Source organism: Acidobacteriota bacterium (assembly GCA_022340665.1).
In the GTDB taxonomy this organism is placed as follows: Bacteria; Acidobacteriota; Thermoanaerobaculia; order Thermoanaerobaculales; family Sulfomarinibacteraceae; genus Sulfomarinibacter.
The window spans coordinates 1-83,540 of the sequence record JAJDNM010000072.1 but is presented as its reverse complement, the minus strand read 5'-3'; the positions used below and the strand labels follow the sequence as shown (position 1 = coordinate 83,540).

Here is an 83,540-nt window from a genome sequence, read left to right as displayed (position 1 = left end):
TTCCGATACTTGGTCCTGTGCTGTGCTCACTCTTCTTCGACAAAGCCTGGCGTCGCATTCTCGAAAATTCTCTGAACAATTTGAAGGCTCATTTCGAATGCTGATTCGACCTGCCGTTCCAGTCCCCCGGCGTAATACGCTGCAAGCGGAGTGTTCGGCCGCTGAACTCGGTTTCGCAGACAGAGATCAGAGAGGTTTACCGAGGAAGACCGTGGCGGGAATCAGGAACCCCGGGGTTGACCCTTTGCTGGCACTGGAGCCGAGGCCGGTGAGAGCGTTCTGACTCGATCGGTATGGTTAGGATGAACGATACCGCATGTGTCGAGGTCACAGGCGTAGTGTCAGACGTGAAGTCACGGAGGTGATCAGAGATGAGCGAGAAACCACTCGCGATCGTCAAACGGGAGGATCTTACGCCCGTGTGCCCTCACTGTGAGGAGGAACTGAGCGAGGTCTACACCAAGGCAAAAGGAGTCCCCTTCGCCGCGGGGACGAATGTCGTGTACTTTTGCCCTCATTGCCGAAAGGTTCTCGGCTTCGGCCATGGCCGGATGATTTAGTTCGCAAAGGCTCGACGAAGGAGGTGAGCACCGTGGACGACTCAATGGCAACGACGAGCTTCGAACTCGACGGATACCGCGTGATCAGGAATCTGAGCGTGGTTCGGGGGATCACGGTTCGTTCACGTTCGATCTTCGGGACCATCGGTGCGACCCTTGAAACCCTTGTCGGCGGCAACATCACGCTGTTTACCGAGCTTTGCGAGAAGACAAGGGCAGAGGCCTTCATGATGATGGTTCGACACGCGGAAGAGGCCGGCGCCAACGCGGTCATCGGTGTTAGATATGACGCCACCGAGGTCATGAGTGGCGTGAACGAGGTGCTCTGCTACGGCACGGCCGTGGTGGTCGAACCGGTTCGTTCCTGAGCTATCCTCAAATCCGCGTGGACCACGGATCTCGGCCAGCCTAACGAGAAGACCGATGCGTAAGCACGTTCCGCCGTATATGAGAGGCCTGCTCCTCCCATTCAACTGGGACGTACGGCGGGTGTGGGAGCTCGGTGCCCCCCGGGGAACAATTCCGATCGGTGCACTGGAGTTCCTCCTCACCAATCCGTTCTGGTCGAGAAACCCCGATCGATTCGTCGACTTCGATCTGCGCCCAACAGACGTTGTGTGGGGTTGCTTCGAGTCCCGGTACCATCGGGAGAGGATTCGGAAAGCAGACACGTCCTTCCCGCTGGACTTCATCGAGGACGACGGCACCCTCTGGATCGTCGACGGGATTCACCGTCTGGCGAAGCTTCATGAAAGAGGAGTCCCGGAGGTCTGGATTCGAAAGCACCCCATGTCGATCCGTCACCACATCGAGTTAAGTGACTGAAGGAGCGGTGCGGCGAAGATCATCGCGCGTTACAGCGGAAGGGTCATGAAAAATGCGGATTAAGATGAGCCATGGCCGAGGTCATTTACTACGTAGCGTGCAGCATCGACGGATTCATCGCGGATGAGCAGGGCGGCGTGGACTGGCTCGGCTCGGAGCAGTCCGAGGCCGACGACTACGGCTACGCGAGCTTCTTCGACTCGATCGATGCGTTGGTGATGGGCAGTCGAACCTACGAGCAGGTCGTCGGCTTCGGCGAGTGGCCATACGCCACGAAGCCGTGCTGGGTTCTTTCCCAGCGTCCTCTCGCTCCGGCAGCACCGGCGGTTCGGATCACATCTGGTGAGCCGAACGAAGTCCTTGCCGAGATCGACCGCGCGGGCCATTCGAGGGTGTGGATGGTCGGCGGCGCGCAGGCGGCCGGAGCGTTTCTCGAACGCAGCCTGATGACGCAGTTGGTGATTTCGGTCATCCCGGTTGTGCTGGGCCGCGGCATTCCTCTTTTTCAGGGGGTCGGCTCGATTCGCGAGTTCGCCCTGGAGAGAACCGATCGATTCCAATCTGGCGTCGTTCAGTGCCGGTACTCGGCAAAAATGCATCGAACGCAGGCGGCATCGTGAAGGATCGACGTCCGACCGGCTGTTGGACTGAGTAGAATCCACCCATGGATGTTCGGATCCGGGCTGTTGAAGATATTGACTGGGAATCGATTACTTCGATATTCAATCACTTCGTCACCGAATCGTACGCGGCGTATCCCGAACAGGCCGTCGATCGGGCGTTCTTCAAGCACCGGCGGGCTGCTCACCCGGAGTACCCGTTCGTCGTGGCCGAGAGCCAGGGAGAGGTGGTCGGCTTCGCCTATCTGAGCCCGTTTCATCCCGTGCCGACCATGCGGCACACCGCGAGCCTGACCTATTTCATCCACCCGGTACACACCGGACAAGGCCTCGGTACGACCTTTCTCGAGCATCTGCTGGAGGCGGGGAAGGCGATCGGCATCACGAACTTCATGGCCCACATCTCATCCGAGAATGAGGGCAGCATCCGCTTCCACCTGCGCCACGGCTTCACCGAGTGCGGCCGCTTCGCGAACGTCGGCGTCAAGAAAGGGCGACCGTTCGACATGGTCTGGATGCAGAAGGACCTGACCTGAACGAGAGGAGAGTCCATGGGTGACGAGTATTCGATGCGGCCAGCCACCCTCTCCGACCTTGGGACGATCGTCGCCTTCACCCTCGACGAGGCCAGCGAGGCGGAAGGACTGGAGCTGGAACCCGATCGGGTGCGGCAAGGGGTTCTCGCCGGCCTGGAGGACCCCGCCGTCGCGAGTTACTGGGTTGCCGAGGCACCGGACGGCGAGGGTGTCGCCAGTACCTCCGCGGTGAGGGAGTGGAGCAACTTCAACGGCGGTTACTACTGGTGGGTCCAAAGTCTATTCATCATGCCCCGGCACAGGGGGAGCGGTCTGGTGGATCTCCTTATGGACAAGGTGGCAGAGGAGGCGCGCATAGTAGGTGCCATTGACCTCAGACTCCAGGTCAACGGCGAGAATATCCGGGCATGTGAGGCCTACCGAAGGTGCCGGTTCGAAGAGACCCCCTACGTCATCATGCGCCGACCGCTGGATCGTGGCTGAGGAGAATTTTCTGCCCGTGACCGCTACACTGCCCCGATGGCGCGATCTCGTCCTCGCTACCCGTGGCTGATCTTCGATGCCGACGGCACCCTGTTCGATTTTCACCTCGGCGAGACGACCGCGCTTCGGATGACGACCCGTACGCACGGAATCGAGTACAGCCCGCACCTGCACGATGTCTATGCGGCGATCAGCGCTGACCTCTGGGGGAGCTTCGAGCGCGGAGAGGTCGACCTGAATCGCCTTCGGGTCGAACGATTCGAACGGCTCTTCGGTGAGCTCGGGATTGACAGCGATCCCGAGGCCTTCAACGACGAATTCATGCACGATCTCGGGCAGCAGACGCAGCTGCTGCCGGGCGCCGAGGACCTCGTCAGACGCATGTCTTCGCGCTGCCGCCTCGTGCTGGCGACCAACGGCATTGCGATCGTCCAGCGGTCGCGCTTCGCCCGGTCGTCCATTCGTGAGTACTTCGAGGATGTTGTGATCTCGGACGAGATCGGTGTCGCCAAACCGCAGCCAGAGTACATGCGAGAGGTGTTTTCGAGGATGGGCCACCCGTTGAAATCAGAGGTCCTGATGATCGGGGACAGTCTGAGCTCCGATATTGCGGCAGGTTCCGGGTTCGGAGTCGATACCTGCTGGGTCAATCCGAATGGGAATTCTCTCGACGGTGGCCCGCAGCCGACATTCACGGTTGCAGGCCTTGGCGAAATCGATGCCATCGTTTCGGATGGCAATTCAGCTGGAGGATGTGATGGTTGATATTCAGGTTGGTGACGAGGCCTCTCGCACTCTCGTAATCTCAGACGACACCATCCGCGGATTCGCCGAGGTCACGGGGGACACCAACCCGGTCCACCTTGACGACGAGTACGCGGCCGGCACCAGGTTCGGGCGGCGCATCGCGCACGGGATGATAGCTGCTGGCGTGGTATCCGCGACCCTCGCGAACGATCTGCCAGGCCCTGGCACGCTATATCTGAACCAGACGCTAACCTTCACGCTGCCGGTCTTTCCGGGCGACACGATCACTGCCACCGTCAAGGTCATCTCGGTGCGCCCCGACAAGCCGATCGTCACCCTGTCCACCGTCTGCACCAATCAAGACGGCGAGGTCGTGCTCGAAGGGGAAGCAATCGTCATGGTGGAAGGGTGAGGGCAGACCATGCGGGTCATCAGGGGATCCTGTCACTGCGGCAACATCCGGTACGTGTTGAGATGGCCGCTGCACGGAAACGAGATACCGGTTCGTGCATGTAGCTGCGGTTTCTGCACCAAGCACCGCGGCACATACACCTCCCATCCAGATGCAGAGCTCGACGTGATGGTGGCGGGCGAGGCTCCCGTATCGCGGTACGCTTTCGCCACCGGAACCGCCGAGTTCTTCGTCTGCTGCCGCTGCGGCGTCGTACCGTTCGCCACAAGCGAGATCGACAATCGGCTCTTCGCGGTGGTGAACGTCAACTCCTTCGAGCCTGACGACCCCCTGATCTTCATCCAGGAGGTGACGAATTTCGACGGCGAATCCACCGAGAAGAGAGTCGCCCGGAGAAAGAGGAACTGGATCCCGACCGTTTCGATCGAGGAGCCTGAAGAGGCTCCTGATGTGCCCTTGTAGATGCGCATATTTATCGCCCTCTTCCGAGGCATCAACGTCGGTGGCCGCAACATCCTGCCGATGAAGGACCTCCGCGCGGTCCTCGAGGAACTCGGGTTTGAGGGCGTTCGCACGTACATCCAGAGCGGCAACGCGGTGTGCAGGCATGCGGAGGGTAGGGCGTCACGCCTGGCCGAGAGGATAAGCGCGGCGATCGAATCGAGCCACGGCTTCGGGCCGGAGGTCCTGCTGCTGACGGCGGATGAGCTGGAACGGGCGATGAATGCCAACCCCTTCTCCGAAGGGATGGCAGAGCCGTCGAAGCTCCACCTGTTCTTTCTCTCCGCGGTTCCGGCCGACCCGAACCTCGATGCTCTCGAAGAGGCGAGGGCGGCAAGCGAGCGCTTCGAGCTCGACGCTGATGTCGCCTACCTTCACGCGCCGGACGGCATCGGCCGGTCAAAGCTCGCGGCGCGCCTGGAGAGCGCGCTGGGAGTGACGGGGACCGGTCGCAATTGGCGAACCCTCTGCAAGATCATGGAGCTGGCAAGAACGGCCTAGCCTGCATATCTCACCAGCTGTACCCGTTATCCGGTTTTGTGACCATCGAGAATGTTGAAACCGCCAAGACCGCAAAGGACACAAAGGCCGCGCGAAGTAGTTTTTGACCTGGTCAATATCGGATCTTTGCGATCTTCGCGTCTTTTCGGTTCAGACGGGGACGGTCGGCGGTGTCAGTCGCTCTCGCAGCAGGAGCCGTCCACATCTGCTGCTGCAGGAACCTCGGGGTGCCGCTTCCCCTCGTGCTTGTGAATCGCGGCGTCGACCGAGGAGGGGCGGCCGAGGATGGCGTAAAGGCCGAGCGAGACCAGGAGGATGGCAGTAACCACCGGCACGTGCCTCCGCAAAGGACCGCTCACCAGTTGGGCGCCGAGGCCAACCGCGAGGAGAGCGGGCACGGTTCCCGCCCAGAAGGCGGCCATGACTGCGACTCCCTTGGGAGCGCTGCCGGTTCCGGCGGCTGTGACGACGAAGGCCCACAGCCAGCCGCAGGGCAGGAAGCCCGACAAAACGCCGACCACGCCCGCCCGGACCACCGGAGGCTTGTCGCTGACCAGGGAGAAGCCACGGCGCAAGAGGCTCGAGACGCGGCCGCCGCTGGAGAAGTGCTTGAAAAGGCGAACCCCGCGGATTTGGAGCAGCGCGAGGATGCCCCACAGGATCATGGTCACGCCGGCGAGCACGGCAGCGACACGCTGGAAGCCGGCCAGTGATCCGGCGACGTCGAGGGCGGCGCCGACCGAGCCGGCAGCCAGCCCGAACACCGCGTAGGTCAGCAGCCGTCCTCCGGAATAGGCCGTGTGGCTGAGCAGACGGCGCGCTCCGCCCGATCCATCAGCGCCGGAGTAGAAGGCGACGAACGGCCCGCACATGCCGACGCAGTGGAGGCTTCCTACCAGACTCGCGACGATGACAGTCAGCAGCAATCCGACCACGATGCCGCTCCGCAGATGCATTTCGAATTTTGAATTTCGAATTGCGAATTTGCCCCCACCCTCCCGTGCTCCGTGGGGCGGGCGGGCGGAAATTCGAAATCCGAAATCCGAAATCCGAAAATCATTCCCATTTTCCTTCCACAAACAGGTGCCGTGTCTCGTTGTGCGTGAACGTATCCGCGCCTTTCGTGACGGTAAATCGCAGCTCCCAAAGGCCGTTGTGCCGCATGGCGGGGGAGGCGACGTACAGGCCGGGTTCTTCGGTGGCTGCGACCGCGAGGCGCAGGACATCCTCGCTGCGGGCCTTGTGGAATGCCTCGAGAGCAATCGAAGCGTCCGCAATGGGGTCACCCGGACGGTCAGTCAGGCGGACTTCCAGCGCGGGCGACTCGCCGGGCTGCTGCGGTGGCGTGGCATTAAACTCGAGCGACCATCCGAGCTCCTCGTTCGTCCGATCCTGGTCGCGTTTCTGGTCCCAGTTGATGGCCTTCTGGTAATAGTCCTCTTCGACCGCGTAGGAGGCATCGGAAGTAGCGATTGCGACCACTACCAGGGAAGCTATGACGTGCAGCGCGAGGGCGCCTCCGATCACCCACGGCCAGGCACCGCCCTTCTTCATCGTGATCCCCCACCGTCGGCCGGACCCAGGATCCGATAGTTCATTTCTTTCGAAAAATCGACCCCATCACTCACGGTTAGCGTAATACTCGCCTCACCGCCGCTGAAGGCTAAAGTCGGAGCGGTTATGAAGGCAGCGGTCATCAGGGTTTCGCCCGCAGCCACCACCAACGGATTCTCCGGTGCAATCAATGTCAGATCGCCGGGTGAATCGAGTTCGATCAGATAGGAGCGCTCCTCCGGTGACCTGTTGGAGATCTTGATGCGGATCTGATTTGAGACGTCGCCATTTGGCAATACAGTGAATGGCGCGCCAAGACCCCGTAGGAGCGTGATGTCGGCGGTCTGCCTTCCGGCGAGGGAAAAGGCGAAGGTCCCGAACATCACGAGCAAGATGACCGAATAGACTGCCGTCCTTGGGCGGAGGAGTGAGCGTTTGCCGCTCTCCAGCTCCGCCTCTGAGGTGTATCGAACGAGGCCGCGGTCGAAGCCGATGCGGTCCATGACCTCGTCACAGGCGTCGATGCATTGGGTGCAGGCAATACACTCCATCTGCAGCCCGTCTCGGATATCGATGCCGGTCGGACAGGTGCTCACGCAGAGCCCGCAATCGATACAGTCGCCCGCCTTCCGCTGCTCGTTCTTCCTCAACTTCGCGCGCGGCTCGCCGCGACCGGCATCGTAGCCAACGATCAGCGACTGGCGATCGAGCAGGACCGACTGGAAACGACCGTAAGGGCAGGCGACGATGCACGTCTGTTCTCTGAACCAGGCGAAGTCAAAAAACATCAGCAAAGTCGTACCGAGCATCACCGAAAAGGCCGCGGGATGTTGGGTTGGCGAACTCCTGGCCCAACGGAGAAGCTGATCCCAGCCGACGAAGTATGCGAGGAATGTGTTGGCGAGGAAGGCGGAAACACCGAAGAAGACGATGAACTTGAGTATCCGCCGGCCGTCGGGCCCGGTGCGGTCGAGCAAGAGTTGACGGTTCCGTCCCCCCTCGATGAGGGTCTCGAGCGGCCGGTATAGGAACTCCATGTACACCGTCTGTGGGCAGGCCCAACCGCACCAGACACGGCCGAGGACCGCGGTGATTAGGAAAATCCCGATAAAAATGCTGAAGAGCAGCAACATCAGGAGGAATGTGTCGGTGGGCAGGAAGGTCGAGCCGAAGAAGGTGAATTCTCGCTTGGGAATGTCGAATAGCATCAACGGCTTGTCGTTCAGCTTGAGGATCGGGATGAGGGTGAACGTTGTGATCAACGTCCAGGCGGTGATGAGCCGGCGTCGGTGGTAGCCGCCGCGCGACACCTTCGGACGAATCCATCGGCGAGTACCGTCCCGGTTGAGGGTCGAGAGTACCCTCTCCCCGGCTTCCGGAGCGTTCGACGTTCTAGCCTGCATATCTCACCGGGTTTCGCAAGGAGGCCGTTGAGACGCTGTGACCAGCTGGGTTTTCGATCGAGAGGTCCGGCCGGGTTCCCCAGTGCCGCCCGCCGATGGGGCTCGTGAGCCGAGATCAAGGCGCGAGGAGGAAGTCGATGCCAGTGCATCTTCGACGACGAGCAACGCAGAGATCGGCCACGACCCCCATCGGCCCGAAGGGTTGCGGCGGCATGGTCCCGCCTTCTTCGTTTCCACTCCTCGGCGATGGAGGACATCGCCGTCGTCGCGGGGCCTTGAATCCGGGACCATGGCGCACGCAACGGATGAAACTGGGGAGCCCGGCTGGACCTCACGGGGCGCGTAGGCGTACTTGACGGTACGTCGAGCACCCGGAGATGAGGAAGCACGGCTGGGTGCGCCGGCTCGCCGACCGCAATAGACAGTTGGTGAGATTTGCAGGCTAGACACGATGACTCAGGACGTGGCGGGCCCGACCTCGGTCTCTAACGCCTCCGGGTCGCTCGCCACCTCGGTTTCCATTGTTTCGGGCGCTCGACGAACCTGTCGATCGCCCTGCGGCTGCTTGGCGTTTGGCGGATCAGTGCCGAGCAACGTACCGACGAATGAGGTCACCGCCATCAGCTCGGCCGGCCGAAGTTGGCGTTCCCAGGCCAGCATGCCCTTGGACGGCACGCCCTCCCTCACCGTCTTGTAGATGTCCATCAGCTGTCCGCCGTGGAGCCAGAATTCGTCGGTGAGGTTGGGACCGATGCCGCCCTCGCCGAATAGCCCATGGCATGTGGCGCATTTCGACTGGAAGATCTTCTTGCCACCGTTCATCATGCTCGCGTCGTCCATCAGACCGGTGAGCGTACCCTCGCTGATCTCGCCGAGCGCCAACAGTTGCTCCGCCTGTTTGTCGTAAAAGGCGATCATCTCCTGATCGTATCGCTCGGTGCCGAGCATGCCGCCGCCGAAGTGAAAGTAGAGAATATAGAGCGGGGCAAAGAAAATTGTCGCCCAGAAGATGGCTAGCCACCATCGCGGCAGAGGATTGTCGTACTCCTGGATGCCGTCGTAGCTGTGTTCCAGTAGATAGTCCTGGTCCTCGGACGCGAACTGCTGATCGAGGTGCTCGCTGCTCACTGGAGATCGCCTCCTTTCGCGGTGGCGTGTCCTTCACAGCTTCCGTCGTCTTCGAGTGGCAGATTCCGCTGGTGTTCCCACGAAGGTTTGCTCCTGATCGCGAAGACCCAGACGACGATCGCTGTGAAGGTCAGGAAACAGAGGATCAGCGCCACCTCTGTCCACGACGTGAGACCGGAAGCGCTCATGATATCGGTGAGGCTCACGATACCTCCCCGGTTGCAGCCGACGCCGCTTTGGTGGCAGCAGTGTCCGCCGCACCCTCCGGTCCGATCTCCTCTTCGACGGCCACCGGCTCCGGCTTGGTGATGTCCGTTCCGAGGCGCTGGAGATAGGCGATGAGGGCCACTATCTGTTTCTCAGCGAGGCCGTCGGGTCCTCCCTGGACGACGATCTCGTCGGCAATCGCCCTCGCCTGCTCGCGGGCAGCGGCCTCTCCGTCGGCAATTTCCTCATCGCTGTAGGGAACGCCGAGGTTGCGGTGGGCGCTCATGACCCGCTCGATGGAGCCGAAATCGATATCCTTCGTAAGCATCCACGGGTAGGCCGGCATGATCGAACCTGCTGTGATTGCCCGTGGGTCGTCCATGTGACGGACGTGCCACAGGTGGGGGTACTTACCACCGACCCTCTGCAGGTCCGGCCCGATGCGGCGCGAGCCCCACTGGAAGGGGTGATCCCACACGAACTCACCCGGCTTGGAATACTCGCCGTAACGTTCGGTCTCGGCTCGAATCGGCCGAATCATCTGTGAGTGGCAGTTGTAGCAGCCCTCGCCGAGGTAGAGATCGCGGCCCGCGAGCTCAAGTGGCGTGTAAGGCATCACGGTCGCGATCGTCGGGACATTGGACTTGATGAGAAACGTCGGGATGATCTCGAAGAGCGACGCGACGATCACCGTGATCGTCACCGCGACGGTAAACTTGAGCGGCAGCCGTTCCCACCGGCGGTGCCATGTTGTCGAGAAAAACCGGTCCAGCTTGTACGCCACATCGGCGACATGAGCACCACTCGTCTTGAGCGCAGTCGCCGGCTCCGGGTGATCGACGAAGTCCCTCGACAATGCCGGGGCTTCGTGCACCGGCACTTCGTAGGTCGAAGGTCTCCGCTTCCAGGTCATGAAGAAGTTGACTCCGAGCAGGAGGACGCCACTCAGATAGGCGAAGCCGCCGATGACCCTTACCCAGTACATCGGGATGAGACGCACGGTGGTCTCCACGAAATCGCCGTACTTGAGGTAGCCTTCTTCGTCGAAGGCGAGCCACATCAGGCCCTGGGTGAGGCCGGCGGCATAGATCGCGACGATGTAGAGAAGAATGCCGATGGTGCCGATCCAGAAGTGCGCCTCGGCGAGCTTGCGGCTCCAGAGCTCGGTCTGGAAGAGGCGCGGCAGCAGCCAGTAGATCATGCCGAAGGTCAGGAAGCCGACCCAGCCGAGGGCGCCCGAATGAACGTGGGCGATCGTCCAGTCGGTGTAGTGCGAGAGCAGGTTGACCGATTTGACTGACAAAAGCGGGCCCTCGAAGGTGGACATCCCGTAAAAGGTGACGGCGACCACGAAGAACTTCAGCACAGGGTCGGTCGCGACCTTGTCCCACGCTCCGCGCAGTGTCAGCAGGCCGTTGAGCATGCCGCCCCAGGACGGCATCCAGAGCATGAGCGAGAAGAGCATTCCAAGAGTCGAGGCCCACGCCGGCAGGGCGGTGTAATGGAGGTGATGGGGCCCAGCCCAGATGTAGATGAAGACCAGCGACCAGAAATGGATGATCGACAGGCGGTAGGAGAAGACGGGGCGGTTGGCGGCCTTCGGCAAGAAGTAGTACATGATGCCCAGGAAGGGTGTGGTCAGCAGGAATCCGACCGCGTTGTGGCCGTACCACCACTGCATGAAGGCGTCCTGGACCCCGGCGTAGATGGGGTAGCTACGCCACAGTCCGGCCGGCACCACCAGATTGTTGAAGATGTGGAGCAGAGCAATGGTGATGATAGTTGCGATGTAGAACCAGATCGCTACGTAAATGTGCCGCTCACGACGGATTGCGAGGGTTCCGAATGCGTTGATCGCGAAGACCACCCAGATCACCGCGATGGCGACGTCGATTGGCCACTGCAGCTCGGCGTACTCCTTGCCTTGGGTGATGCCGAGGGGGAGGGTGACTGCGGCGGCGACGATGATCGCCTGCCAACCCCAGAAGTGAATGGCACTCAGCGCTTTGGAGAACATGGCCGTCTTCAGCAGGCGTTGCATCGAGTAGTAGACGCCAGCGAAGATCGCATTGCCCGCGAAGGCGAAGATGACGGCATTTGTGTGAAGCGGCCGCAGCCGGCCGAAGGAGATCCACGGCAGCTCGAAGTTGAACAACGGTGCGGCGAGCTCCAAAGCGACGATCACGCCGACAAGCATCCCGACCACGCCCCAGATGAAAGTCATTAGGGTGAACTTGCGGACGATAGCGTCGTCGTAAGAGAACTGTTCGATCTGGACGGTCATCGAGCTCCTCCCGGAGAGCTGACTGTAACGGGTTTATTCTGGGTGTCCTGACTCCGGAACTGTTTCGGTATCAGGAATCATTCCTCGCGCAGCGTACCATGCAAACCAGAAACTGTGGCGAGTTGCCGACAGACGGTACGGCTCGGCCAGCGCTTCGACTGTTGCGGTGCCTGCGGGGACATCGAAAGAGATGCGGAGCGGCAGGCCGCGAGAGTCGACCTCCAGCGCTCCTTGCAGGGCTCCTGCGGCGGAAGCCAGATCCTGCAGCGCGAATGCCTCGTGTCGTCGATCGACCGTCACGATGACCACCCGATCCTTGAGATGGAGCGGTCCGGGTTGGGGCAGCGGCCGGACCGGGAAGTGCAGGAGATCGGAGCCGAAATAGGAGTGGTAGGGGTCGCGCCTGTAAAGCTTCTTGAGTTCCGGCACGGGTGAGAGGACACGTGTTTTCGGGTGCCTGTCGCGCCATTTGCCCCAGGTGGTGAGGGACTCGGATCTGAATGTCAGTGGCGAGGAGGTGCCGTCCGTCCGTTCAGCGACCACCGAGCCGTTGAGCTGCAACCAGAGTGGTGAGTCTTCGGGAGACAGACGGCGGTCATAGAGCAGCGTGTTCGAGTTGTAGAGATAGCCGGAAACCCCGAGCTCGACGACCCCGCCGCCGACCTCTCGATTGAACACGACCACGCTGTCGCAGAGCGGGCTGTAGGTGATGGCGATCGGCACACCGCCAACGACATCATTCACGACCTCGTGCCAGCGCATCAGCCTGAGCGGGTAGGCCCGCACCTCATCGCCGATGGTCACGCCGATGACCCGGTCGCCGGGAACCAGGAACTTACCCCGCTGCTCGTCGTTAATGCGGTCCACCTCGGCGGCAGGCATCGTCGACGGTTCGGAAAGGACCTCGACCCCGTCCTTTGCCATTGCCCGAACGACGAGATCGTTTGGCACCACGGCATTGTCGATGACGAATTCCGATTCCGTCCGCTCAAGCTCGGGTCGGCGATCGAGTGGTCCGATTACGATCCATACAGTCAAAAGGCTGACGACGAGAGCCGCCGCTCCCACCCACCATCCGCTTCTGATGATGGCCGGGGTCTGCATCGGATCAGAGCCCTTCGCGAAACGGCATCGCGGCGACCTCGATCTCGTCCACCGTGTGGGCTGCGGATTTGGCAGCGACATTTCCGCCGCGCACGGCGCGGTCGTCGACGTCAACGACCATCAAACCGAGCAGCACCGTGAGGTAGAGAATACTGGCGAGGAAGAGATTTTTCGCGGTCGACTGGCTGCGAGCTCGGAGAAACAGCCAACCGAGGCCGACAAAAGCGATCCCGATCACCTGTGAGGCGATGAGAAAGGCCCCACCGGTGATTCCGAAGGCAGTCAGCGCGGCAGTGATCGGAAGCAGGGACACGGCGTACAGGAAGGAAAGGCGCCCCGTGAGACTCCCCTCCTCGTCCACCGCGGGCAACATCTGGAAGCCTCCGCGAGCGTAGTCATCTCGATAGAGCCAAGCCAAGGACAGGAAGTGCGGAATCTGCCAGGCGAAGAGGATGCCGCCGAGGATCCACGCTCCGGCGTCGAGGCGTCCGGTAGCTGCGGTCCAGCCCATCATCGGTGGTACGCCGCCGCACACTGCGCCGACCACGGTGTTGAGCGGCGTGCGGACCTTGAGGGGGGTATATATCAGCACATAGACGAGGATGACGAAGAGGGAGAGAAAGGTGGTCAGCCAGTTCGTCGCGACGGCGAGAATCGCGAGACCGATCGAAGCGGTGACGACTCCGAGAACCGCCGCCGTACGTCGATCGAGGCGTCCCGCCGGCAACGGGCGTTCGCGGGTGCGCAGCATCAGGCTGTCCCGCTCCGATTCGTACCACTGGTTGAGGATATTGGCGCCGAACGAGCTGAGGGCTGTGCCAACGACCACCGCCGCGAGACCCGACAGCGACCCCCCGTCACGTGCTCCCAACACGTAACCGACAAAGGCCGTGAGGACGACAAGCGCACCGAGTCGTGCCTTGGCAAGCTCCATATAGTCGGTCAGAAGGGAGCGAACGGAGCGCCCGTCTGCTTCCGAGTGGGAGAAGACGCGAGCTGAGATCTCATCCTCCATTTTCCAATGTTCCCTGCGACGACAACCGGATCAGGTGTATATTTCGACTCGAAATCAATTGGCGACGACGATCGCCGCGCATTATAACCGACGAAGTTCTGATTGTATTCGCGCATCGGAGGTGAGGCATGACTATCAACGGAGCCAAACTCAGCTACGCTGTGCCGCTCGCGTTCGCGATGACTGTTTCGATGTGGGCGGCCGCCTACATATGCCGGCTCCCGCTGGTCATGGCTCCGAACTGGCTGGTGCTGGGCATGATGCTGTTGATGGTAGCGGCTTGGGGATGGATCACCGGCTCGTATTCCGGAAGTGGCTGGCTTGGGGGCGTCCTGGTGGGTGCACTGGCGGCGGTTCTCAACCTGCTGATTCTGGGGAGCCTCCTGACACCAGCAGAGGGTGGCGGTGTGCTCCCCTCGGCCATCTGGTGGATACCAGGTTCGATTCTCGCGGTGGCTCTGCTTTCCGGAGGATTCGCGGCAGCCTCCGGCAGGGCAGGCAGCCATGCCACGGCCTCCGACTGGACAGCTTTGTTTTCAAAGGTCGCGGTAGTGGCGACCTTCCTCTTGGTGGTTGCCGGCGGGCTGGTCACCAGCAACGAGGCTGGCCTCGCGGTCGTCGACTGGCCGAACAGCTTCGGCTCGAACATGTTCCTTTTTCCGCTTTCCCGAATGACTGGTGGAATTTACTACGAGCACGCGCACCGGTTATTCGGTGCACTGGTCGGACTGACGACAGTCGGCCTCGCGATTCGTTTGTGGCGATTCGATGATCGGGCCAGGCTCAAGTGGCTCGGCGTGGCCGCGATCGTGCTGGTGGTCCTGCAGGGGGTTCTCGGCGGCCTCAGGGTCACTGGCGGCTTCACCTTCAGCACGGCGCCGGAGGACATGGCACCAAGCCTCACACTCGCGATGATTCACGGCGTCCTGGGTCAGGTGTTCCTGACAGTGGTCGTGAGCATTGCGGTAGTTACCAGCCGCCTCTGGCTGACTGCCCCCGAGGCGGTGCCGCGCCCCCATTTCAAGGACGATCGCGTGTTCCAGAGGTGGCTCGTCGTCATCATGTTCCTGCAGCTCATGCTCGGTGCCGCCCAGCGGCACATGGCGGCACTGCTGATCGTCCACATTTGCCTGGCCACGATCGTGATCCTGCTGGCGGTGATGGTCGGTGGCCGCGCCTGGGGACTCTACCGCGGCTCGTGGCCGGTGGAGTTTCTCGGGAAGGCCCTGATCAGCCTGGCATCGATCCAGGTCTTCCTCGGTATCGCGGCTCTCGCGGTCACTCAGGGCAAGGCGACGGTCGGCTCGCCGACCACGATCGAGGTAACGATCACGACCGCGCACCAGGCGACTGGCGCCGCGCTCCTCGCTCTCGCCGTCGCACTGCATCTGTGGACCCAGCGGCTCTTCTGTCCAGCAGAGACCGAAAGCCAAGTTAAGAGTTGAGAGTCAAGAGTTGAGAGTTGAGAATTACGAGTTGAGGCCCTCTTGAGGGTAGGGCGGGAACTCTCATCTCTCAGTTCTCAACTTTCAACTCAGAGACACCGGTTCCTCGGGGAATTCACCAGTCGCGTAGTAGTGGTCGAAGAGCGTGTTCTTTTCTTCCCACCGGGCGAGCAGCCACTCTCTCAGGTCGTCGGCGGAATGCGGCAGGTCTTCGATCGGGAAGCGTCGAACGTGGACGTGGATGCGCGTGACCAGGCCCTCGATGTACTGCCACAGGCTCGGCACACCGTTCTCATAGCCGATGGTGAGATCGTAGACCGTGGTGATATGGCTGCGGAGCCCCTCGATCGACGCAGCGAACCCCTTGCTGCGCGGGACCAGCGTATGACGGGGGACGGGCAGCCCGTGTGTGCGCGCGTAGGCCTGGGCGTCACGCAGCTTGGCGAGTGAGAAACGGGTGCCTTCGACGAAGGAAACGAGGTGCACGGGCACCTCTCCGCTCACCAGGCGATCGAAGGTACGCCGGATCTTCTCCTGGTCCGAGGTCCAGTCCCGATCGATGAACAGGCAGTCGAGGAACTGCATACCCCAGCCAAGACCGGGCACCCACTTGAGCTGCTTCTTGACGAAGTACTTCATGTCACCGAGACGGTCCTTTGTTTTGCAGAACTTCATGATCGCCGTGATGTCGGGCATCTGCTGGTGGTTTGCGATCAGCATTGCGTCCTCGCGCATCGGCACTTCGTCGCCGGTGAAGATCACGCGGGTGCCGTTGATCCACTCGGCCCCAGTCACGCACCAGCCCCACCAGGTGTCGGCACACCACCGGTTGAACGCCCGAAACGCATCGCGGGAAAAGGGCAGTAATACCAGGCTCAGAAGCTGGAGCAGGTTGAAGGGCAGCAGGGTCCCGAAACCGACCGCAAGCATGGCGGTTGCCTTCAGCTTGGCTACAACACCGGCATCGTCCTTCAGCGGAGGGAGAGGCACGTGAAGCCCTCCTTCAACAGCTCACGACACCGGTCGACGTCAGCCTCGGCGGTGCCGAGGTTGCCGATGGCGACCCGAAGGGCGATCCCGTCGTCGAGTTTGGTGTGAGACAGAAAGATTTCGCCCGAAGCGTTGACCTCCTCGAGGAGCGCCATATTGAATTCGTCGAGCGACTCACCTTCGAGCCCTTCGGGTCGGGCGCGAAAGCACACCACGGAGAACGGACTGGGCGCCATGCGCTCGAACGAGGGCTCGGCGTCGATCCAGGCGGCGAAATCGGCCGCCATGGCAACGTGACGGGAGTGACGCTCGCGAATCCCTTCAAGACCGAAACAGCGCAGAACCCACCACAGCTTGAGCGCCCGGAAACGCCGGCCGAGTTGAACGCCGTAGTCCATCAGATCCACGACCTGGCCGGTCAGCGGGGTGGTGAGATACTCGGGCACCAGCGAGAACGCGCGGCGGAATACGTCGGGGTGTCGCGTGTAAAGGGCTGATGCGTCAATTGGTACAAAAAGCCACTTGTGCGGGTTGAAAACGAATGAATCTGCGCGTTCACATCCACTTATACACCACTTATATTTGTCATTTAGGGCGATAGATCCTGCATATGCCGCATCCACGTGCATCCAAATGCCCTCTCGAGTGCAAATCTCTACGATCTCATTGCACGGATCGACCGAGGTTGTCGAGGTCGTGCCGACCGTCGCCACGACCGCTATCGGACGGTAACCAGTGGCACGGTCCTCGGCGACCATACGAGCGAGGGCCTCGGTATCCATGCGGTATTCCGCATCATGCGGCACGGCACGGAAGCCCTCGAGCCCGAGGCCGAGGGTCAGGCACGCCTTGGCAATCGACGAGTGGGCCTGATCGGAGGCATAGACCCGCATAGCCGGCTGGACTCCGCGTCCGGTCATTCCATGATGGCGGATCTCCGGATCGGCCGCCTCACGCGCAGCCGCGAGGGCAAGGAGCGACGAGATGGAGGCGGTGTCGGTGAGAAAACCGAAGAAATCTTCCGGAAGGCCGAGGCCGCGGCGCAGCCAATCGAGGACCTTGAGCTCGAGCTCGGTAGCAGAGGGACAGGTCCGCCACAGCATGCCGTTGACGTCGAGTGCCGCGGACAGCATCTCACCGAGCACGCCGGGCCCTGAGCCGGTAATTCCGAAATAGGCCATGAACCCGGGGTGGTTCCAGTGGGTCACACCGGGCAGGACGATTTCGAGAAAATCCTGCCAGACATCTTCGGGGTCCTCGGCGCTGACCGGCATTTCGTTCGGGAGCTTGCCGGCCACTTCTCCCGGCTGGACCTTCGACAGCACCGGGTGCTCGCGACTGTCGCCATCGAGGTAACCAGCGATCCAGTCGACCATGCGATGTCCTTCGCGGCGGAAAAGATCTGCGTCCCAATGCCCGGATCGGTCGTTCATTTCTTCCTCCGGCGCCTACAATACGCGGCCGACCTGGCGGTGTCACCCGACAATTCCGCTACGGCGCACACGGCTACGGCGCACACGAACGTGAGCCTTTCTGTGGCAGAGCGGATCGGACCGGCGGAACCGGTCGGCGTCGTGCTCCCCGCAGCGACATCAACCGGGCGTTGGGTCGGCCTGCAGCGAGAGAGCGCAGTATGCGGTGATGACGATGAGGCCCGCCAACATAGTCAAGCCCAGAATGTCGTGCGCCTCGCCGATGCCAAGGACGGCCGAGAACACGAGAAAAACGGCAGACGTCCCCAGGAAAGCGAACACCGCGCGATCCTTCAATCCGGGCCACAAGCCAACGACGGCGAAGAGGGGCGGAACGAGCAGAAGCGATTGATGGACGTGGGCGTGCCACGAGAAAGCGCAGGTGGAGGCGGCGAGCCCGAGCCACGCGAGACGCTGTCGCCCCAGGGCTCTTGAACGTAAACCCGATGAACATGAGAGCCCGGCGACGGCGGTGGCGAGCATCGCCGCTGCAGCGGCTGGCCAGACGATTTTCGGAGGAAAATAGTGGCTCGCGTTGAGTGCGAAGGCTCGCCAGTTGGTCATGGAAGAAGGGAAGATGTTCATCACCGTCCCGCTCGAGCCGGCCGCATCATAGATCCCGCCCAGGAAGTCGGCGAACCATCCCGGGGAAAGGAGAAAGGTCGGCGCGATCAGTGCAGCAGTCGCCATGATCATGCCAAGAAGAACGTGCCACTGGCGAGCGAGCAGAAGCGCGGGGAGAATCAGGACGAGAACTTGCGGCTTGCAGATCAGGAACGACAGCCAGATGCCGCACTTCACGTGCCTGCGTTTTTCGAAGGCGACAAGAGATTCGCCGAAAAACACCACCAGCCAGACACTCAGCTGGCCCATGATGAGGTGGATGAACGCAGGTCCAGAGAGCAAGACGGCGGCGATGAGTAAGCCGGGTCGCGTGACGGCGAAGCATCTTGCCAGGCGTAGCTGATAGAGCGCGAGAATAACGGCATGAAAAAGCGTCCAGGCGATGAAACCCGGAATCGGCGGCAGCACGGTCGAGGGCACGAAAGCGAGCGTAAATGGGGGAGGGTAGGGAGCAGGTATCACGTAGAACGGGAGTCCGTGCAGCTTCGACTGGCGAACGAATTTTTCGTAGAGCTCGTGTTGAGGTCCCTCCAACAGGGAGGAATCGTAAGCTGCTCCGAGGCCGTGCTCGACGATGACTTGGCCGGCGGTGCGGGAGCCTCGGTAGTCGAGACCGATGTACTCGAAGACGCCCCGTTCTATGACGACCAAGATCAGAAACGCCGCCTCCGCCAGAAGAACCACCACGAACGCACCGAGCACCCAGGTTCTTCGTGAAGCGGTCGAAGGACGTGACGGAGTGATCATGACTCTTAGCTCGGCCCATGGCTCGAGAGACATGAGGGTACCTCAACAGGGTCGCCGTGCCTCTCCGTCGATCGACCAGTACGTTCCCTGACGACTGCCTCGCATTCGAATTACCGTGACTGGAAGCAGTTGGGGTGTTGACACGGCGGCCGGAAAGCGCGAGGCTTCGCGCATGGAGAACACAATCGACACTGGAGTTCCCAAGTTCGACCCGGATACCTTCGGCTCCGAGCACCAGATCATGCGCCTCGGGAAGGGGAGTATCGGGGGCAAAGCGGTTGGCCTCAAGCAGATTCAGGACGAAATTTTGCCGCGGTTCGATGCTGCACGATTTGACGGCGTCACCGTCGAAGTGCCGCGGGCGATCGTGGTCGCGACCGATGTCTTTACCGAGTTCATGGACCGCAACCGTCTCTGGCAGGTGGTTCAGGAGGACCTCCCGGACAGTGAGATTGCGGATGCCTTTCAACGCGCCGAGCTGTCGGAGGAGCTGAGAGCCGAGCTGCGTGCCGTGCTCGACATCCTTCGTGTACCGCTCGCAATCCGGCCCTCGAGCTTTCTCGAAGATGCGAGCCATCGCCCCTTTGCCGGAATTTTCGCCTCGAAGATGATCCCCAACACAGAGCCCTCCGACCAAGCGCGATACCAGCGTCTCTCGAGCGCCCTTAAGCTCGCCTGGGCATCGACCTTCTTCGAAAGCGCCGTCTTCTCTCGCCGCGCTGCCGGGTTGGCAGACGACGCCGAAAAGATGGCGGTGGTCATTCAGGAGGTGACCGGAAGGAGGTACGACGGCCGGTTCTATCCCACCTTGTCGGCCCTCGCCAGGTCGTACAACCACTACCCGGTCCCGGGCAACAGCCGTGAGGATGGTGTGGTGTCGCTGGCCCTCGGTCTCGGCAAGTCGATCTCGGACGGCGACCACGTATGGAGCTACTGCCCCCACCGCCCTCTGGCGCCTCCGCCGTTCAAGAGCACACGCGACCTCCTCGAATTCACGCAGAACAGCTTCTGGGCCGTCAACGTCGGAGATCCGCCGCCACCGGATCCGGTGCGTGAGGCCGCCTGTCTCGTGCGGGCCGGGCTGGCCGACGCCGAGGCCGACGGCACCCTGACCTACCTCGCCTCCACCTATGACCCCGCATCGGATCAGTTGAGGTCCGGCATCAGTGGTGCCGGACCGCGGGCGCTCACCTTTGCACCTATCCTCGAGTCGAAGACGATCCCGTTTACACCGATGATGGAGAATCTCCTCGAGTTGGCGTGCAACGCCGTCAACGGAGAGGCCGAGATCGAGGTCGCCGTCAACCTCGACGCTGACCGAGCCATGCCGATGGAGGTCGCTTTCCTGCAGGTGCGTCCGATGCTGACTCCGGGCGAACGGTCGAAGGTGACAGAGGTCGATCTGGATGCGGCAGAAATCGTCGTCGCTTCAGACAATTGCCTTGGCCACGGCGCCCGCAAGGATCTCACCGATGTCGTGTATCTCCGTCCGCAGAACTTTGACCGTGGTGCAACGAGGATGATGGCCTCAGAGCTGGACGCCGTGAACAGAGGCCTGGTGGAGGAAGGCCGGCACGCGATCTACATCGGCCTCGGACGGTGGGGGACCACCGACGACCGATTTGGCGTGCCCGTCGCCTGGGGCCAAATCTCGGCAGCGCGCGTGATCGTCGAAGCCACGTTGCCAGACGCACCGACCAGCCTCAGCCACGGTACCCACTTCTTCCACCGGCTGCTCAGCAACCAGGTGCTTTACATGTCGGTCGAGCACGATGGCAATGGCCGTATCGATTGGGACTGGCTTGACGAGCAGGAGTCCGTCTGGGAGAGCCGCAACGTTCGCCATGTGCGAGTCGGAGAGCCGCTCGAGGTCAGCATCGACTGCGCGACCCGCCTCGGCATGATCCGGCGCCACCCGGGTAGCTGATCACCGCATCCGGGAGGTTGGCGTGAGGACCTCAAAGGCGACTGTTGTTGGGTTCGCGCTGGTCGTTATCGCGGGATGCGGCGCGCAGGTTCCAGATGTGCCGGTCGGCACGCCGGTCTCGTATGCGGAGCACCTCGAGCCACTGGTGCTCGCCCATTGCCTGAGCTGTCATCAGACTGGTGAAGCCAAGGCCGACCTCGTGCTGGACCAGGGAACCGGATACGGCCGATTGGTCGGTCCGCGATCGGTCCAGGAGCCGGATGTTGCCCTGGTGACGCCGGGAGATCCCGAGAGCTCCTATCTGTGGATGAAATTGGAACATGCTACGGAGAAGGGGAAGGGCATGCCTCGGACGCTGACCGGCTCGAAGAAGCTTCGGGAGCCCGAGCTCGATCTCTATCGCCGCTGGATCGAAGACGGTGCGAACCCGTAGCGGGTTTCGAATTCGGAATGAGGAATACCACCGACCCTTGGGTTCTCCGAGGGGTGGGGCGGGAAATCCGAATTCCGAAATTCCAAATCCGAAATCGACGTCCGTGTAAACTTACCCCATCATGATCAAAACTCTGTCTGAACTCTCGTCTCGCGGAACGTCCGGGGCATGAAAGCGGTTGTCGTCGGGGGGGGGCTCGTCGGATCGACTCTGGCGGAGAAGTTGTCGCGTGACGGCCATGACGTTGTGGTTGTCGAGCAGGACCAGGAGTTGATCGCCGATCTCAACGAAAAACTGGACGTCCAGACGATCAACGGCAACGGTGCGACGATCCCGGTTCTCATGAACGCGGGAATCGAAAGTGCGGATCTCCTGCTGGCGACAACCGATTCGGATGAAGCCAACATGGTGGTCGCGTTGGTCGGCTCGGTGATCTTCAAGGTGCCCAGGGTGGCCGCGAGGCTGCGGGATCCCGGGCACGAGGAGGGCTTTCGTCGCATCGCCCGCGAACCGGGCGAGGAGAGGGTCGCCATCAATCCGGACCAGGCGTCGGTGGAGAAGATCCTCTCCTTGCTGCCGGTACCGGGTGCGGTCGACGTCGTTTCGTTCTCCGAAGGAAAGCTGCTGGTAGCCGGTTTCCATATCAAGCCGGACAGCGAGTTCTCGGGTCTGCTTCTGTCGCACCTCAGACTCCTGTTCCCTGCGACGCCGATGTTGGTGGTCGCAATCCGCCGCGATGGTCGGTGGCGGGTGCCCTATGGGGACGACGAGATCCGGGCGGGGGACCTGGTCTATTTCGCGTTGGATCCATCCGAGCTGGACAACGTGCTGGTGCTGCTCGGCCAACCGAAGGGTGCGGAAAAACGGGTGATGATTGCCGGTGCCACGCGGATTGGAATTGCCCTCGCCAAACGGCTGGAAGGAGACGGGGTTCCTGTGACGCTGATCGACGATCGTCGTCCCGCCTGCGACCGGGCGGCGGCGGAGCTCTCCGATACTCTGGTGGTTCACGGCAGCCCTACAGACCGCGAGCTTCTACGCGAGGAAGGCGCGGATCGGGTCGCTGGTTTCGTCGCGTGCACGGACAGCCATGAAGAAAACGTGGTGGCCTGTCTGTTGGCCGGAAAGATGGGCGCCGCCCACACCTTCGCACTGGTCGACAATTCGGCCCTGTCCGGACTGGTGGGTGACCTCGGCATCGATGCAATCATCTCGCCTCGGCTGTTGTCGGTGAGCCACGCCCTCCAGTTTGCGCGCAAAGGCCGGATCAAGGCGGTGGCCGCGTTGCTCGAGGACTCGGTGGAGGTTTTCGAGCTCGAGGCCGTCGCGGGGAGTCGCCTGGTATCTTCGCCGCTGTCCGAGCTCGGTCTGCCGCGTGGCATTCTGATCGTGGCCGTGCAACACGGAGACGATATTTTCATTCCCGGTGGCGACCACCGCATCGAGCCAGGTGATCACGTGATTGTCGCGGCCGAGACCGATATGGCTTCGAGTCTCGACAGAGTCGTCGTGGCATGACGCGGGAGCAGGGGACACGCCCCGGATGAACCGCCGCTTCGTCACCTACCTGCTCGGTTGGCTGCTGCTGCTCGACTGCGCCTTCCTCTGCCTTCCGCTTCTGGCGAGCCTCTTCTATCGCGAGTCTCTCGAGCCGTGGGTAGCGGCGATTGCGATCGGCGGCATTATCGGCCTCCTGTTGGTGCGCGTCCGTCCACCGATCGACCGGCACATCCGTCCCAGGGACGGTTTCCTGGTGGTCTCCGGGGCCTGGATCGCGGTCTCACTGGTAGGTTCGGTGCCCTATCTCGTGACCGGCAGCCTGGGACCGGTGGACGCGTTCTTCGAGTCGGTGTCGGGATTCACGACGACCGGTTCGACCGTGATCACGGATACTACCCTGATTCCGCGAGCGCTGCTCTTGTGGCGCGCGATGAGCCAATGGCTGGGCGGCATGGGGATCATTCTATTCACCATCGCTATTCTGCCCCTGCTCGGCATCGGAGGCATGCAGCTTTTCAAGGCCGAAGTGCCGGGCCCGGTGGCGGACAAGGTCAAGCCGCGTCTTGCGACGACGGCCCGCACCTTGTGGCTGGTCTACGTGGGGTTCACCGGCGCGGAGTGCGTGGCGCTTCGTCTGGCAGGTCTGAGCTGGTTCGATGCACTGTGCCACTCGTTCACGACGCTCGCGACCGGAGGTTTCTCCACCAAGAACACGTCGGTCGGGGAGTTTGGTTCGGCCACCGTCGAGTGGATCGTGATCTTCTTCATGCTGTTGGCCGGCATCAACTTCGTGCTCCATTTCAAGTTCCTGACGGGCCGCGTTGTCGAGGTGTGGCGGGATAGCGAATTGCGCTACTTCCTCGGCGTGATTGCGGTTTCAACCCTGGTGCTCTTCGTGACGGTACATGAGGATGGAAATCGGCTCGGAGACAGCCTCCGCCACGCAGCGTTTCAAACCGTCAGCATTCTGACCACCACCGGGTACTGCACCACGGACTTCGAAACATGGACAACCTTGCCGTTATTGGTACTGCTGTGCCTGATGGTTCTCGGCGGCATGTCGGGCTCGACCGGCGGCGGCATCAAGAGCCTGCGCGCTCTTCTCGCACTGACCTCGCTGCGCACGACCCTCCTGCGGCTCATCCATCCGCACGCGGTGCGGCCCGTCAAGTACGGCGGGGTCGTGGTGCGAGAGTCGGTGTTGTCAGGAATCTGGGCGTTTCTCACTGCCTACCTGATGATAGCCCTGGTTGGCACAGCTGTGGTCGCGGCCAGCGGCTACGATTTGCTGACGGCGATATCGGCCGGACTCACTTCGATCGGCAACGTTGGTCCGGGTTTGGGAGAGATCGGGGCTTATGACAACTTCGCCCATTTCCCTGGGCAGGTGAAGGTGGTGCTGGCCGCCTGCATGCTCTTCGGACGCCTCGAGGTCTTCACCCTGCTCGCGCTCTTCTCGCGCGAATTCTGGCGTCGCTGACCGCCCTCCCACCCTCCCGATACTGGATACTCGATATTAGATACTCGATCCGTCGGCCCACCCCTTGACAATTCAGCGAGACGACTTATTGATTCGATGCATCCAGCATCCAGCATCCAGCATCCAGCATCCAGCATCCAGCATCCAGCATCCAGCATCCAGCATCCAGCATCCAGCATCCAGCATCCAGCATCCAGCATCCAGCATCGAACACCTCCCCGAGGGCGGATGACGATAGAATCCCCTCGGCCAACGCGAAGGGGCATCTGGTTGAAAGAGCATCGTGCAAAGATCGGCATCGTCTTCCTGATCGTCTTCATCGATCTGGTGGGTTTCGGCATCGTGATTCCGATATTGCCGCTGTATGCGGAGGAATACGGGCCGTCGCCGGCCGTCTTCGGGCTGTTGATGGCCTCGTTCTCGATCATGCAGTTTATTGCGGCGCCCATTCTCGGTCGTCTCTCGGACCGGGTGGGGCGGAGACCGGTCTTGCTGGTATCGCTGTTCGGCTCGGCGGTGGGTTACGTGCTCTTCGGCATCGCAGGATCTCTCGGCATGCTCTTCGCTTCTCGTATCATCGACGGGATCTCAGGCGGCAACATTTCGACCGCGCTGGCGGTGATCGCGGACATCACGGGACCCGAGGAGCGGGCGAAGGGCATGGGGATCATTGGCGCGGCCTTCGGCCTCGGCTTCATTCTCGGCCCGGCTCTCGGTGCCCTGCTGGTGACGGTTGCACCGTGGCTCCCCGGCATCGGTGCGGCCGTGACGTCGATGACCGCTTTCGTTCTCGTCCTGACCCGTCTTCCGGAAACCCTCGACAAGGACGCCAGACGGAAGGCACGGCGAAATCCACTCAGCCTCGGCAGCCTCACTGATGCCCTGTCCCATCCTCTCGTCGGCCTCTGCCTGCTGATGGTCTTCTGCACCATCTTTGCTTTCGCGAATTTCGAAACTACCTTCGCCCAGTTCGCGAAGCTTCGTTTCGGCTATGCGACCTCGACCATCGCGTGGCTCTTCGTCTACGCCGGGGTGCTGGGAGCGATCGTGCAGGGAGGACTGGTCGGTCGGTTGGCGAAAAGGTTCGGCGAGGTCCGGTTGATCGTTGCCGGCGCCCTTCTCAGTTGTTTGGCGCTGGGCTTCATACCCAATACAACGGAGCGCGGGCCGTTGTTGATGGCTCTTGCGGTGCTCGCCCTCGGTCAGGGCATCGCCCACCCGTCGCTCTCAGCCTTCACCTCGAAGCTCGTCGATCCGGACGAGGTCGGTGGAGTGATGGGCGTTTATCAGGGCGTGTCGAGCCTCGCCCGAATCATCGGTCCCTTCTGGGGCGAGGTTGTCTACGGTGCGCTCGGTTTTGCCTGGCCGTTCCGCACGGGTTCGATCTTCATGCTAATGGCGTGTGTGGTGGCCACGGTGGCCCTGATTCGGGTGCGTCGTTTGTCCAGCTCAGAATCGTAGCGGGTTGTCCCGACTCACCCGCCGTGTCGTTTCGACCCACCGCGAGACGACGAAGAGCGTGCGCCCGAGCTTCCCGAACCGGATCCGGCGCTGCCCATCCCAGGGGACTGCTGAGGACCTCCCATGGACGGTGTCGACCGTCGGCCCCGGTCCCAATCGTTGGACCCGATTCCGTGCGCCTTCGGAGTCGAAGGAGCACGGCCCTTGCGAATTCTCGAAGTCTCGCCCGCCTGCAGCCGGACCCTTTCGCCGGCACCACCCCTCTCCCAGGCCTCGACGGTTCCCTCGAAGACGAAGATCGAGGTTTCACCGTTTTTCGCCACGTCGACGCCGTACTCCGTGCCCCGAACCGCGAGGATCGCGGAGGGTGTCGCTACCAGGCGTTCCCTGGTGTCGCCGTCCGGGAGCTTTCCGAAGATAGCGCGCAGGCTGCCCCGATCCACTTCGATGAGAACTCCCGGCGTGTCATGAGAGAGGCGAAAGCTGGTTTTGGCCGAGATCGCGAATCTGGCCACATAATCGGAGACAGCGAGCTCTGCGTGTGATCTCGAACCGGTTCGGAGAGTGTCCCCCGACCTGGCGTGGTCGCCGACCTGCAGCGCCCGTTCTCCGTCTTCGGTTTTCAGCAGCAGACTGCGCTTGACCGAAACGACCTCGTAATCCAGCACCGCCGGGGATTCGGACGCGACGGTGGCCGCCAGCGCAGCCAGCGAGACAACAACCAATGTGATGGGCCACTTCATGGGTCGACCTCCTGAGGGTCAAGCGCAATGCCGAGACGATCGGCCTTGCGGTACAGGGACTTTCGTTCGATTCCGAGGATTTCCGCCGCCCGGGTGCGGTTCCCCTCACAGCGCTCCAGCACCGCCTCGATGTGGAGCTTTTCGAGCTCCCTGAGGGTGAGGTCGTCGCCAATCCCGGGAGGGGTGATGCGGTTTTCCGTCTGGTCCTCATCCGATCTGAGTAGCGCCCGAACGCTCCGCGCATCGCTCAGGCCACCGCTGTCGACGATGGTTCGCCGAACGATGTGCTCGAGCTCGCGGACGTTGCCGGGCCACCCGTGATTCACCAGCAGTTCCAGCACTTCGGGACTGGGAGACTGAAGTTCCATGGAATCAACATCTTTCTGATTGCGGCGGCGAAAGTGCTCGACCAGCAGGGGGATGTCGGAACGCCGCTCTCGCAGCGGCGGTAGCACGATCTCGTAGGCGGCGAGACGATAGAAGAAATCTTCGCGGAACGTGCCAGCTTCGGCCTCCGCGCGGAGGTCGCGGTGAGTCGCGGCAATCACCCGGACCGGTACCTGTACGGCGTCCTCCGCGCCCACCGCTCGCACCTCTCCGGACTGCAAAAACCGCAACAGCTTGACCTGCAACGCCGGTGGCAGCTCGCCGACCTCGTCGAGAAAGAGGGTGCCGTCGCGGGCAGCCTCGATCGCACCGCGGCGATCGCGGTCAGCGCCGGTGAATGAGCCCTTGCGATGTCCGAAGAGCTCACTCTCGAGCAGGGTCTCCGGGATCGCACCACAGTTCAGGGGAACAAATGCTCCCGCCGGATTGGCGCCGAATCGATGCAGGGCTCGCGCGATCAGCTCCTTGCCGGTGCCGGTCTCACCACGCACCAGCACCGGCATTGGCAGTGGCGCCACTCGCGCGACGGCGTTGTAGACCTCGACGATCGCCGGGTCGTTTCCGATGATCAGAGATTCGGGTCCGAGCTCGATCTGGGTGCCGTCGTCCGACCCCAGCTCCAGCGCCGTCGCGACCCGGTCCACCAGGGTGGCGACATCGAACGGCTTGGCGAGATAGTCGTAGACACCGAGCTGCCGGGCTGAGGCGGCCGTCTCGACGGTTCCGTGCGCAGTCACGAGGATAACCCTGGCTTCGGGACACGCCTCGCGGCAATGCTCGAGCACCTCGAGCCCGGTGCCGTCACCGAGATAGATGTCAGTGACGATGACGTCGAATGTGGACTCGTCGATCGCCTGTCGCGCCTCGTCGGCCGACGAAGCCACTCGGAGATCGTGGCCCTCCTTGCGGAGAGCCAGCGACATCATCTCGCGCATCGCGGTGTCGTCGTCGACGACGAGAATTCTGGCGGCCACTCGTCAAACCTCCCGCATCGCCGGCAAAGTGACCGTGAAGGTGCTGCCGGCTCCAATCTCACTGTCGATTTTTATGCATCCTCCGTGCCAATCAACCACCTCTCTGACCAGCGCCAGCCCGAGGCCTGCACCGGTGCCCTTGACCCCCGGTACCCGGTAGAAACGTTCGAAGAGGCGTGTCATTCCGTCTTTGGGGATGCCTGGCCCACGGTCGCGAACACTGAGACGGATGCTGTCACCGGTTCGGGTGAGATCGATTTCGATGACGTCTCCTGCTTCCGTGTACTTGATCGCGTTACCGACGAGGTTGTCGACCACCCGGTCGAGGAGCGCGGGGACCGCGCGAACCCAGCAGCCGTCGGCGAGCGAACGGGCGATGCCAACCTCGTACGAGGTGGCGGCGGCCTCGAGCACATCGAGCCGTGAAGCCACCAGACGGCCGAGATCGACGGTCTCCGTGGCGCCGTCCCAGTGACCTCCTCCCAGCCGTTCGAGGTCGAGGAACACCGTGACCATCTCTTGAAGCCGCTGGGCTTCCCCGCGGATCAAGGAGGCGACGCGACGCTGTTCCTCACCGTCGAGTTCGTATCGCTCGAGGTTCTCACCGAAACCGGCAATCGACGCCAGCGGAGTCTTCAGCTCGTGCGACACCAGCCTCTGCATCTCTCTGCGTTTCTGCTCCAGGGTGCGCTCGGCAGTGATGTCGCGCAGGATGGCGAGATGGCCTTGGCCGAGGTCGGTCAGCGTGACCGCGATCTGGCGTGAGCTGCGCTCGACGACCAGGGGACTGCTGGTCTCCTGTTTCGGTGAGATCTGGCCGATGTCGAGCGGCCCGTTCCACAAGCGGCCCGCTGCCGGGTTGGCGAGGACGACCTCGCCATTCAAATCCCAGAGGACGACCCCTTCGTCCATTCCCTCGAGCAGGGCCTGGCGGCGGGCGTCGTCTTCGAGGACCCGCCTCTGGACTTGTCGGAGGGCATCGAGGCGGCCCGCAGCGGTTCTCGGAACGGGCGAAGTCGAGCCTCCAACGTGCTCCAGCACAGCCTCCAGCAGACGACCGCTCTCCCTCCGCGCTGCCCGTGACTCGACGGTTTCTCGGAGGAGGGCTGACAGGACGACCACTGTCAGCATCGAGATTGTCGGAAGAAGTAGCAGACTGTAGCGGACGGCCAGCATCGCGATCAGAACCATACCGGCGACGAGAACTACGAAGACTCCGAGATCGAACTCGCCGCGATGGTCACGGGTGAGCTGCACGCCGAATGAAAGCAGCAGTGCAGCGGCCAGAGACCAGCCCCACCCGGGGACCCGGAGAAGTCGGTTCTGGAGGATGGAAGCCGCCGCCGAGGCGTGAGACAGAACGCCTGGCACCGGTTGGTGGCGCGGGCCAGTGGGAACGACGAACTGATCGCCTGCGCCCGTTGCCGAGACACCGACGAATACCAATCTGCCGTCAAGGTCCCGCGGGTCAAAATTCTTGTCGAGTACGTCGACCGTGCCGAGCGCCGGGATGTGCTGGGGCGCGGGCCGGAATTCCGGGCGCAGAATCGAGCCGGGCTCGATCGCCAGCTCCGGCCTCAGGAGCCGAGCGGCCGCGAGTGAGAGGGCGGGGAGGGAGAGGCCGTTTCCCTGTTTGGTTGCGGCGACGGTGCGCACCACCCCGTCCGGACCGACCTCCCCGTACGCATGAGCCGCGGCTCCCGAGCCTCCAAAGATATCCATCGGGAGCAACCATCGACCTTGGTGATCGAAGGCGGCTGCGAGGACGGCCGGCGTCTTCCTGAGAGCGCGAGCGAGGGCAATGTCGCTCTCAGGGCTGGTCGGTTCCGACAAGAGGACGTCGATCGCGAATCCCCGAGCCCCGGCGGCGGCCGCGACCGCTACGAGATTTGCATACCGGTCGCGGGGCCACGGCAAGGGGCCGTAGCGTTCGACTGCGAGGTCATCGATCAGTATCGCCACGACGGTGGGATCTGCGTCGAGGCCGCGGGTGGAGATTCGCAGGAGAAGGTCCCCGGTTGCGCGTTCCATGGGCGGCAACCAGCCGAGGCCCCAGGCGATCCCGGTCAGGATCACGGCGGTTGCCGCGAGAACCGCGGAACGAACGCCGTTCACCGGCCGAGCGCGAGATCGGTTTTCACTCATGCGCGATCATGCTACATGGGAATCCGGCAATCACGGGTGATCTGCACGACACATGGCACGCGAACTTTGCAGCCGATTCTGGAGCGGCTACACTGGCCCAAGATTGCTCGAGGAGGATTGAATGAGCGCGCTCGACGAGTGCAACTTGGATGTGACGGTTCTGATCCTCGGTGGTGGGCGTGGCACTCGCCTGGCTCCGCTGACGTTGCAGCGCAGCAAGCCGGCGGTTCCGGTGGCCGGAAAATACCGTTTGATCGACATTCCGATCTCGAACGCCATCAACTCGGGCATGGAGCGCATGTACGTATTGACCCAGTTCAACTCCGTGTCCCTGCACCGTCATATCGGCCGCACCTATCGCTTCGACGCCTTCTCGCGCGGCTACGTGCAGATCCTCGCCGCCCAGCAGACTCCGACAGTCCAGACCTGGTTCCAGGGCACCGCAGACGCGGTGAGGCAGAATCTCCGCATCTTCGCCCAGCTCCCCGGTGAACACGTGCTGATCCTCGCCGGCGACCACATGTATCGCATGGACTATCGCCAACTCCTGCACGATCACATCGAGAACGACGCCGACATCACCATCGCGGTCAAACCCTGCTCGAGCGAGGAGATCGCCGGCTTCGGTGCGGTGAGGGTGGACGACAGCGGACGAATCGTCGAGTTTCGCGAAAAGCCCTCGACCGACCGGGAACGGGCAGGTATGGAGGTGTCGCCGCGCCTCCTCGAGGCGAAGGGCGTTTCCTCGGATCTGCCGTACCTGGCGTCGATGGGGATCTACATCTTTCGCAAGGAAGCGCTCATCGAATCGCTCGACAACACGCTGGTGGATTTCGGAGGCGACATCATTCCCGCCGAGGTCTCGAATCGACGGGTGCAGGCTCATTTCTTCAAGGGCTATTGGCGGGACATCGGGACCATCGGTGCTTTCTTCGAGGCCCACATGGACCTGGTACAGGAGACGCCGCAGTTCACCTTTCACGATCAGGCGTGGCCGATCTACACGCGGCCCCGCTACCTCCCGGGGGCTCGCCTCCACAGGTGCAGGTTCGATCGTGCGCTCCTCTCTGACGGGTCGAGTGTGAAGGACTCCGAGCTCGAGAACGCCATCGTCGGCCTTCGAGGATCGATCCGGAAGTCCGTCGTTCGAAACGCTCTGATCATGGGGATCGACTCCCACTATCCGGACCCCAGGCCGGGGGAGCCGACGCCAGGCATCGGCGAAGGCTGCGAGATCTGCAACGCCATCATCGACAAGAACGCCCGGATCGGAAGCAACGTCCGTATCTGTAATGAGGCGGGGGTCGAAGAGGTCGAGGGCGATGGCTGGGCGATTCGCGACGGGATCGTCGTTGTGGCCAAGAATGCAGTTGTTCCGGACGGGACGGTGATCTGAGTTCCCGCCACCCGCCCGATTCTGGATACTTGATGCTAGATCCTGGATCTGCCCACTCGCCCGTAAACGTGGTCGGTGCGAAATTTGCGCTCTTGGTTTATCCAGCATCCAGCATCTAGCATCCAGACGAAAAAGGCCCCGCCCGGGAGAGCGGGGCCGAAAGAGGGGAGAGGGGGAGCCTACCGACGTCCGCCGCGCCGGGAGCCTCCGGAACTTCGAGAGCCGGATCGAGAACCGGCGCAACTTCTGCTGCCGGAGCCGCTGAGGTCACGCGCTCTGGAGCGCATGGTTGCACCCTTTCCGGAGCCGTTCACGCCGGCGGAACTCGTGCCTTTCTTGCTCGCCTTCTGCATCGAGGTGTCCGCACCTTTGCGGGTGCCCATCTTGCCGGGCGAGCCGTTGCCGCTGCCGCCCCGGGGGCCGACCCCCTGGGTGCCGGATCCGTCTGCGGGTCCGTTCTTTCGAACGGCGCCCTTCTGTTGCCCTGCACCCTGGGCCTGACCGTCGCACGTGCCGTCGCCCTTCTTCGCTTGTGTCTGGGCCTTCTTCTGATTCGCACTGGGGGCTGCATCCTGGGCTTTGGCCTGACCGGCCGAAGCCACGAGAAGCATGCCTGCGCAGGCTATGGTGATGAGGGATCTTCCTATTTTCTTCATGGTGAAATCCTTTGCTTCAGTCACTAGGCCGGTCAATTGCCGCCACCGTTGCCGCCACCGTTGCCGCCACCGTTGCCGCCACCGTTGCCACCACCGTTCGGACCGGTGCCGTCACACTCGCCAGAGCCGCTGCCGGACCCGTTCGAGTTGCCATTGCTACCACCGTTCGGGCCGGTGCCGTCGCACTCACCCGAGCCGTCACCGGTGCACTCTCCACTTCCATCGCCGTTCCCGTTCGAACCGTCACCGGAGCCGTAGCCTTGTCCGCCGCGTCGCATGCCGAACCCGCCGACCGATCCGCCGCAGGCCGGGACAGGTTCACCGTCCGAGTCGTAGAACATCCGCCGCTCCATGTCGGCCTCGAGAATCCCGTCGAAGGTTTCCTGGTCCAGATACTCGTCAGGCGTGTAGGTTCCGCCCTGAGCCTCGAGGGCGCGCATGAAGGCCCGGAGATGGTTGCGCGAGCCCTTGGCGAGGTTGTGGGCGACCAGCTTGACATGGTCGTTTTCGGTGTTCTCGATCATTTGGTAGAGATCGGCGAGATCCATGTCCTCGATCTCGACTCCGATGGCCAACGCATCGACGAGTGAGACCTCACCGGTGGCCACGAGGTCGATGTACAGCTGTGCCAGGAAGCCGTCGCTGAAGGCTCCGACGGTGTCGTCGGTGATGGAATCGACGAGCCCGTAGGTCTCGATCAGCTTGAGCACGAGGTCCATGTGCTTCTGCTCGGCGCGAGCGATGTTGGCGAAGATCGGCAGCTGCCACCGATCGGCCAGTGTCAGGTAGACGTCGCGAGCGAGCTTCTCCTCCTGGCGAAGGAATAGAATATCGACCTCATCATCGGTGGACAGAAAGCCCGCCTCGATTTCGTCGAAGAGGGCCTGGAGCCCGCCCGTGCACTCGGGTCCAACCTGGACCGTTGCCCGACGGCGCTGCTGGGCATCGGCCGGCGGGGCGATGATGAAGCTCGCAATCACCAGGATGGCGAGCGCCGTGAACGTGTATGAACGATTGATTGTCATGAGTACCTCCTTTTTGGCGGTTCGGTGGCCGCCCGCAGAGGTATGCGCAAGGCCCGTGCCAACTTTCGTCCGCGGTTGAGGATCCGGAATGTCGGCCCGGCGGGTCCAAATGCCACGCCTTGCGGGTTCTTCGGACACAAAAAAGGCCCCGCCGCGAACGGCGGGGCGACAACAAGGGAATGTCAGATCAGAAGACCAGTCCGATCGCTGCAGCGGCGAACTGGTATGTGCCCGAGGTGTCGTAGAGATAGGGCGCGTCGTCCTGGAAATCGACGTAGTGATAGCGGAGACGCAGCCACCATTTCGAGTCGAACCAGAATTTGGCCCACAACTCGGCGTCGATTCGGGTGTTGTCCAGATCCGAGTTGAGGTGTGAAGTCGAGAAGTCGAAGCTCATCGGCGGAGAAATCGCCACGTAGTCGTCAGCCGACAGATCGAAGGGCGCGAGGCCCGCCTCGGCCTGCATCCAGCTGAGATCGATTCCGATCTCGTTCTCGCTCCCGGTGAGGAATTTGACACCGGCCATCAGGGTCGTGGATTCGGAGGTGTAGTCGAGCACGTCACGAGAGAAGCCATCCTGGCCTCCCATAACAGTGCCTGCTCAACCATCGAAGACTGGTATGCAGGCAGGTACATCCAGATCCGAATCGATCCAGGAAAGCGTAGCGTACCAATTCATGTTCTCGGTCGGGGCCGACCAAACGGTAACGAGCGCCGTGCTGCTCTTGCGCGCCCAGTCCGTCAGGTCGCCATCGTTGTTGTCTCCGTCATAGTAGATGTACTTGCCGAAGAGGGTCGTGTTGCCGGTCGAGTATCCGGCGCGAAGATCGGCTCGCATCCAGCTCGAGGCCGATGCCGTTGTGTCCGCGATGCGCGCGTCTTGGAACTGGTAGTACTGCGGAGTTTCCGGATTCCACGGATTGGGATAGCTGGGGGAAACGAGCGTTGAACAGGCGCCATCAATCAGCATGAACGCGTTGTCGACAGATGCGTACTTGAGGTTGGCTTCGAAGTTCCAACCGGTGGCCGGGCGGACGCGATAACTGGCCCCGAGGAGGTTCGTGGAGGTCTCGAACTTACCGGGAAAGACCTGGAAGTTGTCACGATCGACGCTGTCATAGTCCCAAATGAAACGTAACGTTCCGGTCTTGCGGCCGAAGCGATAGCTGAGGTCGGCTTTCGATTCGAAGGCGTCGCGGTTGAGCGCCGACATCCGGGTGTGGTCGAAGTTGACGCCCCAGACTTCTTCAAAGGTCTGGCCGGCGAGTGGCCCGGCAACACCGGGTCGGTCGTTGACGTCGACGAAGACATCGTCGTTGTCGATCGAGTACGCGCGACCGCGCCAGCGCAGGCGCCAACCGTTCTTCCAGCCCTTGGCCGCGGTGACGACGTAACCTCGATAGTCGGACTTCAGGCCGGTGTAGGTGTTCTCGGTGTCCGAGAAAACGCCGTTGCCGGTGATCGTGAAGCCACCGACGTCGTTGAAGACCAGATCGAGCCGGGTCTTGTTCTTGTCGATGTTCGACCACATGTCCGCCGGTACGCCAATCGCGTCGTCGTCGTACTGGAGGCGGTTGTCGAAGACCGGAATTTGCAGCTCCGGATGGAGGGCGTCGTCGTAGGTCATCGGCACCGACGACGTGCCGTGCTTCAGGCTTCGGGTCGTGAAAGCCGCCTTGGCGTAGCCGCCGCTCCACGCTAGCTTGGCGTCGACGGTGGCGTCGGTCGTCGTCTCGTCGATCGGGTGCCCCTGGCTGTAGATGTGGCAGTTGTCGCAGTGCGAGGTGGTGTAGGCCTGGGTATGTCCCCGACGCTTCTGCTCCCGCACATCGAGACCGATGGTCAGCGCGTCGAGCCCTTCGAATTGAAGCTCGTTGCTGCTGCTGAGGACCGAGTAGTTGAACTGGTACTCCTGGTCGGGACGAAGGTCCGTGTGCCAGACCACTTTGCCGTTGGTCGACGTCGCTTCCAGGTTGGTCATCGGATCGTGACCGAGCCGGTGGATGAACTTCTGGTATCTGTTCTTCGAACGCCAGCTGCGTCCGAGGTCGAAATCGAACGAGCCGGCCTGGGTATCGGCGCTCTGGAAGGCGGCCACAAACTCAAGGCTGCCCGAGTCACTGTGCGACGAGATCATCGCATTGGCAGTGATACCCGACCTGGTGTCGTAGTACTCGGCCACCATGTCCGGCGAGTCGTCCAGGCTCGTGTTGTAAAGACCGATCTCGACGCTCGACTCCACATCAGCGTCGGAGATTGATCCGGGCTCGGTGCCGACAAGGTTGAGTGTGAACGGTCCCGGCTCGGCCTGCGACGCCTCCTGAGCGAAAACGGTCACGGGGATAGCGATCAGGGCCAGAACCAGCGAGAGCTGGAAAATGGATTTGATATTCATGATGTCCCCCTCACCGCACCATTCCGTGGCCGCCGCCCGGAATCGACTGGGACGGCAGGTCAGTGCCGTGGATCTGCGAGTGGCACTGGGTGCACTTGGTGGTGAAGGCCACGTTGAAGCTGTGCTCGCCGAACGGGTTGTCGAACTCCGTGCCACCGACGTCAATGTGCCCTTCAGGGCTGTTGAGACCGGCGTGGAAATGGAACTCGTGGCACTGCAGACAGACGGTGGGTTCGTTCGCCGTCAGCAGATTGTTAGCGACCGCTCCGTGCGGTGTATGGCACAGGCTGCAATCCTCGACCACCGGGGCGTGCTCGAAGATGAACGGGCCTTCCTTGGTCTGGTGGCAGGTGTAGCAGAGATCGTTGAGCCGCATGTCGGTCTTGAGCTGGCTCTCGGTCGCGGCGTGCGGGTCGTGGCAGCCGACGCAGGTCATGTGGCCCTCGGGTACCGGGTGGTGCGAAGGCAGCTGGAACTGGGCAACGACTGCCTGATGGCAGTCCTTGCAGGTGTTCAGCGGGTTCTTCGCCTGGTGAATCGAATGGCAGTCGAGGCAGCTCAGGTTTTCCATCGCATGCGTCGATGCGTGCCACGCGCCCTGTTCTTTCTGACCGTGGCAATCGAGGCACGCGGCGGTGTCCTCAACCGGGTTCTCGAAGGTCCGGATCAGCTCCGGATCTCCCTCTTCCATATGCTGGGTACCGTCACCGTGGCAGCCCTCGCAGCCCACCGTGCGACCGTAGACCTCGAAAGGTTCGATGCGCATGTGGATCTGGTTGGCCATCGCGGCGGCGACATCATCATGACAATCCATGCACGGACTGTCAGCGGCCGTCGCCGGTAGGGCCAGGGCGCATGCCACGCCGACCAGGGCCAGCAGGATGCTCCTCCTCATGTCCAATCCTCCTTAAATCGATTGGTTAGAAATCTGAGATGAACCGACGCCCGGAGAGGGGGTCGGGTTTTCGCCTCGCAGCGGGCTTCCGTAGCCCTTGAAAATCAAGCGCTTCGCCGCCCTCCCGGGGCGGCGGTGAGAGCCTCGAAGGTCTGGCGAAAAGGTCCAGTTCTTCTGCACTGTCACATAATTGTAATCTCAAAATGAATTGTCAAGCCTATGTCAATTTGGTCATATGAATAGTTTTTCAAATACACAAAATTTAGAGGTAAACGGTTTCATTATATGGCTTTGAGTGATTCATTTAGGATTCCTAACGGTTCTTATTCAGCTGAAAATGAGAAAATGAGTGATTCAGTCTCAATATCTTATCGATTCATGGACAAAAAAAGCGGGCCCGAAGGCCCGCCCTGGTGTTCGAAAGGTCCGCCTCAGTGCGAGGGACTCAAGACCTCGGCAAGCGGATCTCCCTCATAGCCGAGACCGGCCCAGTCGAGACGCCCGTCGGGTCCGTGGCAGTCGAGACAACGAAGCGCGTTCTCCGCCGGCTGGACCTCGTGGAAGATACCCATATAGCGTTTCACAGGTACCCACTCGTAGTCGAAGTTTTCGATCCCGTAGAGCACGTGGGCCGCCTCACGGACTGCGCCGTCGATGTTTCCGTCAGCGAAGAACTCCTCGACGTTGATCGGCAAGATCCAGCGGTCGTCCTTTGTCACCGGCATCTTGCCACGGTGAACCTTGAACGGGTGGAGCTTGGCCTTGGCATCCGAGCGCGAACCCTGTGGCAATACCATCGTGACCACGCCGTCATCGCGTTCGGTCACCGGAACGCCTGGCAGCTGAGCCCACACGGAGCCGTTGTACCAGGCAATCTCGGGCGTGACATTACTGCCAAAGGTGAAGGTTGGCGTGTGCTTGTCCTTCTCCTCATCGTAGGCTGGCGTCGACCAGTCCCGAACCATGTCGGTTTGGTCCTCCTTGGCGAAGGCCGGAATGTGGCAGGTCGTGCAATCGACCCGATTGGCATGCCGGTTCAGCAGCTCCTTCTGGTGAGGCGTTGCCTCGTGGCAGGAACCATCTGCACATCGGAGCTGGTCGGCGGAATCTGAACCCATCAGATCCACGCCGCGACCTCGCATGCGGTGGCTGGTGCCTGCGTGGCAGTCCATGCATGCCATGTCGCCACCGTCCGTGCCCATGTGCACGTCGAACCGGCGGTCGGTTTCCGCCAGCGCGTACTCGATGTCTCCGCGCTTGAAATTGGGACCGCCGCCGGAACCGGAGTGGCATCGCAGGCAGCTCGTCCGCTTCGGCATGGTGATCCGCTTGGAGACGGAGTCGAGGCCCTCCTGGTTCTTCCACAAAATCGGCTTCCACTCCAGGCTGCCGTCCTCGTTTTCAACCAGGGTCCGGTTGTAGCCGGATGCGTGGCAGATCAGGCAGTCGATGTTCTCGAGCTGTTCCCGACTCATTTCCGCGGACGGAATCTTCCCGAGCCCGGCATGGCACTTCGAACAACCTTGGGAGAGGATCTCACCGCGGGAGTTCTTGGTGATGCCGATCCAGGCCGGGATCGGGTTGGTGCAGAAGTCGTTGATGGTGTTCTTCTTCCCGAGTTTCTTGCCATCGGCGTTGACGATCGCCGGCGTCTCGCCGGTCCACTGGTAGTGCTGGGAGTGAAAGAAGGTCTCCGCCTCGTCCTGGTGACAGTTGAGACAGGTCTTCGTGCCCTCGTAGTGTTCGAAGTATTCCTTGTGAGAATAGTCGGCGGCGATTGCCGGCATCGCGACCAGGGCGAACAGCGATAGTAGAGAGATCGTACGCCGAGTCAATGTCTCCTCCTCGTGCTCAAAGGATCAGCCTATCGATCAAAAACGCGCCTGCAATCCTAACAGGAAACGGTCGGCGTCGGTGGGCGAGGGGAAACCGAGGATCGGGGTCGAATCCAGATCCTTGGGCGCCCCCATGTGCCAGCCGGAACCAGAGGAGTCGAAGTTGTACATCATGTAATCGAGCTTGAGGATGAAACGCCGCGCGATTCGATGCGTGAGGTAGATCTCCCAGACGTCTCCGCGAACCGAGGTCTTGGGCGCGAAGAGGCTGTCCTCGGCGACCGCCATATTGAACCAGTACTCCGAGCCGTAGTTGTACTCGAGTCCGATCTTCGTGTCGTCGTTCGGCAAGGTGTAACGAGCGCCCAGGTAGAACGAGTATGCATTCTGTTTCTCAGGCATCTCGAAGGGGTCGGAGAAGAGACCGCCGAACGGCGATGTGACGTTTGTCGGATCAGACTTCATGTAGCTGTAACTTCCGAAGACGTCGAACGGTCCCGGGTGAATGACGCCGACAAGGCTCGCCCAGCTGATGTCGCCGAGGGTCGCCGACGGCGCATATCGCAGAACGACCGGGGCCGGGACATCCTGGCCGGTGACCGGATCGACCGGCAGAACAACGAGTCCGCCGAAGCCGTCGGTGACGTCAAACGCACGCATGACGGTCGTCTGAACGAACAGGTCCTCGGTGTTCCAGATGTCCCAGTTGAAGCCGAGGAATGAAGCGTCCTTGAGCCTGTCGGCGGGCAGCTGGAGCTCCTGGGCGTTTCCGAAGCCGGATTCGAAGCCGACGCCATAGCACAGGCGGAAGGTCGATGTGTCGCTGATCTTCCAACCGCCCGTGATGCCGTCGAACTGGAAGTTCACCAAGGTTCCAAGAGGCGACCCACCGCGCGGCTCGTCGTTGCGGAAGTTGAGGGGCACCCCTCCGGTGGAGGGACGGCGCCCGATCGACAGGTAGAATTTGTCTCCGGACCAGGTGAAGTAGGCCCGTTCGACACGGACGATGTCGGAGTTCGGGACCGATGAGGTCGTGCCGTCGATGTTGATCGAGGTGGGGAAGCCGTTGAAGGTCTGGACGCCGGTCGAATCGCCCCATACCTTGTACATCGAGAGCCGGCCGGCGAACTCGATGTTGTCGGCCACCTCGGCATGCATCTGCAGGCGAAGACGATTGGTGTAGAGAATGTCGTTCGAGTAGTCATAGCCCTCGGTGAATGTGTAGGGAAGGAGCTGCTGCATCAGGCCCTGCTGCATCTCCGGCGGGAAGGATGCCATCATCTCTTTCAGCCAGTCGAAGGTGACGACGTTGTTGAGGTAGTAGAGGTACTGTGAGTAGTTCTGGGCGATGAAGTTCTGCACGTCCTCGGGTGACTGCGGGGGCATATTGTTGGCACCGAAGTAGAAGAGCGTGTCGACCAGCGCCCTCTGCAACTGCATCCCGTTGAAGTAATCGTCGTAGGTCGAGCTGATCGAGTTCGCCTCGAAGCGAAAATCACCGGTGAAATTGATGCGGTCGAGTGCGGACTTGCGCTCGGCCTTCATCAGGCGCTTTTCGAGATCTTTGACCTCTTCTTTGAGATCGTCGATCTGTTCCTGGGTGGCGTCGGCGCTCTGTGCGAATAGCCCCGTTGTCGTGCAGAGCAGGGCTATGCCAAGCAAGGCGAGTGTCTTGCGTATCATCTGGATTCTCCTTGAGTCTATTGCTGACTAGCCGCAGGTCATCGGCTGCTCGGAGTCGGCCGCGTGGTCGATCGCGAACTTCTTGATCATCTCGAGGTCCTCTTCGCTGATGACCTCGGTAACCGGCTTGTTGTCGTGGTTTCCGTCGAGTACGCCAGAGTGGCTCTCGACGTACTCCTCTTTGAAGAAGCGATCCCATTGATCCTGAATCAGGCTCATCGGCGTGTACTCGCCGTGTTCGGAATCGGCTAGGTGGCAGGGTTTGCAGTACTCCTTGTACAGGTCGACGCCCTTGGGTTTCTTCGCCGCAGTTGCGACATTGGCCAAGCTCAGAGCGAGAACTCCGATCAGCATGGCCGCAACGAACAATGTGGAACGGTTCACTTTGACCTCCTAGAACCAAAGAATGTATGGATATCAACTAAATAGCCATATCCTTTTTTACGGTCGATAGAATAGAATCAAGCTGTGTCATTGTCAAGACTATTCAAATGAAATAATGACAATGAATGAAACCAAATCTCAAATTTGCAACTACGTTGAGAGGCCCGAATCGGACATCAGTCGACGATGATGAGATACAGCCAGTTCAATAGCACGAGGACGGCGGTGGTCACGCGAAGCCAACCCGCCTTGGACCCCTCGGCGACCGGGATCGGCCATCGTGATACTGCCCAGAGAACCGCGAGCGGAGCACCGGCGACGAAGATCAAACCTGCTGTGGCTGCGAGCGGGTTCGCGGCGAACGCGGATGCCAGGTCTCCGTCGAGGAAGGCGGTCGCCGCTCGGGTGGTGCCGCAGCTCGGGCACGGCACAGCGGTGATCGAGCGAAAGACGCAATTCCCGAGGTGAGGTGCGACAGCCATCCACAGGGGTCGCAAGGCGACGGCCAAGGCGGCCGCCGCGAGCCAGAGATACGCCAGCTGGCGCTCCTCCTTTGACAGGGAACGGGTGGTCACCGCGAAGTGGCCACCCCTTCCACGCCCATGAAACCCATCCCCACGAAGACGTCTTGCGGCCGCGTGCCCGACAGGGTGGTGGCGACGATCAGTCGTGCGAAGGCCATCGGTCGTGCAGGATCCTCCCGGGAGCTCCTTACCCTCGGCGGCGGCGCCTGGGATGGGGCCGACGATGCCACTTGCAACGCATTCTGCCCGGAGAGTATCAGCCGACGGGCGGCGGTGGCGGCGCCCGGTCGTACTCCGGCGGTTGCGGTTGCGACTTGAAGACCGAGCCGCCGATCAGTCCGCCAAGGGTTCCAAAGATCGCACCCAGAAGCAGGGCCAAGAACAGCCCGACAAGAAACACCATCAGCCCGCCGGAGCTGTCCATGAACTGCGAGATCTGGTCCAGGACCTCCGGGTCGATGTCTGCGCCCGTCGCCTCGATCTGCTCGATGACCTCATCCCACTCCCCGATACCCATGGCGGAGCTGATGAGGCCGCCGAGGACTCCCGAGATCCCACCATAGATGAGTCCGGAGAGCAGACCGACGGTAGCCCCGTTACCGGGTAGGAAAGCGACGCCGGCATTGCGGCAGTCCTTCGAGTACAGATAAGCAGCGAAGAATCCACAGCCGATGATCAGTGCACAGCAGGCGCAGTTGATCCAGTTGATGACCGGAATGGATCCCGCGATTCCGAAGACGACTCCGGCGACCAATGCGGGTTTGAGCATCGAAGGTGCCTGATTCATGGTGTCCTCCTTGAGTGTCGCCCTATCCTACCGAATCCTTCGGTTCTTTTTTTCGATTTCCCTGGTTCGAGTTGTGCCTCACGATTTCGAACAGCGCATCACCGAGGTAGAGACCGGCGAGGAAACCGAGCGGCATGGCAATCGCGAAACGAGCCCAGTTCCCAAGGCTCGGAAGTCCGACCTGGCCGGCGACGAAGTCCACAATCGTCGGCGCGGCAACCACCGCCAGCCAGCGGGGACGGGGCCGCCACGATCGATCACGGATGGTGATCCACAGGAGGGCGAGAGTTCCGCCGAGGTACAGGCCGGCACACCTGGCGCACACGGCCATCGGTCCGAAACCGAGGTCCAGGCACCGGTCGCTGATCTGGTGGCACGCTGGTCGATAGAACCACCGAAGCCAGTGACCGGCAATCACGTCGTGCGCGATCAACCAGGGGGCGACGAAGATGCCTGCGGTCCACAGCCCGGCAAGGGCGGTCACGAGACCGAGAACAAGGCGGGTGGGTGAAGAAATGGACTCTCGAACGTCAGTCATTTGGAGGCACTAGTGTGCCAGAACCATCCCGCCCACCCACCCGATACTGGATCCTCGATGCTGGATTCTCGATCAGTTCTCCCGCCTCTTGCCAATCCATCACGGTGGTCTATCGATTCGTAGCATCCGGCATCCGGCATCCGGCATCCGGCAACCAGCATCGAGCCTTGAGCATCCAGGTCCCACCTGAATTCCACTACTCCTCGAACAGCGCCTTCTGCCCGAGGTCGCCGGGGACAAGATGACTCGTTCCGACGCCGAGCAGGCGGACCGAGTGCTTGGCTGCCTCGGTACGTCGCACCATCTCGCGCGCGGCGGCGGAGATCGTGGCCGCATCCGACGTCGGCGATGGCAGGGTGTGCGAGCGGGTGCGGGTGGTGAAATCTGGATAGCGCACCTTGACCGTGATCGTAGTCGCCGCCAGCCGGCGCTTCTCGAGGCCCCGTGCGACCTCTCGGGCCATCGAGTCGAGGATCCGATCGATCTCCACAGGGTCCTTGACGTTGTCCTCGAAGGTGCGCTCGGTGCTCAGACTCTTCCGTTCTCGCTGGGGATGGACCGGACGGTTGTCGATTCCGCGGGCGCGCTCCCAGAGAAATCGCCCCCAGTTGCCGAATCGGACCATCAGACGATCGACAGTCTGCTGACGGAGCTCGCCCACCGTGGTGATGCCCATTTCGTGCAGCCGTCGTTCGCCGGCCGGGCCGATGCCGAAAAGCCGGCGGACCGGGAGCGGCGCGAGGAATGCCTCGACCTCGTGCGGGCGGATGACCGTCAGCCCGTCCGGTTTGCGGTGGTCGGAGGCGATCTTGGCCACCAGCTTGTTTGGCGCCACGCCGACACTGACTGTTAATTGGCGCTCCTCTCGAACCCGGCGGCGGATGTCCTCGGCAATCGCGGTGGCGCTGTCGAAAGGGCCGAGGTGCTCGCTCACGTCGAGGAACGCCTCATCCAGCGACAGCGGCTGGACGATCGGCGTGTAATCACGATAGATGGCGAAGATCTGCTGCGACTCCGACCGGTAGCGCGTGAAATCGGGGCGGAGGAATATCGTCTCGGGGCACAGCCGCCTGGCCAGCGCCGCCGGCATCGCGGAGTGAATCCCGTACTTGCGAGCCTCGTAGTTGGCGGCAGCCACGACGCCGCGGCCCGACGGATCGCCACCGACCACAACCGGTTTCCCTTCGAGGGCGGGATCGTCGCGGATGTGAATGGCGGCATAGAACGCGTCCATGTCGGCGTGAAGGATGCGGCGTATCGGCCGGTCGACCATTTTTCAATTTTACGCCTTGTTTATTCCTTTGGCTACTTCATGACACTCCGCTCTCGCTCCCGTTCCCGTTCCCGCTTCCGACGTCGGCGCCACAAGATCTCCCGAGCCGTTTCGGGATCGGGATCGGGTTCGGGACCGGGATCGAAAAAGATATAAACTCCCCGCATGGCAGCCTTCCTCGAGTGCGGCCCGTTCACGGCCACCGACGGCGAGAATAGGGTTCTGTTCGAGGAAGTCTCGATTTCCCTGGATGAATCACAGACCGTCGCGATCGAAGGCCCCTCCGGGAGTGGTAAGAGCACGCTCCTTCGCCACCTGACGGCACTTGCACATTCGCCCGAGGCTGAGTGGTGGCTCGAGGGCGAGCCGTATGCCGGCGCCGACCTGGTCGCCTGGCGGGCACGTGTGAGCCTCGCGGCACAGGATGCGCCGATGATCTCCGGTACCGTGCGTGAAAATGTGGCGTTTCCATTTGCTCAACGCTCCGGACGTCGGAAGCGGTTCGACGAGGGCGCGGCGTCGGCGATTTTGGCTCGAGTTGGGCTCGAGGCGATCCCTCTCGATCGCGACGTACGAACGATTTCCGGCGGCGAGCGCCATCGATTGGCGTTGGCCCGCGCGCTGCTCTGGGACCCACAGGTGCTGGTCGCCGACGAACCGCTCGCTGGGCTCGATCCGGAAATCGCCTCCGCCTGCCTGGAGCTGCTCCTCGACTTCGCCCACCGTGCGGGCCGGTTGCTCGTATGCGTGTTTCACGATCCGACGATGATCGCCCGAACCGACCTTCGGCTGCGGCTCTCCGAAGGCGGATTGCGGGAGGTTTCATGACCGACTTCATAGAGCTCGGACGCCAGCAGCTGATCATCGCCACGGTGCTCATCGTTGCGGCGGGTGCGGTGTCGATGGTCCTTCGGCTTGGAGTCGAACGGCGGCTATGGGTGGCTGCCCTACGGACCGTTATCCAGTTGGGCCTCCTCGGCCTGGTGCTCGAGCGGATCTTCGCTCTCCGCAATCCGCTGTTGGTGGTGTTGTTGCTGTTGTTAATGACAGTGTTTGCCGCCCGCGAAGCGGTCGTTCGGGCGTCACGGCTCTACCGGGGGATCCTTTTGGACGCCTGGCTCACGATGGCCGCCAGCTGCCTGGTAGTGGGCGGAATGGTGACCCAGATCGTGGTCGGCGTCGATCCGTGGTACGAGCCGCAGTATGTCATTCCGCTGCTCGGCATGATCCTCGGCAATTCGCTCACCGGGATCTCGCTGTGTCTCGACCGTTTCATGGACCACCTCGATCTTCGGGCGGCCGAAGTCGAACTTCGAATCGCGTTCGGAGCCACCCGAGGTGAGGCGCTGAAAGAACCGCTCCGGGACGCGGTGCGCACCGGAATGATCCCGATCATCAACGCGATGGCGGCGGCCGGCCTCGTGTCGCTGCCGGGCATGATGACCGGACAGATCCTCGCCGGATCACCGCCCCTCCAGGCGGTCGCCTATCAGATCGTGGTGATGTTCATGATCGCCGCCGCGGTAGCCCTTGGCGCGATGCTCGTGGTGATCCTCTCCGGCCGCCATTTCATGGGCGCCGACGCCACCCTTCGCCTCGATCGCCTGACCGCGAAGAACAGCTAGACCAGTCCACCGTCCGCGGGCCGTGCCCGCGGATACGCGTGCTCGGCACTCGGCCCTCAGGTCAAAGCAAATCCAAAATCCCAAATCCGAAATGACGTGATGGCGGGCTCGTCCGACGAGCCCAGCCAGAACGTCATCACGAGCGAAGCGCGCCGCAGGCGCGCGCAGCCGAGGGATCTGTGGGCAATGCAGCATCGCGCTGCCTTTTTTTCACAGATTCCTCCGCTCGGGCCATACCGGGCCCTCGGTCGGAATGACGAGAGAAAATCGCGGGCAGTCCGGGTTCAGCCGTCGGGTTCCTCCTCCCACGGCATCGGCATTCTCTTGCCCTCCTGCTCATCGGGCAGCGCCCATTTCTTGACTTCGACGACATCCTTCATGTGGTCGACGACCTGCAGGCTGATGTCCTCGACCAGGCTTTGGAACTCCTCGAGAGCCGGGCCTTGAAACAGAGCGTCGAGGATCGAATCGGCGAGCGCGCTCATGGCTTCCTCGCCCTCAGGGCTGTCGAGGGTCATGCTGACCGTCTCGAGTGTAGTGTCGAGAATCACGTCTCCGATGGAGCGAACCGCCGGTTTGAGGATGAAGTGGGGCACCGGCACCGCACGCAGGCTTTCGGACTCCTCCAGCGCCGTGTCGAGGTTGAGCTGGAGGAGCTGACGAAAGCGCTCGATGGTGCTGTCGTCGGTCAGTATCGTCCGGATCTGGCCGACCAGCACGTCCTCGATCTGTTCCCGCCGCGGCTCGACCGTGGCCCGCGCGATGCGCGTGTGTGTGCCGTCCTTGATCTCCTCACCGAACTCGGAGAGTATCCGCAGTGCGACCCGATCCGACACCTCCTCGGTGATGATGTTGGAGATGTAGGCGACGAAGCGGCTGGCAATGTCCTGACCGACCCGTGAGAGCTCGGACTTTCGCAACCGCATGTATATCGAGATGACCCGCAGCAGACGGAGGGGGCGCAGGGCTGTCACCGGGATCAGGCTGAGGAGGTCGTACCAGTAGAAGATCGGGAAGAAGTACCATCTGGCGTAGGTCTTGCGGCGGATCGCGAGGAACCAGCGAGTCATGAACTCGATCCAGAACAGGATCAGAAACGGCAGATCGATCTTCCAAAAGTGGTTGATGAGGTTGCCGTCGAGGTCGTAGCCGCGAAAATAGTTGACTGCCAGGAGCGGTTCCAGATACTCGTCAAACAATTCGAGCCGGTGTCTGAGGAGTTCCGGTGGACCCATCCAGAAATCGTTGACGATTTGGCTGAGCTCGTCCGGGTTTGCGAGCGAACTCGATTGATGACCGGTGACCCGCGCCATTGCCTCTTCGATGGCGACGAGCTCCTCGGTCTGTCCCGACCGCTCGAACGGGTTTTCAACGAAGACTCTCAGGGTCAGGGCGCGAAGCTCTTCCACTGTTCGCGTCAAATCGGTGGGTCGAAGGTCGTACTGCAACTCCTCTTCTGCTTCGTCAGCCTTGTCTCTCAGCTCCTCGGTGAGCGGGTGGGGCTCGATACCGAGGACCGGATCCCAGATCCGTGTTACGACTGGTAGGTACTTGAAATAGGTGGGACGGAGCCAGAGGTAAGTGAGATCGAAGAGGATCAGGCACAGGTTGATGATCACCACCCAGACCATGAAGATGTCCCACAGCGAGTTGACGGTCGCACGGCCGTACTTTTTTCTCCACTGTTCGAAGCTGTACATCGTGTCTCCCCGTTAATCCGACCTTTGCATTGTACGGTGGCGGAATTACGAGTGAGCTACAATTTCATCGCCGACTTCACCCGCAGGGAGGTGACGATGCCGAAAATCTCAGAAAAATCCGCCACCTTACAGGCATCGCCGATTCGCAAGCTCGCGCCCCATGCGCGCGCGGCCGAAGCGAGAGGCACGGATGTCATTTACCTGAATATCGGCCAGCCGGACATGCCGACGCCGCCCGAGATGATAGCCGAGCTGCACGGTCTATCGTTGGCCACGCTCGCATATGCGCCGAGCGAGGGGCTGCCACGGACCCGTGAGGCGTGGAGCGCCTTCTTCTCGAGTTGGGAGATCCAGTTCGATGCCGAAGAGATATTTGTAACGTCCGGCGCCAGTGAGGCGCTGACCATCATTCTCTCGATCGTCGCTGGCGGTGGCGGTGAGGTGCTGGTCTTCGAGCCTTGTTACACAAACTATCTGAGCTTTGCCGCTCAAGCCGATGTCACTATGATGCCGATCACACTCAAGGTCGAGGACGGTTATCACTTTGGGTCGATTGACCGCCTGCGTGCCTGCGTGACGCCAAAAACGCGGGCAATATTGCTGTGCAATCCGTCAAACCCGACCGGAACCGTCTACACGATGGAGGAGCTCGAGGCAGTCGCGACCGTAGCCCTCGAGAACGACCTCTTCGTGATCTGTGACGAGGTGTATCGTGAGTTCGTCTTCGATGGCGGCACACCGCGATCGTTCACGCAATTCGAGAGCCTGGCGCAGCGCATCATCGTCGTCGACAGCGTATCGAAGCGTTTCAACTCCTGTGGCGTTCGCATCGGGTGTCTGGCGACTCACAATCGGGAGGTCCTCGATATCGCGCTGCGTTTCTGTCAGGCCAGGCTATCCGTGGCGACCGCCGAGCAGCTCATGGTCGTGCCAATGTTGGAGCACGGTCGCGCCTACTCGGAGGCGCTGTGCGGGGAGTACGAGGCCCGGCGGGACGCGGTCTTCAATGGCCTCGCCGCCATCGATGGCGTAAACCCACATCGATCGGAGGGCTCGTTCTACTCCATGACCCGCTTGCCGATCGATAGCTGTGAGGAGTTCGCGGTGTTCCTGTTGCGCGACTTCGCGCTCGAGGGGGAGACGGTTTGCCTGGCACCGGGAAAAGGCTTTTACGTGACCGATGGACTGGGCGTCGATGAGGTCCGGATCGCCTTCATGTACGATGCCGAAATACTCAGTCGCGCCATGAAGATCCTCGATGCGGCGGTGGCCGCGTACCCGGGCCGCTTGGCCGCAGTCGGCTAGGTCGGCTCATCCATAAGCGCTACTGAGTCGCGCGCTCGATGCTCTCGAGTGCGTGAGTCGGTCCGAGGGTCACCAACACGTCGCCGGCCTCGATTCGTTCGTCCGGGCCCGGGTTGAAGGTGCTCTGGTCACCTCGCTTCAACGCCACGACGATGATCCCGAATCGTTGCCGGACTCCAGCGCCTGCCAGCGTCTTGCCGGCGAGCTCGCTCGAAGGATGGACCACCACCTCCGCGAGCTCGAGCTCCATCGCGGATCCCGCCAGTGAGGCGTTGAGGAAGTCGGTCACTGTTGGTTTGATCGCCGTGATGGCGAGAAGGGTCCCGCCGTTTCGATAGGGATTGAGAACGCGGTCCGCTCCGGCCAGCCTCAGGCGCTCCTCTGCGCCGTCCTCGACCGCACGCGCGATGATCGTGACGTTCGGCTTGAGCTGTCTGGCGAGCAGAATCGAGTAGACGTTGTGCGCATCATCCGCCAGGCAGGCGATCAGGGTTCGCGCGCGTTCCACCCCGGCCGCCTTGAGTACATCTTCCTGGGTTGCGTCGCCGCGTACGGCCGGAAGATGGTCTTCCTCGAGTTCCCTGCAACGTTCCGGGTCGAGATCGACGACCGAAAAATCGATTCCCCGATCGCGCAGAACCTCGACGACCGCTTGACCCATACGGCCGTACCCGAGGACCACGATGTGGTTCGAGAGCTTGTTGATCATCGTCAGATCCCTTCGAATCCCGATCATCCGCCGGATATCGGTGTCGAGCATGGCCCGTGCGAACTCGGTCGCTATCAGGAGAATGACGCCGATGCCGCCGAAGGCGAGGACGATTGTGAAGGCCTTGCCGGCCGGCGAAAGGTCGAACGCCTCGCGGAAACCGACGGTTGTCACGGTAATGGTGGTCATGTAGAAGGCATCGAAGACGTCTTGACCTTCGATCACCATGTAGCCGACTGTCCCCACGCCCAATACGGCCAGGCCCAAGGCTGCCGAGCGCAGGATGACCCGTCGTCGCTTGCTGTCCACGAGACCATCCTACACGGATAGTTGCCCGATACTCCATGCGCGATGTTGCCTCGATGACACCGGTGCCACCTGTCGCATTGTCACGAGTGTGCTCGGGATGGCAGTGCAATGATGACAATGCGACGAGTGGCACCTTACGCACCGAAGCGGCATGCGCTCTTGGCGGCTAGACCAGCTCCAGCATCTCCAGTTCGTGCCGGGCCGAGTCCTTGCCATGAGTCGTGATACCTTCGGCAGAAATGACGAAGGTCGCCTGCTCGCCAGCGGTTCTGGCGAAAAACAGCCGGTGGCGGACACCCTGAGTGGCCATGTCCAGGGCGCACAGTTCGGGGGTGACCTCGGCGACGAGGCTCCGGCTGCACACCGGGCACGAAAAGTCCCACAGCGAACCCTCCTCGAATTTGAACTCCGGCGGGAGGTAGGCGCGGTAGGATCCCGGTTCCGGGTGGAAACCGATGAGAATGCGATGAGGGCCGCACTCTCCGATGAGCACGACTGTCTCGTCGGGGTTGAGCATGGCCCGGCAGTGAGGACACGAATAGGTCCAGCGCATGGTGGCCCCCTTTTCGAAACTGGCTCGTGTGAACAATATGGGTTCTGAGGGGCGCGCTGCCAAGAGTGAAATGTTGAATTTTCGATTTTGAATTTTGAGATCCCGCGCACCCTTCCCGAGAAACAGGGGGCGGAGGGGAATTGAGAATTAAGAATTGAAAATTGAAAATTCGGGTTATCCGGCGTTCTTTGCTTCGTGGTACTTGTCGCGAATCTCTTCCATGTTCACGTCCGGGGCGGGGAACTTCATGTCGAGATCTCGCATTGCCTCTGCAACGATGTCCGCGATCACCAGATCGCGAACCCATTTGCGATTGGCGGGTATCACGAACCACGGGGCGATGTCGGTGCTGCATCGCGAAAGGGCTTCCTCGTAGGCTTCGGTGTAAGCGTCCCAATGCGGCCGCTCGGAGTAATCCGCCTCCGAAATCTTCCAGTTCTTCCTGGGGTTGTCGATGCGTTTCTTGAACCGCTCGAGCTGCTCGTTTCGGTCGATGTGGAGGAAGAACTTCAGAACCAGGGTCCGATTGTCGGCCAGCAGCCGTTCGAAGGCGTTGATGTGGTCATAGTTTTTCGACCAGACGTTTTCGGGCACCAGGCTGTGGACCCGAACGACCAACACTTCCTCGTAGTGGGAGCGGTTGAAAATACCGACCGTACCTCTCTTCGGCGCGACCTTGTGGCAGCGCCAGAGAAAGTCGTGGGCCGCCTCTTCGCGGGACGGTATCTTGAAGCTGGTAACCCGGGTTCCCTGCGGGTTCATGGGCCCGAAGACGTGGCGGATGGTGCCGTCCTTGCCGGCGGCGTCGCGCCCCTGGAGGACCACCAGCAGCGATCGACTGTCCTCGGCATACATCAAATGCTGCAGATCACGAAGCTCCGAGGTCAGCCCGCGAAACTCCTCATCCGCATCCTCGCGGCTCAGACCTTTGGGCTTGAAGTCGGCATCGATCGCGTCGAGATCGATCCTGGTACCCGGTTCGACGCGAAACTTCTTCGTGAAATCCATTCTTTACCCCTCGCTCGGCGTTTTCGCTGCAGTGTAGTCGATCAGGTTAAGATTTCGGAAGGAGGTCCCCATGGTTGAAGCCGAAGGCATGACGTTTCCGTTCGACGGCCTCGAGAAGGTGGCCCCGGAGGTGCTCGAAACCTTTGCGTACCAGTACGCCGGGAGTGATGCTCTGGTCGAGATCTCGACCGACGAGTGGACCTGCGTGTGTCCCTTTTCCGGGCTGCCTGATTTCGGCACTCTTGCCGTGCGGTACCTGCCGACCGAAGCCTGCATCGAGCTCAAATCGTTCAAGTACTACCTCACGAGTTTTCGCAGCGTCGGCATCTACCAGGAGCACGCCGCCAACCGGGTGCTCGAGGACCTGGTGGCCTGCTGTGACCCTGCCTGGATGGAGGTCGAGCTCGATTACCGGTTGCGCGGCGGCATCCACACCGTAGTAACGGTCTCCCACGGCGATCGCGCCGGAGGGGAGTGACTACCGCTCGCATCCCTCGACCGATAGCGGGCCTGACCCAGAATCACGTCGGCGCGGGCTGATCCGGGTTACAGATTCGACATTTCAACGTTGCCGAAACTGCGGCCGTAGAACTCCATGTAGTCGACCTTCCGCTGCAGCGCCTCGATGACGTAGCGGCAGAAATTGACCTTGGAGAATTTCTGGGCGCTGCCCAGCCCGCCCGGGCTGAAGACGTTGATCTCCATCAGCTTGTCGCCGACGATGTCGAGTCCGACCAGGAACATCCCGTCCTGGACCAGCTTAGGCCTCACGATCTCGGCCATTCGCAGGGCCTCATCGGTGATCTGCGGGGCCGCCAGCTTGCCGCCGGCATGGATGTTCGATCTCATGTCGCCCCCGGTTCGTACCCTGCGAAAAGCGGCGTACTTGCCCTTCACCCGCAACGGCCTCCCATTCATCATGAAAAGACGCGTATCACCCTCGGCCGCTGCCGGGAGATACTCCTGGGCGATGACAAAGCCGTCTCGGCTCACCGCATCGATCATCTGGTTGAGGTTCGGAATATCGTCAGGCCGCACGAGAAAGACGCTCGCTCCCCCCGAACCCTGAAGCGGCTTGAGAACGATCGTCCCCAGGTCTTTGGCGAAGGCCTTGATCTCGCTATTGTTGCGAGTTATCAGCGTGCGTGGTCTGGACTCTTCAGGGAAGAGCTGCAGGTACATCTTCGATCCGGCCTTGGAGAGGCCGTTCGGATCGTTGACGACAATCACCCCATGTCGCATCGCAAGACGTCCGAACTCGGTCGCGACGGTGGTCGCCCACGGTCGATTCAGGAAGTCGTCCGACGGCACGTTGCGCAGCATGAGCACGTCTAGATCGTCGACGGTGATCCGTTCGTTCAGGCCCTTGCCGCCCTGCAGGTCCTTGAAAAAGGTCGTATGAGACGAGTAGGACTTCTTCGGAAAGGTGCGCGACCTCGCCCTGACGAATTCATCGGTATCGTAGGCCAGGTCCCCGACCCCGAAGTAGAAGACCTCGTGGCCCTGGTTGACGGCTTCGCAGGCCAAGCGAACGGTGGTGAAGCCGACCTTCTCGGTGTCGATACCATTGACCAGAAACCCGATTCTCATGTTAGTTCTCCTCCAGCAAGTCGACGACGGACATGCCCTGCCGCAGCCTTTCGAGCCGTAGTAGGGAATCCGTCTGGTTTATGTACCGCGGCGCCAGCGGCGGCGGAACCAGCACACCTCGCCACCGCAGCTCGTTGATGATCGGAATGTGCTGGATCGCAATCTTACCTGTGAACAATGGCTCAAGGCTACCGCCGTCAGCGATGTAGTCGAGGATCTGCCGCAGGCCGCGAAGGTATACAGCGTCTTTCGTCAAGCCTCCACCACGGTGGATTCGGAGAGTGACGGTGTAGGCGGTCCGGTTGGCGAAGCCGTGGGTGTTTCGGAGCTGGCGAAAGGTCTCGATAAAGGTCGCGCCGTCGAGCACGCTCCGCGCCGCCACAACCCGGCCCGCCAGCAACCGCAGGCGGGGTCGGCTGAGGCCTCCCACGAGGTATTCCGACAAGACGGCGAGGCCCTCCTGAAGTGGGTCGTAGCCGGCGAGCCCGGTGTGGAGCAGACGGAATTTCTGTGCGCGGCCGTTGTAGTAGGTGAGAATATGAGTGCCGACCTCGTGTTGCACCAGGGCTTCGACCCTCGACGCAGGGATCCGAGAGTGGGAACTGACAAGCAGGTTGCCTCGTGATACCAGGAGGCCGGTCACGTCGGACCTGATTTCAACTCTGGCTTTGACCTCCCGACGCTGTGAGCGCAAGTATGTGATTTCCTCACGGGCGCGCTCAGCGAAGGCCTCCGCGCCCACGATCCCCGGGGAAGCCTTTTCCCGGCTGCGCGGACGGATCCGCTCGAGGATGTCCAATGCGAGGGTGTGAAGATCATCCTCCACGCCACCGTAGAGTTGCAGACTCTCGTGGAGGAAGCGCGAGGTGTTGCGGTCCTGGAGCATGGTGATCTGTCGGTCGAGTTCGTCCAGCTTCTGGCGAAAGACGAGAGCCAATGCCGGGTCCTCGATGCGCTCCACCGGTGCCCGGAAGAGACGCCGCTTCAGGACCACCGGCTCGACCGGTATCGGCCGGTAGTGAAATGCCGGCACGCGCTCGAACTTGTAGCGCTCGAACTGCCGCCACGCCTGCTCCCCGTTGACCGGCGTCAGCTGGAGGAGGAATTCGTAGCTCTCCGAGGCGGAGGCCAGCATCTCGTCGACCTCCCACACCGCCTTCACCACCGCCCGCCGGCCCAGGGTGTGGAAGTGGGCCGGGTCGACGGTCGTGGAGGTCCGGGCGAACTCGTAAAAGATGCGGCGCAGAGCGACCGACAGCCGGCGGCGCAGGATCCGAAGCACTCCGGGGTAGGCTTCCCCGGTTTCCGGATTGATGTAGATGGGACTGACCTCGAGGCCGTAGAAGACACACCCGGTCTTCCGGGCCTCGTCGGCAGCTATGATCTGTGACAGTCCGCGTGGCCAACGTCGGCTGCTTTCGACAGTCTCGACGCGCGCCCTCTTACGACCGATCTTGACGCGGCGCAGCTCCTCCTCGAACGCATCCGTCAGCGCGGCATGATGCTGGTTCTTCGGTGCGAAGATCCGGAACTCCGGCTGCAGCGCGCCCGGAGAGATCCCGTCCTGGACTGGAGCAGACAATCCGGCCCACACCTCGAGTAACAGAATCGACCCGAATCTCTCTGTTATCGCCTCCGCGACCGTACCGGCGAGCCGCGCGATTCCCTCACGCTGCCGCTTGTCCGCCAGGCAGGTGAGGTAGGAGGCCTCGCTGGTTACCAAGCGGAAGGTGGCATCTTTTTCGGCCTTTTTGGGGCGTCGGTAGACGCAGAGAAAGGGCAGCGGTCGGTCGATCGCCAGCCGGCCCCAGACGGGCAAAGTGCGCCGTACCTGCTTGCCCTCGGAGAGGCGTTTACCGACCACTCTGACGAGACGGTCCGGTATGGTCTTTTCTTCAACCCGTACCACCTACCGCTCCAGCTCTTCGAGCGCGCCGGGGAGGGTTGAGGCGAGGGCCTCGCCGATGGCGTTCAGCTGCCTCTCGTCGGCCTCGCCGGTCCACTCGTCCATGAAGAACTTCTTGACCTCGATCGAGAGTACGCACGCGGAATCGGGGAAGCTCCGATGGGTCCACGCGGCACAGGCCCCGCCCCGGAACTTGACGTTTTCCCGCACGTCAAGCCTGCCGCCGGGAAAATCGAAGCTCGTGAGGTCGTCTATGAACCGTTCGATCAATCGCGCCCAGCGAGAACGGTCACTCATCGTGCCGGTGCCGATATTGACCTGTGGGTTTCCGGCCGGATCCGCAGGGGGGCCGGCCGGACCCTCACGGCGGTGATTGTACGAGTGCAGATCGAGCACAAGGAAGCGCTGGTGCCGTCTCGCGAGCTCTGTGTAGAGGCGCTCGAGCTCGGCGTAGAACGCGTCGTAGTCCTCGAGGCTTCGCTCTACAATTGCTTCCGGAAGAGAGCCGTTCCACACCTCGAGGCCCCAGGCTTCCTCAGGGGTTCGATAGACCGCGGTCTCTCGCGGGCGGTTCAGGTCGACCTCGAATCGCGAGCGAGTGGCCACGACTCTTGTCGGCGCAATCACAGTCCACCGGCCTGTGAAGGGGTCCTCCTCGCGAAGACGAGCGGCCTCGTCCAGCGCTAAATGATGAGCGACCTCTGCCCGCACATCGTGCCCGTCATGGATGGCGGTCGCCACGATCGGCCCGTTTCCGCGATCCAGCGTCCAGATGTTTCGTGCCGCTTGCAAAAGGACCTCCTTTTTGGCCGTTTCAGTCACACATGGTTTCGCACCCTGTGGCGGGATTGTATCTGGATCCACTCAAACATGACCGCATCCCGGAATTGTGGTATTGGTGGACTTGGATCAAGGGACCGCAGAAACTGGAGTTCCAATGACCGGCGAAAAGAGAAGGCGACAGCGGGATCGATTGCTCGACGAGGAACTCGAAAAAAACGAAACCGAGCCGTCTCGGCCGAGGGTCGATCCCGACGAACGTGACGAGTACGACGAATGGCGCCGCGAGCGGGGCAGCCGCGGCCGCAAACGGAAAAACAAGGCAGGCGGCCGTCACAGGCGTCGCGGGAGTGACGACTGGTTTTGAGTGTCGATTCGGCACAATGCTCGTCGATCGTTCTAGCCACCGTCACCGAGGTCGTGGGGTTCTCCACCTTCCCGGGAATCGCGATGCTTTCGGCAATACTCTGAACACTGCGGGCGAGGTAAACCGCGCACGGCGCGTTCGATCATCTGACACTGCCACCAGCGGGAAGCCTGGATTTGGCTAGGGTTCGCCGATGGCTGAAGGCTCGGAGCTGGTTGACCAGGTGAAGGATGCAGTCGCGGTCACGATCAAGGCACCACCGAGGAGGGCGAGGCCGGACGGCACCTCGCCGTGTATCAGCCAGGCCCACACGGGACTCAGCACAGGCTCGAGCAGCACCAGCAGCGAGACCTCGAGCGCTTCGACCCGCCGTACTCCCCGGACCAGGAAGACGTAGGCAATCGCAATCTGGAATATCCCGAGGAAGCTCACCGAGATCCAGTCGATTGCGGTCGGGTTGGAAATCGGCAGTGCCGCGGGAAGGGCCGCGAGACACGCGATGACATTGCCGCCGACCACTGCCGCAGCGGGATCGGACGAGGATGAAGACCGGGTCTGATCGCGTCCGAGCCAGCGCAGGCCGATGACGGTGAGGGCCCACCAGAAGCCGGTCACGGCACCGATGATGTTCCCGAGCACAGGATTCGGCGCAGTGGCGGACCGGCCCTGGTCGCCGGCAAAGATCAGCCACATGCCCGCCGCGAGCGTGGCCATGAATACGATGTGTTTCCGGCGGATCGGTTCGTCTAGGAGCAGCGGACCGAAGACCAGTACGTAGAGAGGTGCCGTGCTTTGCAGGAAGACCGCGTTGGCGGCAGTCGTCAGTTTATTGGCGAGAACGAAGGAGATCATGGTCGCCGCGTAGGCGCAGCTGACGAGAAGGGTTCGGTGGCTCCAGTTTCGCCGCGCAGAGGGAAGGATAAGGATTAGGGTTATGGCAGCGATGCCCGAGCGAAGGCTCGCCACCTGCCAACCGGTCAGCGAGGTCAACTTCACCGCCGCGCCTCCGGTCGAAAAGAGCAGCGCCGCGGCGAGGATCATCATCCTGTCCATGGGTCTCGCGGTCGGGTGTTTGGTCATCGGCGGATATCATACAGTTCGCTGAATTAGGAATTAGGAATTAGGAATTAGGAGTTGGGATCTCGGCACGAGAGGGCCAGACCGTACCGATCCCGGGCGGGTGGGGTGGGAAATTCGAAATTCGAAATGCTCGGGAGGGTGGGTGGGAATTCCTCATTCCCCATTCCTCATTCCGAATTCTCGTGTGTGCTACCATCTGGCCGATGCGAAATCGAAAGCACAGGATTCCGACCTCAAGCTTCCCGATCGGGGAGCATTTTTTTTGGCAGTTGGGGGTGAGATGAAAGGCTCGAATCCCGGCCTGACGATGCTCCAGGAGATCTTGGACGAGGCGGGGATGGCACGCACTGTGGCGCGGATGGCGGCCGAGATCCGCGAGCGCGACGGGGACTCGGTGATGCTGGTCGGCATTCACACCCGCGGGGTGCCGCTGGCGGATCGCCTCGCAAAGGCTCTTTCCGAGGTGACCGGATATGAGATCCCGGTCGGTCGGCTCGACATCACCCTGTATCGCGATGATGTCGGACCCTGGCGGCCGGCCCATCAACAGCCGGTTCTCAAGAAAACGGTTCTGCCGGACTCGCTCGACGACCGTGTCATCTATCTGGTGGATGACGTCCTGTTCACCGGACGCACCATCCGGGCCGCGCTCGACACGCTGGTCGACTACGGGCGGCCTCTTGCGGTGCGCCTCGCGGTGCTGATCGACAGGGGACATCGCGAGCTGCCGATCGCGGCCGACGTCGTCGGCAAGGTTCTCGACACGACCCGCGACGAGGACGTGCAGGTGCGATTCGTAGAGGTCGATGGCGAGGATGGGGTGTGGATCGGGAGAGAGGTCGATGATGACAACTGAGGCGGCCACTGCCCTGGCCCGCAAGGATGTCGTAGGGATCAGTCAGCTCGAACCCGGCGAGATCCAACTCATTCTCGAGACAGCGGAAGAGTTACTGGATGTCGCCAAGCGGCCAATCAAGAAAGTACCGACCCTTCGCGGATCGACGGTCGTCAATCTCTTCATGGAGCCTTCGACGCGCACGCGGTTCTCCTTCGAGGTCGCCGAAAAGCGTTTGTCCGCCGACACGCTCAACTTTTCCGCTTCGAGCTCGTCGGTCAGCAAGGGCGAGACGCTTTTCGACACCGCGCGCAACCTGATGGCGATGTCGCCGGACTTCATCGTCATCCGTCATCCGCACTCGGGTGCACCGCACCGGTTGTCGAAGGTCGTTCCCGCGTCGATCATCAACGCGGGAGACGGAATCAACGAACATCCGACCCAGGCTCTGCTCGATGCCTTCACGATGCGCCAGCATTTTGGCCGGCTCGGCGGTCTCAAGGTCGTGATTGCAGGCGATATCCGTCACTCTCGCGTTGCCCGTTCCAACGCCTTCCTGCTCGACAAGATGGGGGCCGAGGTCCGCTTCGTCGCTCCCGCGTCCCTGCTCCCACTGGACGTTGAGGAACTCGGAGTCAAACCGTTCGTGCGGATCGAACCGGCACTCGAGGATGCGGACGTGGTGATGATGCTGCGGATCCAGCTGGAGCGCCAAAAAAAGGTCAATTTCCCATCGATGCGGGAGTACTTCGATTTCTTCGCGCTCACCCCGGACCGATTGAAACTCGCGGCTGATCACGCGGTCGTCATGCATCCTGGACCGATGAATCGGGGAGTCGAGATCGACTCGCTGGTCGCCGACGGCGCCCAGTCGCTGATCCTCGATCAGGTGACCAACGGCGTGGCGATTCGCATGGCCATTCTGTACCTGCTTGCGGGAGGACGCAGTGAAGCGGCTTCTGATTCGTAACGGGCGGGTTGTCGATCCCTCGCAGGGCCTCGATCAGGGTATGGACCTCCTGCTCGAGGGCGGCGTGGTGGCCGCTGCCGGAGAGCGGCTCGACCAACCGGCCCAGACCAAGGTGTTCGATGCCGCCGGGATGGTCGTGGCCCCTGGGTTCATCGATCTCCATGCACATCTGCGAGAACCGGGGTTCGAGCACAAGGAAACGATCGCCAGCGGCAGTAGCGCCGCCGTGGCGGGCGGTTTCACGGCCGTCTGCTGCATGGCAGACACCGACCCGGTCAACGATGATCCCTCAGTCACCGAGTTCATCAGCAAACGGGCCCAGCAGGTGGGCCTCGCGCGGATCTATCCGGTTGGCGCGCTGTCTGTTGGCCTGAACGGTGTGGAAATGGCCGAGATCGGGGAGATGGTGAGAGCCGGGGCGGTGGCCGTCTCGGATGACCGGAGGCCGGTGGCGAACGCCCAACTCTTCCGCCGCGCCCTCGAATACGCGCGGAGCTTCGATGTGCCGGTTGCTGTCCACAGTGAGGACCTGGACCTGTCGGACGGTGGCTCGATGCACGAGGGGGCGGTTTCGACCCGGATAGGCTTGCGCGGAATGCCGACCTCTGCTGAAGAAGTGATGGTGGCGCGAGACGTTCTCCTCGCCGACCTCACCGGTGGCAGGCTTCACCTCTGTCACCTCTCGACGCCAACCGCGCTCGACCTCGTGCGCACGGCCAAACAGCGAAAGCTCGCGGTGACCAGCGAGGTGGCGGCACATCAGTTCGTTCTGACCGACGAGGACGTGGCCGGTGCGGACTACAATCCGAACTGGAAGACCAACCCGCCGCTGAGAAGTGCAACCGAGGTGGAGGCAATTCTGCAGGCCATCTACGACGGAACCGTGGATGCGATTGTGTCCGACCACGAGCCACATCATGCCGACGAGAAGGAGCTCGATTTTGCCGACGCTCCATTTGGAATCGTCGGGCTTGAGACGGCGGTTCCGCTGGCCCTCGACCGACTCGTGCATGGTCGGGTCATCGGTCTCACGCAACTGGTGCGCTTGATGTCGACCCGCCCGGCCGAGATATTCGGTCTGCCAGGTGGGAGCCTGCGCGAGGGCGCGCCCGCCGATCTGACTGTGCTCGATCTCCGCGCGGTCCGTACCGTCGATCCTGGGAACTTCAGGTCGCGGGCACACAACACTCCGTTTGCGGGAATGCGGCTCAAGGGGTGGCCGGTGGCGACGATCGTTGGTGGAGAGGTCGTCTGGCAAGCCAGCTAGCGCAAATTAGGAAATAGGAATTAGGAATTCGGCATTTTGAATTTCCACCCGCCCTCTCATCCTCCCGGGGGGCCGGACGAGGAATCCGAAATCCGAAATCCGAAATTCCAAACAAGAAATGCGGGCTAGGGTGGGCAGCATTCATGATTCCTCATTTCTAATTCCTAATTCAATTCACCGTATGTGCTATATTTCCGCCTCCCGTGTACTTTTGCGCGGAAAGTCTTCGTGCGAGGCCTGCCATGAGCGACGATTCCAGCAGCTACAACGAGTTCGAGCAAGCACTGCGAGAAAGCTTCGAAGCCGAAGCCCTCAAAGTCGGTGATGTCATCGAAGGAGTGATTGTCGCGATCAAGGGCGACGTCGCGCTGGTGGATGTTTCCGGAAAGTCTGAGGCCGTCCTCGACCGCGAGGAAATCGACGATCTGGGGACCGGAGATCCGGTCGAGGTGGTCGTGGTTTCGTCGGGCGAAGAAATTCGCGTATCACGCAGGCTCGCGCTCGAGGCCCAGCTCAAGGAAAAACTCAACGAGGCGGTGGCGTCAGGTGAGTCGGTCGAGGGTAAGGTTGTCGGCCGGCGCAAGGGCGGCTTCGACGTCGTTGTTTCCGGAGTGCGCGGTTTCTGTCCGATCTCTCATATTTCAGACGTGCGAACCGACGACGTCGATCAACATTTGGGCGAGACGTACACTTTCAAGGTGCTCGAGTACAAGCCTGACGGCCAACGCCTGGTTGTTTCGCGGGCGGCACACCTTCGCGAGGAGAAGGACCGTCGCAAGGAGGAGGCCTGGGCGAACCTCGAGGCGGGAGCGGAGGTCGATGGCCGCGTGAGGTCACTGACCGATTTCGGCGCGTTCATTGACCTCGGTGGTGTCGATGGTTTGGTCCACGTGACCGAGATCGCCCATCACCGGATCAACCATCCCCGAGAAGAGCTGGAGGTTGGTCAGAACGTCCGGGTCAAGATCCTCGAGCTCGATCGCGACAAAGACCGCATTTCTCTCAGCATGAAAGCGCTGACCGACAACCCGTGGGCGTCGGTGGAGGAGCGATTTCAGGCGCGCGGACGGTTCGAAGGAACGATCGTCCGCAAGACCGATTTTGGTGTATTCGTCCAGCTTGAGCCGGGTATGGACGGGTTGCTGCACGTGAGCCAGCTGCCGCCCGGGCTCGAGCTGAATGCGCCCGAGCTCGAGGTCGGGGAGCCGGTCCGAGGCTGGGTGCGAGACGTAGATGTCGACAATCAGCGCATCGGGCTGACGCTGCGCCAGATGCCGGACCGGGATCCGTGGGATCGGATCGAAATGCGGTACCAGGAAGGCCAGACGGTCGAGGGAACGGTCGAAAACGGAGCCGACTTCGGGGTCTTCGTAGAGCTCGAGCCGGGCCTCAGCGGATTGATCCCGATCTCGGAGCTTGGTCTGGAGAAGGATGCCGACCCACGTACAGCTTTCTCGCCGGGGGAGAAGATCTCGCTCAAGCTGATGGCACTCGATCCGAACCGACGCAGGATCAGCCTTTCCGTCAGAGCACTCGCTCGCGAGAAGGAGCGGCAGGAGTACCTGAGGCACATGGATTCTGGCGAAAGCGCTGAACCCGCAATGACGGGTTTTGGTGCCCAGCTTGCTGCGGCGTTGAGCAAAGACGAGAAAGCGTCTGCGGCGCCTGAAAAGAAGGCAGCCGCGAAGAAGACCGCTGCAAAGAAAACCGCAGCGAAGAAGACCCCTTCGAAGCAAGCCGCGACGAAAAAGAAGACCCCTGCGAAGAAAAAGATCTCGTCGAAGAAGGTGGCCGAGAAGAAGTAGGTTGGGGAGATCAAAGTTCGAATTTCGATGTTCGAATTTCGAATATACCGCCCAACCACCCGAGCCCATCGGCCATACGGCGCGACGGCCGAACGGCACATCGCTTGACAAATCTCTCGTCAGACCCGATTCCTCCCGTAGAGCCACAGAGCCACAGAGCCACAGAGCCACAGAGCCACAGAGCCGCAGAGCCGTAGAGCATCGGGTGATTGGGGGGATTGGAGGCGACGCCCGGATTCGAACCGGGGAATGAGGGCTTTGCAGGCCCCTGCCTTACCACTTGGCCACGTCGCCTGGAACGATGATTCTAGGGCACATGTCTGTAAGGGTCAAGAACGCGTTGTTGGCAGACCATTCCGACCTTTTCCTCCAAAACAAGGAAAATGAAAAACCGGCCGAAGGCCGGCTGTTTGTCTTCCGAATTTTGGAGCGGGAGACGGGATTTGAACCCGCGACGTCAACCTTGGCAAGGTTGCACTCTACCGCTGAGTTACTCCCGCTCGAATCCCAGCGAAGGGAGCGTCAATCTAGCAACGACGGCTGACTGTGTCAACACCCCAGGCGAGCTGTCAGCTGCCAAGTGACAGTCATCTGGTGTGAGTTACACCGCTTGGTAATTAGGGGAGCTGACAGCTGAAGGCTTCTCACTACGAACTCTCGTGCCTCTCCTTCATTCCCGCCATCATCCATTTTCGAGCGAGGATGAGAGCCACCGGTGAGATCATGGCAATGATTCCGTAGATAAACCACATGATTTCACTGTGAATCGGCAGTCCGGTCTCGGGATTCGGGATGTACTTCGCCACGAAGTAACCCGAGTAGAGGCCGGTCACGAACTTCGTGAGAAACCAAGGGAATTGTCCGATGCCCATGTAGAGCCCGGTCTGGCCGGGTGGCGCGACTTCAGCGATCCACTGGAGAAAGCGTGGTGACCACATTGCCTCGCCGATAGACATGAAAAGGACGAAGGCCAGAAATGACACGAGGTGCGGGCCGAGCACGAGCAGAAATGTCGGCAAGGCCATGACCAGGGTGCCAACGATCATGATCGTGTAGGCGTTGACCCGTGCGGTCAGACCGGCGACCAGCGGCGCGAGGATGAAGATCAGAACCGGACTGATATTGGAGAAGAACTCGAAGTAATCACTAACTACCGATCCGCGAAACGCCCGGTCGAGATAGTAGGGGATGGTCAGCCAAACGTGCGCGAACAGCGTTTGCACGGGAATCAGGATGAAGATCAGAAAGCTGAATCTGCCGTCGCGGAAGGGGTGGTCCGGTCGAACTCTGAGGTATTCGCCGACCACCAGGAGCAGCAAGGCGGCGGCCAAGACGTAGGTGATCCACGGCGCCACCGCGAGGCGGCCAGTTGTGGCCGCGACGGCAACAGCGATCGAGATCGCCGTTGCGGACCCGAGCATGACAAGCAACAAGTTGGAGGGTTTGGTGTTTCCGGAAGAGTCAGTGGAATCCCTTTCATTTTCTTCGGTGACCTTCCCGGCGTCGGTGAGCTCGGCCGTTTCGCGTGCAACTCGTTCGACCGCTGCGGCGTCCGTTGCCCTGGTCAGAATCAGCAGGGTGATCGCCAGTGCGATCGCGCACAACGCTGTGTAGGCCCAGAACACGGCGGTCAGACCGTTCGGAGGAAACACCTCCACAAAACGGTGGCGAACCATGGGCGAAATGAAACCCGACAGGAACGCGCCCAGGTTCATCAAGGCGTAGACGACGGCGTAGCCCATTGCAGCGGTCTTCGGATTCGTGTATCGCTTCACCCCGGCATACGCGGCCGGTTGATAGAGGCCGTACGCGAGAATCGACAGGAAGAGACCGAGAGCCATGACCAGGAACATCGGCGACCCGAGACCCTGACCGAGGGGCAATGTGCCCGAGAGCGCAATCAGTCCACGCGCGACGACGAAGGCCGTGAAGGCAATCGCGAGCGCCTTTGGCACGCCGATCTTGTCGCACACTCCGCCAAGAAACATCATCGCGAAGGTGATGCCGGCGGTGACCACCGAGTACACCCAGCCTGCGTGCAGGTCGCTCAACCCGACGTTCTCCGAACAGTACTTTCCGAGAATCGTCAGAATCCCGAAATAGACGAGGCCTTCGATGACGTACGGGATGTTGATTCCCCAGAGAGCCTTTGGTGCCTTGACGAACGAAACGAGAGTCGATTGGAGCTCGACGAACGCGTCGCCAATGATCTGGGCCATAGTCCTGGTCTCTCGCGACGGATCGGTTTCAGCCATTCTGGAGTTCTCCCTCTTTACCGCTAATTGAGCCGGCTTTTGAATTCGTCACAGGACAACCGTGTCTCGGATGAGAGTGCCGTCGGGCACTGATGTGCGGGTCGTGGCACGAACGGCCGCGTCGCCTTCCACCGACACTCCGGCGCCAAACGTGACATCGCCCTCGACCGAAAAGCTGTGGCAACGAAGGAGGGACGGAGGACCGAACGGAAACCGCTCGTCAAAAGCGTCAATCATTTTGAAATATCTCTCGTCGAGTCGAATGACCGGTGGCGCAATCCGCCCCGTAGCAAGAACGATTCGTCCATCGGACGAGAGTCCGTAGGCATCTGAACGCACCCCGAGCAGGTCGTTGGTGTTTTTGACTGGCGAAAACCGGTGCCGGCCGACGCGCACAGCCGTGGCGCGTGGGAACAGCGAGATCGCGGTTCCCATCACGGTCTCGAGCTGGAAGACGTGAGGCGACGAAGGGTCTCGCGGGTCGAGGTTCTTGCGGTTGACGACAGTCGGCAGTGGCAGGACACCTCGGTGTTCTTCGAGCAGTTGTTGGAGCGTCGGCAGGTGAATCCAGAGGTTGTTGGTGTTGAAGTACCGATGCCGCTGGACATCCTGAAAAGAATCTGCGTCGCCGGGCGGGCACTGGGCCGATTCTCTCAGTGCCAGGCGGCCGTCGGGCAAGGAACAGAGATGTCCTCCCTTGCGGTCTGCCGGTGTACGGTCGGCGGCCTCGAGCACGAAGTCGATTCCCTCCGTCACCATGTATCCGAGAAGTGACGGGCTGATCACTGCACCAAGGTTGTCGGCGTTCGAGATGAACGCGTAGCGGACCCCGCGTTCCAGGAGTAGATCGAGCATTCCAGAGCCCTTGATCGCGGTGAAGAAATCACCGTGACCGGGAGGGCACCAGCCCAGTTGCGGCCGCGTGTCGTGGACCGCAGGGGTCAACCCGTCCTCGAGGACCTTCGGAACCATATTCTGGACGAATCCGAGCGGCATGCCCTCGAGCACGAGGTCAGGGTATTTGGCGAGTGCCGCGTCGGTGTCTCTTGCGGTTCTAAAGCTGTTCATCATCAGAAGGGGGATCTCCGACTCGGTCTCCTCGCGAAGCGACAGGACTTGGCGGGCGATGAGATCGAGAAAGCTCAGGTCGTCGCGCACCGGGAGCAACGATTTGGCTCGATCGAGGCCCATCGAAGTCCCGAGTCCGCCGTTGAGCTTGACGATGACGACCTCGGGAATCGAGGTGCGCCCCGATTCTTCGTAGGCATCGAAATCTTCTGAGTCTCGCAGCGCAGGGGTTGATCGGATGGAGTCCTCCGCGAGGAGTCCCCTATCGCCGTCGAGAAGACGTTGGTAGTGGAAGCGGAAGGACCTGACTGCAGACTCGGGTGCATTCGCTCGGCGCATGAGATCGACAAACTGTTGAATCGAATGTGGTTTTGATTCTTCGGAAGGCAAACAACACCCCTTTAAACGCCGTTGTCTGTCATAATATTACCGTGGCTCGTTTGGTTTCGATCCTCGTGCTGAGCACGTTCCTGGCTGTGCCAGCGTTCAGCTTTGACGCGTCGTCGTCGGCAATCCCCGCTGGGCGAACCGCCATGAACGTCGCCGATCTGAAGCAGCTGGTTCGAAGCGTCAGCAGGGAGCACGGTGTCGATCCGAAGCTCGTCGATGCGCTCGTTCGGGTGGAGTCGGGTTACGACCCGAACGCCGTGAGTCGTCGCGGCGCCATGGGGCTCATGCAGTTGATGCCGGAAACCGCGGAACGGCTCGATGTGGACGACCCGTTCGACCCGGAGTTGAATGTCCGCGGTGGGGTCAGGGAGTTTTCTCGCCTGGTGGATAGATACTCGGGCAATCTCCAACTCGCCTTGGCAGCGTACAACGCGGGAGAGAGCGCGGTGTCGAAGTATCGGGGCATTCCGCCCTATCACGAAACCCGCGATTACGTGTCGCGTATTCTGTCCCTTTACACCGGCAGGCCTTACCGGCTGACCGGCTCATACCGCTCAGCTGTTCCGGTGCAAATGGTGCGAGGCGGAAACGGTACCACCTTGATTACGAACGTGAAGTCCTCCGAAACTCGAACCCTGTTCTCGCGGCCCACGGGTGATGGCCCATTGAAGGGCGGTTTCGGCACCAGGTAGCCAGGACGTCGCGACAGCGATAAAATCTCCATATACCGTTAGCGATTCCGAGAGTCTTTCGCATCAAGGCGACGAGGTGATCGTGTTTCAAAGGGTGAACATAAATTTTCGGCGGACTGGGACGGTGGTGGTTGTCGCCATGGCCGTGTCGAGTTTTGGATGTTCGTCGATGATGACCTCTGCGACCAGCGGGCTCGCCGATAGCCTGACCGACGCGGTTCTCAATCAGAACGACCCTGAGACCGTTCGCCAGGGAGCTCCCGCGTACCTGTTGCTGATCGACGGCCTGATTGCGAAAGATCCGACAAACACCGATCTGTTGCTCGCGGGAGCCGGACTCTACTCGAGCTATGCCGGTGCCTTTGTCGAGGAACCTGACAGGGCCTCGAGGCTCTCGCGAAAAGGGCGCGACTACGGGTGGGCGGCGTGGTGCGAGAGCGAGAAGAACGCCTGCGACATTTGGGATGCGCCATACGACGAATTTGAGAAGGTCGTTGCATCGACTGGCCGCGGGAATGTCGAGGCCCTCTACGGCGCGGGTGCAGCTTGGGCAGCCTGGATCCAAGCCAACACCGATGATTGGTCGGCGGTGGCCGACAAGGCCCGGGTCGACGCCATGATGCAGCGGGTCGTCGCTCTCGACGAAACCTTCGAGGACGGCTCGGCGTTTCTCTATCTGGGAATTCTGGCGACCCTGTTACCGGAGGCGATGGGAGGAAACCCGGAGCAGGGGCGGGAGGATTTCGAAAAGGTGATCGCGCTGTCGAACGGAAGGAACCTGATGGCCAAGGTATTGCTTGCCAAAAACTACGCTCGCCTGGTTTTTGACCGCGCGTTGCATGACCGCCTCTGCGAAGAGGTGATTCACGCCGATCCGGTAGCGCCGGGCTTGACCCTGAGCAACACTTTGGCCCAGGAGGAAGCGAAAACCCTGTTGGATTCCTCCGAAGACTATTTTGGAGATTGACACATGGCGATTACCAGAACTCTGTCCGCCGCAATTCTGGCTTTGCTCATCGCACTGCCGGTGGGCGCGCAGGGTGTTCGTTTGAAAATAGCCACCATGGCCCCTGACGGGACTCTGTGGATGAAGGAGTTGAAGAAGGCTGCCGAAGAAATCGAGGAGCAGACTGAGGGGCGGGTGTCCTTTCGCTTCTATCCTGGAGGTACGATGGGTACCGATTCGGCGGTGCTGCGCAAGATTCGTATCGGCCAACTACAAGGCGGCGTCGTGCTCGCGGCGAGCGTAGCCACAATCAATCCCGACTTCGAGATATACAGCCTGCCGCTGCTCTTTCGCTCGGAGGGAGAGGTGGATTTCGTCCGCGACCGAATGGACCAGGTTTTGATTGACGGGCTCGAGAAGAAGGGATTTCTGTCGTTTGGTATCACTGAAACAGGTTTCAACTATTTGCTGTCGGCAAAACCGACGAGGACATTCGAGGATCTCAGAGGGCGCAAGGCGTGGGTGCCGCAGGGCGATCCGGTGTCCCTGGCGATTGCCAAGGCGACCGGGTTGTCGCCCGTCCCACTCCCGATCTCGGACGTTCTCACGGGCTTGCAGACGGGTCTCATCGACACCGTCGCTGCACCCCCGGTGGGAGCGATCGCATTGCAGTGGTTCACCAAGGCCAAATACCTGACCGACCTCCCGATTACCTATGTCTGTGGCACGACGATCGTCAGCACCAAGGCTTTTCATCGAATCAGCGACGCAGACCAGGAGATCGTCCGCGAGCTGATGGCACGGGCGATCCGAGCGCTCGACGAGGCCAGCAGAAAAGACAATGCCGAGGCGAGAGAGGCTCTTGCCAAACAGGGCGTCGAGTTCGTCGATCCGACGGATGCGACCCTCGATCAATGGAACGAGATCGCCGCTACGGCAACCAAGCAACTGGTTGAAGAGCGCAATTACAATCCGGCGACGATCGCGATGGTCGACAACCTCGTCAAGACCTACCGAGCACAACGGTCCTCCGAAATAGGCGGCGGCTGAGGATGCAACAGGCTGAGCACTCCGTCGTCGCCCGCCTCATTCGGGCGACGGCGCTCATCGAGGACGCACTCCTGGTGGCGCTGCTCGCCGCAATGGTAGCTCTCTCGGCCTCCCAGATCGTCCTCCGAAATCTCTTCGATGGAGCCATCATCTGGGCAGATCCGGTGCTGCGAATCAGCGTCTTGTGGGTCGGAATGATAGGCGCGATGGTCGCCACCAGGGCCGACAAGCAGATATCGATCGATGCCGTGTCGCGTTTTCTTCCGGCACGGTGGCGTGCCCGTGTTCGAGTGATCACGGATCTCTTCACTTCCGGCGTTTCCGCGGTTGTCGCCTGGAACGCCGTCCGCCTCGTCGTGGAGGACCGGGCATCCGGCATGACTGTAATTGCCTCCGTGCCAGTTTGGGCCTGCGAAGTGATCCTGCCGGTCGCCTTCGGCGTCATAGCTCTGCGGTACCTCCTTTTCGCTATTCGACACGGGGGGCAATTCTTTGGCGGGGAGGCCGAACCGTGATCCTCGTCGGAATCGTCTTGATTCTGCTCGCGGTGCTTGGCACGCCGTTGTTCGCGATTATCGCGGCGGGCGCTCTGGTCGGATTTGCGAGCTCGGACATCGACCTCATGGTCGTGCCGATGGAGATCTTCAGGGTGTCCGAGATTCCGGTCCTGATCGCCATCCCGCTCTTCACCTTTGCCGGCTACCTGCTTGGTGAGAGTGACGCGCCGCGACGCCTCGTCAGGGTCACCAACGTCTTGCTGGGGTGGATGCCGGGCGGCCTCGCCGTGGTCGCGCTCTTCGTTTGCGCCCTCTTCACCGCGTTTACGGGAGCGTCGGGGATCACGATCATCGCAATGGGCGCTCTGCTCTATCCGGCGTTGTCGGCCGCCGGTTACCGCGAACAGTTCAACCTCGGCCTGGTCACAACATCCGGCAGCCTCGGGCTACTCTTTGCGCCCTCCCTGCCGTTGATCCTCTACGGCGTCATCTCCGAACAACCGGTAGGTGACCTGTTTGTGGCCGGGGTTCTGCCCGGATTGCTCATGCTCCTGCTGCTATCGCTGTACTGCATGCGCGAGGGACGATCCGTTCGCGAGCGCGTCGAGCGGACGGCGTTCGATCGCCGCGAGGCGGTGGCGGCGCTGCGTGAGTCGATCTGGGAGATTCCGCTTCCAATCATCGTGCTCGGCGGGGTGTACAGTGGCTTTTTCGCGGTCTCGGAGGCGGCGGCGGTGACCGTGGTCTATGTGTTTATCGTCGAAGTGCTTATTTACGGCGACATCCGGCTCGCAGAGCTGCCGCGAGTGATGCGGGACTCGATGGTGCTGGTCGGGGGTATCCTGATCATTCTCGGGGTGTCCCTCGCATCGACCAACTACATGATCGACCAACAGGTGCCGATGAAGCTCTTCGAGTGGGTGACCGCCCACATCTCATCCAAGCTGAGCTTCCTGATCCTGCTCAACATCTTTTTGCTCGTTCTCGGGATGATGCTCGACATCTTTTCCGCCCTCGTCATTGTGGTACCGCTCATCCTGCCCGTCGCGGCGGGTTTCGGCGTCGACCCGATCCACTTGGGCATGATCTTCCTTGCAAACATGCAGATAGGTTACTGTACGCCGCCGGTCGGGATGAACCTTTTCATTGCCAGCTACCGATTCGAAAGACCGGTGGTTCAGCTTTACCGCGCGACCCTGCCATTCTTGGCGATACTCCTGCTGACGGTGCTGGTCATCACCTACTGGCCGTGGCTGTCACTCACTCTCGTCCGCTAACCTCGGTAGGTCATCTCTAACCCGCCAGGGATGCCGAAAACTCCGAATTCCGACTTCCGAGTTCCGAATTGTCTCCGAGAAACACCTACCTCATCTGGCCAAGCGAGATCTGACGATCGATGTGGGACAACAGGCGTTCCTCGCAATTTTCCCCGAACGAGGTGAATCGGGTTCCGATGCCGTCGATGCCCTCCCGAAGTGGGTTGGTCTGACGCACGACCTCCGCCTGGCCCTCGACCAGTCCTCCCCCGGGGAGTCGGAATAGGAATTCGAAAGTTTCCCCAGGCGTGAGCTTGTCGGATCCCTGGAGGAGTGCTCCAGAGGCCGACAGGTTCACCGTCTGGAAAATCGCCCGATTGCGTTGATTCTTGACCTCGATCTCTGCGTGCATCAGAACCCGCATGAAGACCCTCGGCGCCACCTCCAGAAGATCACCGATTGATTGCCAGAGGCGCGCCTCGCTCCATTCGCAGCAGATGGCTCGGTTTGCGCCCAGATCTACCATCGCCTGGGCGTCCTCCAACAGGTCGGGCTCGGCGAGTAGCAACAGACCGGCGTTACGGCATGCCGATCCTTCGTCGCGCAAAGTGTCGATCAGGTCGTCCAGGGGCAATGTGTCGAGCGGATAGTCGACGATCACGAGCTCGAAAGGGGTGCTCAAAACCAGATCGAGCAGGAAGGGAGAGGGTTCGACCGAATGCACGCTAAACTCGGCGCGTCGGAGCAGGGGAGCGACGCGCTCGAGGCCGGTCTTGTTGGCGCCGACGACCAAGACGTGTTGCCTGCTGTCGGCCATCACTCCATGATAACCCTAAATTGCTCGAAACGCCGAATATGCTAGGATTTCGCGGCCCGAGTACGCGTCTCGATTTTTGCCCGGAAGCAGATGAAACGCGAGGTGAACGCGATGGGTTCCGAACTCGAAACGAGTATGACCGCAGACGGCCGCCCGAGGCCGAAGGTGAGCGGTGTCGTCACCTCGTTCAACGAGGAACACAATATCGGAGAATGCATTGAATCACTTCTGTGGTGTGACGAGATCGTAGTGGTCGATTCATTCTCCTCTGACCGGACACCGGAAATCGCGCAGAGATACGAAAAGGTCAAGTTTTTTCAGCGCGACTACTATGGCGCTGGCGCTCAGAAGAACTGGGCGATGCAGCACGTGGCCAATGATTGGATTTTCCTTTTGGATTCCGACGAGCGATGCACCGATGGGCTGCGCGCCGAGGTCGAGGATCTGCTGGCTGGCGGACCCGAGCACACCGCCTACATGATGAACCGCAATGTCTATATTCTCGGAAAACGGATTCGGTATTCGGGTTGGCAACATGATCAGGTGGCGAGGCTCTTCAAATCGGGTGCCGCCTACTATGAGAATCGCCGCGTTCACTCGGTGCTGCACACGACGGGCGAGGTGCCGACTCTCGACAACCCGATCGAGCATTACATGGTTGATCGGAGCTTTGACGAATACGCCTTTCGGTTGGCCAAGTACGGGTACTGGAACGCAGCCCAGTGCTGGCGAGATGGTGACCGAACGAGCGCTCTCGAGGTATTGCTTCGGCCCACCTGGCGGTTTCTTCGCACCTATTTTCTGCAGCTGGGAATCCTCGATGGTGCTTTGGGCATCGTTTTCTGTCTCCTCCAGTCTTATAGCACCTACATGAAGTTCGCGATTCTGTGGGGCTGGCAGGTCAACGAGGAACGAGGTATCCCTCCCGTGCTGCCCGAGTTCGATGAGGACAACAACACATGGGAAGGGCTGAAGGATCTCGAGGAGCGCCAACAGGACGACCTGTAGCGTGGCCGACGATTGCGGCTCTACAGACCAGTGTCAGCTTTCGGTCGATAAGGTGGCTGAACCCTGTGTATCCAGTTGTTCAGCCGAGATGAGGCCAGCGAAGAGACTGAAGAGCACCAGTGTGATCTGCTTGTGAAAGTATGGCTCTCCGAGGAAGCCGAGCAGATAGACCGTCGCCAGGACGAGGGCCGCCGCATCGAGTTCCCGGCGTCGGTCGGGGACCCGGATCAGTTCCCAAAAGATCCAGGCCACCGCGATCAGGCCAGCCAACCCGAGTTCGGTGGCGATCTGCGTGTACTGGTTGTGAAGGTGGGGATACCAGTAGATAGACGGCTTGAATTGGGGGAACCGGGTATCGATTGCGGTTCGAAACGCCCCCATGTTGCCGCCGACTCCGGTTCCAAAGAGGGGATTCTCTCGAAATACATCCCGTGCGACGACGAATGCCGCGACTCGTCCGCCGAGATTCCCGTCATAGCGATGATGGACGAGGGCCGCAGTGAGATCCGACCGGGACTGTTGAACTCGAGTCTGAATCGTCGGAAGAGCGAACCATAGCGCGACGAGGGTTAGAAGGGTCCCGACGACGATGGCGACTCTGATGCGGATGGAGCGGTCGATCATCCAGTGAATCAGGAGAACCGCCAGGCCCCCCACGAACGCCAGCTGGCCGGCGCGGCCGATGTTGATGAAAAGGCCGACGATCACGAGCATGGCGAGACCGGACCAGGCGGTTCGGCGGAGCACGGGCATTTCCGTGTAAAGCACGCGCGCCAGGATGAGCAGGGCGGCGAGGGCGAGCAGCAGGCCGTAGTCGAGGTGGGCCATGACTGGCGATGGATTACCCGGGTGGGAATCTCGAATACGGAGCAGGTCGACGTACACGCCGAGAGAGAGCACGACCGATGCGCCGGCCGCGAGTTCGAAAGCATTGACCGCATATCGGCGGTAGATCGGCTTGGCGGCGGTCGCGACCATCGGGATCAGGAGCAGGTACCTATATTTCGTGAGGTACCTGAACCCGGCCGCAGGATCGCTGGACCACAGCAGAGAGATGATGTTGAGGCCGATGAAGCACAGGACAGCGAGGGTCAGCCGGTGGCCCTTCAGTCGGGTCGCGTAGCTTCTGAGCCGTCCTCCGATGATCCATAGAACGAAGATCGCGGTTGTCGCAAGGGTCACCCAGGGTCGGTAGAGGGGGAGGGAAACGGCGAGAACGACCGCAAGCCACCCCAGCGATGTCTCCAGGCTGGGCTCCGTTTCAGTCGCTTCGGGTTCAGCCATTCCCCATTCCGGCGACCATCATACTCGTCCGCGCATTTCATGACTGTGCTGCCTCGTGCGATGCTTGGCAGGTGTCGATGCGAATCCTCGCTAAGAATGAAAATCGATGCGCCCCGATCCCACAGCAGTGGGAATCGGGGCGCGTTTCTCGTCACCAGTCCGGGATCGGAGGTGTCTCCGACTCTTGGGATCAAGCGTCAGCGATGTCTTCTTGCTGCTTCTCGACCTCGGCCCGGACCTCATCCATGTCCAGGTCCCGAACCTTGTCCATCAGCTCGTCAAGAGCCTCGGCGGGCAACATGCCCGGTTGACCGAAGATACCGACGCCTTCCCGGAACACAACCAGGGTCGGGATCGACCGGATCTGGAACATCGCGGCCAGCTCCTGCTGCTCTTCGGTGTTGCACGAGGCGAAGGCCGCATCCGTGTGCCGTTCGGACGCATCCTCGAAGATGGGTTTGAAGTTCTGGCAGGGACCGCACCAAGGTGCCCAGAAATCGATCACGACGATGTCGTTGTTGTTGATGGTTTCTTCAATATTCTTTTGAGTCAGTTGCGTGACTGCCATGAGAGTTCTCCTTTGTCGGCTATGAAACGTATGATATGAATAATTAACTTAATAACTATTCAAGTATATTCTAATGATTAAAATCGACGTTGTCAAGCCCTGAGCACCCGTGTCGGCCGGGTGCGACGGGCAGCCATCGAGAGGCGACAATTCAATTGACGTCGTCGTCAGAAGGTTCTTTGAGGAACGACGGCAGGGTATAACGGCCGCCGCCTGGGAGGGCGTCGAGACCGTCTGCGGGCCGCTCCTCGGCCACCGCCTTCAGCTCTCTCACCTCTGCCGGAAGTTCGGTCAGAAAACGGGAGGGAACGAGGATCGTGTCCACACGATACCGATCACGCGCGATTTCCGGCCGGACGAGGAAAAGGCGGTCCCTGGCGCGGGTGGCGGCGACATAGAACAGGCGCCGTTCCTCCTCTTCATCCTCGGCTCGAAAGGATGGGAACCGCCCCTCCGCCAGCCAGATGACGAAGACCGCGCGCCACTCGATCCCTTTGGCCTGGTGGACGGTAGAGAGGGTGACCATCTCGTCCGGTGGGCCGGCCATGGCATCCTCGCCCGAGAGATCGTTGAGCAGCGTGACTTCCGACAGGAAGGTGTTGAGGTCGGGGTATCCGTCGGCGAAGAGTGCAAGCTGTTCGAGATCTTCGAGCCTGGCGCCGGCGTTGTCGAGATGGGCCCGGGACCAGGCTGCGTAGAACGACTCGACGACCAGCCGGATGACCTCTCCCGGTTGGGCGAGCAGCCGCGGCTCGGAAAGCTCGTTCGCCAGAGATTGCAGCTCCACCAGGGAAGCTCTGGCGATCCGTGGGAGACCGAGTGATGCCGAATCGAGGGAACAGAGACGCTTCAGGCCGTCCCCACCAGAGATGTTTTCCCACACGCGGACCGCGAGACGCGGCCCGAACCCGTCGCGCAGCTTGACGAGGCGGGCAAATGCGATCTCGTCACGCGGATTGTCGATATACCGCAGATGGGCAAGCACGTCCTTGACGTGCCGATGCTCGAAGAACCGAAGTCCCGATCGGACCCGATACGGGATGTTCCTTCGGGTGAGCTCTACCTGGAGGTCGAGAGAGTGCGCGTGGTTGCGATACAGCACGGCGATATCCTCGAGATCGAATCCTTCTTCCTGGAGTTCCAGGAGGCTGCCGGCAATGTGGCTGGCCTGAATCTCGGGTGTTGGAACAGCGATTTCGACTGGCAGTGTGTCGCCTGTTCGATCCGGCCGCAGGGTCTTTCGGAATTGGTTCATGTTGTGCTCGATTGACGCGTTGGCAAGGTCGAGAATGGGAGGGAATGAGCGGTAGTTCGTCTCGAGGCGAAACACCCGACAGTCCGGATGCCGATCCGGAAACCCGAGGATATTCGAGAAGTCCGCGCCGCGAAATCCGTAGATCGACTGCGCGTCATCTCCCACGACCATAAGGTTGCGGTCCGGGCCGAGCATCGCATCGACGATGTCGGCCTGTAGACGGTTGGTATCCTGATACTCGTCGACCAGGATGTGGTCGAACCGATCGAGCAGCTCCGCCCGGGCGTTCGGAAACCTGCTCAACAGCAGCAACCAGTTGAGGAGCAGGTCGTCAAAATCCATCAGATCCGCCTGGCGCTTGCGCTCCAGATATCGCTTGAACACATCGGCGATGAGCTCGGCCTCGTCCAGGAATTGGGGTGCGCGTTTGGTCAAGACTTCTGCCAGCTCGTGGCCGGTGTTGATAACGAAGCTGTAGAGGTCGACCAGCAGGCGCGGGCGAGGCATGCGACGGACCGGTGTGTCGGGGCTGACATCTGCCAGGGCCACTCCCATCAGGTCGGTTGAGTCTTCACGGTCGAGGATCGAAAAACGCGTGCTGTATCCGATCAGTTCGGCATAGCGTCTGAGAATTCGATGCCCCGCAGAATGAAACGTACCGCCGGTGATGCGGGTTGTAGCGCTTTCGACGAGGCCTTCGACCCGATCCATCATCTCCCTCGCCGCCTTGTTGGTGAAGGTCAGCAGCAGGATCTTACCTGGAGGCACGCCGTCTTCGATCAGTCGGCTGGTCCGATACACGAGGGTTCGGGTTTTTCCGGTGCCCGCACCGGCGAGCACCAGCATCGGCCCGCCCGGGTGCATAACGGCTTCCAATTGCTGTTCGTTCAGCTCTTCGTCGTATCGCACGCGGCGCCGACGCTCGTCGCCGGCCTTGCGCAACGTGTTCATCATGGCAGGCTGAGACTTCCGAAGAGAGATCGATCGAACGCGAGAGACGCGCCCTTTCCATAGAGAATAAGGGTTGATCGAAAGCGCGCGTCGGTATCGAGCAGGGCATCGAGAGCCAGTCGGAATGGGGCCGGGATCCGCAGCTCGATTTGATCGGATGCACCAGCACCGATCGCCAGCTCGATCGCCCAACCGAGGGCGGAAAGCGCCGCGTCCTGAGTACTGCCCGCGACCGGACCGACTTGCTCGGGTCCGCCGTAGGCATACGCGGCGATCCGCGCGCCCTGTTTCACGAGTGCCGCGCGAAGCCCGCGATCCTTGAGCCAGTAAACGTGATCGACTTCTCGGGTGATGTTGCGAGTCACGCGATCGATCCGGTCAATGTCTGCCTGGCCGCGCCGATTTAGCAGGTCGGTCGTGACATCCTTGCCCGGGAGCAGAGCTGCCAGTCCCTGGGCCAGATCCGTGGCCGAATTCACTGGCAGGGAGAATTGATATACGGGCGTGATCGGTTTGAATCCGCTGCCGAGCAACAGCGATTGGATTGCTGCCTCGGGCGGCACCAGGGCGAGATACTCGCGCGCGCCTGACCGTTCACCGTAAGAGAGCGCGCGCGACAGGAGGGCCCGACCGGCACCGCGGCCCTGATGCTGGGGAAGCACCCACAATTCGGAAACGATGCACTGGCCCGATCGCATGTGGGCGGCAGTAAAACCGAGGGTCTCATCCCCAAGGTAGGCCGTGAAGAAACCGTCAGGATCATGGGAAAAGAGGTGGCGCAGGTCAGGATCAGAGTCCATCTCCAGATCGAGCGCGCCGCTTGAGGACGGATAGGCCGCCAGACCGACTGCCGCCGCATCCCGGACGATTGCGATGCCGGGGAGCTCCTCGCGATGAATCGTGCGCACCTTGATTCGCATCTTCCTCCAGCCGCCCGCTGACAGACGCCGACGCCCCGACGCGGTTGTCGAGCATGTCGGGTTCACCTAGGCCATGCCGTCTCCATCAGAGACGAGGAGTGTAGCAGAGGCGGAGCGTTGAGCTACGAGTTCTGAGTTCCCGCCCGCCCCCTCTTCGGATACCGGGGGTATGGATATGAAGTCAAAATTCAAAACTCAAAACTCGTCTCCCCGTAGGCGGTTTGGTGATGCATCGCTACAATGACCATTCAGGGGAGATGCTCCATGCCCAAAGTCCTCAACACGACGCCGAACAGGGATGTGACCTTCGAGACCAATCGCGATCATTGGCGCAACGAAATCCGCATACTCGAGGCGCAGCGCGGGGAGATCGCGAAGGGCGGAGGTGAGGCCGCCGCGGCAAAGCAGAAGGGGAAGGGCAAGATGCTCGCCCGGGAGCGCATCGAGGCGCTGATCGATGAAGGGACGGAGCTACTCGAGGTAGGGTCCTTCGCAGCGTGGGATCTGTACGACGAATGGGGTGGCGCTCCCGCAGCCGGAGTCGTGGTTGGGCTGGCTACTGTGAGTGGCCGCGAGTGCGTGGTGGTCGCAAACGACGCCACGGTCAAGGCTGGAGCATGGTTCCCGTTGACCTGCAAGAAGATCTTGAGGGCCCAGGAGATCGCCATGGAAAACCGGCTGCCGCTGATCTATCTGGTCGATTCGGCGGGCGTTTTTCTGCCGATGCAGGACGAGATCTTCCCAGATCGGGACCATTTTGGCCGGGTTTTCTACAACAATGCCCGGCTGTCGGCCGAGGGCGTCTATCAGATTGCAGCGATCCTCGGATCCTGTGTTGCGGGAGGAGCCTATCTCCCGATCATGTCCGACGAGGCGCTGATCGTCGAGGGCAACGGGACCATCTTCCTCGCCGGCGCCCATCTTGTGCAGGCGGCGATTGGAGAGAAGATCGACAATCAGAGTCTGGGCGGGGCTACGGTTCAGGTGGACATTTCGGGAGTCGTTGATGATCGATTCCCGGACGACGCTTCGGCGATCGATCACATTCGCACGCGCATCGCTGAGCTGGCGCGACCGGTGTTGGCGCCGTTCGATCGTGCCGAGCCGAGAGAGCCGGAAGTCGCGGCCGAAGATATTCTCGGCCTGCTGCCGGTCGACCGGGCACGACCGTACGACATGAGGAATCTGCTGGCGGTGCTACTCGACGCCTCCGAGTTCACGGAGTACAAGGCGACCTACGGACGCACTCTGATCTGTGGTACCGGTCGGATCGATGGCTGGGCGATTGGCGTCGTCGCGAATCAACGCCAGATTGTCCATCGCCGGCGCGGCCTCGAGGATTCGCAGAAGGAAATGCAGATTGGTGGCGTCATCTACAGCGATGCCGCCGACAAGGGTGCCCGGTTCATCGAAATGATGAACCAGAAAGGCATGCCAATCGTGTTCCTGCAGGACGTGACCGGTTTCATGGTCGGCTCCAAATCGGAGCGTGAGGGGATCATCAAGGACGGCGCCAAAATGGTCAACGTAGTGGCCAATTCGGTGGTGCCGAAATTGACTGTCTTCGTCGGCAACAGCTTCGGGGCGGGCAACTACGCCATGTGCGGACGCGCGTACGGCGCAAGGTTTTTCTTTGCCTGGCCGTCGGCGTCGATCTCGGTGATGGGAGGGCAGCAGGCGTCGGAGACGCTGCTCGCGATTCAGCTCAAGAACCGAGGTGAAGACGTGTCCAAAGAGGAAAAGGCGGAGCTCCTCGCCGAAATCCAGGCTCGCTACCAGGCCGCCATGGACCCGAGGTACGCCGCGGCCCGGATGTGGGTGGATGAAATCATCGATCCCCGCCGCACGCGACAGATCCTGGCCCGTGCACTTGCCGCTTCTGCCCAGCAGCCCGAGATCCGCGATTTCAAGGTTGGCGTGCTTCAAACCTGATCACCGACCCAGTTCGGGTCGGATTGTCTATCCGGGCGACAGGTCCCTGCTCATCTTCGGCCACCGCTCCGTTCCCGCATTTGAACCCTGAGCTTCCGGTCCCGTACATCCTGAGACGAGGAAAGGTAACCGGCGCGGAATACGTTGCATAGATGAGGCCGGAATCGGCGTGCCGCAACAGGCTCGCGAAGGCGCCCGCAGATCGTTGGCATTGCGGCTGAACACCCGCGTATTCCGCGCTACCCTATGGGGGTGCATTTCGATATGAACGGCGCGAAGCACAGACAAGGCAGCAGAGCGACCTTTCCGCTCCTGGTGTGCGCGATTTTGACGGTGCTCCTTGGCTTACCTCTTCAAGCGGGAGCCGACAAGAAATCCAAGACGGAGTTGAAGCAGGGCGAGAAGGCCGCGCTGGCGGAACTACCCTTGCGCTGGCGGGTGTGGCTGGATGAGGAGGTCTACCCCCTGATTACCAAGGACCAGCGGCGCGCCTTTCTGGCCCTGGAGACCGAGGCACAGAGGACCGCCTTCGTCGAACGCCTGTGGACTCTGTGGTCGAGGGAATCTGGAATCGGTGTCGCCTTCCGGCGGATGTACGAAGACCGTCTGCAAATGGCCAGGATGGAGTTCGGGAACACAATCGAGGACAGGGCGAGGGTCCTGCTCATCCACGGCCCGCCCGCGGTGCGCCACGATCCTCGTTGTGAGTCGATTTTTCAGAAGATGGAGTTCTGGATCTGGCCGTATCTCGAGGGTCTGGGCGAGGACGTCGTGGCTCTGTTCTATCAGCGCCATGGGATGGGCCACTGGCGGCTGTGGACCAAGTACGAGGGCACGGAGGCCCTGCGCAACGATTGGACCGCGGCGAGCGAGCGTGGTGGCGGCTGGGGCGCGGTTCAGAGTCCGTGGGATTCTCCCGTGTACCGCTGTCCCAATGGTGACGTGACCATGCGTCTGCTTGCAGCCGTCACGGCGTGGTCGAGTGATCCGAGCTACTTGGGGGCGATGACGAGATTCCGCTCCGCCGAGAGGGACCAGGGCCTGGAGTCCACATCACACCGATTCATGGAGTTTTCTGCGCTCCTGGAGGATGACGCCGAGCCCCTCGATTTCTCCATCTCGAGCGAGACACGGGCAGGACGGGGTGGATTGGCGGAACTCAGCATTGCCCTCGACGTCGACGCGGAAGGACTTGGGACCAACTCTGTGGGCGACGTGGATGTGCTCCAACTCGATGTCGTTGGTGAGCTCACAAGCGAGGGCGAAGTGATGGTGGACCGTTTCCGTTACCTTTTCTCGGTCCCACAGGCAGAAGACCGGGTCGGACTGACGATGGAACGTCTCGTGCGACCGGGTAACTACCACCTTCGCGTCAAGGTCGAAGACGTTCACTCCAAGCATGCGGCGATTGACGAGGATGACGTGGTGGTGGAAGCCGTCGAACCATCCAATGAGGAGCTCGAAGCCATTGGAGGACACCTCGAAGGAGGTGTCGACGCCGCCTCGGTCGATGAAGAGGAGGCCGAAGTACAACCGATGTTGCGGCTGCTCGGACCCCAGGGCGACGCCGTCAGTGGCCTCTGCAGATTCGAAGCAATCGCACGCGAAGAGGTCAGACGTGTGACCTTTCTGCTCGACGATGAGGCGATTTTGACCAAGAACAGGCCGCCGTTCGATATCGATCTCGACCTCGGACCGTTGCCCAAGCTGACCACCGTGACGGTCGTCGGGTATGACGCCTCGGGTGAAGAGATCGCCCGCGACGGCTACACGTTGAACGTCGGAAGGGAGCGGTTCTACGTGAGCCTGAGGCCGGTGTCGCCGAGCGAAGGTTCGCGAGGCCAGGTGCGAGTAGCCGCGGAGGTCAACACGCCAACCGACGCCGAGCTCGACCGACTGGAGCTCTACTGGAACGATGAGTTGCTCGACACAATCTACGAGCCGCCTTTCGAAACGCTGGTCACCTTGAATACGCGAGAACAATTCGGATATCTGCGGGCGCTCGCTGTTCTGGATGACGGGGCGCAAGCCGAGGATCTGCAGTTCGTGAACACGCCCGAGTTCGGTACCGTCGTCAAGGTCACCGCGGTCGAGCTGCCGATCACGGTTCTCGACAAGGCCGGCAACCCGGTAGAGGATCTCACGATGGATGATTTCACCGTGTACGAAAACAAGGTGGAGCAGTCCATCTCGCATTTCTCCCTCCACCGTGATCTGCCGGTCCGGATGGGGATGGTAATCGACACCTCGGGGTCGATGGAGGAGACATTGCCGACCGTACAGCGAGTGGTGATGGGCTTTCTCAGTGACCTGCTGCGGCCTCGAGACCGCGCCTTTATCGAGACTTTTTCCGATCGGCCGGACCTGTTAGCCGGATTCACCGCCGATTTCGCGACCATCGAAAACGCCATGCTGGCGTTGTATCCGGACCGCGCGACGGCCTTTTATGATGCCGTCATCATGGGTCTCTTCCAGTTCTCGGGCGTCAGTGGCCGGCGGGCGATGGTGGTGCTGACCGACGGTGAGGACACGGCCTCGAAAAACAGCTTCGAAGACGCGCTCGGGTATGCGCAGCGAATGGGCGTCACGATTTACATGGTCGGGGTCGGGATTCCGTCGACCAAAATCACCACACGGTGGCAGATCAGCAAGCTCGCCGACGTGACCGGAGGGCAGTCGTTCTTCGTGTCGGAGAAATCAGAGCTCGACAGAATCTATGACGAGATCAATCGGGAGTTGAGAACTCAGTACCTGATCGCCTACACCTCCAGTTCGGAGGACCCACCGGACGTACTGCGGAAGATCAAGGTCGAGGTCGATCGCAAGGGAGTCAAAGTGCGAACCCTGACGGGCTACTATCCGGCGGGTGGTTGAGAAACGCTGTGATTATTCGATGAAGTGATCGGAGGAAGAGAGCGGTGCCCAAATTCAAACGCGTGACGATGATTGGGGTATTCCTGGCAGTCGCGGTTGCCATTACCTACGGAACGGCCGTCGCGGGAGATCCAAACGCCAAGGAGGCCGCGGCCGAGATGGAATGGGGCTTCAAGGCCGCCCGCCGCGGCTACTGGCAAGAGGCGTTGATGCGATTTGAGCATGCCAACGAGTTGACGCCCAGCCAGTCGAGGATTCTCAACAATATCGCAGTAGCGCAGGAGGCCAACGGTTTGTATGAGATGGCCCTCCTGACATACCAGGAAGGCCTCGCCCTGGATCCTGGAAATAGCGCATTGCAGAGGAATTACACGAGATTTCAGGAGTTTTACACGACCTATATCGCGATTCCGGAAGGCGATGCGGATGAAGGTGAAGCCGAAAAGGGAGCTGAAGATGAAGAAGAGAATCGTTGAGCTTCTCGCGATCATCATCGCTGTATCCGCCGTGTGCGGCGCCGGTACCCGCGAAATCCGGATTGAGCTGCACCTGAAGCCAGAGTTCCCGCTCGACGGATCGGAGAATATCTACGTCGGCCCGATCATGGTCGAGCCGAGAGAAGGCGAGAACGTCCAGTCGATCGACATGACGGCGGCGCGGGAGTTCGAGATCTTCCTGCGTAAAATCCTCCGACGAGATGCCCACCTGCACCTGTTACCGAAGCGGGACGATCTTCGGCCGCCGACAACCTACCTGTCCGCCCTCCTGGGAGACGAGGACTTCTGGACTGCCCTCGGAGAGGAAACCGGAGCCGATTTTGTGATTGCCGCTTCGATAGACGTCAAGGTGCTCGACCGCGCCGGCTACACGACCGAGGAGTACGTCTCACCTCAGGACGGAAAAACCTACTTTCGCCAGGTGATGGTGGAAGAGACCGGATTCAGCTATGACATTCTGCTGGTGGTAGTTGACGCCACCAGTGGCGAGGTCGCTCATCGCGAACAGATTACGGACTTTCAGCCGAAGAACGAGCGCAAGCTTGAGGAATATACCGACATGTTCACCGACCTGTACACTCTGCAGAACCGTCTGACCGGCGTTTTCGTGCCGCGTGCCGTGCAGGTCAAAAGAGCCATATTTTCCAACTGATGAGGAGATGCCGTCAATCGACATAAGAGTGATTAGCAGCACAAAGCCTGGGAATGGGATTTGCGTCAGTTTCAAACGGTACACCATGACGCCCAGCGGAGGTGAGATATGAGATCGTGGATCACGGCATGCATCATATTCCTATTCGCGGCCCTGCCGGCGGCTGCCCAGCTGAACCCCTACTACCCCTATATTGGAGGGAAGAACAAGGTACGCTGGGACAGATTCGACTGGTACACCTACGACACCCCCCACTTCCGGATCTCCTACTACGACCGTACCGAACCGATGCTGGAAAAAGTGGCGTCCTTCGCCGAAAGTTCATACGACGAGATTGCTCGGAAGCTGAACTTTCAGATCCTCAAGCCGATACCAATGATCATCTACGCGACACATGCTGAGTTCGAACAGACCAACGTCATAGTGGGCTTCATTCCGGAAGGGGTGGGTGCGTTCGCAACGCCGGTTCGCAATAGAATGGTCCTACCGGTCGACCTTCCCGACGCCGAGTTGCAGGCTTTGATACAGCACGAGCTCACACACATTTTTCAGTACGAGATCTTCTTCGGTGGAAGGCGAGGGCGCGCGATCTATGCGCGCCCCCCGCAGTGGTTCATGGAGGGCATGGCGTCCTATTTCGGGGACGACGAAACCTCGCGCGACGAGATGTACATGCGCGATGCGGCGATGTCCTCGCAAATGGCGTCGATCGCCAACCCACCAACCGGGTTCCTCGCCTACAGGTGGGGCCACAAGGTCTTCGAGTACATCGAGGAGGAGTGGGGGGAGGATGTCGTTCGCGATTTCGTCTTTGCCTTTCGAGGCAACTTTGGCGGGCAGGTCGGACGCCCTCTTGCCAGGGTTCTCAACATGGACCCCGAGGAGTTCGATGCGGCATTTCGAACCTGGATGCGGCGAAAATACGAACCCTACGCGGACCGCGGCGTTCCCAGCGAATTCGGTCGTCGCTTCAGGGTGCCGGGGTTCGTGAACTCCAACCAGATCTCGCCGGCGATTTCACCTTCAGGAGACTTGGTCGCCGCATTCACCACCTACAAGAACGATGTCGATGTGGCCATCTTTGGTGTGCCGGATCGCCGTCTCTACAAAAACCTTACAAAGGGGCTCACGAACAAGTATCGCTACCTCGTTGCGCAGGGTTTAACGGTCGGTCCGGCCGAGGGCCGTGACCTCGCTTTTTCCCCCGACGGCAACCATGT

The 83,540-nt window shown here is 61.3% G+C and carries 78 protein-coding genes and 2 tRNA genes; 37 read left to right on the top strand and 43 right to left on the bottom strand.

What is annotated here, in order from left to right; translation table 11 throughout:
* The first annotated feature begins 371 nt into the window (after positions 1-371).
* From LJE93_09155 to LJE93_09110, 10 genes are all read left to right on the top strand, one after another.
* Entirely contained in the window at positions 372-560 is a 189-nt protein-coding gene (locus tag LJE93_09155; GenBank protein ID MCG6949062.1) for a phage terminase large subunit family protein, read from the top strand.
* 44 nt (positions 561-604) lie between these two features.
* Positions 605-928: a YbjQ family protein gene (locus LJE93_09150; GenBank protein ID MCG6949061.1), complete on the top strand. Its 324-nt coding sequence runs from the start codon at positions 605-607 to the stop codon at positions 926-928.
* A gap of 55 nt (positions 929-983) precedes the next feature.
* Complete coding sequence (locus tag LJE93_09145) at positions 984-1,385, top strand: hypothetical protein (protein ID MCG6949060.1); 402 nt, start codon at positions 984-986, stop codon at positions 1,383-1,385.
* A gap of 71 nt (positions 1,386-1,456) precedes the next feature.
* Positions 1,457-2,005 carry a dihydrofolate reductase family protein gene (locus tag LJE93_09140; protein ID MCG6949059.1) on the top strand — a complete coding sequence of 183 codons (549 nt, stop codon included), beginning with the start codon at positions 1,457-1,459 and terminating at the stop codon, positions 2,003-2,005.
* 44 nt (positions 2,006-2,049) lie between these two features.
* The gene (locus LJE93_09135; GenBank protein ID MCG6949058.1) at positions 2,050-2,541 is read left to right on the top strand and encodes an N-acetyltransferase family protein; all 492 of its coding nucleotides are present in this window, start codon (positions 2,050-2,052) and stop codon (positions 2,539-2,541) included.
* Positions 2,542-2,556: 15 nt separating this feature from the next.
* Positions 2,557-3,024 (top strand): GNAT family N-acetyltransferase, encoded by a 468-nt coding sequence (locus LJE93_09130; GenBank protein ID MCG6949057.1) that lies wholly within the window; start codon positions 2,557-2,559, stop codon positions 3,022-3,024.
* Positions 3,025-3,060: 36 nt separating this feature from the next.
* Positions 3,061-3,789 (top strand): YjjG family noncanonical pyrimidine nucleotidase, encoded by a 729-nt coding sequence (locus LJE93_09125; GenBank protein ID MCG6949056.1) that lies wholly within the window; start codon positions 3,061-3,063, stop codon positions 3,787-3,789.
* Positions 3,782-4,183, top strand: a complete 402-nt coding sequence (locus LJE93_09120; protein ID MCG6949055.1) for a MaoC family dehydratase — start codon at positions 3,782-3,784, stop codon at positions 4,181-4,183. The genes LJE93_09125 and LJE93_09120 overlap by 8 nt, the downstream gene beginning before the upstream one ends.
* A 9-nt stretch (positions 4,184-4,192) precedes the next feature.
* Positions 4,193-4,645, top strand: a complete 453-nt coding sequence (locus LJE93_09115) for a hypothetical protein (protein ID MCG6949054.1) — start codon at positions 4,193-4,195, stop codon at positions 4,643-4,645.
* Complete coding sequence (locus LJE93_09110; protein MCG6949053.1) at positions 4,646-5,185, top strand: DUF1697 domain-containing protein; 540 nt, start codon at positions 4,646-4,648, stop codon at positions 5,183-5,185.
* Between the two features lie 173 nt (positions 5,186-5,358).
* Here LJE93_09110 and LJE93_09105 read toward each other — a convergent pair whose 3' ends face one another.
* The 8 genes from LJE93_09105 to cyoE form a co-directional block, all read right to left on the bottom strand.
* Positions 5,359-6,141 (bottom strand): sulfite exporter TauE/SafE family protein, encoded by a 783-nt coding sequence (locus tag LJE93_09105; protein ID MCG6949052.1) that lies wholly within the window; start codon positions 6,139-6,141, stop codon positions 5,359-5,361.
* A gap of 100 nt (positions 6,142-6,241) precedes the next feature.
* Positions 6,242-6,739, bottom strand: coding sequence for a FixH family protein (locus LJE93_09100; protein MCG6949051.1), 498 nt, complete (start codon positions 6,737-6,739; stop codon positions 6,242-6,244).
* The gene (gene ccoG, locus LJE93_09095) at positions 6,736-8,142 is read right to left on the bottom strand and encodes a cytochrome c oxidase accessory protein CcoG (GenBank protein MCG6949050.1); all 1,407 of its coding nucleotides are present in this window, start codon (positions 8,140-8,142) and stop codon (positions 6,736-6,738) included. The genes LJE93_09100 and ccoG overlap by 4 nt, the downstream gene beginning before the upstream one ends.
* A gap of 456 nt (positions 8,143-8,598) precedes the next feature.
* Entirely contained in the window at positions 8,599-9,270 is a 672-nt protein-coding gene (locus LJE93_09090) for a c-type cytochrome (protein MCG6949049.1), read from the bottom strand.
* A complete protein-coding gene (locus LJE93_09085; protein ID MCG6949048.1) occupies positions 9,267-9,476 on the bottom strand; it encodes a cbb3-type cytochrome c oxidase subunit 3 in 210 nt (69 codons plus the stop codon). The genes LJE93_09090 and LJE93_09085 overlap by 4 nt, the downstream gene beginning before the upstream one ends.
* The gene (ccoN, locus tag LJE93_09080; GenBank protein ID MCG6949047.1) at positions 9,473-11,761 is read right to left on the bottom strand and encodes a cytochrome-c oxidase, cbb3-type subunit I; all 2,289 of its coding nucleotides are present in this window, start codon (positions 11,759-11,761) and stop codon (positions 9,473-9,475) included. Before ccoN ends, LJE93_09085 begins: the two co-directional genes overlap by 4 nt.
* 33 nt (positions 11,762-11,794) lie before the next feature.
* Positions 11,795-12,865: a DUF3179 domain-containing protein gene (locus LJE93_09075; protein MCG6949046.1), complete on the bottom strand. Its 1,071-nt coding sequence runs from the start codon at positions 12,863-12,865 to the stop codon at positions 11,795-11,797.
* Between the two features lie 4 nt (positions 12,866-12,869).
* Complete coding sequence (gene cyoE, locus LJE93_09070) at positions 12,870-13,880, bottom strand: heme o synthase (GenBank protein ID MCG6949045.1); 1,011 nt, start codon at positions 13,878-13,880, stop codon at positions 12,870-12,872.
* Positions 13,881-14,008: 128 nt separating this feature from the next.
* Here cyoE and LJE93_09065 point away from each other — a divergent pair, with 128 nt between their 5' ends.
* Positions 14,009-15,325 (top strand): COX15/CtaA family protein, encoded by a 1,317-nt coding sequence (locus tag LJE93_09065; protein MCG6949044.1) that lies wholly within the window; start codon positions 14,009-14,011, stop codon positions 15,323-15,325.
* An 84-nt stretch (positions 15,326-15,409) separates the two neighbouring features.
* Here the strand turns inward: LJE93_09065 and LJE93_09060 are convergent, their stop codons facing one another.
* The 3 genes from LJE93_09060 to LJE93_09050 all read right to left on the bottom strand — a co-directional run bounded on the left by LJE93_09060 (position 15,410) and on the right by LJE93_09050 (position 19,191).
* Positions 15,410-16,315: a lysophospholipid acyltransferase family protein gene (locus LJE93_09060; protein MCG6949043.1), complete on the bottom strand. Its 906-nt coding sequence runs from the start codon at positions 16,313-16,315 to the stop codon at positions 15,410-15,412.
* Positions 16,297-17,748, bottom strand: a complete 1,452-nt coding sequence (locus LJE93_09055) for an amino acid decarboxylase (GenBank protein MCG6949042.1) — start codon at positions 17,746-17,748, stop codon at positions 16,297-16,299. Before LJE93_09055 ends, LJE93_09060 begins: the two co-directional genes overlap by 19 nt.
* Positions 17,749-17,907: 159 nt before the next feature.
* A complete protein-coding gene (locus tag LJE93_09050; protein ID MCG6949041.1) occupies positions 17,908-19,191 on the bottom strand; it encodes a DUF2029 domain-containing protein in 1,284 nt (427 codons plus the stop codon).
* A 139-nt stretch (positions 19,192-19,330) separates the two neighbouring features.
* On the opposite strand from LJE93_09050, the gene LJE93_09045 reads away from it, so the two are divergent.
* The 5 genes from LJE93_09045 (at position 19,331) to LJE93_09025 (ending at position 25,959) form a co-directional block, all read left to right on the top strand.
* Positions 19,331-21,085 (top strand): PEP/pyruvate-binding domain-containing protein, encoded by a 1,755-nt coding sequence (locus LJE93_09045; protein ID MCG6949040.1) that lies wholly within the window; start codon positions 19,331-19,333, stop codon positions 21,083-21,085.
* A 22-nt stretch (positions 21,086-21,107) separates the two neighbouring features.
* Positions 21,108-21,518 carry a hypothetical protein gene (locus LJE93_09040; protein ID MCG6949039.1) on the top strand — a complete coding sequence of 137 codons (411 nt, stop codon included), beginning with the start codon at positions 21,108-21,110 and terminating at the stop codon, positions 21,516-21,518.
* A 168-nt stretch (positions 21,519-21,686) separates the two neighbouring features.
* Positions 21,687-23,036 (top strand): Trk system potassium transporter TrkA, encoded by a 1,350-nt coding sequence (trkA, locus tag LJE93_09035; GenBank protein MCG6949038.1) that lies wholly within the window; start codon positions 21,687-21,689, stop codon positions 23,034-23,036.
* Between the two features lie 25 nt (positions 23,037-23,061).
* Positions 23,062-24,498, top strand: a complete 1,437-nt coding sequence (locus LJE93_09030) for a TrkH family potassium uptake protein (GenBank protein ID MCG6949037.1) — start codon at positions 23,062-23,064, stop codon at positions 24,496-24,498.
* A 270-nt stretch (positions 24,499-24,768) separates the two neighbouring features.
* Positions 24,769-25,959 carry an MFS transporter gene (locus tag LJE93_09025; GenBank protein ID MCG6949036.1) on the top strand — a complete coding sequence of 397 codons (1,191 nt, stop codon included), beginning with the start codon at positions 24,769-24,771 and terminating at the stop codon, positions 25,957-25,959.
* Positions 25,960-25,973: 14 nt separating this feature from the next.
* Here LJE93_09025 and LJE93_09020 read toward each other — a convergent pair whose 3' ends face one another.
* From LJE93_09020 to LJE93_09010, 3 genes are read right to left on the bottom strand one after another with little or no spacing between them, the layout of a single operon-like run.
* Complete coding sequence (locus LJE93_09020) at positions 25,974-26,702, bottom strand: FecR family protein (GenBank protein ID MCG6949035.1); 729 nt, start codon at positions 26,700-26,702, stop codon at positions 25,974-25,976.
* A complete protein-coding gene (locus LJE93_09015; GenBank protein ID MCG6949034.1) occupies positions 26,699-28,063 on the bottom strand; it encodes a sigma-54 dependent transcriptional regulator in 1,365 nt (454 codons plus the stop codon). The genes LJE93_09020 and LJE93_09015 overlap by 4 nt, the downstream gene beginning before the upstream one ends.
* 3 nt (positions 28,064-28,066) lie before the next feature.
* Complete coding sequence (locus tag LJE93_09010; GenBank protein MCG6949033.1) at positions 28,067-30,208, bottom strand: CHASE2 domain-containing protein; 2,142 nt, start codon at positions 30,206-30,208, stop codon at positions 28,067-28,069.
* Positions 30,209-30,329: 121 nt separating this feature from the next.
* On the opposite strand from LJE93_09010, the gene LJE93_09005 reads away from it, so the two are divergent.
* Positions 30,330-31,604 (top strand): glucose-1-phosphate adenylyltransferase, encoded by a 1,275-nt coding sequence (locus tag LJE93_09005; GenBank protein MCG6949032.1) that lies wholly within the window; start codon positions 30,330-30,332, stop codon positions 31,602-31,604.
* Positions 31,605-31,783: 179 nt separating this feature from the next.
* Here the strand turns inward: LJE93_09005 and LJE93_09000 are convergent, their stop codons facing one another.
* The 12 genes from LJE93_09000 to dinB all read right to left on the bottom strand — a co-directional run bounded on the left by LJE93_09000 (position 31,784) and on the right by dinB (position 43,599).
* A complete protein-coding gene (locus tag LJE93_09000; protein ID MCG6949031.1) occupies positions 31,784-32,260 on the bottom strand; it encodes a hypothetical protein in 477 nt (158 codons plus the stop codon).
* 32 nt (positions 32,261-32,292) lie between these two features.
* Positions 32,293-33,285, bottom strand: a complete 993-nt coding sequence (locus tag LJE93_08995) for a DUF2202 domain-containing protein (GenBank protein MCG6949030.1) — start codon at positions 33,283-33,285, stop codon at positions 32,293-32,295.
* 187 nt (positions 33,286-33,472) lie between these two features.
* Complete coding sequence (locus LJE93_08990) at positions 33,473-33,874, bottom strand: hypothetical protein (protein MCG6949029.1); 402 nt, start codon at positions 33,872-33,874, stop codon at positions 33,473-33,475.
* Between the two features lie 12 nt (positions 33,875-33,886).
* On the bottom strand, positions 33,887-35,680 hold the full coding sequence (locus tag LJE93_08985) for a hypothetical protein (protein MCG6949028.1): 1,794 nt from the start codon (positions 35,678-35,680) through the stop codon (positions 33,887-33,889).
* Positions 35,681-35,690: 10 nt separating this feature from the next.
* Positions 35,691-36,575, bottom strand: a complete 885-nt coding sequence (locus LJE93_08980) for a DmsE family decaheme c-type cytochrome (GenBank protein ID MCG6949027.1) — start codon at positions 36,573-36,575, stop codon at positions 35,691-35,693.
* Positions 36,576-37,006: 431 nt separating this feature from the next.
* Positions 37,007-38,410: a hypothetical protein gene (locus LJE93_08975; GenBank protein ID MCG6949026.1), complete on the bottom strand. Its 1,404-nt coding sequence runs from the start codon at positions 38,408-38,410 to the stop codon at positions 37,007-37,009.
* Between the two features lie 36 nt (positions 38,411-38,446).
* Positions 38,447-40,093, bottom strand: coding sequence for a DUF3373 domain-containing protein (locus LJE93_08970; GenBank protein MCG6949025.1), 1,647 nt, complete (start codon positions 40,091-40,093; stop codon positions 38,447-38,449).
* A gap of 27 nt (positions 40,094-40,120) precedes the next feature.
* Positions 40,121-40,477, bottom strand: coding sequence for a cytochrome c (locus LJE93_08965; GenBank protein ID MCG6949024.1), 357 nt, complete (start codon positions 40,475-40,477; stop codon positions 40,121-40,123).
* Positions 40,478-40,653: 176 nt separating this feature from the next.
* Positions 40,654-41,052, bottom strand: a complete 399-nt coding sequence (locus LJE93_08960; protein MCG6949023.1) for a DUF2752 domain-containing protein — start codon at positions 41,050-41,052, stop codon at positions 40,654-40,656.
* A gap of 205 nt (positions 41,053-41,257) precedes the next feature.
* A complete protein-coding gene (locus LJE93_08955) occupies positions 41,258-41,788 on the bottom strand; it encodes a hypothetical protein (protein ID MCG6949022.1) in 531 nt (176 codons plus the stop codon).
* A 22-nt stretch (positions 41,789-41,810) separates the two neighbouring features.
* Positions 41,811-42,326 carry a DUF2085 domain-containing protein gene (locus LJE93_08950; protein ID MCG6949021.1) on the bottom strand — a complete coding sequence of 172 codons (516 nt, stop codon included), beginning with the start codon at positions 42,324-42,326 and terminating at the stop codon, positions 41,811-41,813.
* 196 nt (positions 42,327-42,522) lie between these two features.
* Positions 42,523-43,599, bottom strand: coding sequence for a DNA polymerase IV (gene dinB / locus LJE93_08945; protein ID MCG6949020.1), 1,077 nt, complete (start codon positions 43,597-43,599; stop codon positions 42,523-42,525).
* A 165-nt stretch (positions 43,600-43,764) separates the two neighbouring features.
* Between dinB and LJE93_08940 the strand changes: the two genes are divergently transcribed.
* The gene (locus LJE93_08940; protein ID MCG6949019.1) at positions 43,765-44,427 is read left to right on the top strand and encodes an ATP-binding cassette domain-containing protein; all 663 of its coding nucleotides are present in this window, start codon (positions 43,765-43,767) and stop codon (positions 44,425-44,427) included.
* Positions 44,424-45,224, top strand: coding sequence for an iron export ABC transporter permease subunit FetB (gene fetB / locus LJE93_08935; protein MCG6949018.1), 801 nt, complete (start codon positions 44,424-44,426; stop codon positions 45,222-45,224). Before LJE93_08940 ends, fetB begins: the two co-directional genes overlap by 4 nt.
* Before the next feature lie 284 nt (positions 45,225-45,508).
* Here the strand turns inward: fetB and LJE93_08930 are convergent, their stop codons facing one another.
* Positions 45,509-46,924 carry a hypothetical protein gene (locus LJE93_08930; GenBank protein ID MCG6949017.1) on the bottom strand — a complete coding sequence of 472 codons (1,416 nt, stop codon included), beginning with the start codon at positions 46,922-46,924 and terminating at the stop codon, positions 45,509-45,511.
* 36 nt (positions 46,925-46,960) lie between these two features.
* Between LJE93_08930 and LJE93_08925 the strand changes: the two genes are divergently transcribed.
* Positions 46,961-48,229 carry a pyridoxal phosphate-dependent aminotransferase gene (locus LJE93_08925; GenBank protein MCG6949016.1) on the top strand — a complete coding sequence of 423 codons (1,269 nt, stop codon included), beginning with the start codon at positions 46,961-46,963 and terminating at the stop codon, positions 48,227-48,229.
* A 19-nt stretch (positions 48,230-48,248) separates the two neighbouring features.
* On the opposite strand, the gene LJE93_08920 is transcribed toward LJE93_08925, so the two are convergent.
* From LJE93_08920 to LJE93_08910, 3 genes are all read right to left on the bottom strand, one after another.
* Positions 48,249-49,247 carry a potassium channel protein gene (locus tag LJE93_08920; protein ID MCG6949015.1) on the bottom strand — a complete coding sequence of 333 codons (999 nt, stop codon included), beginning with the start codon at positions 49,245-49,247 and terminating at the stop codon, positions 48,249-48,251.
* A 166-nt stretch (positions 49,248-49,413) separates the two neighbouring features.
* Complete coding sequence (locus LJE93_08915; protein ID MCG6949014.1) at positions 49,414-49,800, bottom strand: hypothetical protein; 387 nt, start codon at positions 49,798-49,800, stop codon at positions 49,414-49,416.
* Positions 49,801-49,974: 174 nt separating this feature from the next.
* Complete coding sequence (locus LJE93_08910; GenBank protein MCG6949013.1) at positions 49,975-50,808, bottom strand: polyphosphate kinase 2 family protein; 834 nt, start codon at positions 50,806-50,808, stop codon at positions 49,975-49,977.
* Between the two features lie 70 nt (positions 50,809-50,878).
* Here LJE93_08910 and queF point away from each other — a divergent pair, with 70 nt between their 5' ends.
* Positions 50,879-51,286, top strand: coding sequence for a preQ(1) synthase (queF, locus tag LJE93_08905; protein MCG6949012.1), 408 nt, complete (start codon positions 50,879-50,881; stop codon positions 51,284-51,286).
* Between the two features lie 68 nt (positions 51,287-51,354).
* Here the strand turns inward: queF and LJE93_08900 are convergent, their stop codons facing one another.
* Genes LJE93_08900 through LJE93_08890 form a run of 3 tightly spaced genes read right to left on the bottom strand, consistent with a single transcriptional unit; the run spans position 51,355 to position 55,096 of the window.
* On the bottom strand, positions 51,355-52,398 hold the full coding sequence (locus LJE93_08900) for a glutathione synthase (GenBank protein MCG6949011.1): 1,044 nt from the start codon (positions 52,396-52,398) through the stop codon (positions 51,355-51,357).
* Between the two features lies 1 nt (position 52,399).
* A complete protein-coding gene (locus tag LJE93_08895; protein MCG6949010.1) occupies positions 52,400-54,307 on the bottom strand; it encodes a DUF1704 domain-containing protein in 1,908 nt (635 codons plus the stop codon).
* Positions 54,308-55,096: an N-formylglutamate amidohydrolase gene (locus tag LJE93_08890; protein MCG6949009.1), complete on the bottom strand. Its 789-nt coding sequence runs from the start codon at positions 55,094-55,096 to the stop codon at positions 54,308-54,310. It lies immediately after the preceding gene.
* Between the two features lie 145 nt (positions 55,097-55,241).
* On the opposite strand from LJE93_08890, the gene LJE93_08885 reads away from it, so the two are divergent.
* On the top strand, positions 55,242-55,451 hold the full coding sequence (locus LJE93_08885) for a hypothetical protein (protein MCG6949008.1): 210 nt from the start codon (positions 55,242-55,244) through the stop codon (positions 55,449-55,451).
* Between the two features lie 180 nt (positions 55,452-55,631).
* Here LJE93_08885 and LJE93_08880 read toward each other — a convergent pair whose 3' ends face one another.
* Complete coding sequence (locus LJE93_08880; GenBank protein ID MCG6949007.1) at positions 55,632-56,531, bottom strand: DMT family transporter; 900 nt, start codon at positions 56,529-56,531, stop codon at positions 55,632-55,634.
* A 307-nt stretch (positions 56,532-56,838) separates the two neighbouring features.
* On the opposite strand from LJE93_08880, the gene pyrR reads away from it, so the two are divergent.
* The 4 genes from pyrR (at position 56,839) to LJE93_08860 (ending at position 61,408) form a co-directional block, all read left to right on the top strand.
* Entirely contained in the window at positions 56,839-57,387 is a 549-nt protein-coding gene (gene pyrR, locus LJE93_08875; protein ID MCG6949006.1) for a bifunctional pyr operon transcriptional regulator/uracil phosphoribosyltransferase PyrR, read from the top strand.
* Entirely contained in the window at positions 57,374-58,336 is a 963-nt protein-coding gene (locus LJE93_08870; GenBank protein MCG6949005.1) for an aspartate carbamoyltransferase catalytic subunit, read from the top strand. Before pyrR ends, LJE93_08870 begins: the two co-directional genes overlap by 14 nt.
* A gap of 40 nt (positions 58,337-58,376) precedes the next feature.
* Positions 58,377-59,603, top strand: a complete 1,227-nt coding sequence (locus tag LJE93_08865) for a dihydroorotase (protein MCG6949004.1) — start codon at positions 58,377-58,379, stop codon at positions 59,601-59,603.
* Positions 59,604-59,845: 242 nt separating this feature from the next.
* Positions 59,846-61,408 (top strand): S1 RNA-binding domain-containing protein, encoded by a 1,563-nt coding sequence (locus LJE93_08860; GenBank protein ID MCG6949003.1) that lies wholly within the window; start codon positions 59,846-59,848, stop codon positions 61,406-61,408.
* A gap of 219 nt (positions 61,409-61,627) precedes the next feature.
* Here LJE93_08860 and LJE93_08855 read toward each other — a convergent pair.
* From LJE93_08855 to LJE93_08840, 4 genes are all read right to left on the bottom strand, one after another.
* Positions 61,628-61,702 (bottom strand) — tRNA-Cys (locus LJE93_08855).
* A gap of 131 nt (positions 61,703-61,833) precedes the next feature.
* Positions 61,834-61,908, bottom strand: a tRNA-Gly gene (locus LJE93_08850).
* 147 nt (positions 61,909-62,055) lie between these two features.
* Positions 62,056-63,663 (bottom strand): MFS transporter, encoded by a 1,608-nt coding sequence (locus LJE93_08845; protein MCG6949002.1) that lies wholly within the window; start codon positions 63,661-63,663, stop codon positions 62,056-62,058.
* A 48-nt stretch (positions 63,664-63,711) separates the two neighbouring features.
* Positions 63,712-65,070, bottom strand: coding sequence for a UTP--glucose-1-phosphate uridylyltransferase (locus LJE93_08840; GenBank protein MCG6949001.1), 1,359 nt, complete (start codon positions 65,068-65,070; stop codon positions 63,712-63,714).
* A 92-nt stretch (positions 65,071-65,162) separates the two neighbouring features.
* On the opposite strand from LJE93_08840, the gene LJE93_08835 reads away from it, so the two are divergent.
* The 5 genes from LJE93_08835 to LJE93_08815 all read left to right on the top strand — a co-directional run bounded on the left by LJE93_08835 (position 65,163) and on the right by LJE93_08815 (position 69,583).
* Positions 65,163-65,813 (top strand): lytic transglycosylase domain-containing protein, encoded by a 651-nt coding sequence (locus tag LJE93_08835; GenBank protein ID MCG6949000.1) that lies wholly within the window; start codon positions 65,163-65,165, stop codon positions 65,811-65,813.
* Between the two features lie 169 nt (positions 65,814-65,982).
* Entirely contained in the window at positions 65,983-66,780 is a 798-nt protein-coding gene (locus LJE93_08830; GenBank protein ID MCG6948999.1) for a TRAP transporter TatT component family protein, read from the top strand.
* 3 nt (positions 66,781-66,783) lie between these two features.
* Complete coding sequence (gene dctP / locus LJE93_08825) at positions 66,784-67,809, top strand: TRAP transporter substrate-binding protein DctP (protein MCG6948998.1); 1,026 nt, start codon at positions 66,784-66,786, stop codon at positions 67,807-67,809.
* A 2-nt stretch (positions 67,810-67,811) separates the two neighbouring features.
* Positions 67,812-68,324: a TRAP transporter small permease gene (locus LJE93_08820; GenBank protein MCG6948997.1), complete on the top strand. Its 513-nt coding sequence runs from the start codon at positions 67,812-67,814 to the stop codon at positions 68,322-68,324.
* Positions 68,324-69,583 carry a TRAP transporter large permease subunit gene (locus tag LJE93_08815; GenBank protein ID MCG6948996.1) on the top strand — a complete coding sequence of 420 codons (1,260 nt, stop codon included), beginning with the start codon at positions 68,324-68,326 and terminating at the stop codon, positions 69,581-69,583. Before LJE93_08820 ends, LJE93_08815 begins: the two co-directional genes overlap by 1 nt.
* Before the next feature lie 85 nt (positions 69,584-69,668).
* On the opposite strand, the gene LJE93_08810 is transcribed toward LJE93_08815, so the two are convergent.
* Positions 69,669-70,379, bottom strand: coding sequence for a PilZ domain-containing protein (locus tag LJE93_08810; protein ID MCG6948995.1), 711 nt, complete (start codon positions 70,377-70,379; stop codon positions 69,669-69,671).
* 90 nt (positions 70,380-70,469) lie between these two features.
* Between LJE93_08810 and LJE93_08805 the strand changes: the two genes are divergently transcribed.
* A complete protein-coding gene (locus tag LJE93_08805) occupies positions 70,470-71,387 on the top strand; it encodes a glycosyltransferase family 2 protein (protein MCG6948994.1) in 918 nt (305 codons plus the stop codon).
* Between the two features lie 33 nt (positions 71,388-71,420).
* Here the strand turns inward: LJE93_08805 and LJE93_08800 are convergent, their stop codons facing one another.
* The 4 genes from LJE93_08800 to LJE93_08785 all read right to left on the bottom strand — a co-directional run bounded on the left by LJE93_08800 (position 71,421) and on the right by LJE93_08785 (position 76,365).
* Complete coding sequence (locus LJE93_08800) at positions 71,421-72,671, bottom strand: O-antigen ligase family protein (GenBank protein ID MCG6948993.1); 1,251 nt, start codon at positions 72,669-72,671, stop codon at positions 71,421-71,423.
* Between the two features lie 190 nt (positions 72,672-72,861).
* The gene (trxA, locus tag LJE93_08795; GenBank protein MCG6948992.1) at positions 72,862-73,239 is read right to left on the bottom strand and encodes a thioredoxin; all 378 of its coding nucleotides are present in this window, start codon (positions 73,237-73,239) and stop codon (positions 72,862-72,864) included.
* Between the two features lie 151 nt (positions 73,240-73,390).
* Positions 73,391-75,448, bottom strand: a complete 2,058-nt coding sequence (locus LJE93_08790; GenBank protein MCG6948991.1) for an ATP-dependent helicase — start codon at positions 75,446-75,448, stop codon at positions 73,391-73,393.
* Complete coding sequence (locus LJE93_08785) at positions 75,445-76,365, bottom strand: GNAT family N-acetyltransferase (protein MCG6948990.1); 921 nt, start codon at positions 76,363-76,365, stop codon at positions 75,445-75,447. The genes LJE93_08790 and LJE93_08785 overlap by 4 nt, the downstream gene beginning before the upstream one ends.
* A gap of 264 nt (positions 76,366-76,629) precedes the next feature.
* Here LJE93_08785 and LJE93_08780 point away from each other — a divergent pair, with 264 nt between their 5' ends.
* The 5 genes from LJE93_08780 to LJE93_08760 all read left to right on the top strand — a co-directional run.
* Positions 76,630-78,297, top strand: coding sequence for an acyl-CoA carboxylase subunit beta (locus LJE93_08780; protein ID MCG6948989.1), 1,668 nt, complete (start codon positions 76,630-76,632; stop codon positions 78,295-78,297).
* 252 nt (positions 78,298-78,549) lie between these two features.
* Complete coding sequence (locus LJE93_08775) at positions 78,550-81,171, top strand: VWA domain-containing protein (GenBank protein ID MCG6948988.1); 2,622 nt, start codon at positions 78,550-78,552, stop codon at positions 81,169-81,171.
* A 44-nt stretch (positions 81,172-81,215) separates the two neighbouring features.
* A complete protein-coding gene (locus LJE93_08770; protein MCG6948987.1) occupies positions 81,216-81,647 on the top strand; it encodes a hypothetical protein in 432 nt (143 codons plus the stop codon).
* Positions 81,628-82,320 carry a hypothetical protein gene (locus LJE93_08765; GenBank protein MCG6948986.1) on the top strand — a complete coding sequence of 231 codons (693 nt, stop codon included), beginning with the start codon at positions 81,628-81,630 and terminating at the stop codon, positions 82,318-82,320. Before LJE93_08770 ends, LJE93_08765 begins: the two co-directional genes overlap by 20 nt.
* Positions 82,321-82,428: 108 nt before the next feature.
* The coding region (locus LJE93_08760; GenBank protein MCG6948985.1) for a transposase family protein at positions 82,429-83,540 on the top strand (1,112 nt) is incomplete at its 3' end.

Excerpts from the sequence above, each read along its gene's own strand:
- LJE93_08840 (MCG6949001.1), bottom strand. The coding sequence starts at position 65,070 with ATGCGCCGAGCGAATGCACCCGAGTCTGCAGTCAGGTCCTTCCGCTTC.
- LJE93_09000 (MCG6949031.1), bottom strand. The coding sequence starts at position 32,260 with ATGAAGAAAATAGGAAGATCCCTCATCACCATAGCCTGCGCAGGCATG.
- LJE93_09155 (MCG6949062.1), top strand. The coding sequence starts at position 372 with ATGAGCGAGAAACCACTCGCGATCGTCAAACGGGAGGATCTTACGCCC.
- LJE93_09120 (MCG6949055.1), top strand. The coding sequence starts at position 3,782 with ATGGTTGATATTCAGGTTGGTGACGAGGCCTCTCGCACTCTCGTAATC.
- LJE93_09145 (MCG6949060.1), top strand. The coding sequence starts at position 984 with ATGCGTAAGCACGTTCCGCCGTATATGAGAGGCCTGCTCCTCCCATTC.
- LJE93_09135 (MCG6949058.1), top strand. The coding sequence starts at position 2,050 with ATGGATGTTCGGATCCGGGCTGTTGAAGATATTGACTGGGAATCGATT.
- LJE93_09075 (MCG6949046.1), bottom strand. The coding sequence starts at position 12,865 with ATGCAGACCCCGGCCATCATCAGAAGCGGATGGTGGGTGGGAGCGGCG.
- fetB (MCG6949018.1), top strand. The coding sequence starts at position 44,424 with ATGACCGACTTCATAGAGCTCGGACGCCAGCAGCTGATCATCGCCACG.
- LJE93_09050 (MCG6949041.1), bottom strand. The coding sequence starts at position 19,191 with ATGTCTCTCGAGCCATGGGCCGAGCTAAGAGTCATGATCACTCCGTCA.
- LJE93_08910 (MCG6949013.1), bottom strand. The coding sequence starts at position 50,808 with ATGGATTTCACGAAGAAGTTTCGCGTCGAACCGGGTACCAGGATCGAT.
- LJE93_08885 (MCG6949008.1), top strand. The coding sequence starts at position 55,242 with ATGACCGGCGAAAAGAGAAGGCGACAGCGGGATCGATTGCTCGACGAG.
- trxA (MCG6948992.1), bottom strand. The coding sequence starts at position 73,239 with ATGGCAGTCACGCAACTGACTCAAAAGAATATTGAAGAAACCATCAAC.
- trkA (MCG6949038.1), top strand. The coding sequence starts at position 21,687 with ATGAAAGCGGTTGTCGTCGGGGGGGGGCTCGTCGGATCGACTCTGGCG.
- LJE93_08870 (MCG6949005.1), top strand. The coding sequence starts at position 57,374 with ATGATGACAACTGAGGCGGCCACTGCCCTGGCCCGCAAGGATGTCGTA.
- LJE93_08900 (MCG6949011.1), bottom strand. The coding sequence starts at position 52,398 with ATGAGAATCGGGTTTCTGGTCAATGGTATCGACACCGAGAAGGTCGGC.
- LJE93_09010 (MCG6949033.1), bottom strand. The coding sequence starts at position 30,208 with ATGAGTGAAAACCGATCTCGCGCTCGGCCGGTGAACGGCGTTCGTTCC.
- LJE93_08790 (MCG6948991.1), bottom strand. The coding sequence starts at position 75,448 with ATGATGAACACGTTGCGCAAGGCCGGCGACGAGCGTCGGCGCCGCGTG.
- LJE93_09030 (MCG6949037.1), top strand. The coding sequence starts at position 23,062 with ATGAACCGCCGCTTCGTCACCTACCTGCTCGGTTGGCTGCTGCTGCTC.
- LJE93_09065 (MCG6949044.1), top strand. The coding sequence starts at position 14,009 with ATGACTATCAACGGAGCCAAACTCAGCTACGCTGTGCCGCTCGCGTTC.
- LJE93_09100 (MCG6949051.1), bottom strand. The coding sequence starts at position 6,739 with ATGAAGAAGGGCGGTGCCTGGCCGTGGGTGATCGGAGGCGCCCTCGCG.
- LJE93_09115 (MCG6949054.1), top strand. The coding sequence starts at position 4,193 with ATGCGGGTCATCAGGGGATCCTGTCACTGCGGCAACATCCGGTACGTG.
- LJE93_08955 (MCG6949022.1), bottom strand. The coding sequence starts at position 41,788 with ATGAATCAGGCACCTTCGATGCTCAAACCCGCATTGGTCGCCGGAGTC.
- LJE93_08995 (MCG6949030.1), bottom strand. The coding sequence starts at position 33,285 with ATGACAATCAATCGTTCATACACGTTCACGGCGCTCGCCATCCTGGTG.
- dinB (MCG6949020.1), bottom strand. The coding sequence starts at position 43,599 with ATGGTCGACCGGCCGATACGCCGCATCCTTCACGCCGACATGGACGCG.
- LJE93_09140 (MCG6949059.1), top strand. The coding sequence starts at position 1,457 with ATGGCCGAGGTCATTTACTACGTAGCGTGCAGCATCGACGGATTCATC.
- ccoG (MCG6949050.1), bottom strand. The coding sequence starts at position 8,142 with ATGCAGGCTAGAACGTCGAACGCTCCGGAAGCCGGGGAGAGGGTACTC.
- LJE93_08990 (MCG6949029.1), bottom strand. The coding sequence starts at position 33,874 with ATGGGAGGCCAGGATGGCTTCTCTCGTGACGTGCTCGACTACACCTCC.
- LJE93_08800 (MCG6948993.1), bottom strand. The coding sequence starts at position 72,671 with ATGGCTGAACCCGAAGCGACTGAAACGGAGCCCAGCCTGGAGACATCG.
- LJE93_08860 (MCG6949003.1), top strand. The coding sequence starts at position 59,846 with ATGAGCGACGATTCCAGCAGCTACAACGAGTTCGAGCAAGCACTGCGA.
- LJE93_08810 (MCG6948995.1), bottom strand. The coding sequence starts at position 70,379 with ATGGCCGACAGCAGGCAACACGTCTTGGTCGTCGGCGCCAACAAGACC.
- LJE93_09150 (MCG6949061.1), top strand. The coding sequence starts at position 605 with ATGGCAACGACGAGCTTCGAACTCGACGGATACCGCGTGATCAGGAAT.
- LJE93_09130 (MCG6949057.1), top strand. The coding sequence starts at position 2,557 with ATGGGTGACGAGTATTCGATGCGGCCAGCCACCCTCTCCGACCTTGGG.
- LJE93_09125 (MCG6949056.1), top strand. The coding sequence starts at position 3,061 with ATGGCGCGATCTCGTCCTCGCTACCCGTGGCTGATCTTCGATGCCGAC.
- ccoN (MCG6949047.1), bottom strand. The coding sequence starts at position 11,761 with ATGACCGTCCAGATCGAACAGTTCTCTTACGACGACGCTATCGTCCGC.
- cyoE (MCG6949045.1), bottom strand. The coding sequence starts at position 13,880 with ATGGAGGATGAGATCTCAGCTCGCGTCTTCTCCCACTCGGAAGCAGAC.
- LJE93_08915 (MCG6949014.1), bottom strand. The coding sequence starts at position 49,800 with ATGCGCTGGACCTATTCGTGTCCTCACTGCCGGGCCATGCTCAACCCC.
- queF (MCG6949012.1), top strand. The coding sequence starts at position 50,879 with ATGGTTGAAGCCGAAGGCATGACGTTTCCGTTCGACGGCCTCGAGAAG.
- LJE93_08950 (MCG6949021.1), bottom strand. The coding sequence starts at position 42,326 with ATGACTGACGTTCGAGAGTCCATTTCTTCACCCACCCGCCTTGTTCTC.
- LJE93_09105 (MCG6949052.1), bottom strand. The coding sequence starts at position 6,141 with ATGCATCTGCGGAGCGGCATCGTGGTCGGATTGCTGCTGACTGTCATC.
- pyrR (MCG6949006.1), top strand. The coding sequence starts at position 56,839 with ATGCTCCAGGAGATCTTGGACGAGGCGGGGATGGCACGCACTGTGGCG.
- LJE93_08780 (MCG6948989.1), top strand. The coding sequence starts at position 76,630 with ATGCCCAAAGTCCTCAACACGACGCCGAACAGGGATGTGACCTTCGAG.
- LJE93_09005 (MCG6949032.1), top strand. The coding sequence starts at position 30,330 with ATGAGCGCGCTCGACGAGTGCAACTTGGATGTGACGGTTCTGATCCTC.
- LJE93_08805 (MCG6948994.1), top strand. The coding sequence starts at position 70,470 with ATGAAACGCGAGGTGAACGCGATGGGTTCCGAACTCGAAACGAGTATG.
- LJE93_09110 (MCG6949053.1), top strand. The coding sequence starts at position 4,646 with ATGCGCATATTTATCGCCCTCTTCCGAGGCATCAACGTCGGTGGCCGC.
- LJE93_08940 (MCG6949019.1), top strand. The coding sequence starts at position 43,765 with ATGGCAGCCTTCCTCGAGTGCGGCCCGTTCACGGCCACCGACGGCGAG.
- LJE93_09055 (MCG6949042.1), bottom strand. The coding sequence starts at position 17,748 with ATGAACGACCGATCCGGGCATTGGGACGCAGATCTTTTCCGCCGCGAA.
- dctP (MCG6948998.1), top strand. The coding sequence starts at position 66,784 with ATGGCGATTACCAGAACTCTGTCCGCCGCAATTCTGGCTTTGCTCATC.
- LJE93_08865 (MCG6949004.1), top strand. The coding sequence starts at position 58,377 with ATGGACCTCCTGCTCGAGGGCGGCGTGGTGGCCGCTGCCGGAGAGCGG.
- LJE93_08970 (MCG6949025.1), bottom strand. The coding sequence starts at position 40,093 with ATGATACGCAAGACACTCGCCTTGCTTGGCATAGCCCTGCTCTGCACG.
- LJE93_08785 (MCG6948990.1), bottom strand. The coding sequence starts at position 76,365 with ATGCGAATCAAGGTGCGCACGATTCATCGCGAGGAGCTCCCCGGCATC.
- LJE93_08985 (MCG6949028.1), bottom strand. The coding sequence starts at position 35,680 with ATGAATATCAAATCCATTTTCCAGCTCTCGCTGGTTCTGGCCCTGATC.
- LJE93_08880 (MCG6949007.1), bottom strand. The coding sequence starts at position 56,531 with ATGACCAAACACCCGACCGCGAGACCCATGGACAGGATGATGATCCTC.
- LJE93_08765 (MCG6948986.1), top strand. The coding sequence starts at position 81,628 with ATGAAGAAGAGAATCGTTGAGCTTCTCGCGATCATCATCGCTGTATCC.
- LJE93_08845 (MCG6949002.1), bottom strand. The coding sequence starts at position 63,663 with ATGGCTGAAACCGATCCGTCGCGAGAGACCAGGACTATGGCCCAGATC.
- LJE93_08930 (MCG6949017.1), bottom strand. The coding sequence starts at position 46,924 with ATGTACAGCTTCGAACAGTGGAGAAAAAAGTACGGCCGTGCGACCGTC.
- LJE93_09020 (MCG6949035.1), bottom strand. The coding sequence starts at position 26,702 with ATGAAGTGGCCCATCACATTGGTTGTTGTCTCGCTGGCTGCGCTGGCG.
- LJE93_08820 (MCG6948997.1), top strand. The coding sequence starts at position 67,812 with ATGCAACAGGCTGAGCACTCCGTCGTCGCCCGCCTCATTCGGGCGACG.
- LJE93_08830 (MCG6948999.1), top strand. The coding sequence starts at position 65,983 with ATGATGACCTCTGCGACCAGCGGGCTCGCCGATAGCCTGACCGACGCG.
- LJE93_09045 (MCG6949040.1), top strand. The coding sequence starts at position 19,331 with ATGGAGAACACAATCGACACTGGAGTTCCCAAGTTCGACCCGGATACC.
- LJE93_08980 (MCG6949027.1), bottom strand. The coding sequence starts at position 36,575 with ATGAGGAGGAGCATCCTGCTGGCCCTGGTCGGCGTGGCATGCGCCCTG.